Raw genomic sequence first — 115,343 nt, forward strand, 5'->3', positions numbered from 1 at the left:
ATGCCGACACCGCCCGTCGGATCGCCGCCCACGCACCGAGTTTCACCCGGATGCTGACCGATCCGGAGACCGGCGTCATCCTCTCCGTCGGTCGCAGCCGGTACGCGGTGCCGGCAGACCTGCGCCGCTGGTTGCGGGTGCGCGACGAGACCTGCCGCGGGCCGGGCTGCAACCAGTCGGCCGCGAGCTGCGACATCGACCACGGCATCGAATGGCACGAGCAGGGCCGCACCCGCCACGACAACCTTGCGCATCTCTGCACACGGATGCACAAACTGAAAACCGAGACCAACTGGACCCTGAACCACCGGCCCGGCGGCGTCATCGACTGGACCTCGCCGACCAAGCACACCTACACGACCGAACCGGCCCGCCTGATCCAGGTCACGCCGCCACCGTTCTGACCGAATAGGTCGCCCGGGCCCACGCCCCACCGGGACACGCCCGAGTTTTCTCGGTTTGTCGACTCCCTGCACCCTGGGATAGAGTTACTCCCGGCCCGATCTTCGGAAAAGGCCATTGGGGTATGGTGTAATTGGCAACACGGCTGATTCTGGTTCAGTTGTTCTTGGTTCGAGTCCAGGTACCCCAGCAATAACCCCTGAGCTTCTTCGGAAGCCGGGGGTTCTTTTGTTTCTACGCGCACGGGTTCGCTCCGCATTCGCTCGTATTCGCGGGGATCGGAGGACGTGGGCCACGCGGGAGTCGACCGGCTGTCTCGACTGTGAAGACACCAACCCTGTCGGATCCCGCACTCAACCCGATCGTCCCGGGCATGAGCGCGTCGAAGGTCAGGTACGACACTCACGCCAACACCCCTAGCTTCCTCGGAAGCCAGGGGTGCTCGCGTTGCAAGCCCACGATACCCGCACAACCTTCGGTTTTCGAGGCAAACTTCCCGATGGGCGACGAATTCCGGTGAATAGTTGAGGCTTGCCAACGGAATTCGCATTTTTATCTCGGGTCGCACGTGCTAACGTCCATCTGTCGTAATCCCTCGAACGACACTTGGAGATGCAATGACGCATGAAAACCTCGAGACCGAGACCTCGCACCTGCGAGCGGTCGAATACGAACAGCAACAGCTGCAGGCCGATGGGGTGAGCCCGGCTGGATCGATTGTGATGGCCGTCGCCGGCAGTGCGCCCGCCTACTCGATCGCCGCCACCACCGCGACCCTGGTGGGCGTCGCGGGTCTCGGCGCCCCGGGTGCCCTGCTCTGGTGCGGGTTGCCGATGCTCGGTATCGCGTGGGCATTCCTGTACCTCGGCCGCGTTGACGTCCACGCGGGCGCCTCCTACTCGTGGGTGGCCCGCGGCCTGCACCCGATCCTCGGATTCCTTTCGGGTTGGGCGCTCGTGGTCTCGGCAACGATCTTCATGGTCGCCGGCGCTCTTCCTGCCGGGGCCATGACCGTGTCGCTCTTTGCGCCCGAGCAGGCGAACAATGTGCCGCTCATCACCGGCGTCGGCGCGCTCTGGTTCCTCGTCATGGCCGCCTGCGTGATTTTCGGCGTGACTGTCACAGCACGCGCGCAGTGGATTATGTCGATCGCCGAGGTCGGCATCCTTGTCGTCTTCGCCGCCATCGCAATTTTCCGCGCTTCGACGAGCGCCCATGCCGGCCCGAACTTCTCGTGGGATTGGCTCGGCTTCTCGCACCTCTCGGGAGCCGGCGTCTTCGTCGCAGCCGCCCTGATCGCCGCCTTCTACTACTGGGGGTGGGATGTCGCCGCCAACCTGAACGAAGAGACCAAGGATGGCCACAAGTCGGCCGGCTCGGCGGGGATCATCGGTGTTGTAATCGTCTTCCTCCTCTTCGAAATCTTCACGATCGCGACTCTTGTGATGCTCCCGACCAAGACCATTGAAGACAACAGTGCCAATATTCTCTCGGTGCTCGGCGACGTCGTCTGGCCGGGCATCGGCGGCAAGCTGCTGATCATCGCAGTCGCCCTGTCGACCATCGCCACCCTCGAGACCACGCTGATCCAGGTCACTCGTACCCTGTTCGCGATGGGCCGCGACCGCACCATCCCGTTCGCCTTCGGCAAGATCAACCGTCGCTGGAAGACGCCGGTCTTCGCGACCGTCGTCATCATCGGCATTTCACTCGTGCTGTTCATCGGCTCGAATTTTCTCGGTAGCATCGGTGAAATCCTGTCGAATGCGATCCTCTCGATCGGGCTCCAGATTGCCTTCTACTACGCGTTGGCCGGCCTCGCGGTGGTCGTTGGATTCCGAAAGGTGATTTTCAAATCGGTGAAGAACTTCGTCTTCGTCGGGCTGTGGCCGTTGATCGGCGCAGGCTTCATGATCTTCATCTTCTTCAGCTCCATCCCGAATAACTCCCAGATCGTCAACATCCTGGGGATCGGCCTGATTGCGCTCGGCATCGTGCCGATGGTTGTCTACTACCCCAAGGCGCGCGCGTACTACACGCGTCGCCCACTCGAGGTTCCCGAGGATTTCGAGGCGTAGTCCTCAGCTCGTGACCCTCGGCAGCGACGCTGCCGAGGGTCACGTTTCTCCTCGACATCAAGCCCGTCCTGCATGTCCGGTCGGCCGGCGCGCGAGGCGCCGACCGACCTTGACGCTAGTTGAGCGTGAGGGAGTCGATGTTGAATCCTCCGTTCACGACATAGACGTACAGCGAGTGGTAGCCCGCCGGAATCGTCACCGAAGTTGTGGCGGTCCCGAAGGTCTGCCAGCCGCCCGAGCTCGGAATCGATGTCGTCGCCCCGATCGTGTTTCCGATCGAATCGAGATCGTAACGGATCTGACCCGTGGTGAATGTCGTCGCTGCCTTCAAGGAAGCGTTGTACGTCTTCGCGGTGGGGTTGTACACGACGTACTTGAGCCATTCCCCGTTCTCAGTGTTGCCCACATCGAAGTTCCCCGTCGACGAGATTTCGAGATCCGTGTCACCCCCGCGGAGGTAACCGCGTTGCGGAGCCGTGAACGAGTTGCCGACGGTTGCGTCGTGGCTCCCGAATCCTTCTCCACCACCGGCGAACCATTCGGCTTCAATCGCCGTGGACCCGCTGGCGTTCAGCTGAAAGATCTTCGAGAACTCGATGTCGTGCAGGTTGAAGCCGCCGGTTCCGACCTTCAACGTGAAGGTGTGCTGCCCGAGAGGAATCACGACGCTATCGATGTTCACCGATTGCCATGTCTGGTATCCGCCCGTATTCGGTACAGATTGGGTCGCGATCCACGGCCGTCCATCCATGTCGATGCTGAAGGTTCCACCAGCCACGGTGTTCGCCACCTTCACATGGATGTCGTAGGTGCCGCTCACTGTGGCTGTGCTCGTGTAGTTGAGCCAGTCGCCATTGGCGAGCCAACCAACGTTGTCGCCGCAGTATGTATCACCGGTGCATGTCTGCAAGTGAGTGGCATCTGAGCGGTAAGCAGCGTCGGTTCCTCCGGTTGTGGAGAAGTGGTAGCCCACGCCCTCGCCGCCGGTGTTGTAGTCCTGGGCGAACACGAAACCGGGTAGTGAGCCGGTTCCTGTGCTGAACCCCGTCGGCACGCCTGCGGATACCGTCGACGTGTACTGGGCGCCTGTTGACGGGATGGGAGTGACCGAGATGGCATCAACCTTCGCGTTATCGACCGTGGAGGCAAGACCGAGGGTGAGTGTCCCGTCGGTCACGTTCACATCGAAACTGCGGTCCAGCGCTTTGTACCGGGCGCCGGACTCCGCGTAGATATCCAGATTCGAGATCCGCGTTGAACCTTCCGCCGATACGTTGAAAACGCGCTGGCCCGCTGCCGTGAAGTAGTTCTCCGACAGCTTGAGCCCCACCCGGTATCGGCCGGCCGGCACGGGGAACGCGTAGCCGAAGCTGGTTCCGTAGCGCTCCGACTGGTACAGGGGATCGTCGGCGCTGTTCGCGATCGCCGGCGTGGTGTTGACCGGAACAGTGCCGCCGGTGAAGTTCGCGTCTGCCGAGTAGTCGTCGCCGTTCACCGCGCCCCAACTTCCGGTGCTGCCTGCGATGACGTGGTAGGTGTTTACTGAACCCGACCAGGTGAAGGTATTGGTCGAATGCGCGGCCACCGAGCGGCTGAACGTGCTGCCGGCCTCGCCGACCTTGATCGTCTTTGCGGTTCCGCTTGTGTTCACCACTTCGAGAACTTCAGAGCCGTCGGGGTTCTTGAACGCGACGGATTTGATGCCGTCGCCGTTGGCTCCGCCAGTCGTTCCAATGCGGTAGGCGCCCGGCCGGACGAACTTCGAGAAATGCTGCAGCTGATAGAACTTCGGCATGTAGCTGACGGTGGCGGATGCGCCACTGGTGTCCACAATGACCAGCGGCTCTTGCGCGTCGCTCAGGTTGGAGAATGGTCCGCCTGTGTGATCGAGGACCATGTTCCAGTAGATGAAAGCGCCCTCGCCGGCGAGCATCTCGTCGACGAGTTCAGAGCCCCAGCGTTCATCGCCCGCGTAGTCTGCGGCGTTCGGAATGCCCAGGTCCGTGTGCTCGGACATCCAGGTGGAATATCCCGGTTTCGCGGCATTGAACAGCCCCAGGTTCGCGGTGTCGCAGTAGGCCTGACCGAAGTCGCATTCGTAAGGGTGGAAATTGATGCCGGCCACATACGGCAACGTCGCCGCAACATTCAACATATCCACCGGATAAGTCCACGTGTCACGGTTGTGTTCGTAGCCGCGGATGCGCGCACCGATGCTCTTGCTGTCAAAAGTTGGGCCGAGGTAATTAGCGATGAAATCCGCCATCTGCGCGGCCGTGAACACGGTCGACTCGAACTTTGCCGGGTTGAGGGGCTCGTTCTGGATGCTTACGTCGTTGATGGTGATTCCCTGCGCTGCGTACGCCTGCACGTACTTCGCGAAGTAGTCTGCGTACGCCTGGTAGTAGCGCGGGTCGGTTGACGGCGCGATCAGGCTTCCCCCGCCAATGAGCGAGTTGTTCGTCTTCATCCATCCGGGGGCGGTCCAGGGCGAGGCCATGATGCGGAACGCGCCGTGTGTTTGGGCCGCCTGAATATAGGGAATCAGGGAGGCCTGGTCGTGCGCCACGGAGAAGTTCGCCTGCGGGAAGTCAGTGCCGCTGCTCAGATCGCTGTAGCTGTAGTGGCTGGGTGAGAAGTCGTTGGAGCCCATCGCTGTGCGGGTGAGACTGAAGCCTGCGCCGGTGGTTGGGTTGAACATCTGATCAAGTACTGCGTTACGCTGCGCGGCGGTGACATTGCTCCGATTGAGCACTTCCCATCCTGATTCGTTGAACGCTCCGCCGAAGCCATCGATCGCCTGATACTGCTGGGTGGGGTCAACGAGGATGTCGGGCGCGCTGCTGTCGGCGGCGAAAGTAAGGTCGGTTTTCGAGGTCAGACGGTCACCCGCCTGCGAGGTTTGCCAGTTGTGAACCGTGGTCGCGGCTTGAGCGGGCTCTGCGACCAGCACGAGACTGCTGGTCACGAGTGCGCCGGCTGCAACCACGCCGGCGCAGCGCGCCAGTTGGGTTGTGAATGATTTCACCAGTAACTCCTTTGTTTGTGGGAATCGAATCGTTGATGTCGGGGACCGAAAGCGTGGGTGGCTTGACGTACTCGATCCGGCACCTTCACGGGATGGCTTAGGCGGGTGTCCCTCCTTGATCCGGGGTTGTGCGGTGGACAGCGGCGGTCGTGCTCGTCAGAACGAACGTGTGGTGGCCGGGAGTGATCGGCAGGAGCACGCGCTCATCGAGAAGCTCGAAGGTGGCTGAGGTGAGGATGTCGGTGAGAGTTCCATCGGCGCGGCCGGGAAGCACGATGGTTGCTTCCTCACTGCAGGTTCCCCAGTGCACGACGTGCACGTACTCCTCCTCGGCACCGTCGCGAACACCGACCAGCGTCTGGGGGAGCGCGGAGCCATCCTGCACAACGACATGGGGTGCGAACGGCACGAGAGACGCGAGCACGTGGGTCGCGGAGGTGGGGTCAAGTTCGATCACCCGTCGCCCCAACGCGCGGATCGAGTCGAGCTTGCCGGGGTCGATCGTGCTGTGCGCAGGGACGATGAGCGGGGCGTCTGGGTCGGCGGAGAGGTCGGTCTCGGTGTCCCACAGGTCGTAGAGCAACCCGAGCGTGGTGAGATGCTGCAGAGTCTGATCCCATTCCTGATATGCCCGGTACGCCTCGTCGTCGAACCACTCGACTCCGGGAATTCTGGAGGTTCCTACGACCGTGTATGCGTCGTATGCGTCGGGTCGATGCCAAGCGACGACGACGACGGCTTTCGCCTCGTTGGTCAGGGCCGCCGCGCCCGCTCCGGCGACGGCGACAATCCGCTCGATCGGTGTGAAGAAATCGGAATGGCTGCTGTCTTGCCTGAGGGGCGAGAACTCCCAGTTCTCACGGTCGGCGAGCATGTAGAAATTGAACCCTTGGAATCCGTAGGCGATGGCCGCGCCCCACCAGATCTCCTGTTCGAGCGGCGTGGGGTCGGGGTAGTCGACGACCTCGCCGGGGGAGCGCCAGATGCCGGCCTGCAGTTCTGGCACCCAGGCGAGCGGTTCACCAGCTGACCGTGCTGTCGCCGCTGACCGGGCGAGCCGGTGGATGTCAGCGGTGTCAAGCGGCGGGATGTAGTAGTGATCCTCCCCGGTCGACGCGTTCGCTGCCGCGCGGATGCTAGCGTGCGACACCGGTACGTCGTGGATCGGATGGGTGACGAGGTTCACGGTGGAGAGGAGGTGCCCCACTCCGCAGCCCGAGTGCATGTGCCCGAGTTCAGCCAGGTAGGCTCCGGTGGCCGCAGTCTTGAACTCGATCCAGTCGTGGAGGTGACGGCGGGAGTCCGACCGGCGCTCTCCGGTCGGCCGCGACGGCGGAACTGCCGTAAGAAAACTCGTGATCTGCTGGTCGTCCCACGCGCGCCGGAGCAAGTCGATGTCGCTCGAGTACTTGTCGGTCAGCCAGCCTCGGAATGCGGCCACTGACGATTCGCTGTAGTCCGCTCCGTAGAGGGAGTCCTGGAAGCAGCTGCTCGGTTCGTTGTCGAGCTGGATGGCCACGATGGGCCCGTGAGGATAGGCGAAGTCTCCGATCGCCTCCCACACCTGCGTGAACCAGCGCCGCACAGCGCGCAGGTATGTGGGGTCGGTGTAACTGGGCACCGGATGCTGGAAAGGCGGGTTGTATCCAATGACAACCTGACCTTCATCGTCGAGTGCGAGGATTAGGTCGTTCTCGAGCAGCCAGTCGGGGTATCCGCCGCCTGGCTCCTCGGCACAGATCCACGGACCTGGCTTGATCTGCACGTACACACCTGCGTCGGAGCAGGCACGGAGGAACCGGCGCACGTCAAGCCGCGGGTCGCTCGTCCCTTCGAAATCGACTTCGCCTTGGCGCGGTTCGTGGCGACGCCAGGACAGGTATGTGCTGACAACGGTGACACCGGCGTCGCGGGCCTCCTCGATCGCTCGCGCCCAGGTGTCGGGTTCCATCCTCCAGAACTGGATTTCTCCCGCAATGAGAGGCAGCGAACGGTCACCCACCTGCAAGAGCCCATTTTTGACGGTGACGTCTTTCATCCCTTCACCCCGCCGCTTGCGTTGCCGGTGACGAGCCATTTCTGGATGAAGCTGAACAGGATGATGCTCGGGATGGCCACCAGGATCGACATCGCCGCGAGCTGATTCCAGGAGACTTCATAGGCGCTGGACAACTGCGATAGCCCGACGGGGAGCGTGCGGGTCTCGTCACTGTTGGTGAAGGTGAGCGCAAACGTGAACTCTTCCCATGCGCCGATGAAAATGAAGATACCGGCCGCCACAACGCCGGGTCGTGCGGCCGGAAGCGCGGCGTACCACATGGCCCCGAACGGTCCACAGCCATCGATGCGCGCGGCTTCGTCGAGCTCTTTCGGGACCTGGTCGAAGGCCGTCTTCATCAGCCAGACGCCGAGAGGCGCCGACGTGCTGACTTGAGCAAGCACGAGAGCCCAAGGCGTATCGATGAGGTTCAGCCCCGACAGGATGTTGAACAGCGGGATAATCACGAGGACTGAAGGGAACATCTGGGTCGCGAGCAGGCCGATCACGATGAGCAGTCGGCCCTTGAACTGGAAACGCGACAACGCGTATCCCGCCATGATTCCGATGAGCAGCCCGATGACGACTGTGCAGATGCTGACGAGTACCGAGTTGCCGAGCCAGGCAAGGAAATTTCCGCGTCCGATGACGTATAGAAAGTTGTCGAATGTCGGGTGAGCCGGGATGAGCGCTGGTGGTGTCTGGTACAGCTCCTGCTTCGTTTTGAAGGCGTCGGAAACGATGCCGAGCATTGGGGCCAGCGCGAAGATACCGAGCGCGATCGCAGCCGCCCAGAGGAGGCTGCGGTGCGGCTTAAACCGTCTACGCGGTCGGCTGGTCGCGACGTGGCGAGCGGGCGAAGGCGCTAATGCGGCTGCCTGCTGTGGCAAGGCAGTGGTCGTCGTTGCGGTCATGAGAGGGCCTCTTTTCCGAAGGCGCGGATGTACAGGGCGGAGCCGATGCCGACGATCGCGAACAAGATCATGGACAGGGCCGAGGCGTACCCGAAGTCGAAACTGCTGAACGCGCTCTTGTAGACGAAGGTTGTGAGGATGTCGGTGGCCCCGGCCGGTCCGCCGCCGGTCATCACGTAGATGAGGCTGAAGTTATTGAATGTCCAGATCAAGGCCATCAGCGTGCTGGTGAGCAGCATCGGTTTGAGAAGCGGAAGGGTGATACTGCGGAACGAGCGTGCCCAGGTGGCGCCGTCGACGCCCGCTGCTTCGTAGAGTTCGATCGGGATGGAGGCCATGCCTGAGATGAGCAGCACCATGATGAACGGGAAACCACGCCACACGTTAGCGAGGATCACGGCTGCAAGGGCGGTGTTTGGGTCCGCCAACCAGGCATGCTTGAGGTCCGAAAGTCCGACGACGGACAGAACCTGATTGATCGTCCCGTAGTCAGGTTGGTACAGCAATTTCCAAGCCAGTGCGCCAACGACGACGGGAGTCGCCCACGGGAGTACGAAGACCGCCCGTAGAATGCGGGCGCCTGCAAGCTGCTGGAGCAGCAATGCGCCAGCCATCGCGACGACGAGTTGGAAGAAAACCGAACCGATGGTCCACGTCAGGGTATTGCCGAACACCGACCAGACAGCGCCATCGCCGGCTGCTTCGATGTAGTTCTGAAGGCCGACAAATTCCCACCCTTCGTGCTTGACCGGGTTGATGTCGAAGAAGCTCTGAACGGCGACCGACAGGATCGGGTAGACCACGAAGCCGCCGACGGCGACCAGGGCCGGTGCGAGAAACAGGTAAGGCGTGGCAGCGGTGCGCCACGTGCGGCCCCGCGGGCCGGATCCATTGATCCGGCCCGCGAGAGTTGTTGTTGCTTGGGTCACTGAAGCGCCTTGTTCGAGCTGGCGACAGCCTCGTCGAGAGCCTCCTGAGCCGACTTGGTGCCCGACAGTGCTGCCTGGACGGCGGTGCCGAGGGCAGTGTCGATGTCGCCGGCCTGGGGGACAGTCGGTCGCGAACGGGCCTGCTTCAAAACGTCGGCGAAGGCGCTCACGTACGGGTCATCCTTGAACACCGCGTCCTCATAGAGGCTGGTCTTCACTGGGATGTACCCGAGGGAGCTAGCCCACTCTTTCTGAACCGAGTCCTGCATCAACCAGGCGACGAAGGTTTTGGCCTCGTCGGCGTGCTTGGTGTTCTTCAGCACGAGCAAGTCAAGTCCGCCGAGCACAGTAGCCGCTGTCTTGTCTTCGGGAAGCGGTGCGACGGCCCACTTGCCGTCGATTCCGGCGGCCTTCATGGACGGGATCATCCACGGGCCGGACGTCATCATCGCCAGGCTTCCGGAGACGAATGGCCCTTTGAGGTCGTCCTCGGTCGCGGTCGCCATTCCTGCAGGCATCGCGGATGCCTGCAGGTCAACCCACAGTTGCAAGGCCCGTACCGCGTCCGGCGAGTTGAAGACGGCCTTGGTCTGGTCCTCGTTCAAAACGTCGGCGCCGGCCTGCCAGAGCCACGGGTAGAACTCAAAGCCGCCCCAGCCGCCAAACAGGCCGACGCCATGCGCGTCGCCTGAGGTGAGTTTTTGAGCGTCAGCCTTGAACTCGTCCCACGTGGCGGGCGGGTTCTCGATGCCCGCGGCCTGGAACAAGTCGGTGCGGTAGTAGAGCGCCAGCGCCGACAGGTCTACGGGCACTCCGTAGAGTTCGCCGTCCTTGGTCACGGACTCAAGGCTCGCTGGGAAGTAGTCGTCTTTCGAACCGGCAGCATCGCCGAGCGGAAGGGCCCAACCCGAGGCGATGAATTGCGACGCCCGCGGTGGCTCGACCCGCGCAATGTCTGGGCCCTTACCCGCTGTGATCTGGGTCGTCAGCTTGTCGTAGTAGCTCTTGTCGTTGTCGCGGATGAGCTTGACCGTGATGTTTGGGTTCGCCTTTTCGAAGTCCTTCAACTGGGCGGCGAATTGTGTCGACTCCGCGTCGCTGAACTGTTCCTGGAAGGTGATCGTCACCTTTTCATCAGCGCCGGAGTTGCCAGCTACTGACGACGAGCAGCCCGCGAAAGCGGCGAGCAACAATGGCGCGGCCGCAATGGCGACTAGCCGTTTGGTTTTTCCTGACATGAGTAATGCCTCCTTGCATTGGTGGGGTGAGGGGGTATTTGGGTCTTGTGCGTTCACGCGAATGTGAATCGCTGGTCTTTCAGCGCGGCGGCGATGGTCTGCCGAAGGTCACGGCTGGATCTCCCCGCGTGGAAGACGTAGGCGCCGTCGGGAATCTCCCAACGATGGCGATCGACGTTCCAGATCTCGAAGGCGCGGCGGTCGACATCGACATCGACGACAGCGCTCGAACCGGCGCCGACATCGGCGATAGTGAATCCGGCCAGCCAGCGGAGCGGTCGATCTGTGCTGGATCCGGGTGCTTCTAGGTACACCTGGACGATTTCGCGCGCATCTCGGGTGCTGGTGTTGGTGACAGTAACCCGCACCTGGACACCCTCAGGCGATCCGGACACGTGCAGGTCGTCGTATCGCCAGGTGCCATAGCCGAGGCCGAAGCCGAATTCACGGGCGGGTTTTCTGCCGAGCTTGTCCCATCCGCGATATCCGACGTGGATGCCTTCCGAGTATTCGATGACGCCGTCACGGGGCCGCCCGTCGGGCACGGGGACGTCGCTCTCATCTGCAGGCAGGGTCCACGGGAGACGGCCGCTCGGTTCGGTTACTCCAAGCAGAGCGTCCGCGAGGCCGTTTCCGGCCTCCTGGCCGGGTAGCCACCACCAGAGGACAGCTGCGACCCGGTCGAGCCAGGGCAGAATGACGGGCGCTCCGGCGTTGACGATGACGACGGTGTTCGGGTTGGCAGCGACGACGCGGTCGACGAGTTCGTTCTGGCGTGCGGGGAGCGCAAGCGTCGAGCGATCCCATCCCTCAGACTCGGTTTCTTCGTTGGTCCCGACGATGACGATCGCGAGATCAGCTTGTCGGGCCGCAGCGACGGCCTCGTCGATTTCGGTGTCGATGTCCGAGGCAACGTCGTCGTGACGAAGCACGAATCGTACAAACCGTCCGTATGCTCCCGCGTCGACGACCTGCTGGGTCGACTCGATGAGCACCTGCCGAGGTGCGTCCCCCACGTCGACGCGCACGACGGGACCGTCGGGATTGTTGGCCGACGAGTCGAGGATGATGTCGTGGTCCGCGACGGTGGGGGACTCCGACACCGTCTCGCCGTTGAATCGCACGCTGTGGGCGCCGGCGACGCCGACGTCAATATTGTGGGGTCCGGTGGTGCGAAGCGTCACGAGCGCTTCGATGTGTGCGCTGGTCGCGCTCTCTGGTGCGCCGCGGTTCCAACCCTCGTCGGCTGGCACAACGATCGGTGCGCCGACGGGCGTGCCGGCCTCGTCGAGGAAGGTGAGGGAGTAGCCCGCGCGTCCGTCTGGGGTCGTCACCAGGTCGGGGTCGATCGCTCGCGCGTGCCGTCTTCCTGCACCGCCGCGGTGGATTGTGATTGAGGCGTTCGGCAGAGCGGAACGCAGGGCGGCTTCGGGCGTCGACGCGTATGGCGGGGTGACGAATGCACTGCCTCCTCCCTGTACGAACGGTTCGATCGCGTTGGGGCCGATGAGAGCAATGGTCTCCGTTGAGGATGGTGAAAGTGGAAGCGTCCCATTGTTGCGCAGTACGACAGTGGAGCGGGCGATGGTTTCGCGCAAGAGATGTCGTGTCGCCGCATCGGTCGGCAGGTTTTCATCGACAGCGGCGGCAGCGGGCAGGGTGGCGCCAACCCGCCGGCCCAGCCGCACCACACGTTCGACTTTGTCGTCGATCACGCTCTCGTCAATGAGCCCCTCAGCGACCGCGGCTTCAAGCGCCTGCCCCCATGGCCCATCGGGGCCAGGCATGACGAGGTCGAGCCCACCGATGGCAGAAGCGACGGTGCTGTTCGTCGCGAGCCAGTCGCTGACAACAACACCATCGAACCCCCATTCACCTTTGAGGAGGTCATTGATGAGGCTGCCGTGCTCTGTAGCTGGCGCAATCTGGATCCCGTCGTCAACCTGGTTGTACGCGGACATGACCGACCACACGTGGCCGACGCGCACCGCGCGTTCAAAGGGGGCGAGGTACACCTCGCGCAATGCCTGCTCAGGGATCCGGGCGATGTATGTGGTGCGGTCGGTCTCGGACTCGTTGCCGAGGAAGTGTTTTGCGCACATCGCGACGCCGAAGGACTGCGTGGCGGCAATCAGCCGTGTGGCGATGACGCCGGTAAGGAAGGGATCCTCGGAGTACGCCTCGAAGTGACGCCCGCCGACGGGAGTTCGTTGAAGGTTGAGGACGGGAGCGAGAACGACGTCCACGCCTTTACGTTTCGCCTCCTGCGCTGTGAGCTCGCCGAGCCGCGCGACCAGCTCGACATCCCAGGTGGCAGCGACTGCCGACGGGCTGGGCATCTGGGCTGATGGACGTTCGTCCTCATCGACGCCGCGCACCCCGATCGGCCCATCGGAAAGCACGAGGGATCGTAGGTTCGCCTCTGGAAACGGATGAAGCGTCCATGAGGTGGCCCCGGTAAGCAGCCTGATGCGCTCGTGCAATGGGCTGTCGGCTCGGGGCTGGTATGTCTCGTCTGCAAGGGTTGTCGTGCTGTTCATTGGATCTCCATGCGGTCACCCGGTTGTTCCGCGGTCGGCGGTGACCGGTAGGGTCACATTAGCAATACTTACTGACTGCTCCGCAAGTAATATTTGTCTCGTTTGAATAACGCTTGCTGACTGGCCATAAAGTAAGATGCTTCCTGTACATATATCCGGAGGTGGGACGCATGGTCACGAAGAACGCTCGAAGCGCCGAGACGGTGCCCGTTGGGGCGCGAGTGGCGAAGCCACGCCCGGAGACCGCCGAGAAGCGGCAACGCATTCTCGATGCCGCGATGGACATTTTCGGCGCCAAGGGCTTCAACAACGGCTCATTGCAGGAGATCGGCGAGCAGGCGGGCATGAGCCATGCCGGCGTCGTGCATCATTTCGGTTCGAAGGACCAGTTGCTCATCGCGATGCTGGAATACCGAGACGCCTCAGATGTTGCGGAGCTCGAAGGCAAGCACATTCCTACTGGAAAGGCGCTGTTCGACCACCTCGTGCGCACAACCGAGATGAACGTGCGACGGCCTGGTGTCGTACAGGCGTACACGGTGCTGTCCGCGGACTCGGTGACGGAAGGCCACCCGGCCCAGGACTACTTCCGTGCGCGCTATGTCGGACTTCGCGACATGCTGGTCGAGGCCCTCCATGACGTTGCGCCTTCAGGCACGGGGGAGCGGCGGTTGCAGCACGCGGCTTCCGCGATCATTGCCGGGATGGACGGCCTCCAAGTGCAATGGCTGCTCGACCCGACCGCCGTAGACATGCCCGAAGCCGTGCGCCTGCTGATCGACGCGATCATCGCTCAGCTGAGCGAAACGCGAAGCGTGCGACCCTAGCTCGCCGCAGCCCGCTCGCATCAGTTGTTCTTGGTTCGAGTCCAGATACCCCAGTCTTAACGCCTGAGTCTCCACGCAAGCCAGGGGTTCTTTGAAAATGTGCCGGTGAAGTCGCACTTTGTCACCACGCGGATGCCATGATCGGGTTACAGACCCGTCATCGTGACGAAGAGGAGAGACGACATGGCAAACCTGACGAAGCACGAGAAGCACGCACAGGCTGCAATTGCCCAGGCCCGCACGGCAATCGACGCCGCCGTCAAGGCGGCGAAGAAGGCGGACAAGGTCACCCGCAAGGAAGCCGCCGCTCTTGAGCGTTCGCTGCAGAAGGGCCTGGAGAAATCTCGTACTGTGCTTAAGCCGGGCGAGAGCGGGAAAACCGTCAAGGAAAGCAAGCCGTCGAAGGTGGCCAAGCCGGCGAAGGTGGCCAAGTCGTCGAAGGTTGCCAAGCCGGCGAAGGTGGCCAAGCCGGCGAAGGTGGCCAAGTCGTCAAAGGTGGCAGCCAAGCCATCGAAGAAAGACAAGCCCACGACGCCGGCGAAGAATGACAGGGCCGCGAACAGAACCACCCGGTCCGTGACTGCCAGCGGCGCGGTCAGCTCCGCTGCATCGCCCACAGCCGCGGCACCCGCAGCGGCCGACTCCCCGTCGCCGGTGAGCGCGCCCTCCACGCCGGTGAGCGCGCCCTCCACGCCGGTGAGCGCGCCCTCCACGCCGGTGGTACCCGAACCGACATTGGCGCAGCTGCGCGACCAGGCGAAGGCGGCCGGCCTGTCTGGCTTCTCGAGGCTGAACAAGGCAGACCTGAGCGCTTTCCTCGCCAAGCACTAGGCCTCATCCCTTCTATTCACCCGCCCGTTACCCGGCCGGGCTATCGTGGCGGATTCGTCCGGCGAGCTATCGCCCGGAAGCGGGCCCAGAGACAGGAAGCAATGTGACGCATGTGGATACGCGGCAACTCGTGTTGCTGCGCGGCGATCAGGCTGCGCCGCCGCGTACCTTGCTCGACATCCTGCGTGACACGACCGCGCGATATCCGGAAGCCTCTGCCATCGAGGACGCAAACGGCTCTCTCAGCTACCGCGAACTCATGGCGCGGGTCATGCAGGTCGCGGCTCGTCTCCTCGCCGAAGGCGTGCGCCGAGGTGACCGGGTGGGTATTCGAATGCCGTCAGGCTCGTCCGAGCTGTACATCGCCATCCTTGCGGTTCTCGCTGCCGGGGCAGCCTACGTGCCCGTCGACGCAGACGACCCTCAGGAACGGGCCGACCTGGTCTTCGGAGACGCAGGCGTCAGCGGTGTGATCACTACGGGCGGCACCTTCGTTTCAGTGAGAAGTGGCGAAGAACGAGGCGCGAACGACCCACTCTTCGACTCGCAGCCGCCGCATGCGAGCATCCGTAGTCATCCAATTGTCGACCCGCCCCGGCCGGAGGACGACGCCTGGATCATCTTCACGTCCGGGTCAACGGGGCGCCCCAAGGGCGTCGCCGTCAGCCACCGATCCGCGGCGGCGTTCGTCGATGCTGAGAGCCGGCTGTTCCTCCGCGACGAACCACTCGGTCCGGGCGACCGACTGATGGCCGGTCTGTCGGTCGCATTCGATGCCTCGTGTGAAGAGATGTGGCTGGCGTGGGGGAGCGGCGCCTGTCTCGTGCCTGCCCCGCGCGCCTTGGTGCGCACGGGAATGGACCTCGGGCCTTGGCTCACAGCCCGAGGCATCACCGTCGTCTCGACGGTCCCGACGTTGGCGGCGCTGTGGCCGCAGGAGTCCCTCGAGAACGTGCGCCTGCTGATCTTCGGCGGAGAAGCCTGCCCGCCCGAACTCGCCGAGCGGCTCGCCGTGGACGGACGTGAGGTGTGGAACACCTACGGTCCGACCGAAGCAACGGTCGTTGCCTGCGCTGCTCTGCTCGATGGACGCGCGCCGATTCGAATCGGACTGCCTCTCGACGGCTGGGATCTCGCCGTCGTCGGCCCTGACGGGGAGCAGGTGGCGGAAGGCATGGTGGGGGAACTCATCATCGGCGGGGTCGGGTTGGGGCGATACCTCGACCCAGTGAAGGACGCGGAGAAGTACGCCCCGCACCCGGAACTGGGCTGGACCAGGGCCTACCGGAGCGGCGACCTCGTTCGCAACGAATCCGAGGGCCTCGTCTTTCAGGGGCGCGTCGACGACCAGGTGAAAGTCGGCGGACGGCGGATCGAACTCGGCGAGATCGAGTCGGCCCTCCAGCTGCTCGACGGCGTGGCAGCTGCGGCTGTCGCTGTGCGCGACACGCAGGCCGGGAATCAAGTTCTTGTCGGCTACGTCGCGATGGCGGACGGTGCCGTTCTGCACCGTGGACTGGCTTTGGCCCGACTCCGCGAGGAGCTTCCCGCTGCCCTCATTCCTTTGCTGGCCGAGGTCGACCAATTGCCGACTCGCACGTCAGGCAAGGTCGACAAGAGCGCGCTACCCTGGCCGCTGCCCGGTGTCGACGCCGACGGCGAGAAGTCGGAACTCACCCTGATGCAGGCCCGGCTTTCTGCGCAGTGGGAGACTGTCCTCGGCGTCCCGGTGACTGACGTCAACGCGAATTTTTTCGACCTCGGCGGCGGTTCCCTCGCCGCGGCCCAGCTGGTGAGCAGCATCCGACAGTACGATCCCGGATTCACCGTCGCCGACATCTACTCGCACCCGCGGCTCGGAGCTATGGCCGATGAACTCGACGCGCGTCTCCCGGAGATTCCGGTCGCGCCTCGGGAGTACCACCGGGTGACGCCGACGCCTCGGCGCATGCAGGTTCTGCAGACGGTTCTGTCGATCCCACTTCAGATGCTCGCCGGGGTGCGCTGGCTGCTCTACGTCTTGGTCGTGGGAACCGTCTTGCACGGGGTGGGCGGATTCGAGGTGCTACCGACGGCGCCGTTGTGGGGACTGATTCCTGCGCTCCTCGTCTGTGCCACGCCGTTCGGGCGCATGGCCATCTCCGTCGTGGCTGCACGGATGCTGCTGGCCGGGCTGCGCCCCGGCGACTATCCACGCGGGGGCGGGGTGCACCTTCGCCTGTGGCTGGCGGAACAGGTCGCCGAACAGATCGGGGCGGTGAATCTGTCCGGTGCGCCGTGGATCAGCTACTACGCCAAGGCGCTCGGCGCCACGATCGGACCGGACGTCGACCTACACACGCTCCCGCCGGTCACAGGCATGCTTCGGATCGGAGCGGGCGCGGCAATCGAACCGGAAGTGGATCTCGCCGGATACTGGATCGACGGCGACGCCGTGCGGATCGGCGAGATCAGGATCGGAGCGAACAGCACAGTCGGAGCACGCAGCACCCTGCTTCCCGGCACCAAGATCGGTCGCGGTGCGGAGATCGCGCCCGGCTCCGCTGTCTTCGGCCGCGTGCCGTCCGCACAATTGTGGGCGGGATCGCCGGCGCAGCGCATCGGCAAGGCCCGGGCATGGTGGCCGGGGGAGCGCCCGCCTCGCAAGACCCGATGGGTCGCGGGCTTCGGCCTCTCAGCGGTCGCCATCGCAGCAATTCCCGTGCTGTCATTTCTGGCGGGGTTCGTGCTCATCGCTGTAGCGATCCGCGATTCGGCGTCGCTGGCCGAGGCTGCAGTCCGCGCCTTCGGGATGCTCGTGCCGGCCACGCTGCTGTCCGGCGTCGTCATGGCCGGGCTCGTCGTCATTCTCGTGCGGCTCCTCGGACTCGCCGTGCGCGAGGGCACCTACCCGGTGCGCAGCCGCACGGGATGGCAGGTCTGGACGATCGAACGTCTGCTTGACCTGAGCCGGACACTGCTGTTCCCGATCTACTCCAGTCTGTTCACACCGGTCTGGTTGCGGATGCTCGGAGCGAAAGTCGGCCGCGATGTCGAAGCATCCACAGTGCTCCTTGTCCCGTCGATGACGACGGTGCGCGACGGCACCTTCCTCGCCGACGACACGATGATCGCGCCGTACGAGCTTGGCGGCGGATGGTTGCGGATCGCCGCGATCGACATCGGCGAACGCGCCTTCATCGGAAACTCCGGCATCGTTCCTGCAGGCCACAAAGTGCCGAGGGACGGCCTCATCGCGGTGCTCTCGTCGGCGCCGCCGAAATCCAAGCCTGGTTCGTCATGGCTGGGATCGCCGGCGGTGCGACTGCGTCGAACGGTGGCGGTATCAGACGACAGTCTCACGTTCCACCCGCCTGCCCGACTACGTGTTGCACGCAGCCTCTGGGAGCTCACCCGGATCATCCCGGTGCTCGTCACGGCCGGGATCGGCCTGGGCGTGCTCGTCGGAATCGCGGCACTGATCGACCTGGCCGGCATCTGGCCGACTGTGTTGCTGGGCGGTTTCGTCATGCTCGTGGCGGGCGCCGCCGCCGCGGCAACCACAACGATTGCGAAGTGGGCACTGGTGGGTCGCATGAAAGCCGTGGAGTATCCGCTCTGGTCTTCATTCGTGTGGCGCACTGAGGTCGCCGACGTGTTCGTCGAAATGGTCGCGGCGCCGTGGTTTGCGAACGCGACCGCGGGCACGCCCGCCCTGGTCTGGTGGCTGAGGAGCATGGGAACGAGGATCGGGCGGGGCGTCTGGTGCGAAACCTACTGGTTGCCCGAACCAGATCTCGCGACATTGCACGACGGCGCCACGGTGAATCGGGGCTGTGTTGTGCAGACTCACCTTTTTCATGATCGAATCATGAGCATGGACACCGTCACCCTCGATGAGGGCGCCACTCTCGGCCCGCACAGCGTCATCCTTCCCGCCGCGCGCATCGGGGCGCATGCCACGATCGGCCCGGCATCCCTTGTCATGCGCGGAGAAGTCGTTCCGCAGGGGAGCCGCTGGAGCGGAAATCCGATCGGCCCGTGGCGGGATGTGACCACGCGCGACTACCACGCCGCGGCCATCCTATGACGGCGGTCGGCATCGGTGCGAGCACGGCGCATGACCCCTATGTTCCGGCCAGCGGCAACCGCGGCTACCAGGTAGACCACTACGGGCTCGATCTGCAGTACAAAACGGCGACGAACCGGCTGGAGGCCGTGGCGACGATCAGTGCCGTCAGCAATCAAGAGCTGAGCCGGTTCACCCTGGACCTGAGCCGGCTGCAGGTATCCCGGGTGTCGGTCGACGGCCAACGGGCGGTTCGGGCTCAGTCCAATGGCAAACTGACCGTCGTGCCGCTGCTGCCCATCCCCGCCGGTACGGCTTTCATGGTTGTCGTCGAGTATTCCGGCTCACCGGCGCCGCGGCGAAGCAAATGGGGGCTCGTCGGCTGGGAGGAACTCACCGACGGTGTGATCGTCGCCTCCCAACCCACCGGGTCGCCGAGCTGGTTCCCCTGCAACGATCACCCGGCCGACAGGGCGCGATACAGCATCCGGGTAACCACCGAGCAGGCATACACCGTGATCTGCAACGGCGTGCTCACCGCCCACACCGTGGCATCGGGTCGGGGCACCTGGCTGTACGAACAGGTCGAACCAACGTCGACGTACTTGGCGACCGTGCAGATCGGCCGCTACACGGTCGAAGAGGTTCAACTCGGCGCCGTGCCGGCTCGCCTCGCCTACCCGAAACAGCTGCAGGCCCGTGTGCGCACCGACTTCGCCCTTCTGCCCGCGATGATGGGCTATTTCGAGAGCGTATTCGGGGCGTATCCCTTTGGCACCTACACCGCCGTCGTCACCTCCGACGATCTCGAAATCCCGCTCGAAGCGCAGTCGATGGCGATCTTCGGCGCTAACCACGTCGACGGTTTCGGTGGCGAGGAGCGGCTCATCGCGCACGAGCTCGCCCACCAATGGTTCGGCAACAGCGTGGGCCTCGCTGGTTGGCAGCACATCTGGCTCAATGAGGGTTTCGCGTGCTACGCCGAGTGGCTTTGGTCTGAGCACGCCGGCAAAGAAACTGCGGAGGTGCTTGCCCGGGGATTCCACGCACAACTCATGACCGGGCCGCAGAACATCCTGCTCGGTGATCCCGGACCGGTCAACATGTTCGACGACCGCATCTACAAACGAGGCGCGCTCACTCTCCATGCTCTGCGTACCATGCTCGGCGAGCAACCGTTCTTCACGATGCTGCGCGAGTGGGCGACGAAGAACGGTTCCGCAACCCCGGTCAATTCGGATGACTTCCGTGCGCATGCGGGCCGGTACAGCGATCGACCGCTTGACGGGTTGTTCGACGCCTGGCTGTTGAGCCAGGCGCTGCCCCCACTGCCGGAGCGTATGCCGGGCCAAAGGCCGAGCTGAGAACGAATCGTGGATCGAAGTCTGGTTCGGCGAAACGATACAGCGTGCCTTCCAGCTCAGCTCCGTGTGTGGTCACCCGTACCTGCCGGGGGTCGACCCGCAGGCCGCGGCCATCCGCTTTCAGCACAGCCTCGATGCGGGTCCAGTGGCGAAGCGGATGCTCGGTGTCACCGGCAACCTGACGGATCCCCTGGAGTTGACCGGCGCTGACTGCGCAGGGCTCGACGTCGATGCCGATCGGTCTGCTCAGGCTTGTCGCCACGAGCACCATTCCGGCGCACGCGGAGACGCTGAGCGACAGCGCACGTGCTTCGTCGCTCGGCCCGGTCGTGACGGGTCGCCCGTGAGGGCCGCCGCAGTCGGTGCAGCGTGCGTCGATCGTGACCTCGGCGGGACCACACCCGATCTGCTCGGCGACCAGTTCGCGCAGGAGGAGACGGCCCCAGAGCAAGCGCTCCCTGGCCGATGCCGAGAGCGTGGTTGCAAATCGCGACCGCTCGTCGGCCGAGAGAAGCCCGATCGCTCGCGTCTCATCACCGACCAGGGCAGCGGGCTCAGCCCAGCGCATCCAGCTGTCGGTGCTGAGTTGAAGGGTGCCCACCCACCCATTCTCGCGCCATCGCACGGAACCCGCGGCTCGGTGGCGCAATGTGCGCGAAGCGACCATGATGGGCCGTGACGCGGTTTGCATTGGAGGCTACGGATGATGATCGTCTCTGAGTCGGCGTGGGGGCTTCGGGCAGCCGCTGTGGTGGGGATCGCCTTCGCGGTGGTCGGGCTCGCTGGTTGCACAGGTGAAGTCAGCAGCGTTGATCGCGCCCAGGCGCAGGTCTCCCTCAAGGAGAAGGCGGTGAATGACGCCGAGGCGGAGTTCGCAGCTGCGTCGGAGACGTTTTGTGAGGCGAGCAAAACCTACGTAGTCACCCTCGATCGGTATGGCGACGTGCTGAACGACACCGCGCCCACCGTCGGCGATGTCAGGGAGGCAGGCACCGACCTCGCCAAGCCCCGCGATAGTGCCCTCGATGGTGCCGAACAAGCTGTCGAAGCCCACCAGGATCTCGTCCTTGCGGAACAGGAGTTGACTGAGGCTCGCGCGGCACTGGAACAGGCCACGGCGGGCCCGTCGGGCTCGCCGAGTGACGCCGGTGCGGGCACGACACAACCGACAACGAGCCCACTTCCGCCCAGCGCGACCGTCGACCGGGTCAAACAGGCTGAGTCCGAGTTCGCTACTGCCCAAGGCTCGATCACCGACCAGACAGCGTTGGCGGACGCGTCCGAGCAGTTTAACGCCGCGGCCGTCGCCCTGGAGTTGGCCTGGTTGCGTCTCATTGTCGATGCCGGATGCGTCACCGATCAGCAGGCGCTGGAGGCCGAGGCAGCCGCGAGTACATATACGGCAGCGCTGCAACAGGATCTTGCCGACACCGGGTATTACGACGGTGAGGTCGACGGCGTATATGGGCCGGCGACGGTCGCATCGGTCGAAGCGCTGCAGGAGGCGAACGGGCTACCGGTGACGGGGACGGTCGACAAGGCGACCGCCGACGCTCTGCATGTCGAACTCCTCGCGCTCGGCGGGGCGGCCGCTCAAGAATCTCTGGTATCGACAGCCGCCGTCCAACAGTCTCTGAAGCTCGTCGGCTTCTGGCCCGGAGCGGTGGACGGCATCTGGACACCCGAGCTGACTGAGGCAGTCAAGGCGTTCCAGGCAGAGTTGGGTGTCGAACCGACCGGAGCTGTGGATGCGGCCACGATCAGCGCGTTTCAGAAGGCGATCGAGGAGCTCAACCAGCCGGAATCGCCCGCAAGCCCAGTGCCCGAGAGCCCAGTGCCCGAGAGCCCAGCGCCGACTCCGTCGAGCTCCGAGGAGCCCTAGGTCGGTGCGTACCAGGCTTGAGAATCATGAGCTACGGCTCTCCGTATTCGATGTCCGGATAGTGCGGAAGTTCAAGTCGCCCGCGAGTTGACAGGAGTTTCGATGTCCAGAGTGCACATACTTGCGACGGGCGGAACGATAGCGGGCACGGCTCCGTCCCCTGTCGATCCGGGATACCGCTCGGGCGGACTGGGCGTCAGCGCGTTGATCGATGGCGTGCACGGCCTCCGGAGTGTGGCCACGCTGACGGGCGAACAGTTTTCCCAAGTGGGCAGTCAGGACATGAATGACAGCCTGTGGCTCAAGCTCGCCGCGAGAGTAAACGCGCTGTTCTCCGCGAATGAGGCCGACGGTATTGTCATCACCCATGGCACGGATACCGCCGAGGAGACGGCGTTCTTTCTCCATCTGGTCGTGAAGTCGGAGCGCCCGGTTGTGCTCACCGGGTCGATGCGTCCTGCCACTTCGTTGAGCCCGGACGGTCCGCTCAATTTGTTCAACGCGGTGAGCGTGGCGGCGGATCCACAAGCTCGGCGGCGCGGCGCCATCGTCGCCATCAATGACGATCTCCATAGCGCGCGGGACGTCACGAAGTCGAGCACCACCGACGTGCAGACGTTCGTCTCTCCTGGCCCGGGATTGCTGGGGACCGCAAGCTATGGTCGCATTCGCTATTTCCGTTACCCCATGCATCCACATACCGCCGACTCTGAGTTCTCCGTGGAAGGCGAAGTCGCCCTGCCTCGCGTGGATATTTTGCACGCTCACGCGAACATGCCGGCGGATCTGGTGCGTGCCAGCGCTTCTCTCGGTGCCCAGGGAATCGTCATCGCGGGGGTGGGGAACGGAAACGTCCCCACGGATGTGGCGCAGACCCTGGCCGACGYTGCCAGCAGTGGCGTGATCGTTGTTCGAAGTTCGCGCGTCAGCAGCGGCGATGTCGGGCGCAACATCGAGCTGGACGATGACGTGTTGGGGTTGGTGGCGTCGGACCAGCTCAATCCACAGAAGAGCCGAGTGCTCCTCCAGCTTTGTCTGGCGCGTGGCTTACAGCGCGGTCATATTCAAGACGCGTTCTACCGTTACTAGGCAGGAATCCGAGGGGCAGAGAGGGCTGATCACATCGGCTCCCGGAAGACCGGAGTCGGTGACGATCGAGAGCAAAACGGCAGATCCGGACAGGCCGGACTTCGCTCTGCACAGCACGGTGGTTCGCCGTGAGCCGCCGGGGGACCTTCGTCCTGACGCAAATCATCAGATCGGGATGATGCTGGGGTTATTCGGCATCATGCCGGCAACGACAGAGGACATCGGAATCATGGATATCGAACAGGTTCAGTTGGAGCCGCGGATGATCGCGGGCGTGTGCGAGACGGTTCCGATGGACCGGCTCACTGAGTTCTTCGGACGCGCATTCGGTACGACGGCGACCGAACTCGCCCGGCAAGGGGTATTTCCGACCGGCCCCCCGGTCGCCCATTATTACGGCGCTCCCACCGCCACTGTGAAAGTCACCGCAGGATTCCCTGTCGGGGGACCGGTGACCGCCGGCGGTGGAATGGTGACGGAGACTCTCCCCGGAGGGCCGGCCATTCAAACAATTCACGTCGGCTCCTATGAAGGCCTTGCGGCAACATACTCGGCGCTCATCGACTGGTTCGCCGAGCGAGGTCTGACGGCCGGATCCGAGATGTGGGAGGAATACCTCGTCGGCCCCGACGGCGAAACCGACACGTCACAGTGGAAGACCCGTGTTGTCTATCCGCTATAGCTGCCGTTGACTCGCTGCGACTCCCATCCGGGCTCCTCCCGGCTCGGTCTACTGCCATCTCCACATCTCCGCCTCAACCCTCGCCCGTCGTGATCTCAATCTTCGTCGGGGTGGATCCGTCTCCGGACGAGGGATTGGTCGATTCAGTATCGGTCAGCTTCTGGCAGCCGCAGGAAAGTTCTCCCGGTGAGATCAGTCGGTTCGAGTCGCACGTATCGGTACTTGAGCGTTGGCAGCCAGGAGACGAGCGGCGTTCGATCGGCTTCGTCGATCTCGGACTGCAGCTCAAGTTGACGGCAGCGACCATGAACCACGACGCTCCAGGCGCTGTCTCGCGTATGCGAGTCGACTTCGAATGCGACCGTATCGTGCACCGTGAGCGCAAGCAGGGTGGTGCCGGGCGCCGTGCGAATGAGAATCGACGAACCATCGGCGTAGTAGTTCACGGGGAAGATATCGAGCTTCCCATCGACAGAGGTGGCGAGACGGCCGACATCCTCCCGGCTGAGGTAGATCCAGCACTCCTCCTTCTCCAGGTCGCGCACGACTTCCTCTGCCGACACCACACACTCCTTCCACAGTGGATGCCCGTCAGCACCGCGGTGAAAGGCTCGTGACGAGCGTTGTCTTCAAGGGTGCGCGCTCGCGGATCACAATTCCAGGGCCGAAAGGCCTGAGTGGAAGCTACCCGTCACCTTCTCCTTGAGCGACACACACTTATCGTGCTCATCGCCCTGTTTGCGTTTTGGCAGGAGTATCGTGCCGACCGGTCGGCTGAGCGACTTCGGGATCTGCTGCCCACCGAGACGCGGGTTCGTCGCGACGGCTCACAGCAGACGGTTGACGCCAGCCAACTCGTGCGCGACGACGTCGTGTTGCTTCGCGCCGGCGACCGAATCGCCGCCGATCTGACCCTCACCGAGGCGCATGCCGTGACCTTAGATGAATCGATGGTCACGGGCGAGAGCGAGGCGGTGCACCACGACGCCGGTCAGAACCTCCGTGCGGGCACGTTCGTTGTACAGGGTGAAGCGCCGACCGCCTACCTCAGGCGCGGCCGCTGAAGGTGATCGTGTACAGCGAAGTCCGGTGCACTCAACAGCTCAAGCGAGACAAAGTCATGATCTCCGACCACGTAGGCGTCATGGCCGGGCGGAATTGAGAAGGAGTCGCCGGCGGTGATGACGGCGCGAGCACCCGCATCCGTTTGCACCTCAAGGGTGCCGGAGATGCAATAGCCGACATGGTTGTTCTGGCAGGAATCGGTGTCGACGATGGGCTTGATGCAGTCTGACCAGCGCCAACCTGGTTCGAAGGTGAAGCGCCCCACCGAGTATTCACCCAGGTGGTTCACCTCGATCCTGGTTCGCTCCGCGGTGCGGTGCTCGTCGGGGGCGTCGTGAGACTTGACCTCGAGTTGCGTCACGATGACTTCGGTCATGACATCTCCTTGAATTGAGTTCTGATTGACGTCTGATTGCGATCTCAGTGAGCCGGGCCACGTCGGCACAGGGGCAAAGCATGTGGCTGCGAGTTCATGCTATTCCGGACCGCGCGGGTGTCAACGGKACCGCATCTGGTCGTAGCAGGGACTTTTGGCCCTGAAATCGGCTGCTCAGGTGAGGGAGCATCGAGTCATGAGTCCATCCACAATTTTCCATTCCTACGACGACCGCGCGATTCAGCACGCGGTCGAATCCGAACTCTCCTGGGCGCCGGATGTCGCCTCTGAACACATCGGGGTCGCCGTGGAGGACGGCGCGGTGACGCTCTCCGGCGTCGTGCGGAGCCTGGGCGAACGAGGTGCAGCAGTGCGTGCCGCCCAACGTGTGCGCGGGGTGACAGTGGTCACGGGTGACCTCACAGTTCGTGACAACCAAACGTCCGACAACGATCTGTCTACGGCCGTGAACACCACACTCACCTGGCTGGATGGAGTGCCAGAGGGCGCGATCAAGGCAGAGATCCATGACGGCAAGGTGGTCCTGACGGGTACCGTCGACTGGCACTATCTCCGGCTCGAAGCAAAGAAGGCGATTGAACGTTTGTCCGGCGTACGCGCGGTCGAGAGCAGAATTGAACTGACCCGCAAGCCACGCTCAGACGATGTGGTCGAAGAGCTGACCAACGCCTTCGTGCGCAACGCCATCCTCGATGCTGAACGCATCCATGTCGCCGTTGACGGAACGGAACTGACGCTGACCGGGAACGTGCGCTCCTGGGCGGAGAAGAGGCAAGCGGTTCACACCGCATGGGCTTCGCCTCATGTCAGCGCGGTGCACGACGAGCTTCAGATCATCCCCACCTGACGTCCGCGGCAGGTTCAATCAGTCATTCGTGAAAGGCCGGCAATGGCAGCCGAAATGAGGGCGTGGGCGGTCGGCGAGAACGCCGGAACACTGGAGCAGGTCACCCGACAACGCCCGATTCCGCTCGATGACGAGGTGCTCATCGCCGTCGAGGTGTGCGGTATTTGTCGCACCGACCTGCACGTGATTGACCATGACCTCCCAGTGCATCTGCCGGGGGTGATCCCCGGACACGAGGTCATCGGTCGGGTCATCGATCGGGGACCCCTCGTGACGGAGTTGCAGGAGGGAGACCTCGTCGGAATCGCCTGGCTGCGCCGAACCTGCGGCGTGTGCGAGTGGTGCAGGGCGGGAGCGGAGAATCTGTGTCCACGGTCGCAGTACACGGGGTGGGATGCCGACGGCGGTTTTGCGGAGTTCGCGACAGTTCCAGAAGGGTACGCCTATCGCCTTCTCGATGACGTTGACGTGGTGCACACGGCCCCGCTGCTCTGCGCCGGCATTATCGGCTTCCGCGCTTTGATGCGTGCCAATCTGCCACCTGGTGGAACACTCGGCATCTACGGCTTCGGTTCCAGCGGCCACGTGACGGCACAGCTCGCCATGGCAGCGGGTGCACGGGTGTTCGCGCTTACTCGTGGAGCGCTGAACCGGCAACTCGCTACCGATCTGGGCCTCGATTTCGTCGGTGCTGAAGCGGATGAGCCACCAACGCCCTTGGATTCGGCAATCGTTTTCGCGCCGGCCGGTTCCCTCGTTCCGGTCGCTCTTGCGGCGACGAAAGCAGGCGGTACTGTCGCGCTCGCAGGTATCCACATGTCGGAGGTTCCGGCGCTGGACTACGGGTCGACGCTCTTCCACGAGCGCGATCTGCGCACAGTGACCTCAAACACCCGCAGCGATGGCATCCGTTTTCTGCAGCTGGCGCAGAATCTGGAGTTGCGCCCAACCGTCACGGTCACGGCATTCGAAGATGTGGGCGAAACGGTGGCGGCATTTCGTGACGGCCGGGTGTCCGGGTCGATCGTCGTGACTATTTCGCCGAGAACCTGAGCGAATTGAGACACGCGGCTACACTGCGAAAGAGGTGCTTCCATCCTTTGAGAGCACGATCGGACCGGCTGTGGCTGAAGATGACGCGATCACGTTTCCCGATGCGCCGCGGGGTGAGCTTGACCGCGCGCTGCAAGACCTGGTCGCCAGAGCAAATGACGTGTTGAAGACGCAGGGTCGGCTGCGAGCACTCCTCAAGGCAAACCAAGCAGTCTTTTCACACCTCGATTTGCCGACTGTACTGCGCACGATTGTCGAGGCGGCGCTGGAGCTCGTTGACGCGCAGTATGGGGCACTCGGGGTCGTCGCCCCCACCGGGGGGCTGGAACAATTCATCCACGTCGGAATGAACCCTCTGGAGGTCGAGGCGATCGGTCATCTGCCCGAGGGACATGGCCTCCTCGGCGCGCTGATCGACGACCCGCATTCGATTCGACTCCTCCGAATTGGTGAGGATCCTCGCTCGGTTGGTTTTCCGGAGGGTCACCCGCCGATGGAATCTTTTCTGGGTGTTCCGATTCGAGTGCGCGACACGATCTATGGAAATCTGTACCTGACAAACCATCGCGATGGCCGATTCAGCCACGAAGATGAGGAGCTTCTTACTGCGCTTGCGGCGACGGCAGGATTCGCCATCGACAATGCGCGATTGTTCGCAGTGACCGAGGCGCGACAGGCCTGGAGTGCTGCTTCGGCCGCTGTCACACGGGCTCTGCTTTCTGGCGAGCCACGCGATGCGCTGCGTGAACTGATTGTGCACGTGGAACGACAATCAGATTCTCATTTGGTGTGTGTCTTGGGCTGTGAGACTCCATCTGATTCAGCGAATGTCATTGTCGCTCGGGGGCTCCATGCGGCAGATCTTGAGGGAACGGTTCAGTCGCTGAATGGTCAGCTGATCAACGCATCGAGCGCCAGTGCGCGGGCAAGCATCACCGAGAGCCTCGGCGGGGATGTCTTCAGCGCGAGTGGCTGGATGCCAGGCCCCGCGCTCATCGTGCCATTGCGCACCGACGACGAGTCGACGATCTTGCTGGTGGCTGTCCGGGAGCACGGATCACCCTCCTACACCCGTTTCGATCTGGAGGGCGTTTCTGCGCTTGCCGACCAGGCTGCAGTCGCGATGAAGCTTGCGACGGCTAGGGCTGATCGCCAGCGCATGCTCCTGCTCGAAGACCGCGCCCGGATCTCGCGCAATCTGCATGATCATGTGATTCAGCAGCTCTTCGCAGCCGGCCTTGATCTTCAAAGCATTGAATCGACGGTCGAAGAGGAGGATACCGTCCGGCGCATCGAGGCGACGGTCACGATGCTCGATAACGCAATCGCTCAAATTAGAACAATTGTTTTCGCGCTTTCTCACCGTCCAGGTTCCGACGAAACCGTTCGTCGTCGGCTCATTGAGCTCACTGATCAGCTGAGTAATGTCCTGGGGCGACCGGTGGGTCTTTCTTTCTCCGGACCGCTAGACCTCGTCGTCGGTCCCGAGCTGTCAGACGATGTCGTCGCCTTCGTACGTGAGAGCCTCACCAATGTTGTGCGCCACGCCCATGCCAAATCGGCATCCATCGTGGTGTCCGTCTCTCTCGACACCCTCACCGTCGTCGTCGAGGACGACGGAATCGGAATCGGCGATGCGACGCGTCGAAGTGGACTCCAGAACGGTGCCATGCGGGCAGAACAATATGGCGGCGGGTTGGAAATCACGTCGGGAGAGACAGGAACGCGACTCACCTGGTCTATCCCGCTGAGACATGAGGGGTAGCCGGTGCCTGTGACGGTGATTCGAGTGTTTCTCGTCGATGACCATGAGGTGGTTCGCCGCGGTGTAGCCGCACTTCTCGACGCCGAGTCCGATATCGAGGTCGTGGGCGAAGCATCCACAGCGCGTGAGGCGCGGGCGAGGATCGCGGCAACGGCACCCGACGTTGCCGTTCTCGACGTCCGGCTCCCCGATGGAAGCGGCATCGACGTTTGTCGGTCGATCCGGCAGGCTCAGCCCCAGGTCAGATGCCTGATTTTCACGGCATATGACGATGACGAGGCGCTCCGGGCTTCCGTCATCGCCGGCGCTTCCGGATACGTCACCAAAGACATCCGTGCGGGAACACTGATTGGTGCTGTCCGTGCCGCTGCTGCAGGACGGCAATTGATCGATCCACGGGTCGTCGGGCGGGTCATTTCACAATTGAAGGGTTCCCGGCAGGATCCCGCCTTCGAATTGCTCGGTCTCCGCGAGCATCAGATCCTGGCGCTGATTGCCGACGGGCTCACCAACCGTCAAATTGCGAAGCGGCTGGGCCTGGCCGAAAAGACAGTGAAGAACTATGTGAGTTCGTTGCTGTCGAAGCTTGGGCTGGAGCACCGCACGCAAGCCGCCATCCTGCACCTCAAGAACGTGCAACATCTGGACCCGCCTGCACGCGGCGCTGCCCAGTGATGGTCGGGCTGAGCGGTCGGCCGGGAGACAAACAATGAGCTTCTCGGTGCTGGCGTTGGTCGTGCTCGTGGGTCTGCTCGGGCCGCTGGTGGCGGCACGGGGTTCGTGGCGCATTCCCGCTGTCATCGGTGAACTCGTCGGTGGGATGCTGATCGGCACCACAGGGCTGCAACTGGTCAACCCTTCCGCTGGCGGATTTCAATTGTTGGCAACAATTGGGTTCGGTCTGACAATGGTCGTCGTGGGATCTCAGATTCCGGTGCGAGACCCCGCCGTGTGGGCCACTTTCGGGCGCGGGGCGGCGGGAGCTGCATTGGTCGGAGTCGTCGCCGCAGCACTTGGAGTCGCCATCGCTGTGGGGTTTGGCACGGACCATGCGGCACTGTACGCGGTGTTGCTCGCCTCCTCGTCGGCTGCCCTGGTGCTCCCGATGCTGCAGTCGGTCGGGCTGCGGGGAACGCCGGTGGCTCAGTTGGTAGCGCAAATTGCGATCGCCGATGTGTTCTGCATTGTCGCCCTTCCCCTGGTCATTGAACCGGACCGAGCGCTAGAAGCGGCATTGGTCACACTTGCTATTGGCGCTACAGCGGTCTTACTGTCGGCCATCCTGCTCAGACTCGACCGAACTGACTTGCGCCGCCGGCTGCACCTTTTCTCCGAACGCCGGCGGTTCGCGATTGAATTGCGGTTCAGCCTTCTCGTGTTGTTCGCGTTCGCCGCAATCGCCCAACTCGCGGATGTCTCGATCATGGTCGCGGGGTTCGCGCTCGGGCTGGTCCTGGCTGCGGTGGGGGAGCCCCACCGTCTGGCCCGACAGCTCTTCGGGATGACTGAAGGGTTTTTCGGTCCGCTCTTCTTCGTGTGGCTGGGAGCATCGCTGGATCTCCGGACAGTCATCACCTATCCGGCGATGATTGTCTTGGGTATCAGTCTGGGACTGGGCGCGGTGTCGGCCCACCTCGTCGCACGCGCTGTTCGGCTTCCTCTTCTCCATACAGTGGCTTCGGCCGGTCAGCTGGGGGTGCCAGTGGCTGCGGTCACCCTGGGCCTTCAAACCGGAATGCTCGCGCCGGGAGAAGATGCCGCAATCCTCCTCGGTGCAGTGATCACTGTGGTGATCTCGGCAATAGCGACCGGTTTCGCTGCCCGTAGCGCTGCACTTCGGGCTCTCTAGTCGTCAACCGCTCCGTACCGTGGTGAAGCTATGACCGCACGACAAGAGTRGGCGCGGGAATGTCCCGGAGCACTGCATGGCTGGTCGATCCGAGTGCGAATCGGCCGATTCCGCGCAATCCGTGGTTCCCGATAACCAACTCAGTCGCGTTCTTCGCGGCGTCGATCAGGGCTCCGGCCGGCAAGCGTCTGACGAGGGAGGCATGAACGGTGAGCGGGGAACCTTGTCCGAGATGGACGATGGCATCATTGAGAATTCCCTGATGCAAATCTTCAAGAGTGCTGTTCTCGACGAGTCCCAACTCAGGCACGATAACGTCTTGCCAATCAGGCGGCTCCGTCCAGGCATGAACGAGTCGAAGTTCTTCGTTGAAAAACACGGCCTCATCGCGCGCGATATCGACGACTGCTTGTGACTCTGCTGAGGGGTCCACCCCGACGACGATGCCGGACCGAGTCTCGGCGAGAGCATCTTCCGGGATGACCGCAAGAACTCCCCGAGTATGTGCGCCGGCGATTCGTGTTCCGACTGACCAGCCGAATGCCGTACTACGAGCCCGACGCGGGGTAGCCCCGACGACGAGAAGTGTGCCGGGGACCGAGAGAAGAACGAGTTCGTCGATGAGGGATCCACGGAGCACTTCGGTTTCAATCGGAGTGCCCGGATGAGAGGTCCTGGCCTGTTCACCGACCTCCATGACCCGGACGCGTTCATTCGATGTCGGTGAGTTTGCACTCAAGTAATCGCTGCCGGTCTCTCGCCCCGTCACTACGTTCACGATGAGAACCGGCAGTGTCCCAGCTCGCCTGAGCGCCCATTCGAGCGCAGTCTGTGCGGAAGCTGACCCGTCCCATGCGACGACGATCTGATTGAACATGTCGTGTGCCTTTCAACGTCTCACTTGGATTGGCGTGTCGAGCGGCCGCCCGGAACCACGAGCACCGGACAATGCGCGTGTTCGGCACATTGCGCGCTCACCGAACCGAGCAGCAGCCCGGCGAAACCGCCGAACCCTCGGCTCCCGACAACAATGAGATCGGCCGATGAACTCTCGGCGATCAGGATGTCTGCCGGAGATCCCTCGCGGATCGTGGCGGTGAACCAGCTTGGCCAGGTCGACCCGAAAACGGTATCGCCAACGGTCGCCACGATTCGTTGTGCATCCTCATCGGGATGCCACGCAACGGGAAGAGGGGAGTAGGCGACAGGAAAGCTCCAGACGCAGATCGCCTCAACGGCCGACCCGAACTTTCGCGCAAGGCCGGTGGCGTGGCGGAGGGCCTTGACCGATCCTTCGGATCCATCCACTCCGACAATGATTCGTGAGTAGTCGTTGGGCAGATCGACGGAGTTCTGAATCTCGTTCATGGCGTCGGCCAGTGGTCGACAGTTCGAAGCAGTTTCACCGTTTTATCCTCACTTCGCGAGCCATCTATTCGCGGTATTCCGAGCCTACGATTCGTGGATGTTCCCTCCAGAGTCAAAAGTCCCGCCGAGGCATTTCCTCTGGAGCGATCTCCACGCCCGTGAGAGTGGGGATGAGGGGTTGCAGCGGCAATTCCTTTGGGCTTTGGAGATCGGCGAATGTGACGGTCAGAATCATCGGCACGGCGTACGATCAGTGTTCCTACCTTGGGACGGAGGCTTCACCTGTTGCCTGACGCGCAGATTCAAGGTTCGATCGCTGCCGCGGCGCGGCAACCCGTAGAGCAGGTCGTGCACCAACTGGAATCGGGGGAGGGTGGCCTCAGCCAAGCGGTCGCCGCGGAACGGCTTTCCACGTTCGGCCCGAACGCAGTTCGCACGCACAAGGCCAAGGCATTGTCGGTATTGGGCCGTCAACTCAAGAGTCCCATTCTGATCCTTTTGATCATCACCGCCGGGTTATCGCTGTTTCTGGGGGACGTGGCGAACTCGATCGTGATCGGCGTGATCCTCATCGCCAGCATCGGGCTTGGGTTCGTCAACGAGTTCCGAGCAGAACGCGCGGCGGAAGCCCTGCACTCGCGCGTGACACACCGGGTGGTGGTGGTCCGGGATGCCGTCCCGGTCGAGATCAACATCGTTGAACTTGTGCCGGGCGATGTAGTGCGCGTAAGTCTGGGCGCCATCGTTCCCGCAGACATCCGCCTGGTGCACAGCGACGACCTGCAGTGTGACGAGAGCATCCTGACTGGCGAAGCGCTGCCGGTGAGCAAGAGTCCTGAGCCCGTTGCCGAGGATTCGTCGCTGGGCGACTTGACCTCCTGTCTCCTGATGGGCACTGTCGTGCAATCCGGTTCGGGCACCGGTGTTGTGGTTGCCACCGCCGGGTTCGCCGAATTCGGTCGGATTGCATTGGGACTCGGCGAACGCCAACCGGAGACCGAATTCCAACTCGGGCTGAAGAAATTCTCGGTGCTCCTTCTCCAGGTGGCGATCGCTTTGACCTCCCTGATTTTCATCGCCAATCTGTTGCTTCACCGGCCGCTGATCGAATCGCTGCTGTTCTCCCTTGCAATCGCAGTCGGGATCACACCGCAGCTGCTTCCAGCCATCGTCAGCACGAGTCTCGCAACCGGTGCCCGCCAGTTGGCGCGCCACAAGGTGCTCGTGAAGCGATTGGTCTGCATCGAAGACCTGGGTGACATGGATGTGCTTGTCACCGACAAGACCGGCACCCTCACTGAGGGGCGCATCAGCTATACATCTGCTGAACCGATCAGCCCCGACCTGACCGGTGACGACCTTGCTCGTCTGGGACTGTTGGCCACGGAGATCGACTTCTCCCAGGGCGTCGTGTCGACGGTCGGCTCGAATCTGCTAGACGCCGCGCTGTGGGACTCGCCGGCGGGCGCTGCTTTCGTCGCCTCCGACTTCGAACGACTCGATCTGATCCCCTTCGATCACCAACGCCGCATGACCAGTGCCCTGGTGCGCGAGAAAGGGGGAGCAGCCCGCCTGATCACCAAAGGCTCACCCGAGGACGTCCTGAGGCGGTGCGTCGGCACGCCGCCCGAGGCGCAATCACTGCTCGACGCACAGTTCGATGCCGGTTCTCGCGTCATCGCCGTCGCGACGAGGGTGGCATCCGATCTCTCGGCCATCACACCCGCCGACGAACGAGACTTGGTTCTGGCCGGTTTTCTGATCTTTCTCGACCGGCCGAAGGCAGATGCGCGGACCTCGCTCGAGCGACTGTCTTCACTCGGCATCACGGTGAAGGTCGCCACCGGCGACAACGCTCGCGTGGCCGAAAAAGTGTGTGTCGACCTCGGACTGGTTTCGGGAGGCACGCTGACGGGCACCGAGATCGACGCATTGTCAGATGTCGAACTCGGCATCGCCGCGCGCAACGCGAGCATTTTCGCCCGGGTCACACCCGAGCAGAAGGCGCGGCTCATTAGGCTCTTGCGTCAAAACGGCGGGGCCGTCGGCTTTCTCGGAGACGGCGTCAACGATGCCCTGGCGCTGCACTCTGCCGATATCGGAATCTCGGTCGACAGCGCCACCGATATCGCGAAGGATGCAGCGGATGTCGTACTCCTCGACAAAGATCTCGGAGTTCTCGCCGATGGAGTGATGGAGGGGCGCCGCATCTTCGCGAACACCATTAAGTACGTGCTGATGGGAACCTCGAGCAACTTCGGCAACATGTTCAGCGCGGCGGTGGCATCGGTCTTCTTGAGCTTCTTGCCCATGCTGCCCGGACAGATTCTCTTGAACAATCTGCTCTACGACGCCGGACAACTGGCGATTCCCGGCGACCGGGTCGACCCCGAGCAGCTCCGTGCGCCCTCGCATTGGGATATCGGGTTCATTCGGCGTTTCATGCTTCTGTTCGGACCGATCAGTTCCATCTTCGATTTTGCGACCTTCGGTTTGATGATCTTCGTCTTCGACGCCGTCCCCGGAGAGTTTCGGGCCGGCTGGTTCATCGAGTCGATCGCGACGCAGAGCCTCATCATTTTCGCGATCAGAACCCGGCGCGTGCCGTTCTTTCGCAGTCGCCCGTCCACCGGCCTGATCGCGGCGTCGCTCGGCGTTGTGGCAATCGGGGTCTATCTTCCGCTCTCACCGCTGGCCGGGGTGCTGGGTTTCGACCCCCTTCCCGCGCCCTTCTTCCTGGCCGTGCTGGGGATGATCGTCATCTACCTGGTCGTCGTTGAGTTTGCGAAGCAGTGGTTCTTTGCCCAGGCCGCCCAGCAGCCGGCAGCGCTGCCGCGGCCACGCAGTCACGTTCATCATGTCAGCCGGCGCGCGGCGCGATTTAGCGCAGCGCAGGCCGTCCGTTCCGCCGGGCAGGGCAGTAAGAGCGACGGTGTGGGCCGCGGAATACGAACCGGTTCAATCCGGAGGCCCCATCAGTGACGAAGCAATCCGTTGCCCCCACGCCTGAGCCCGGGCTCGCTCGCCTTCTTCGAGCGGCCCATCTTTGGTAACGAGAAAACTCTCGCTGGGAACGACCTCGGTGTAGCCGTGCTTACTGAGCGCCTTGTGGATGGCGTTCGACGCCGCGCCGCTGAGGATGCGAGGGAAATCCGCGCGGGTATCGAACGCTGCACCACGCGCGCCAGTCGATTCCGCTAACGACTCCAGCCACTCGCGCACGCCGATGCCCGGCGCCTCCGGCTCCAGAGTGAGGGTGCGATCGGAATCATCTGCCCATGTCACTGCTTCGGCCCGTGATTCTGGGCGGCTCATGCCGTGAATGTGGGTGGGGCCGCCAACGATCAGAACGTCGGCGCCTGCGGCGATGCTTTCGCCCGCTTGGTTGACGTTGATCACTGTGACGGTGGTACCGGATGCAGCAGAGCGCAGCCCGTCGGCCAGCGCCTGGGCTACTTCGCGGGTCGCACCGAACATCGACTCATAGACAATGACGGCTTTCATAATGCTGTCCTCTCTGTCCTGCGCTCATCTGTACTGCCCTCGGGAGCGGTGTCGCGAGTCGGAGCTGCCACGTGCACTCCATTCACGGGTTGGTCTCCAGCCTCCGCTCTGAGGATTGCGCGCGACAGGGCCAGAAGTCCCCCCACAGGAGCCAGGCGACAGCGGCACCGATCTCCGATGGGCGTACGAGGGTGCCCCGGGCACACCGGTGCGCTGCTCCCGCGGTACCTTCGTTCACTACGGCCGGCGGCGGCGGCGTGCAGTCAGTGCGAGGTAAGCGCCGAGGGTGCTGACTGCGCCGAGTCCCGCGCTCATCAGCGGGCCGCCCCAGGCGCGCCACCGTGAATCGGATCTGGTGGTGAGTTGACCGATTCCTCCGATGAGCGCGGAGACAATAGTCGCGGCGACCAATCTGTTCCCAATTCTTTCAAGCCGACCCACCAGGGGATCAAGCTCCGCGGCGTCGATATGGATCTCGATGCCGTTCGGTCCGATCGAGTCGACCAAGGTTCGAAGTTTCTCGGGTAGGTCCAGCCCGATCGCGGCAAACTGACGGCCGACCCGGGCAGCTCTGGCCGCAATCGCCCGCGCTGAGAATTGCTCGGAAGCAAAACGTGTTGCATAGGGCCGGATCGCTACCCCGAGGTTGAATGTGGGGTCCAGTCGCGCCCCCATTCCTTCGACCATAGACAGCATCCGCACGAGCATGACAAGCTGCGGGTCGAGCTGGAGTCTGTGACGGCGCAGAACGGCCAGCAGCTCGACGATCAGAGGACCGATTTCCAGATCTCCCAACTCTTTTCCCTGGTACAGGGTCATGAAATGGGCGACGTCTTTCCGCAGCCGAGGGCGGTCGATTCGCGTGCCCGTCGATGTGAGCGGGATGAGGGCGAACGCAATCTGTTCGGGATCGTCCTGCGACAGAGCTGCTAACAGGGCGACGAGGTGATCACGCAGCTCATTTCCGATTTCGCCAACCATGCCGAAATCGATCAGGCCGATCCGTCCATCGGCTTCGATGAACAGATTCCCTGGGTGAGGGTCTGCATGGAAGAAGCCGTCAACGAAGACCATTTGGGCGATGGCATCCACCGCCCGCGTGATGACCTGCGATCGAGAGATCCCTGCGCCATCGATCGCAGGGAGGTCGTCGACCTTGACCCCAGTGATCCGCTGCAAAGTAAGCACCCTCGACGTGGTGGTACTCCAGAAGACCCGGGGAATATGGATCTCGCTGCCGCGGAAGTTCTCGGCGAAACGTTCGGCGTTCCTCGCTTCCTTCAGATAATCGAGTTCGGCACGGATAGACGCGGCAAACTGGTCCACAAGACCGATGAGGTCATAGTCGGCGGCGTATTCCCATCGAGCTGTTGCCTGGGATGCGAGGTTCTGGAGAATCTCCAAGTCCTCGTGAATCTGCCCCAGCGCACCAGGACGACGCACTTTCACCACAACCCTGGTTCCGTCGTTCAAAACCGCAGCATGTGCCTGGCCGATCGAGGCGCTGGCCAGGGGTTTCTCATCGAATTCAGCGAACAACTCTCCGGCGGAGGCCCCGAGCTCCGCTCTAATCACCTGAAGCACGACCGCGCTGGGCACCGGTGGGGCACCATCCTGCAGCTTGGAGAGCTCGACGACATACTCAGGCGGGAGCAGGTCGGACCGGGTCGACAACAGCTGTCCCAGCTTGATGAACGTCGGACCGAGTTCCTCCAGCGCTGCGCGCACGTGCTCGGGATGCGCCACGTGGGTGGCGGCGTGGCCGGGAGCTGCGTCCACCGCAGCAATCCACCTCTCAAGCCCCAGCCCGCCGATGAGAAAACTCAGCCCATGCTTTGCGAGGATCCGAGCGACCTGACGATACCGGTCCATGTGGTTGAACGATGCCACGGACGTCCCCTCTCGTTGGACGGTTCGCTTCTGGCCACAGCCTATTCGGCTTGGAGGCGACCGTCACCAAAGCTCCTGAGCAGCTATCACGGGCGTGCTGGACAGATCGTCGCGTCGCGATGAACGGCGGCGCTGGGGAATCAAACGTTCTCGCGCCCGTGGTCTCGCCGCTGTCCGGGGTGCCAGGGGGAGACAAGTGCCGGCGCGATGCCCAGTAGCGCCAGCACGAGGATCAGCTCCAGCGCGCCGAGGCCGAAGTAGAGACTCTGCAGCCACGAGTACGTCTCGATGATCGCCATTTCGACGAAAATCCAGATCAGCATCCCGAGCCCGGCGACGGCACCCCACAGCATCGCCGAACGGCGACGCGTCGACAGTGCGATCGCGGCTGTCAATTGTGTTCCACCGACGATGATTCCCAAAATGAGACCGGGCACGATGAAAGAGGTGAGCGGCGTCTTCGCCAGAAACTCCAGAGGGACGCCGATACTCTCGGCGTTGAAGGCCAACACCGCACCGGCGAACGATGAGACCGCGCCGAAGAGCAACAACCCGAAGAGGACGCCGGACATGAGCCGAGTGGAGACGGAGGCAGCCATGGTCGCGGTCCTTCCTGTAAAGACGCAGTTTCGAATGGATGATTGCACTCTCCCGCACCAAATCGGGCCTGCGTAGAGTCGAAGGACCCAAGCGTTCTGACGCAATCGCCAGTATCGACGATGAAAGCGACCCGCGAGCGCAGTGGGCGGCCAGCAGCCGGCACTTCCCTCGATCGTCCAGGCTCCTAGACTGGCTGCCGTGGCCCAGCATCCGAAAGCGACGGCACGCTACGAGGCCGTGATCTTCGACATGGACGGCGTCGTCACCGACACTGCCGTCGTGCACGCCGGCGCGTGGAAGCGTCTGTTTGACGAGGTGCTGCCCCTGCTGGCGCCGGACGCCGCACCCTTCGATGAGGTCGCGGACTACCGACGCAGTGTCGACGGCCGCCCGCGCGAAGACGGTGTGCGCTCGTTCCTTGCGTCGCGCGGTGTGATGCTGCCGGACGGGACGGGGCGCCGCGCTCGGGGTACTGCCAAAACCCCGACCGTGCAGTCCCTGGCCGCCCGCAAACAGTACTTCTTCGACCGGGAACTCCGTGAAAACGGAGTGAGCGCCTACCCCGACGCCGTGACGCTGCTGCATCGTCTGCGGGCGCAGGGCATCCCGACGGCCGTTGTCACGTCGAGCCGCAACTGCCGGCAGGTGCTGCAGGCAGCCGGAGTGGGGGATCTCTTCGACGTTATCGTCGATGGCACCGATGCCGAGCGGATGCACCTCCCGGGCAAGCCCGACCCGGCCACTTTCCTTGAGGCGGCGCGCCAGTTACACGTGACCGCGGCGAAGGCGATCGTGCTGGAAGATGCGGAGGCCGGTGTCGCTGCCGCATCGAACGGAGCCTTCGGGTGGGTCGTCGGGGTCAGTCGGCACGGAGCAGACGAATTGCTTCGCGCAGCGGGCGCCCACCTGATCGTGACGGACCTGAGCGACCTCGATACCCGCCTCGCAGCCACCCACCCCGGCTGGGCAGGCGGCGAATCCGAGAGCGACCCGTGGCGATTGCGCTATGTCGGGTTCGATCCGGCGACGGAGCCACAGCGCGAGGCCCTCTGTACGTTGGGCAATGGCTATTGGGCGACACGTGGCGCTGCCCCCGAGGTCGCTGCCACGTTCCCGCACTACCCCGGCACCTATCTCGCCGGCGTCTACAACCGGCTCCGTACTCACGTCGATGACCACAGCACCGAAGACGAAAGCCTGGTGAACGCGCCCAACTGGCTGCCCCTCACGTTCCGCACTGGCGGCATTCACACTGGCGAAGAGCGTCGTGACGACAAACACGGCGACGACGAGCTCTGGTTTGATCTCGACGGGGCAGAGCTCCTCGACTATGAGCAGACTCTCGACCTCGGTCGTGCCGTGCTCACCCGCGCCTTCCGTACTCGGGACGCTGCGGGGCGCATCACGCGCATCACTCAGCAGCGTTTCGTCTCGCAACACGACGACCACGTGGCCGGCCTCACGGTCACGTTTGAGGCAGAGAACTGGTCCGGTCCGCTCACCCTGCGCTCAGCGCTGGACGGCCGGGTCGCCAACCGCAACGTGCCCGAGTACCGTCTACTGGCTGACAAGCACCTGGTGCCACGAGCTAGTGCCGAGGTAGATGCCGACACCGTGCTGCTCGAAATGGAAACCTCCCAGTCCGGCATCCACATTGTGATGGCCGCCCGTACACGGGTGCTCGTCGATGGAGCTGTGCGGCAGCCGCCCCGCACCCTGCGGACAGACGCCGAAGGCTGGATTGCCCACGAAATCTCCCTGGAGCTCGTGGAGGGACATCCGCTGACCGTCCAGAAGACCGTCGTCGTCTGCACCTCACGCGACCGGGCCATCTCGTCGCCCACCCTGGCCGTCACGAAACGGATGCGACTGCTGCCGGATCATGAGGCACTCCTGTCCGCGCACGAGGCAGCGTGGCGGGTGCTGTGGAATGAATTCACGGTGCTGCTGGAGACAGATTCCCAGCAGCCCGATGACCGCCAGCAGCTGGCGTTGAACATCAACACTTTCCACGTGTTGCAGAGCGTCGCCGGGGTCACAGCCGACCTCGACGCGGGACTGCCGGCGCGCGGACTGCACGGCGAGGGCTACCGTGGTCACGTCTTCTGGGACGAGCTGTTCGTCTACCCGACGTTGTCGATGCATCGACCGGAGATCAGCCGGGCACTGCTTGGCTACCGCTACCGCCGGCTCGGTGAGGCGCGAGCCGCCGCGCGCGTGGCAGGCCATCAGGGGGCAATGTTTCCCTGGCAGAGCGGAATCGACGGGCGCGAAGAGACGCCCACGGAATTGTTCAACCTGCGCAACGACGCCTGGATGCCCGACAACTCGCACCTGCAACGGCATGTGGGCCTCGCCATCGCGTACAGCGCGTGGAAATTCTACGAGTCGACCGGCGAGATCAGTTACTTGGTTGAGCAGGGCGCGGAACTGATCATCGAGATCGCCCGTTTTTTTGCCAGCGTGGCCACGCACGACGAGGCGGCCGACCGGTACGACATCGCAGGCGTGATGGGTCCCGATGAATTCCATGACGGGTATCCGGGCGTCCCGGGGACAGGGCTTCGCAACAATGCCTACACGAACGTGATGGCCGCCTGGGTGATGCAGCGGGCGGCGGATGTCGTTGAGCTGCTCAAGCCCCGGTATGCGGACCAGGTGTGGAACCGGGTCAAACTGCATCCCGGCGAGTCGGACGGATGGCGACGTATCGGTCGCCGGTTGCGCATTCCATTCCACGCAGACGGCGTGATCAGCCAGTTCGAGGGCTATGAGCAGCTGAAAGAGTTCGACTGGGCCGGTTACCGCGCCCGTTACGGCGCGATCGGCCGGCTCGACCTCATCCTGGCCGCAGAGGGCGACAGCACCAACAACTACAAGGTGTGCAAACAAGCGGACGTCCTGATGCTGCTCTATCTGTTCAGCGCCGACGAACTGCGCCAGGTGCTGCAGGGGCTGGGTTATGACTTTGCGCCGGAGGCCATCCCGCGCACCGTGGAGTATTACCGCGACCGCTCCAGCCACGGATCAACACTCAGCAACGTGGTGCATTCGTGGGTTGAAGCGCGCGGCAACCGGGCGAGGTCGTGGGACTTCCTTGTTCAAGCGCTGGAGAGCGACCTCGCCGATATTCAGGGCGGCACCACCCACACCGGCGTGCACTTGGGCGCGATGGCCGGATCGATCGACATGGTTACGCGCTGCTATACCGGCCTGGAGTTGCAGGGCGGCGTGCTGTCGCTGAACCCCGTGCTACCCCCGGAGATCGAACAGATCGACTTCACGCTCTACTTTCAGCAACAGCTGATCCGGGTGACCGTGGACTCGGTCATGTTGCGCTTGTTCGTCTACCAGGGCGGGTCAGCGTCTATCGCGGCGATGGTGGGCGGAATGGCGGTCCAGTTGCGTCCCGGTGAAACGCGCGAGTTTGCATTCGGCGACTCCTAGTACGAACTGGACAACGGACTTCAAACGGGTATCTGCAGATCCGCCGGACTTTCGATCAGAATGGAGGCGTGCAGCAGGACATCGCCCGAGTGACGACGACCGACGGCACCGACGTCGCGTATGCCTCGATCGGCGTTGGCCGGCCGGTCGTGTACGTCGCGGGCTGGCTCAGTCATCTGCAGCTGAGCTGGGATCTGCCCGAAGAGCGGGGGTTCTACGAGAGCCTGGCGCAGGGCTGCCGGCTCGTGCGCTACGACCGCGCCGGATGTGGGTTGTCGGCACCATTGACCCGGCCGCCGTCGATGGAATACGAGCTCGATCAGCTTGCCGCGGTCGTGGCGACGCTCGGCTCAGAGCCCTTCGATCTGGTCGGCACGTCGATGGGTGCGCTGGTCGCAGTGGCGTGGGCAGCGGAGCATCCGGACACCGTGCGTCGGCTGGTGCTTTACGGCGGCTGGGTGTCCGGCGCAGACATTTCCCCGCCCAGCGCGCGGGAACACGTCCTCGGACTGATTGAGTCGCATTGGGGGCTCGGCTCCGACGTGCTCACCGACATCTTCGCGCCCGACGCGGATGCCACGTCGCGGAAGGAATTCGGTCGCTACCAACGGGCCTGCTCGACCGCCGCCACGGCGCGGGCACTACTGGCGCTGAGCTATGAGCTCGACATCAGAGACCTTCTCCCTCAGGTGCACACCCCGACCTTGGTGGTGCACCGGGACCACGACCGAGCCGCTCCCCTCGAGCAGGCCACAGCGCTCGCGGACGGTATCGCCGGTGCGCAGCTCGTGGTGCTGCCCGGCCGCTCCCATCTGCCTTACGCGGGCGACGCGCACGTGCTCGTGGCGACGGTCCGACGGTTCCTCGGCCTGCGCGCGGCGCGGCGCGGCGCCCGAATGCTGACGGCCCGCCAAGGCGAGGTTGCGGCGTTAGTAAGTGAGGGATGCACGAACCGTGAGATTGCCGCGCGGCTGGGCATCGACGAACGGTCCGCTGAAGGTCATGTCGAGCGGATCCGTCTGCGCCTGGGCTTTCGGTCGCGGGCCCAGATTGCTGCGTGGTATGCCGCCGAGCGGGATCGGCCAGGAGCGGCGAACTGAGGTAGTTCTACGCCTGACCGCGCGGCTGGCGTCGTGCACGCTGGTGACATGAACAAAATCTTCACCAGTACCACCTCCTCTGCGACCGGGTTCGAGCTGCACGCCGGCCGCGGCCGGTCCAGCGCCGCCTTCTTCCGGGTGATGGAGCAACACCTATGGACCCATACATGGAGTGGCAAAGCACCCGCCTTCGCCATCACGATTCCCCAGAGCTACCGCCGCACACCGCTACACGAAAGGATTTCACAATGTCCACCCCATCGATCTGGAACGGCCAGGTGCCGCTGAGCGTTCTCAAGAGCATGAGCAGAGGCAGCCTCATCGAGACGCTCGGAATTGAGGTCACCGAGATCATGCCCGATTCTCTGCATGGCCGGATGCCCGTCGATGCACGCACGACGCAGCCCGCCGGTGTGCTCCACGGCGGTGCGTCAGTCGCATTCGCGGAGACGCTCACGTCGACGGCAGGTTTTCTCTCCATCGATCGAGACCGTTTCCATGTAGTCGGAATGGAGATCAACGCCAACCACCTCCGTCCGGTGGCGGAAGGATGGGTGACGGGAGTCGCTCGTCCGATCCATCGCGGCGAACGAGTCCACGTCTGGGAGGTGCGGATCTCCGATGGTCAGGAGCGACTTGTTTCCATCTCGCGGTGCACGCTCGCGGTGATTGAGAAACCGAGCGCATACACGACACCCGAGTCGCGGTCGCGAACCCTTCACGGCTCAGCGTGAGGTCGCGCCCGATCATCCCTCGCCGGGGCTACCTGTCCTGACGCGGCGTACCCTCCAGGCGAGGGTGCGCGTCCGGCAGATACGGTCTTCTTGTCCCTATTGCAACCGCGAATGCGGTGCTACCGTGCGTCCTATGACGCAGTTCAGAGTCAGTGAAGCCGCTCGGTTGCTCGGAGTCAGCGACGACACCGTTCGTCGTTGGGTGACCGCTGGCACGCTCGAGTCGGTCAGAGACGGGGCCGGCCGCCAGGTCATCGCCGGCGCAGAGCTGGCGGCCCGTGCGCGGGCCATCGCCGTGCTGCCCGAGGACCCGGGCGGCACGGAGAGCAGTGCTCGCAACCGTTTCGTCGGGCTGGTGACTGAGATCGTCCTCGACACCGTCATGGCACAGGTCGAACTTCAATGCGGGCCCCACCGGATCGTCTCCTTGATGTCCAGCGAAGCGGTGCGGGACCTCGGGCTGGAAGTCGGTTCACTGGCCGTCGCTGTCGTGAAGGCCACGATGGTCATCGTCGAGGTACCGCGGGAGCAGCAGTGATCCGCGGCCTGAAATCTCGGAGCCTGAAACAGCGAAGCCTCGTCGGACTCGCCGCGATCTCGGTACTCGTTCTGATCAGCGGCTGCAGCACCACAGCGGCGGATTCCGGGGCTGCAGCGCCGTCGATGCCAGCCGCCGAAGCGCTCAGCGGGGACCTGGTGATATTCGCCGCCGCCTCACTCACCGCCTCCTTCAACGAACTCGCTGCGGAATTCGCCGGCGAGAACCCAGCCGTGACCATCACGCCGATCGTCTATGACGGTTCGTCCACCTTGGCCACGCAGCTGAAAGAGGGCGCGAGCGCCGACGTCTTCGCTTCCGCCGACGAGCAGACGATGGCGGATGTCGCCGCGGCCGGCTTGATCACGGGCGCGTCATCAAGCTTCGCCACGAACACCTTGCAAATTGCGGTGCAACCGGGCAACCCACGGGGTATCACCGGCCTCGCCGACCTGGCACGTCCAGGTCTCCTTGTTGTGCTCTGTGCGCCGGAGGTGCCCTGTGGTGCGGCATCGCAGAAGCTTCTCGGTCTTGAGGGCGTCGCCGTGACGCCGGTGAGTGAGGAGCAAAACGTGAAAGCCGTACTGACCAATGTCAGTACCGGAGAAGCCGATGCTGGGCTTGTTTACACCACCGATGTCAAGGCAGCGGGCGGTTCAGTGGACGGCGTCGTGATCGACGGCGCCGACCGCGCGATCAACAGCTACGCAATCGGGGTGCCGTCGAGCGCAGAGAATCCGGCCGTGGCAGAGGCCTTCGTCAGCTGGGTGTTATCAGCGCCAGCGCAGGCGATCCTGGCGCGCTTCGGCTTCGGGCCCCCGTGACCCGCACCGAGCCCGGCGCTGTGACCAGCGCTGTGCCCCCCACGCCGGGGCCCCGCGTTCAGCGGTCCCGAACACAGCGGCCCCGCTCACAGCGGCCCCGCTCACAGAGGTCACGCACGCCGAGCGGGAGGATCCCGCGGTCGTTGAGCGTCATCGCGATGCTCGGCCTGGTTCTGCTCATCCTCCCGATCATTGGGCTGTTCAGTCGAGTCGACTGGGCAGGGTTTCCGGCCGCCGTCACCTCACCTGATGCCCTCGAGGCCCTCGGGTTGTCCCTGCGCACGGCAACTGCTGCAACAGTGGTGTGCCTGGTTCTGGGGATTCCGCTTGCGTTGCTCATTGCACGCAGCGGGTCCCTGCTCGCCGGGGTGCTCCGGGCTCTGACGACCCTCCCGCTCGTCCTGCCGCCACTGGTCGGCGGTATTGCCCTGCTCTATCTCCTGGGGCGCAACGGCCTGATCGGGAGCTCCCTGGCCCTCGGGCTGGGCATCCGCATTCCCTTTACCACGAGTGCGGTCGTGATCGCACAGTCATTCGTCGCGCTGCCGTTTCTCGTGATCACCCTGGAAGCGACGCTGCGCGCAATCGGAACCCGATTTGAAACCGTGGGTGCGACGCTCGGCGCTTCCCGGTGGATGGTGTTCTGGCGGATTACGCTTCCGTTGGCGATGCCGGGGCTCGTCGCCGGAACCGTGCTGTGCTTCGCCAGAGCGTTGGGCGAGTTCGGCGCGACGGCATTGTTCGCGGGCAACGCGGCCGGGGTCACGCGCACCATGCCGCTGGCGATTTACACAGCGTTCAACGGCGCCGGCGTCACACAGGATTCGGCCATCGCTCTGTCGGTTCTCCTCGTGGCCGTCGCCATCGTCATCCTGTTCTTCATGCGCAGTTGGCGAACGGATGCGCCCCGGTGAGCGTCGTGCTCGAGGCGCAGCTCCTCGTGCGGCGCGGTGATTTCATCCTCGACGCGGCAATTCACGTCGAGTCAGGGGAAGTCCTTGCGTTCCTTGGACCGAACGGGTCGGGAAAAACGACATTGCTCGCCGCACTTGCCGGGCTGATTCTTCCGGACGCCGGCACTGTGACGGTCTCGGGGCGTCTCCTGACCCGGGTCAGCGAAGGGACCCGGCCGGTGTCGGTCGTTCCTGAACGCCGAGCAGTCGGGCTGCTCGGCCAGGAGGCGCTCCTCTTCCCACACTTGGATGCGCGAGACAACGTCGCATTCGGTCAGCGGGCGCACGGCCAAACTCGCTCCATAGCCCGGCAGGATGCAATGGACTGGCTGGCTGCGGTGGGATTGGAGGGACTGGAGGAGAAGAAGCCGACCGAACTCTCCGGCGGGCAGCAGCAACGGGTCGCGCTCGCGCGTGCTTTGGCTGCGCGTCCCGACCTGCTGCTTCTGGACGAACCGATGGCCGCCCTCGATGTGCAGACGGCGGCCCGGATGCGTCAGCTGCTGAGCGAGCGGCTGGCCGACCGCACGATCGCGACTCTGCTGGTCACCCACGATGTGCTCGACGCGATCGTGTTGGCCGACCGCATTGCCATCCTCCACGACGGAAAGATCATCGACGCCGGGCCGACGGCACGGGTGCTGGGCGAGCCGCGCAACCAGTTCACGGCGGCGTTGGCTGGGATCAACTTATTGAACGGCGTCGCAGAGCCTCCCGGAGTTCGGCTGCCGGACGGCCGCTGCTTCATCGGATGTGCTGACGCAGGTGTGTTGCCTGCCGCCGGTGCGGACGTCGCGCTCGTTTTCCGCCCGGCCGCGGTCAGTGCGTCGCTCACCGAGCCGCATCCGTTCGAGTCAACCGGTCAGCACACCAACTGCTGGGAGGCGACCGTCCTCTCGCTGGAGTCCGGTATCGGGGGAGTCCGGGTCCGGATGGTTGAAGACCCACACCTCGTCGTGGAGTTGGCACCAGCCAGAGTCGCCGAACTCGGTCTGCGCGCGGGGGTGCACGTCTGGCTGTCCGTCGCGGCCGACGATGTCGTGCTTTTCTCCCGCTGAGGTGGTCGACGAATTCAAAGCTCGCATTTTCGGGCAGGGGGTTTAGGGTGAGGCCATGACGGACACCCGAGTGCGTGTATCGACACCGTTCTTCTTCCGCGACGTGTCGGATATCCCGGTTGCGAGAGACCAGCCGACCGGCACGGTCGTTGATGCCCGGAACCGTCCGCTCCGGGACCTCCGCATCTCTGTCACCGATCGCTGCAACTTTCGTTGCGTCTATTGCATGCCGAAAGAGATCTTCGGTCGGGATTTTGCTTTTCTGGAGCGGGACGAACTCCTGTCATTCGAGGAGATCACCCGGCTCGCCCGAATCGCCGTTGCACACGGGGTTCAGAAGATCCGTCTCACCGGCGGCGAGCCCCTCTTGCGCAAGGGAATCGAGGAGCTGATCGGTATGCTCGCCGCGGTGAAGACGCCGGATGGAGGTGCGCTCGACATCGCATTGACGACCAACGGCGCGGCCCTCGCCGTCAAGGCACAGGCGTTGAAGGACGCGGGCCTGACACGGATCACCGTTTCGCTGGACTCGCTCGACGATGCGACCTTTCGAATGATGAACGACGTGAATTTTCCCATCTCCCGCGTTCTCCGCGGCATCGAGGCCGCGCACGAGGTCGGCCTCGGACCGATCAAGATCAACATGGTGGTCAAGCGCGGCCTGAACGATCAGGACGTGGTGGCGATGGCGCGCCATTTCAAAGGCTCACCGTACATTCTGCGCTTCATCGAATTCATGGATGTGGGCAGTAGCAACGGGTGGAAGATGGCTGAGGTGGTTCCCTCGAGCGAAGTGGTCAGCCGTATCGCCGCCGAGTTTCCGCTCGAAGAGGTCGCCCCGAACTATGGCGGGGAGACATCGGCGAGATGGCGCTATCGCGACGGGTCTGGGGAGATCGGTGTGATTTCAAGTGTCACGGCGTCGTTCTGTGGGTCCTGCACGCGGGCGCGCGTCTCGGCCGAGGGGAAGCTGTTTACCTGCCTGTTTGCGACGGACGGCCATGATCTCCGTGCATTGATGCGTGCGGGCTGTTCGGACGAACAGCTGTCGGCCGTCCTGGCGCAGATCTGGCGGGACCGGTCCGATCGCTACTCCGACTTGCGGAGCGCGACCACGCGCCACACCGAAGCGAAGGGGCGGAAGAAGATTGAGATGTCCTACATCGGCGGGTGAACGAGCATGATCGTGCAGATCAGATATTTCGCGGCTGCTGCCGATGCTGCGGGCTGTGAGGAGGAAGGGCTCGTCGTTGCGGATGAGTCCACGCTGGGCGCACTGATGACGCTCCTGGGCGAGCGTTACGGCCCGGAAATGCAGAAGGTCGTGACGTCCGGATCATTCCTGATCGACCGGGTGGTTCGCCGGGATCCTGACTTTCCACTGTCGGCCCGGATTGACGTGCTGCCGCCGTTCGCCGGAGGGTAACGAGCTCAGTCGTGCGAGTTCAGCCGTGTCGGCTCAGTACCGGGTCATCGAGGGGTCGATCGTCGCCGCGAAAGCATCGATGCCGCCTTCCAGCTCCTGCACGTTCTGCACCCCATGGGCGCGCAAGACAGAGGATGCGCGTGTGGCCCTGCTGCCGTGATGGCAGTAAACGACGACCGGGATATCCATGCGAATACGTGCGAGTGATGCCTCGATCGTGGCGAGGGGGATGAGCTCGGAACCGGCGATGCTGACGATCTCGGACTCGAACTGTTCACGAACGTCGACGAGTTGCAGGGGCTCAGAACCGGCCATCCGCAGCGACAGCTCGAGCGGAGTGATCGAATGAGTTGTCGCCCGCCCGTCGGTTGCGAGCCCGTCATCCGTCTGAACGATGTGGCAGAAGAGGTCGTAATTGATCAATTCGGTGATCGGCTCGGCGTCCGGGGTCGAGCTGTAGCACAGCTCCCGGTAGCGACCGGTGAGTGCGTCGTAGGTGGTGATCCTGCCGAGCAACGGTTCACCGAGTCCGGTGAGCAGTTTGATCGTCTCGGTCGCCATGATCGAGCCGATCGCGGCACAGACGCTCGGCAGCACCCCGCCGTCTGAGCAGGACAGAACATCGCCGGCATCGGGCGGCGTGGGAAACAGGTCGCGGTAGTTGGGTCCAAAGCCGGCGAACGCAACGCCGGCTTGGCCGCTGTACCGCAATATCGCGCCCCAGACCAATGGCTTCTGGGCGATCGCCGCAGCGTCGTTGGTGAGATAGCGTGTGGCGAAATTGTCGCTGCCGTCCATGATCAGGTCATAGCCGGAGATGATCTCCAGCGCGTTGCCGGCCTCCAGGCGCATCCGATGCCGGTTCACCGTCACGGCCGGGTCGATCGCCGAAATGGCGTCGGCGATCGAGTCGACTTTGCTGCGGCCGATGTCCGTGACCCCGTGCACGACCTGGCGGTGCAAATTGGAGAGCTCGACGACATCCGAGTCGATGACACCGATCGTGCCGACCCCGGCGGAGGCGAGGTAGGGGATGCTCGCGCTTCCGAGGCCGCCGGCGCCGACGACGAGTACCCGGGCGTGTGCAAGCCGACGTTGTGCGATTTCTCCGAATCCAGGCAGAAGCAGCTGGCGGCTGAATCGCGCCAGGCGGTCCGCGGCCAACGGTGGGCCGGGTTCCACGACGGCGGGCGGTCGCATCATTGGTGCCACCGCCGCAGCTGTGCCTTCCCGTGAACGCAGGGTTCTTGAATCCACAGAGACCTCCAGAGAGTCGCCAATGTCGCCATCCTAAGCTCATCGCCTGTATCAGGCAGGTCCGTGAGTCGGAGAGGGGGCGACCCGCTTGCTGTGACCTATTCTGCGGAGGCGTCGAGTCCGACCCACTCCGGAGCGCCGGCGGGGAAGCGCTGGCGTTTCCAGATCGGAACGGACTGCTTGATCAGCTCGACGAGCTCGGCGCAGGCGGCGAAGGCCTCGGCCCGGTGCGGTGCGGCGACCGCGGCGACCAGCGCGATGTCACCGATCAGGAGGGAACCGGTGCGGTGGATGGCGGCGACGCGCAGACCGGTCTGGCCGGCAATGCGCTCGCAGCATTCGCGGAGCACGCGTTCGGCTTCGGGATGCGATTGGTAGTCGAGCGCGGTGACCTCGCGCTCCTGGTCGTGGTTGCGCACAATCCCTTGGAACGAAACGACGGCACCGTTTTCGGGTGAGAGCACGAAGTCATCAACCACGGCCGGATCAATGGGCGTGGCTGAGATCGCCGCGAAGACCTCAATCATGTGCAGACTCCTCGTGCGCTGGCTCCACGTGGCGTGCCGATCCGGACACCTGGTCGACCAGATGGTCGAGCACCGGATCGAGCACCTCAAGACCGTCGCGCACCCCGCCGGGCGAACCGGGCAGATTGATCACGACCGTGCGCCCGGCCGTACCGGCCAGCCCGCGGCTGAGCGCCGCCATCGGCGTGGCCTCGGATCCCCGACGCCGCAGCGCCTCTGCGAGGCCCGGCAGCTCGCGGTCGAGCAGGTCCGCGGTCGCCTCTGGCGTCGCATCCGTGGGGGAGACACCCGTGCCCCCGGTCGTGATGATCACGGCCGGCTGGGCGTCCACCGCTTCGGCGAGGGCGCCGGCCATGCCGGCATCCGACACCATTGAGACGGCCGCGGTTTCGTATCCGTGCCGGCGCAGCCAGCTGGCGATGACCGGCCCGGTCGTGTCTTCGCGCTCGCCGGCTGCGCCACGGGTCGAAGCGACGATGACGCGCGCGGTGCGCCCAGCGGCGCCACGGGTGCGGGCCGAGACCGGAGCATCGGAAGCAGCGTGCCCGGTACTGCGCTGCCACAGACTGCGCTGCCAGTTTCCGCGCTTGCCGCCGCTCTTCTGCTCCAGGCGCACCTCGGTGAGCATCGCGGCCGGGTCGACCGCCTTGACCATGTCGTGCAGGGTGAGCCCGGCAACGGTCACCGCGGTCAGCGCCTCCATCTCGACACCGGTCTGTCCGCGCGTCCGCGCCACCGCCTCGATCTCGATCGAGTCCTCGCCGAGTTCGAAGTCGACCGTCACCGAGGACAGCGCCACCTGGTGGCACAACGGGATGAGCTCTGAGGTTTTCTTGGCGCCCGAAATACCGGCGACGCGTGCGGTGGCAAGCACGTCGGCCTTGGGCAGGCCCTCGGCGCGCACCAGCGCGAGCACCTCGGCAGTCGTCACGAACCGGGCCCTGGCCACCGCCATCCGGGCCGTCTCGGCTTTCTGGCCCACATCGATCATGCGCGCCCGCCCGTCGCCGTCCAGATGAGTCAAGTCGGTCATAGTGCCCACACTCCTACATCCTGCCCCGCGGCAAGGTCGGTGATCCCCCGGGGGATGTCCAGGAGTACGTCCGCACGGGCCATCGCGGCCACGAGGTGTGAGCCAGCCCCGGCCACGATCTCGACCGTGCCGTCGTCGAGCATGCGCCCGCGCAGGAACTGCCGTTTTCCGACGACGGATGCCACCGGCCCCGCGAGCCGCCGGGTTGTCGGCGGCAGGGCGGTCAGGCCGGCCGCCCGGCGGAGGATCGGCCGGAGGAACACGACGAACGAGACCTGGGTGCTCACCGGGTTTCCCGGAAAGCAGACGACCGGCACCCCGTCGACGACCGCGGTCGCCTGGGGTCCGCCCGGCTGCATGTCGACGTGGCCGACGACCGCACCGAGCGGTTCGAGCGCCTCGCGCACAACCTCGTATGCGCCCTGGGAGACGCCGCCCGACGTGACAACGAGGTCCGCCGCCCGGGTCGCGCGCGTGAGAATGCTCAGGAATTCGCCGGTGTCGTCACTGCTCGACTCCGCGAGCACCAGCTCGGCTCCGGCCTCCGTGACGGCGGCGGACAGTGCGACGAGGTTGGCGTCGAAAATCTGGCCCGATGCCAGGGCGGCACCGGCCGGAGCGAGTTCGGCTCCGGTCGTGATGACGGCGACCAGCACCCGTCGAAGCACCAGGACTGAATTCTGCCCGCCCGCCGCGAGCGCGGCCAGATGCCGGGGTGCCAGACGCAGCCCGCCCGGCAAGAGCAACTCACCGCGGCGCAAGTCGCTGCCACGTTCCCGCACGAAGTCTCCGGCGCCACGCGGAGTCGTGATGGTGACGGATGCGCCGACGAGCGTTGAGCCTCGGTCGGTCGAGCCCGGGTCGGCGAAGCCTGGATCAGCACTGGGTCGGGTGTCTTCGACCGGAACCACGCAATCGGCGCCGTCTGGCACGATCGCGCCGGTCATGATCCGGGTCACGGTGCCGGGCTCCAGCGCCGGCGGCTGCACATGGCCGGCCGGAATGTCTCCGGTGACCGTCAGGGTCACCGGCGCGCCGATCAGATCGGCTGCCCGGGCGGCGAAACCGTCCATCTGCGAGTTTCGGAACAGGGGCAGGTCGACAGCTGCCAACACGTCGATCGCCGTAATCCGGCCGAGCGCGTCGGAGAGCGGCACGGTCTCAGTGCCAGTTCCGGTACCGGCGAGACCAAGCGGCCCCGTCAGCAACCGTTCGATCGCGCGGGCATGCTCATCGACACTTGTCATTGTCACCTGCTCGGTCGGCGTAAGCGGATCATCCTGTCAGAGTAGACCAACGCCGAATCAGACGGCCATCGCGGCCATGGCCGTGATCATGCAACTGGAGCACGCAAGCTGGAACGCTCCGTCCGGCGAGTGACGCCGTATCTCCGGCACACTCAGCACGGCAGTGCAGAACGCCCACGCCACGAGGACCAGCCAGATCATCGCCCCTCCGGCCAGGGCCAGGTGGGATCCGCCAGAGTGAACCCCTCCGAGCTGTGCCACCGAAGTGAGCTGCGCCGAAGTGAGCTGCGCGGAAGTGAGCTGAACTGAGGTGAGCTGCGCCGCCGCACTGTGCACCGGCATGAGCAGTACCGCCGCTGCCATGAAGGCGATATCGATGACGGTCGCGGCCACGGTCGTCCTCTGAGCGTGCCCCAGTGGCCGTCGGCGTCTAATTCGCACCGCGGCAACGCCGGCCACAACCAGAAGCAGAACGGCAATCGTCAGCGAAGCCGCGGCGAAGGGGGAGAAGCCGGGCATGAGCAGCGCGCCGAGCATGATCGCACCCGTCCCGACCATGCCGGTCGTACCGACCGTCCCGATCGTGCCCAGCCCAGCGGAGACGCGCAGGGGGGAACTCCGATGTCGTCCGACGGCCGCCGTCATGCCCCCGACGACGAGCGTCACCGCAATAATCGTCGGGAGTGCGCTGTCCGCTGCCATTCGCGACATCCTTCGCTCAGAGGCATGTTGACATCCCGGATGCCTCGAGGCAAGCTGTGCCATAATTGAGAGAACCTCAGTTCATGGCGGTGCTCACCGAGGAGCCGCCGAGGAGGTCACTGTGCAAATTCCGGCTCCATTCGATTACGCCAGAGCGACTACGGTCGCTGATGCTCTCGCTCTCCTCGAACGTCATGGCCCTGAGTCGCGGGTCATTGCCGGCGGGCACAGCCTGCTGCCGATGATGAAGCTCAGACTGGCCAGACCAGAGTGGCTGATCGACATCAACGACCTGTTCGAACTCGATTTCATTCTGCGCGACGGCAATCAGTTGCGCGTGGGCGCGATGACCCGCCACGCGACGCTCCTCGAGTCCGCGGAGATTGCCGGGCTCTTCCCGATCTTCGCCGATGCTGAGCGCGTGATCGCGGACCCCGTGGTACGCAACCGCGGAACGATCGGTGGGTCGCTCTGCCAGGGGGACCCGGCGGAGGACCTCTCAACCGTCTGTGACGTCCTGCGCGGGGAGGCCGTGATCCAAGGGCCCGGCGGCGAACGGATCCTTGCGATGAGCGAGTTCCACAAGGGACCCTATGAAACCGCGGTGGGGCAGAACGAATTGCTGTGTGAAATCCGCTTCCCGATCCGTCCGCGGTCCGGAAGCGCCTACGAGAAGGTCGAGCGCCGTGTCGGCGACTGGGCGATTGTGGCGGCCGGAGCGGCGGTCTCACTCGCGGAGGACGGCACTATTGACGACGTCGCCATCGGCCTCACCGCGGTCGGAGTCGAGGGAACCATTGCCCCGGCCGAAACCGTACTGCGAGGCGAAAAGCCCCGTGAAGAACTATTCGTCGAAGCCGGCCGCCTCGCTGCCCTCGCCAGTAATCCGGTCGCCGACCAGCGCGGGCCGATCGAGTACAAGCGTCACTTGTCTGACGAACTGACCCGCCGGGTGCTGCGCCGCGCGTGCGAGCGCGCGGCCTGATTCCCGTCTCCGACGTCCCCGTCACCGATAACCCAGGAAGGCTAAGCCGATGCAGATCAGCATGACCGTGAACGGCTCCGACGTCACGAGCGAGATCGAGCCTCGCGTGTTGCTCGTTCATTACATTCGCGACGTACTCGGGATGACCGGCACACATTGGGGATGTGACACCACCAACTGTGGAACCTGTGTTGTGCTGATGGACGGTCAACCCGTGAAGTCGTGCACCGTGCTTGCGGCCATGGCCGACGGGCATGCGATCACCACCGTCGAGGGACTGGCAATCGGAGGCACCCTCGATCCTGTGCAGCAGGGGTTCATGGAGGAACACGGCCTGCAATGCGGGTTCTGCACGCCAGGCATGATGCTGACGTCCCGTGCCCTGCTCGACGCCAACCCGCATCCGACCGACGCCGAGATCCGTGAGGCCATTTCCGGTCAGATGTGTCGGTGCACCGGTTACGCCACCATCGTTCGCTCCGTGCAGTGGGCGGCCGAACATCCCCAGAGAATTCCCGAAACGGATGAGACGGCCGAGACGGTGGAGATGGCCGTGACAGACGAAATGGTCGAGATACACGAACGCATCGCGGACGCTACCGGAGAAGAAGTAGGCGCATGACTATTGCAAGGGAGCACCCGGCCAACCCGGCGGCCGGTGATGCAGATCGCCCGATCGGGTATGGCCGCATCCAGCGTAAGGAAGACCCACGGTTCGTCCGGGGCAAGGGTCACTATGTCGATGACATCGTGCTTCCCGGCATGCTGCACGGCGTCATCCTGCGTTCGCCCGTCGCGCACGCCCGTCTGGTCTCGATCGACACGAGCCGGGCGCTGGCCCACCCGGGCGTGAAGGCTGTCATCACCGGCCAAGATCTGCTCGGCCTGAACCTCGCCTGGGCGCCCACGCTGTCCGCCGATGTGCAAGCCGTGCTCGTCACTGACAAGGTGCGGTTCCAGGGGCAGGAGGTCGCCTTCGTCATCGCCGAGGACCGCTATGCCGCCCGGGACGCTGTCGAGCTCATCGATGTCGAATACGACGTGTTGCAGCCGATGACGGATGCCCGGCGAGCGTTGGACCCCGACGCGCCCGTCATCCGCGACGAAATCGAGGGCAGAACCGACAACAAGATCTTCGAGTGGGAAGCGGGAGACGCGGCCGCGACCGACGCGGTCTTCGCCTCGGCGGAAGTCATCGTGTCCCAGGAGCTCGTCTACCCGCGCGTGCACCCGGCGCCCATGGAAACCTGCGGCGCCGTCGCGGACTTCGAACCGATCGACGGCACGTTGACCCTGTACGAGACGTCGCAGGCCCCGCACGCCCACCGCACGTTGTTCGCGATTGTCGCCGGTATCCCCGAGCACAAGATCCGCATCGTTTCACCGGATATCGGGGGCGGCTTCGGCAACAAGGTGGGCATCTATCCGGGGTACGTTCTCGCCGTCGTCGGCTCGATCGTCACGGGCAAACCGGTGAAGTGGGTCGAAGACCGGTCAGAGAACCTGATGTCCACGTCGTTCGCCCGCGATTACATCATGCAGGGCGAGATCGCGGCCACGAAAGAGGGAAAGATCCTCGCGGTGAGAACGAATGTGCTCGCCGACCACGGCGCTTTCAACGCCACGGCCCAGCCCTCGAAGTATCCGGCCGGCTTCTTCCACATCTTCACCGGCAGCTACGACCTGCAAGCGGCACACTGCACGGTGACGGGCGTGTACACGAACAAGGCGCCGGGCGGTGTCGCTTACGCCTGCTCGTTCCGGGTCACGGAAGCCGTGTACCTCGTCGAACGGCTGGTCGACATGCTCGCCCACAAGCTTGAGATGGACCCCGCGGAGCTGCGACTGAAGAACTTCATCAAGCCGGAACAGTTCCCGTACCCGAACAAGACCGGGTGGGAGTACGACTCCGGCAACTATGAGCGGGCGATGCGCCTGTCGATGGAGATCGCCGGGTACGACGAACTCCGGCGGGAGCAGAAGGAGAAGCGCGAGCGCGGTGAACTGATGGGCATCGGCATCTCGTTCTTCACCGAAACCGTCGGAGCCGGCCCGCGCAAACATATGGATATTGTCGGCCTCGGTATGGCGGACGGCGCCGAACTCCGCATCCATCCCACCGGCAAGGCCGTTGTGCGCATCTCCGTTCAGTCCCAGGGGCAGGGGCATGAGACGACATTCGCCCAGATCGTTGCCGAGGAGATCGGCATCCCGCCAGAGGACATCGACGTCGTGCACGGTGACACCGACCAGACGCCGTTCGGGCTGGGCACCTACGGGAGCCGGTCGACCCCCGTCAGCGGTGGCGCCGTCGCCCTCGTCGCCCGCAAAGTGCGGGAGAAGGCGAAGTTCATCGCCGCGGCCATGCTCGAGACACGCCCGGAAGACCTGGAATGGGAGAAGGGCCGCTGGTTCGTCAAGGGGGACCCAAGCGTCGGAAAGACCATCGCTGAGATCGCGATGGGAGCACACGGAACGGTGACGCTGCCCGAAGGCATCGACGGAAATCTGGACGCTGAGGTGACCTACGACCCGCCGAATCTGACCTTCCCGTTCGGGGCCTACATTTGCGTCGTCGACGTCGACCCGGGGACCGGCCACGTGAAAGTGCGGCGATTCATCGCGGTCGACGACTGCGGAACCCGGATCAACCCGATGATCATCGAAGGCCAGGTGCACGGCGGCCTGACCGACGGCGTGGGCATGGCGTTGATGCAGATCATCGAGTTCGACGAAGCGGGCAACAATCTCGGCGGCTCGTTCATGGACTACCTCATCCCCACCGCGACGGAGGTGCCGAACTGGGAAACCGGCTTCACCGTGACCCCCTCACCGCACCACCCGATCGGAGCCAAGGGCATCGGCGAGTCGGCCACGGTCGGCTCACCTCCGGCAATAGTCAATGCAATAGTCGATGCCCTGTCGCCCCTCGGCGTCACGCACATCGACATGCCCTGCACACCGGCACGAGTGTGGGAGGCCATGCAGGGCCGAGCACGGCCGCCGGTCTGACATGGCAGTTCTGACAGGGCTGTGTGGGGTGGGACGATGACGGGAGTAGCGGCAACGAGAGAAACTCTCACCGAGAGGGCACAGGAACTCGCCGCACGTCGCGAGCCTTTTGTGCGCGCCACCGTGGTTCGCGCGCAGCATCCGACGAGCGCGCAGGCCGGCGATACCGCCCTGGTGAATGCGAACGGGGACATCGACGGGTTCGTCGGCGGCAATTGCGTCGAAGCCTCGGTGCGTGTGTACGCGCTGCAGGCCCTCTCCACTGCGGAGCCGCTCCTGCTCCGCATTGTGCCTGGGGAACCGTCCCACCGTGAGGAAGAGGGTGCCGTGGAAGTCTCGAACCCCTGCCTCAGCGGAGGCGCGATCGAGATATTCCTGGAACCCCGGCTACCGGCGCCCCGGGTGCTCGTTGCGGGGGAGACCCCCATCGCGCAGGCCCTGGCGACATTGGGGTTGGGCCTGGGGCTCGACATCGAACTCACCACGGGCACTGCCGCAGCGCCTCAGGCCGACGACGCCGCCTTCATCGTCGCTTCGCACGGCAAGGACGAGGAGCCGGCATTGGTGGCGGCGCTCGCCGCGGGGGTTCCCTACGTCGCGCTCGTAGCAAGCGAGGTCAGAGGGGCCGCCGTGCTGGCCTCCCTCGACGTCGACGAGGAGCAGCGCGCACGCGTGTTCAGCCCGGCCGGGCTGGAGTTGGGCGCCCGTACGCCGGGCGAGATCGCACTGTCGATCCTGGCCCAGCTGGTCTCCGAGCGGGCCAGGAACCGACCGGCGAAGCCCGCACCGACGGTTCCCACCGCGATCGACCCGGTCTGCGGGATGACCGTCGCGGCCGTGGAGTCGACGATCCACATCGAACGGGACGGCGTCACGACGTATTTCTGTTCAGAAGGATGCCGCACAAGCTTCCTCGCCCATCCGGAGCAGTATGCCGTCGCGTCCTGAACTGAGGGTCGCCGGTCTCGTCCTGGCCGCCGGGGCGTCCCGCCGATTCGGCAGCCCGAAGCAACTTCTTCCCTATGGCGACGGGGTTCTCCTCGACGCCGCGCTGGAGACCGCCAGGAACAGCGGTTTCGACCAAATTGTCCTCGCGCTCGGCGGGGCTGCCGCCGAGGTGCGGCAGACGGTCGACACCCACGACGTCGATGTGGTCGAGAATCTCGACTACGACACCGGATGCTCGTCATCGATCGCAACGGCCATCCCGGCCCTGCATCCGCAGACCGATGTCCTCGTGCTCCTGCTCGGCGACCAACCCGGGGTGCGCCCGGAAAGCGTGCGCCACCTGCTCGACGGGCGCGGGGAGTCGAGCATCGCGGTGTGCCGCTACGAGAATGGTGTCGGGCATCCGTTTGCGTTCGCTCGCTCCGAACTTCCGACGTTGGCCGCGCTGCACGGCGACAAGGCCGTGTGGAAACTTCTCGAGCAGCGAGCGGCCGAGGTCACCGAAGTGCCCATTGACGGGGCGGTCCCGCTGGACGTCAACACCCAGGAGGATTACGAGCAGGTTCTCGCACTGCGGGCCGGAGCAGAGCGGAGCACCCGATGAGCGGCCCGGCGCGCGTGGGCGCGGAAGACGACGTGCGTCGACTCATCCCCGACGTCGCCACCCTCCAGGAGGCGCTGGCTGCAGGCGACTACCTGGCCGACGTCGGGCTGGCAACGGCGTTGTTCCTGGCTGTGCGCCTGCCGCAGCCGATCCTGCTTGAGGGCGAACCCGGGGTCGGCAAGACCGAGGCGGCGAAGGCACTGGCCCGGGTACTCGACACGCCACTGTTCCGGCTGCAGTGCTACGAGGGAATCGACGCCGGGGAGGCGCTCTACGAATGGAACTACCCCCGCCAGATGCTGGGGATCCGGCTGGCCGAGGTGCGGGACATTCAACTAGAGGAAACCGAACTGTTCGGGCCGGAGTATCTGCTGCGCCGGCCGCTGCTTCAGGCGATCGAGCATCACGGTCCGCGCCCGGCCGTTTTACTGCTGGACGAGATCGATCGGGCCGACGCCGAATTCGAGGCCTTCACATTCGAGCTGTTGGCCGAGGCGGCCGTGACGATTCCCGAGCTGGGGACTGTTCGGGCGGCGCATCCGCCGATTATGATCCTCACCAGCAATCGCACCCGGGATCTGCATGACGCGCTGACCCGTCGTTGCCTGTACCACTGGATCGATTACCCCGGGCCCGCACGGATCGCCGAGATCGTGCGGAGGCGGGTGCCGAGCAGCGCCGAGTCCATCGCACTCGAGGCCGCGTCGGCCATCACGAAGCTGCGCTCCCTGGACCTGGTCAAACCTCCAGGGATCGCCGAGGCCATCGACTGGGTGTCGGCGCTCACGGTACTCGGCGTCGACCGCCTTGACGCGCAGACCGTCGACCAGACCTGGGGGACCGTTGTGAAGAACCGCGATGACCTCGAACTGGCCGTGGCGCGCGGGGCCGACTGGCTCGTGGGGGCTGGCCGTGGGTGAGACTGCTGCCAGGGGTGAGATAGCCACGGGCCAGACGGCACGAGGTATGCGCTCCGATTCGCGACCGGGCGTGGAGGTGGCCGCGCTCGCCGCAGGGTTCGCGACGGCGTTGCGCCGGGTGGGTTTGTCGTCGTCTCCTGACCGTGCGGCGCGGCTGGCCGAGGCGCTCCGGCTCGTTCCGCCCGAGTCCCGTGAGCCGCTGTACTGGGCGTGCAGGGTGGTGTTCGTTACTACCAGGGAGCAGTTGCCGCTTTTCGATGCGGTCTTCTCCGCCGTGTTCGACGGCTTGCTCGACCCCGCAGAGCACCGAGGCGACCAGAACGCACCGCCGGCGATCGGGTCGGAACCAATCACGTCCGCACCGATCAATCCGGAGCTGCGGACCCGCCCGGCGGCGCCAGACAACCGCCCCTTCGGCGAGGCGGAGGACGAAGTGAAATCGCGCCCTCCCGCCCCGATGCCCGGCAGGGAGGAATCGGGGGACCGTCCTGCACCCGTGCGGGAGACGATCCTGATGTTGGCCTCGACCGACGAGCAGATGCACGACATGTCGTTCGCTAAACTCGGACCGGACGAGATCGCCCAGATGAGGTCCCTCGTGCGGCAGATCGTGTTGTCGACACCGGAACGTCGCACCCGTCGTACCCGTCGGTCGCCGAACAACCGGGACCGGTTAGACATCCGCCGCACTGTTCGTGCGGCGCAGAGCACCGGCGGCGACGCCACGCGGCTGGTCTATGTGCGTCGACGCCCACGCCCGAGACGGCTGGTGTTGCTGTGTGATGTGTCTGGGTCGATGGAGCCCTTCACCCGGGTGTTCCTTTCCTTCCTGCAAGGGGCGGTGAGCGGGGCGCAAGCGGAGGCGTTCGTGTTTTCCACCCGGCTCACCAGGCTCACCCGTCAGTTGGCGGTCCGCGACCCGGACCAGGCGCTCGCGCAAGCCGCAGCGAGCGCCTCCGACTGGGCGGGCGGAACCCGCCTCGCGGAGAGTATCCGTCGTTTCGTGGACGATTTCGGGCGCCGTGGCCTCGCCAGAGGCGCCGTTGTGGTGGTGTTCTCCGATGGCTGGGCGCAGGACGATCCGGCGTTCGTGGATGCCCAGATGGCACGCCTGAGGCGGTTGGCCTACCGAATCATCTGGGTCAATCCGCGCAAGGTGGCCCGCGGCTATCAGCCGCTGGTCGGCGGAATGGCTGCGGCGTTGCCCTACTGCGACGCCTTCGTCAGCGGCCACAGTTACGCGGCCCTGGCCGAAGTGGCGGCGGCGATTCGCGCCGATCGCACCAGTGCACAGTTCAACCAGAGGCGTCTCAATCAGAGGCCGCGATGATGCTCAACCAGAGGACTACATAATGCAACTCGAAAGCACGTTCTCCGTCGTCGCGCCGATCGACGAGGTATGGGAAACCCTGATGGACTTCGAGCGGGTCGCCGGCTGCGTACCGGGCGCGCAGGTACTCAACAAGCTGTCTGAGGACGCCTACCAGGTCGGTCTGAAAGTGAAGCTGGGACCGGTGAGCATGCAATACCGAGGGCAGCTGACCGTCGTTGGCCGCGACGCTACGGCACACCGGGCGGCGTTCGAGGGGAAGGCGCAGGAGATCCGCGGGCAGGGAACGGCGCAGGGAACGGCGACCCTCGTGCTGGTCGAGTCGGCCGGCACGACGACCGGCACCGTCAGTGCTGACGTGGACCTCTCCGGCAAGGTCGCGGCCATGGGGAAGAGCATCATCGGCGGCGTCACCGACCAGATGATGGCCCTCTTCGCCGAGAACCTGCAGAAGATGGTGGGGGAGGCGCGGGAGGAGACCGCCGGGGAACCGCGCGAGGGCATTCGCGAAGACGCATCCGGGGAGCGGCCGACGGAACCGGGGGAGCCGAGCGTGGAGCCGGCGGGGTCACCCCAGGTGCGGCCAGCGTCGTCGCGGCCGTCGCAGTCTCCTTCTCCGAGCACCGGGACGCCGAACACCGGCCCGAGTCTGAACGCGGTCGCGCTAGTCACGGGGATGATGATGGACCGGCTCACGCCCACCAAACTGCTGTACCTCGTCGCCTCGGTCGCATACGTCGCCTACCGTCTCGGTCGACGTTCGGTGAGCCGCACGCCTTCGAACCGCGTAGTTGCGAGCCGCACGCCTTCGTGCCGCACGGTCTCGAGATAAGGCACTGGAGGTCAGATCGACATGCGTGACGTGCTGGGAGCGCTGACGCGAAGCTGGCAGAAGGGCGACACTGCTGGGCTGGCCACTGTCGTGCGCACCTTCGAATCGGCGCCGCGGTCCGCTGGCGCGTCAATGCTGGTGACCGCCGACGGGAGCGTCGTCGGTTCGGTGTCCGGCGGATGTGTCGAGGGGGCGGTCTACGACCTCGCCACCGAGGTGATCGCTTCTGGGGCGCCGGTGCTCGTGCGGTACGGAATCAGCGACGACGACGCGTTCTCGGTCGGGCTGACCTGCGGCGGCATCCTGGACGTTTTTGTCGAACCGGTCTCTCCTCGCACCTTCGGAGAGCTGGACGCGGTGCGGCAGGACATCGAAGACTCCCGACCGGTTGCGGTCGCGACGGTGATTGAGCATCCGGATGCCGGCTGGCTCGGCCGCCACCTCGTCGTGAGGCCGCACGGATTCGAAGGTGATCTGGGGTCCGAGCAGTCCAATCGCGCCATCAGCGATGACGCCCAGGGGTTGCTCGCGGCCGGCCGCAACACGACCCTGACCTACGGGCCAGACGGTGAGCGGCAGGGCGAGGGAATGCGGGTCTTCTTCTCCAGCTTCGCGCCCCGGCCGCGAATGCTCGTCTTCGGCGCCATCGACTTCGCCGCCGCGCTGACCAGATTGGCGAAATTCCTCGGATATCGGGTCACCGTCTGTGACGCTCGGGAGGTGTTTGCGACGACGGCGCGGTTTCCAGACGCCGACGAGGTGATCGTCTCGTGGCCGCACAACTATCTCACCGAACAGTTCGCCGCTGGACTGCTCGATGCACGCACGGTGATCTGCGTACTCACCCACGACCCGAAATTCGATGTGCCGCTGCTCGAGGTGGCACTGCGCGGTCCGCAGATCGCTTACATCGGCGCGATGGGCTCCCGTCGCACGCACGATGACCGACTGAGGCGACTGCGTGAGGCCGGGGTCAGCGACGCTGAACTCTCACAGCTGCACAGCCCGATCGGCTTGGACCTCGGGTCGAGAACTCCGGAAGAGACGGCGGTTTCGATTGCGGCGGAGATCCTGGCGCTGCAGTGGGGTGGCAGTCGGGAACCGCTCAGACAGCTCGCCGACCGGATCCATCACGATGAGCAGCACGAGCCGTACACCGCTGGGTAGCGACTGCGAGTACTTCGCTGCAGCACCTACTTCACTTGCTGCGCCTATTTGACGGCGATGAGCTCGATCATCCGGATGTCCGGATCTTTCGCGAGGAGATTCGGTCCCTGCTCGCCCAGTGCGGCGGGAATCGCGCCATTTAGGTGAGCCTGACGGCCCTCCTCCGTCTCGAATGTGTCAAAGATGCCGAAGGTCTTTTCATCGACCCGGAAGGCGTACCAGGTTTTTGTGTCCGGCTCGTTGAGCACAATGTCTCGGCCGCTGTTGAGGAAACTCCACACTTCCTGCTCTTTTCCGGGCTTGGCTTCTACCAGTGCCAGTAGCCCAAATTTGAGTGCCATCGCAGTCTCCTCGTCATCGTCGGAATCGGCCTTGCGGTCGTGTCCTGAGTCTAAGAAGATGCTCGGGCCCGAACAAGGGGACCGGCTGTTCGGGACGACGGGACCGGTCCGGACTTCTCGGTGACAGCCGCGTGGCGCCGCGGCCGCGCCGCATTCGGACGGATGTGTGGCAAACGCCCTACGCGCTACCCGGCGTCCGCTGCGTCAGCGCGATGGCCGCGGGGAATCGGCCGACCACCGGCCTGAAGGCCGGTTTCGACAGGGCTGCAGCCTCCTTCCCCTCGATCAGACGAGGTGCGATCGCCTCATAGTCGCGGCCTTTCCACGTGATGGTCGCGCCGCCGGCCGCCAGTACGTTTCTCGCCCAGTTGGTCTGTGCGCCCCACGGCAGGCCGATGAGGAAGTCTGTGGACGACACCGTCGGCACGAGCGCGATCGGAGTCGCGTACAGGGTTCCGCTTCGTCGCCCGCGGTGATGCACGATCGCCCACAGGGGCACCCACCGTCGCCCGGCGAGCGCCCGCGCAAACGGTTCGCTCGCCCGTACGGCCCACCGGGGCGGCCCCTCCGCACGGCTCGATTCGCCCATGGTTCAATCATCCGCTCTTTCCGTTGAATTGGAGCGGCGGCGAGGCGTGCTCGTGTGCATGACCCGGGGAACATCGGAGGTGTTCTTCGCATGTTACCCCCCAAAAGGTTGACGTGTGTCGAGAAGTCCCACTAGCCTCGGCACGATAGATCGGATGTTTCCGCCGATTCACAGTTTTCGGCACACGATGAACAAAGGAGTTCCAGTGTCAGTTCAGGTCACCCTCAAGATCGGCGCGGCCCCCGGGCCGCGCCATCGACTTCGGGCCATCGCCGCTGCGGGTATCGCTGCCGTCGCCCTGTCCACGCTCACCGCCCTCCCCGTGTACGCCGCCGAGGCCGTCACCGTCTTCGTTGCCACGAACGGGAGCGATGACAATGCCGGCACTTCCGCGGAAACACCCGTCAAGACTGTGGCGAAGGCACAGGAGCTCGTCCGCAACGCCCTCCCCGATGGAGCCCCCGTTACCGTGCAGCTCGCTGAAGGCGACTACTACCTCGACTCCACCCTCGCGCTGACCAACGCCGACTCGGGCACCGATGCCGCGCCGGTCCGCTGGGTCGGCGCGGGCGAGGGCGCCACGATCAACGGCGGCCGCGAACTCACCGGCGCCTGGACGCCCACCGAGGCGGATCCGAGCGTCATGGTGACCGATGTCCCCGCCGGCATCGACTTCGATGAGCTCTTCGTCGACGACTCCCGCCAGGTCATGGCGCGCTACCCGAACTGGGACGACAGCGCATCCCGTCTCGAGGGCACGACATCGATGGCGACGTTGAACTCCCGTTCGGCCAACTGGTCGAAGCCGTCGACCGGCTACGTCCGCGCCATGCACTGCCACGACTGGGGCAGCGTTTCGTTCACGATCGCCGGGCGGAGCGACAACGCCCTCCAGTTGACGTTCGTCGGCGACAACAACCGCCCGCAGGACTGCAATGCCGCCCTGCCGATGAACGCAAACGCGGTCATGGTCGAGAACATCCGGGAGGAACTCGACGCCACGAACGAATGGTTCCTCGATCGCGACGCGAACAAGCTCTACCTCAAGACTGCTCCAGGTGTGGACCTCTCCACCGCTACCGTCGAGGTCGGCGAACTCGACCAGCTCGTCACTCTGACCGGCGCCTCCTCCGCAGACCCGATCCACGACATCGCCTTCGAGAACCTCAGCTTCAAGCGCACCCACCGCACGCTCTTCAACAGCCCCTTCGTCAACCTGTCGCGGGGCGACTGGTCCGTCGTTGCCAAGGGCGCGGCCTCTGTCAAGAACAGCCGGAACGTCACGTTCACGTCGTCATCGTTCACGGACCTCGGCGGCAACGGCATCTTCCTTGAGGGATACAACAGCGGCACCGAGATCACCGCGAGCCGGTTCGAGAACAACGGCGCCACCGACATCCAGGTCGTCGGGTCACCGAACGCCGTCCGCAACTACGCCGACAACTACTTCACCACCCCACGGATCAGCGATCTCGGCAGCGGACCGAAAACCGAAGACTACCCGCGCGATGTCCTCATTGAGGGCAACGTCATGAGGAACAACGGGCGCTACGAGAAGCAGACCTCGTCTGTGAACATCGCCATGGCGCTCGACATCACCGTTCGCGGAAACTCGCTCTCGGACAGCCCGCGCGCATGCCTCAATTTCTCCGACAACACGTGGGGAGGGCACCTTATTCAGGACAACGACATTTTCGACTGCGTACGGGAGACGGGTGACAACGGTTCGATCAACTCGTGGGGCCGCAGTCGATTCTGGAAGACGGGCGCTGCGAACGACGCTTTCGCGAGTCTCGCCGACGGAGTCACGTTCATGGGGAACACCGGAGGGCCGCTGACGGCCGAACAGGCCAGAGCCATGATGAAGCTCGACGTCGTCAAGCCGATCACGATCGACCACAACCGGTTCTGGCACGGCGGCGACTGGGCGATCGACCTCGACGACGGCTCATCCAATTTCGTGATGACGAACAACGTGCTTCTCAAAGGCGGCGTCAAACTCCGCGACGGCTTCGATCGAACTCTGCGCAACAACCTCATCCTCGATGGGGCGACGTTCGAGCAAGTGAGCTACATGCCCGGTGGTGACGTCATCGAGCAGAACATCACTCTCGGCCGGCTTCCCTACGACAACGTGCTCAACGACACCGCCCGCGCGCAGTACGCGATCGGCAAGAACCTCTTCTGGAATGCCGGAGCCGCGATCGACGTGAAGCCGAGAGGCGGTACCACCGAGAAGCTGTCTGCCGACGGCGCGACGATCAACACGGCGTCAAGCTGGTACACGGCAGGGATGGACCGGGACTCGAAGGTCGGCGACCCGGCATTCTCCGCTGCCGACCCGACCGGGGACTACGACTTCACCGTCGCCGGCACGTCACCGGCATTGGTGCTCGGCTACCAGAACATCCCGATGACGGGCTTCGGCGCCGCCGACGGCACACTCCCGCCGAAGGCAGTGCTCCCGACCGGCACGACCGGCCCCGACCCGATCGAACTTGCCCACCGCAAGTATGTCGAGAAGCTCTGGGGTGGCAATATCGCCAATATCACCACCACGGCGGAGCAGTCGTCGTATGCGATCAGCGACTTCAAGGGCGTCAAGTTCGTCTGGGTCCCGGACGGCAGCCTCGCTGCGACGGCAGGTCTACGCACCGACGACCTCATCCGCACGGTCAACGGCACCGAGGTCACTGATCAGCGCAATTCGTTCTGGCAGGCCTACAACGCTCTGCCGGCTGGTTCGTCGATCACCCTCGGCGTACGCCGGGCCTCGACGAACGTGACGGTGGAGCTCACGAAGCCGACAGACGCCGAGACCCTCAACAACACCTCCGGCGTCATCTACCGGACCGCCGAAGCCCCCACTCAGGAGTCGTGGATCTGGCGCGACGCATCGCGGGGCGGGGCGGGCGCCTGGCTGGACGACATCGACGCGACGCAGAATCTCGGCGACTCGTGGGAGCTGACGTTCAACGGGACCGGAATCGACCTCATCTCTCAGATCAACAGCGACCTCGGCGACGTCGACATCACGCTCGACGGCGCGCTCTACACGACGCAGTCCTTCTACAGCGGCACACGGACGCACCAGCAGACGGTGCTCTCGATCAGCGGCCTGGCTCCAGGCGTTCACACGATCACCGGCACGATGAAATCGGGCAGCTACATGATCGTCGATGCATTCACCATCCACCCGGCGGGCGAGGACGCCGAGGCGCCGACGATCACGCTCACGGCATCGCCGGCCAAGCCGGCGACCGGCTGGTTCACGGGCGACGTTATTGTCACCGCGGAAGCGACCGACGCCCTCGATGATGCGCCGTCAATCGAGATCTCGACTGGCTCGGGATGGAAACCGTACGCCGTGCCGCTCGCTATCACCACCGACGGCACGACGATCGTGAAGGCACGAGCCACCGACGCCTCGGGCAATGTCTCCGAGGAAGCCACGGTCACGGTCAAGCGCGACACGACCGCTCCGCTCACCTCGGCGAAGGTCGATACCAAGAAGCGGATCGTCACACTGATGGCGACGGACGCGACGTCGGGTGTCGCCGTCATCGAATACCGGATCGGAACCGGGAAGTTCCAGCCGTATACCGGGCCGATTCAGGTCGGTAAGGGCGCGACGACGATCGAGTACCGCGCCGTCGACGTCGCCGGTCGCACCGAGTCGCTACGGACGCTCGAACTCGCTCGGAAGGCCGGACCGAAGTAGGGCGCGGCGAAGGATCCAGCAACGACCGAGTTCCAGTCACGTAAGTCACGCGGGTGGGCGCATCAGCGCCCGCCCGCGTCTTTCGTTCCCCTGACCCGCTGCCCCGCCGTGCCTGGCCCAGGCGTTTCGATCAGCCCGCGGAAAAATGGGCGACGTAACGGCGTTGCCACAGTGTCTCGACTGCGCGGGAGTTGTAGTGTTCGCGAACGAACTTCACTGCCTTGTCAGCGGGCACACCGTCGAGCACGGCAATACACGCCAGTGCGGTGCCGGTGCGCCCCTGACCGCCATCACAGGCGATCTCGACGCGCTCCGTCTCCGATCGGAGCCACGCTTCACGCAGTGCATCGTTTGCATCGTTGCGATCCCTCGGCAGCCCAAAGTCGGGCCATCGCACCCATCGTGTTTCCCATTCGAAGGCTGCTGGAATCTGTGCCAGAAGATAGATCGCGAAATCGGGGATCGCACCACCGGGTATCGGCTGACTGAGCCCACGTCCGCGCAGAAGTCGACCCGACGGCAAACGCATGACACCGAATCCGTCAGCATTCCAACTATTGAGCACGCTCCCAAGATACCTGCCGGCCGAAGACAAGACCGTCCTGATTCCATGGCCGGGCGCCGGCTGTTGCAGCGGCCGACGTCGCCACCCACGTGCCAGAGCGCGGCTGACATCGCGCGGGAGACGGCCAAGACCGGCAGTTCCTGACGTGGGACACTGGGGGAGAGTCCCTGCATTCCCATCGGATGACGCGATCCGCGTGCCAGCCGATCGGTCTGAGTTGGTGCCCTGGGAGGTTGTGATGCCCGTCCTACCCCGGCGATTGCTGCGTGCACGGCGCCGACTGCGTGCCGACCTTGCGCAGCTGTTCTGCGCACTGATCGGACTGGCTCTGGGTGTCGCACTGCCCCGTGTATCCGTCGGGCCAACCGTGCAGGGCGACCGACTCTCTGAGCTTCTGTTCACACTCGGCATCGGGGTGATCGGTGTGGTCAGCATCGTCTTCTCACTGCTCTTCGGGGTGGTGCAATGGTCCGCCAGCACCTTCTCGCCACGCTTGAACCTCTTTCGCGGCGACCCGCTCGTGTGGCGCACCTTTGCCCTGGCCGTCGGTGTCTTCACCTTCGCCGTGACCGCCGGCGTGGTCAGCCTCAACTCGACCGACGTGACCGTGCTCGTGCCGGCCACAGCGATTCTCGCCGCGCTTGTCACGTTTGGGCTGATTCGGGCACTGCAGATTCGTGCATTTCTGTCGCTCCAGCTGGCCTCTGTTCTCGACGCCGTGACCTCGCGCGGCCGCGCCGTGATCGCCGCTGTTTACCCGTTGCGCTCGGAGCCACCAGACGCGACAGACGAGCCTTCTGCGGAGCTACCCGAACTGCGGCGCACCGTGACCTGGGCCGGTGCGCCCGGTGTTGTTCAGCAGCTGGAACTCCGATGGCTGATCGAGGCGGCCACGCGAGCAGACGCATTGGTGGTGTTCCGTGTCGGCGTGGGAGACACCGTGCACGATGAGTCGCCGCTTGCCGACATCCACGGAGGTGAGCTGAGCGATCAGGTCGTACGCGCGGCAGTGGTGCGCGGCGCCGAGCGCTCGTTCGGCCAGGACCCGATGCTGGCTTTCCGGTTGCTTTCAGATATCGCGCTCCGAGCGCTGTCCCCGTCGGTCAACGACCCGGCGACCGCAGTGGATTCCATCGACGCGAGCGAGGGGCTGCTGCGGGCGGTGGCGATGAGGGAGCTGGCAGTGGCGGATGTGACGGATGCCGCTGGTGATACACGGGTCCGGCTGGTGCTTCCCGCGTGGGAGGACTACCTGCGCGTCGCCATCGAGGATCTGATGCAGTTCGCGACACCGTTCATCATGGTGCTCGAACGACTCCGGCGGCTACTGGTCAATCTGCTCGAAATCTGGCCTGCCTCCCACGCGCCGTTGCTCCAGCTCCAGAGCCGGGTGAACGCCGCCCTTCTCGCAGCGCAGCCGACGACGCCACGGGAATGAACCCATCCGTGCAAATTTCGATCCTTCCCCACCATGATTCGATGCGCGTGAGGAGCCAACGCAGTTCCTTGGGCGGTCCCGGGGGAGGCCTGCTATAGTCCCTCGCATGGCCACATCAGAGGGTGGAATAACGCAGCCGGGACTCAGTGTCGGACCGACTAGCGAGTTCAGTTTGTTCTTCCGCGTCAAGCCGGGCGAGGGGCCGCCATTGCGCGCCGCGCTCGTCGATCTGCAGGACACGCCGGGTTACCGGCCCGGTGACTACGGGATGGCGGTTCAGACAATTCACGAGGCGCGGTTCGTCATGTTCGACGACGACACGCGGCTCGCATTCGTGACCAGCTTCGATGGCCCGTGGGACGCCTACATGGAGGACTTCTTCACCTCTGGTCCAACCTTGGCACTGTTCGACGTCATCTTCCGCCATGTCGAAGGATACGACGGGCTGCCCGACCTGGCCGCCCTGCGAGCCTTTATCCTCGACGCCGAGCAATCGGCAGCCGCATACGCCCGGAACTACGGCGGGACGGTGAGAGAGATCCGGAAGGCTCAGCGTGTGAACAACGCCTTCCAACAGGTGCTCGACCACCCTCAGGCCGCAGAGATCCTCCAGCATCCAGCGCTGAAGCCACTGTTGGATGAGGCCGGCGACTAAACGCAACAGAGACGGGCACTGTCATGTCGGACCACATTTCCGGGCCACGCGCCCTCGCCAACCCGATCGCGGACATCACGGACGTGTACGCATTCCCCAGCCCCGAGCGGCCGGGCTGGCTCGTGCTTGTCCTGAACACCTTGCCGATGGCCAAGCCCTCCGATTTGTTCTCCGAGGGTCTGCTGTACCGCTTCCGGCTTCGACCACTCCACCAGCCGAGCCCGAACGACGCCGGGTGGGGGTTCGTTCCCGGGGATGAGGAGATCGTCGTGGAGTGCGTGTTCGACGCTCCGGATGACGCCCCGGGCAACGCCGAGGAGCAGCCGAGCCGTCAGCAGCAGGGCACCTGCAGTGGTCCGTCGGGATCAATCTCCTTCAGCGTCAACGATCCGGACGGAGGCGCTGGGAACGGCATGAGGGTCTTCGCCGGCACGCGCTGGGACCCGTTCATCATGGATGCCCGCGCCGCCCTGGCGACGATCGCGACCCGGAAGCTCGCTTTCACCGATCCCGGCTCGATCTTCCTCGACGGCAAGAACGTGCTCAGCATCGTCGTCGAGATCGACACCAGCCTCTTGCCCGGCGGGGATCTCGTGGGCGTCGTTGCTGAAACCCTCACCAGGGGAACATTCAACGTCAGGATCGAACGAGTGGGTCGCCCCGAGGTGAAGAACATGATGCTCGCCCCGAAAGATTTCGATCCCGTGAACCGGGATCTCGAGATCCGCGACCTGTACAACATGGATAACGCGTTCCACCTCGGAGACTCCTACCTGGGCGCCTACCGAGCGCGACTCGACGCCAACCTCGCCTTTTGGGATGCCCTGGACGGGAAGATGGACTGGCCCATCGACACGAACGGGCACCACCCGCTCACGGACCTGGTGCTCGCTGACTATCTGATTGTCGACGTCACGAAGCCCTATCTTGAGCACGGCTCATTCCTCGAGATCGAGCTCGCCGCACGGCGCGGCGAAGCTCACCAGACGTGCGGGGGACGCACGTTGAACGACGACGTGATGGACACGATCTTCACCCAGCTCGTCAATGCGGGTCAGGGCCCGACGATCCGAGATGGCGTCGACTCCGCCACCCAGCAAGCCAGTGGCAACTTCCCGTACCTGGCGACGCCGAACCCGAACCCGCCCGAACCCCCTGAGCACCACTGAGAACGAAAGGCGCATGATCGATGGCGGCCACGACAGGCGTACCCCTGGAACTCGACGACATCCAGGCCGGCGCGTTGTACGAACGCCCCTCCCCATACGTTGGAACCTACCTCCTGCTTCGCATCGCGGACCGCGCTGACGGCCGTGAGCTCGTCCGCAGACTTCACCGAATCGTCAACCCCGCCGGAGCCGCCGACACCCCGGACAACACCTCGCTCACCGTCGCCTTCACGTACCCCGGGTTGAAGGCCCTCGGTGTGCCGCAAGCGTCACTGGATAGCTTCGCGCCGGAGTTCCGTCAAGGCATGGCAGCCCGCGCAGAAATTTTGGGGGATGTCGGTGAGAGCGCCCCTGACCACTGGGAGAAACCTCTCGGCACCGACGATGTGCATGTCGCGATCGCTGTCCTCTCCTCCGACGAGGAACAGCTTCACGCAGCCGTCGAGAAGGCACGCAATGCCTTGACCGAGCTTCCCGGCGTCGAGCTGATCTGGCGTCAGGACTGCTACCAGCTCGCCACCGGCCGCACCTCCTTCGGCTTCAAGGACGGGATCAGTCAACCTGCCGTCGAGGGGAGCGGCCGACGCCCCAGCAATCCCCATGAGCGACCACTCAAAGCCGGCGAGATCGTCTTGGGTTATCCCGATGAGACGGGCGAACTGCCGCCGATGCCCACCCCGGAGGTGCTGGGCCGCAACGGCACCTACGTCGTGTTCCGAAAGCTGCACACGAAGGTGGCGGCCTACCGGGCCTATCTTCGCACCAGGGCAGCGAGCCGTGAGGAGGAAAACCTCCTCGGCGCGAAAATGGTCGGGCGCTGGCAGAGCGGTGCGCCGCTCGCAGTCACTCCCGAGCGAGACGACCCCGAACTCGGGAGCGACCCACTGCGCAACAACGACTTCCTCTTCGCCGATGACCCGCGCGGCTTCAAGTGCCCGGTGGGGGCACACGCCCGCAGGGCAAACCCACGCGACGCATTCGACCACGACGGCAGCGTGGATGTCCGGCTCCACCGGATGATCCGACGCGGCACGAGCTACGGACCGATGCTCCCCGACGGAGTGCTCGAGGACGACGGGATCGACCGCGGGATCGTCTTCGTCTTCGCCGGCGCCCACATCAAACGTCAGTTCGAGTTCGTGAAGACTCAGTGGCTGAACGATGGCATCTTCATCGGCGCTCCACTTGAGTCCGACCCCCTGGTCGGACCTCACGACGAGTCGAGCGGTTTCACCATCCCACAACGACCGATCCGGCGCAGGTTGCAGAACCTCCCACCCTTCGTGGTCACCCGCGGAGGCGAGTACTGCTTCGCCCCCAGCCTGCGGGCGCTGCGCTGGCTCGCCGAACTCGACACCTGACGAGTCCACACCCGAGAGGAGCATGATGAGCTCATCAAGCACAGACCGTTGGGCAGCACTCGATTTCGGCCCACCGGCGCCCGACGTCGAGGAGACCGAGGCGCCCGTGCTGCTGGAATACCTCTCCAACGGTCGAGTTGCCCTGATCACCCTCAACCGGCCCCGTGCCGACAACGCGATCACCACAGAGATGGGCGCCCTGCTGACCGACGTCGTCGAGGAGATCGCCGTTCGCACCGCGGTACGGGTCGTCATCCTGACCGGAGCCGGCGACCGCGCCTTCTCGGTCGGCAGTGACTTGCGGCAGCGCAAATCCATGACCAAGGAGGACTGGCTGCGTCAACGCCAAGCTTTCGACCGCACCCTCTACACGGTCCGCCAGCTCCGCAAGCMGATCTTCGCCGCCGTCAACGGAATCGCCTACGGGGGAGGGTGCGAGCTCGCCCAGAGCACGGACTTCATCATCGCCTCGGCCAACGCGACCTTTGGCCAGCCCGAAGCCATGCTCGGCCTGGCAGCCGGCGGAGGATCACCGGCCTTGCTGCCCCGTCTCCTGCCCCGCGGTAAGGCACTGCAGATGCTGATGACCGGCGATCCAATCACTGCCCAGGAGGCATACCGACTCGGCATGGTCAACGAACTCCACGATCCCGCCCAGTTGATGTCCGCAGCCCGGCAGATCGCCGACAAGATCGCTAGCAACTCGCCAACCGCCGTCCAGGCGGTGAAGCGCGCGGTTCACCTGGGCGAGGGTGAGCCGATCGAGCAGGCGATCGCAATCATGATGGACGCACACTGGCGCTCCGCTGTCCATCCCGACCGCGTCGAAGGAATCGGCGCCTTCAACGACGGCCGCGAACCGACCTTCAGCGACACCGATTTTTGAGAGAGCCACTTCGTGTTTGACCTGCCCCAAGGAGGCTGCCATGACCGCCGCTCATGATCTCGATGCCGCACGCGCTGCATTGGTGATGATCAACCCCGCACCCTACAACGCCGAGGCGCCGCCGGCGGCACTCGACGGTGAGATCACCCCCACTGAGCTCCACTACGTGCGAAGCAACTTTGCGGTGCCCGCTCACGACGGCACCTTGGAGATCGGTGGCGCGGTAGCGAATCCAACCATCCTGACGCTCGACGACCTGCGCGCGATGCCGGCACACGAGCACACGGTCACCCTTGAATGTGCAGGAAATGGCCGCCTGGCCATGAGGCCCTTGCCGACCGGTGAACCCTGGGGTGACTTTGCCGTCTCCACGGCACGCTGGACTGGCGCGCTTCTCCACGAGGTGTTGGCGAAGGTCGAGCCAGCGGCGCAGGGGGTAGAAGTCCGCGCCCAGGGTGCCGACCACGGTCCCTACCACCTGCAGGCGATCCTCCCCGATACTGACCAGGACGACCTCACCTTCATCCGGTCCCTGCCACTCGCACACGCCACAGACCCTGCGTCAGGAATCCTCATCGCTTATGAGATGAATGGGGAGCCTCTGGGTCCCGACCACGGCGCACCATTCCGGTTGATCGTGCCCCACTGGTACGCCGTGGCGTCGGTGAAGTGGCTGAAGCGAATCGACGTGCTCACCGAGCCCTATGCCGGCGAGTTCCAGACTGGCCACTACATGTACGAGTGGCCAGACCGACCTCCTGAATCGGTGACCCTGATGCGGCCACGAGCCCGGATCACCGATCCAGCGCCAGGCTCCACCATCGGCCTGGGGGCATACACGGTCCGGGGAAAGGCCTGGTCGGGCAACGGCCCCATCACGCGCGTCGAGGTCAGTCTCACCGGAGAAGGTGACTGGTACCCAGCACAGCTGGAACCAGCCGGGAATGGATTCCACTGGCAGGACTGGACCTTCACCTGGGACACCAACAACGTTGGAAGACACACTCTGAGAGTCAGAGCGACCGACGCCGCCGGGAACGTGCAACCCGACCTTCCGCCGTGGAACCGGCTGGGCTACGGAAACAACGCCATCGAAGTCATCTACGTCGATCGCCGATGACCACACCAGCCTCCCCGCCGTTGCTCTTCGATGCAGACCGGCCTACCGTGTAGTACCAGATCCAATCAGCAATCAATCCGTGACCCGCACACGAGGTGACTGATGACTATCAGTGTTCTGCACGGCAACGAAGCCGAAAAGTGCAGCCTTGAACCCGCCCGAGACGGTCAACGATGAGTGTGGAAAGCGACGCCCCCTCCACCGCGGCCCCCATGCGGCCTGCGGCCAGCACACCGTCGCGGGGAATGCGACCGGATGGCACAACCAAGCGGCGACACATCGTCGAATGGCTCACGACAACCGATCACAAGAAGATCGGTTACTTGTACCTGATCACGTCCTTCATCTATTTCAGTCTCGGCGGCGTGCTCGCGCTCATCATGCGCGCGCAACTCTTCGCTCCCGGTCTGTCCGTGCTGCAGACCAAAGAGCAGTACAACCAGATGTTCACGATGCACGGCACGATCATGCTGCTGATGTTCGCGACCCCTCTCTTCGCGGGTTTCGCCAACGTGCTCATGCCGTTGCAGATCGGCGCACCCGACGTTGTGTTCCCTCGTCTGAACGCGTTGGCCTACTGGCTCTATAACTTCGGGAGCCTCATCGCCGTCGCCGGATTCCTCACCCCGCAAGGCGCTGCGTCATTCGGATGGACGGGGTACGCCCCTCTGTCCAGCACGACATTCTCGCCTGGCGTCGGCAGCAATCTCTGGGCAATCGGCCTTGCCCTGAGCGGGTTCAGTACCATTCTCGGTTCGGTGAACTTCATCACCACGATCATCACGATGCGAGCCCCCGGGATGACCATGTTCCGCCTGCCGATCTTCACCTGGAACATCCTGATCACCTCGATCATGGTGATCATCGCCTTTCCCGTGCTGGCGGCGGCGCTCCTCGCCCTCGCCGCCGACCGCGTCTTCAACGCCCATATCTACGACCCGGCGAATGGTGGCGCCCTGCTCTGGCAACACCTCTTCTGGTTCTTCGGGCATCCGGAGGTGTACATCATCGCGTTGCCATTCTTCGGCATCATTTCCGAAGTCTTACCGGTGTTCAGCCGCAAGCCGATCTTCGGGTACAAGACCCTCGTCTACGCCACGATCGCCATCGCCTCGCTGTCCATCACTGTCTGGGCACACCACATGTTCGTCACCGGTTCGGTGCTGCTCCCGTTCTTTTCCGTGATGACGATGCTCATCGCCGTTCCGACCGGCGTGAAGATCTTCAACTGGATCGGAACCATGTGGCGTGGGTCCGTCACCTTCGAAACCCCGATGCTCTGGGCGATCGGCTTCTTGGTCACGTTTACCTTCGGTGGTCTGACCGGTGTCATCCTCGCGTCGCCGCCGCTCGACTTCCACGTGTCAGACACCTACTTCGTTGTCGCCCACTTCCACTATGTGGTGTTCGGTACCGTCGTCTTCGCGATGTTCAGCGGCTTCTACTTCTGGTGGCCGAAATGGACCGGCCGGATGCTCAATGAGCGTCTGGGCAAGTGGCACTTCTGGTTGCTGTTCATCGGCTTCCACACCACCTTCCTGATTCAACACTGGCTCGGAGTTGTCGGGATGCCGCGACGGTACGCGACCTATACGGCCGACGACGGTTTTACCTGGATGAACGAGCTATCGACGGTCGGGTCGGCGATCCTTGCCGTGTCGATGATCCCGTTTCTACTGAACGTGTACATCACCGCCCGGAAGGCTCCCCGCGTCCTCGTCAATGATCCGTGGGGACACGGCCGGTCGCTGGAGTGGGCCACCTCGTGCCCTCCGCCGCGTCACAACTTCACGTCGGTTCCGCAGATCCGCAGCGAGGCTCCCGCGTTCGACCTGAATCATCCCGAGACAGTCGCGCGTTCACGCAGCCAACAGGCGCCTCCAGTCGCCTGACTGGCCTTCAACGTGAGGGAACCGTCCAGATGAACTGGAACCGTCTCGGCCGAGCGAGCCCTCGTCGGGCTCAGCCGGCTATGGGGTTGGCGGGTTCACCGCAAGGATGAATTCAACAGGGTGAGTGCCGTTGTTGATGTACCGATGGGGTTGACGGGAGTCGACGGTAATGGCGTCCCCGGCTGCGAGGACATGGGCGCCGTCCCCGACGACAACGGTCAATGTGCCCTGCAACACATAGGCACATTCAAGCGCTTCATGTGACCATGGCTCGTCGCTGGACGTCTCACCGGGACCGAGCAACCCCTTGAGGAATTCCAGCTGTCCATTGCCGGGCGCCAGTCGCTCGTACTGGATATGCCCTTTGGGAGAGCTGATCCTTGAGCGCTCTCCCTCGTGGCTGACATGAACCACGGGAAAGGATTCCTCTTCGAAGAGAGTCGAAATCGACTGCCCGAAAACACCGGCAAGCAAACGAAGGGACCTCAGGCTTGGCTCGGTCACCCCACGCTCGATCTGGCTCAACATCGTTGGCGACAGCCCGGTTTCCCCCGAAAGACTCCGCAGGCTCATGCCTCGAGCCGACCGCAATGCCTTCAATCTCGCTCCAACCATGATGCCAACTTACACTCTCACTGCACGCTCCTGTAGAGGTTGAGCGTACAGGCCCGCTCCGCACCGATCATTCTGAACCAAAAGAATGTTGGCAAACGTCTAAGGCGGCCCGGAATCTAGATGTATTGCACCTCTTTCACGATGACTTCACAGGACCGCGACCCGTCAATCTTGTGCAGTGCTATTGCATGTTTTGGGTGGAGTGTAGATACTGAGTGCACAGTCGAGGGGTTCGACCGACGTCGGCCAAAGCGGACCCGGGAACGGGCCGCCGTCGGCCATATCCGCGGGATGTGGCCGACTGCTCTGCAACGCCGAAAACAATTGTCAAACGCTTTTCGATACAACAGTTCAGGAGCTCAAATGCAGTCTTTCGATGTGGTCGTTATCGGCGCTGGTATCCAAGGTCTGGTTGCTGCGGCCGTTCTCGCCGATGCAGGTCGCAAGGTGCTCGTGCTGGAGCAGTCCGACGAGGTAGGGGGCTGCGTAAAGAGCGGTGAGGTGACGCTTCCGGGGTATGTTCACGACTTGTATGCGATGAGCATGAACCTCTTCGTGGGCTCCCCGTTCTACGCCAAGTATGGAACGGAACTTCGCGGGTTGGGACTCGACTTCGTCACCGCAGCGCATCCGTATGCCTCGGCCTTCCCCGATGGGACCAGCCTGCGGGTCAGTACTGATGAGAGCGAAACGACGAAGATGTGGGAGGACCACTCTGCCGAGGATGCCAAGGGGTGGGAGACGCTGGGCAGGCTCTACGACGACTTCACCCGGGTGTACTTCCCGCTGTATGTGAGCCCGCTGCCTTCACAGTCGCTGTTCACGGCACTTCGCGCGGCATGGGGCATTCGAAAAACCACCCCGCTTGCCGAACTAGCGCCCTTGATGCTGTCCTCGACGAGAGGTTTTGGCGACAAGTACTTCTCCACCCCGGAGGCCAAGTCGCTCGCTGCGGCATGGGGAATGCACCTAGATTTCGGACCAGACATCGGATCGGGGGCGCTCTTCCCGCTTTTGGAACTCTATGGAAACATGCGCGGCGGAATGAGCGTCGTGAAGGGAGGCGCCGCGAAACTGCCGGCGGCAATCGCCAGTCTCGTCCGGGCTCGCGGAGGAATCATCCGCACCGGAGCCGACGTGACGCAGGTTCTCACGGACATCAACGGTGTAACCGGGGTCCGGCTGTCCTCCGGAGAAGAGATTGCCGTCGCCCACGGAGTCATTGCCACGACGCCGGTGCCCCTCGTGGTGAACCGTCTCCTCAGTGAGCAACGAGTGCCCGCGTCGATGACCGCGGCCGCCGACAACTATAGGTTCGGCCCTGGAACGTTCATGATGCACTTGGCATTGGACGGACCCATCCCCTGGACGGATCCGCGCCTTGAGCACGTCGCGTACGTGCATCTTGGTCCTTACGTTGACGACATGGCCCGAACCTACCAGCAGGCGGTGGCCGGGACGCTGCCAGATGAGCCATTGCTCGTCATCGGACAGGCAAGTGCCGTTGATCCGAGTCGCGTCGAAAAGCCTGGCCACCACACCGCGTGGGTTGAGGTTCGAATGGTCCCCGCCGACATCCGGTCTGACGCAGCCGGATCACTGGCTGGAAGGACATGGGAGGAAGCCCGCACCGAGTTTTCTGAACGAATCATCGACAAACTTGCCCGCTACGCGCCCGACATCAGGGAACGCATCCTGCACTCGGTGTCGTTGACTCCAGAAGATCTCGAGAAAGCGAATCCCAACCTGGTCGGAGGGGACTCCGTGAGTGGAAGCCACCACCAGAACCAGTTGTTCGGCATGCGGCCGTCCCTGGGCCTCGCTCGCTACTCCACTCCCGTCGAAGGCCTCTACATTTCGGGGGCGGCAACGTGGCCTGGTGGAGGTGTCAACACGATTTCTGGCCAGCTCGCCGCCGAACGGTTGCTCGGCGACACCCCTCAAGGCGGGCGACGATTCGCGGCTCGAGCGCTGCGTTCAATTGCGAAATCCGCGCGCCGAGCTCGAATGAAGAGAAGCGTGCCTGTCCCCGTGAACTCGTCGCGGTCCATTGGCGGCGACGCCCGGTAGTGCCGACCGCCTTGTGGTCGATCTCCAGGAACCAGATCACGTCTTCCCGTTTGCCCTCTTTGACCACATCTACAGAAAGAGAACACTATGTCAGCACGCGTATTGATCAGCCCACCGGAGATCCATCCTGCCCCCGGGTTCAACCACATAGCCATAGCCGACGTGGGCCGCGTCGCGTACATTGCCGGCCAGGTCGCACTCGCTCCCGACTTCAGCATCATTGGGCCTGGGGATCTCGCTGAACAGACACGTGCTGCCATGCGCAACGTGGAGCTTGCATTGAATGCAATCGGCGCAACGTGGCAGGACGTCGTCCGGCGAACCATCTACACGCTGACGCCCACCGAATACGCGACAATCACCAGTGCCATCGAAGAAATCCAGGGCTCTCAGGTGCACCCAGCGCAAACCATTGTCGGAGTGACGGGGCTGGCAATTGAGGGCCTACTCATTGAGATAGAGGTGACGGTGGCACTCAACAGCCATTCCTAATCGCGCCGTCCTCGGACTCCTTACGTCTGCGCAGCGAAGCACGATCGCGCGCGGGTCCTCAGGGTGGTGCCGCGCGAAGTCCCGCGGCGCCATCCGAGCACCCCAGACCTTCGCAGAAGCCTGGCCGATCGCCAGCTTGTCAGTCGTGCGCCCACACCTGGTCGATCGGGATGTCCCGCTGCAGGATGTTCGATGCCGCCCGGTGGCCGGAGTACAACGCTGCCGGAACCGTCGCCGGGTCGTCCGTCCAGGTCGCCTCCCCGGCGAGGTGGAGCACTCCACCGACTGGGGTTGCAAGGTCGTCGTGGTCGGCCGTCGTCGATCCGACCGTCATGAACGCGTACGAACCGCGAGCGAACGGATCGTCCTGCCACGCGGTCCTGTGCACAGCAGTTGGGCGCTCGACGCGATCGTCGTAGAGCCGCCGCAGCTGCGCAAGGATCGACTCGACGACCCGCTCGTCATCCCAGTTGCGCGTGTCTTGCGCCGCCGGTCCCGCGGCGAAGGTCAGCAGCGTGGGCGTTCCGTGCAGAGGCGTGAGGTCGTACCAGGAATGCCACCAGCGGCTTTCGGGGCCCTGCTGCCGGATCGCGTAGACGTCGTCGTCCCAGAACGTGGACGGGAACCGCAGAAAGACTTTCTCGAAAGCGTTCATCTCAAGCCGGCCCAGGGCGCCCATCAGGGGTTCGGGAAGTGGGGGTTCAATAACGAAGTCATCTGACTGAAGCACCCCGATCGGCACCGTCACCACGACGCTGCCAGCCGTCAGCGTGCCACGGTCCGTTGTCACGGCCACACCTTCGGCTGACCATTGCACATGGGAGACGACGTGCTCGAGGCGCACGTCGAGCCCTGCCGCGAGGCGTGCGGGAAGGCGGTCGTATCCATCGGGAAACACCACCTCGTCGCCGTCGACAGAGTCGTCATCGAGACCGTGCGCGGCGAGATCCTCGATCCACGCACCGTACTGCTCCTCCGTGCGGTGTTCCAGGAATTCGCGAACTCGCGCAACGCGGTCGGGGCCCCAGCTCTGGGCGGCGAGGGCCGTCTCTGTCACGTCGCGATACGAGGCATCCGTATCCGAGGCCGCGATAGCTTTCGAAAGCGTGGCATCGACCGCCCGGATGTCGTCTGCGAATTGCTGTGCGGCAGCATCCGTGAGGCGCTTCCCATCAGGACCGTAGTAAGCGATCGGCCGACTGTCCGGCTGGTACCCGCCGACAGAAAACTCCACGGTCCTCATCCCGAACGCCTCCGCTGACTGACTGACTGGGTCGTCGGTGACTCCGTGGATCCAGGATGCGCCGAGGTCGGTGATGAGGCCGTCGCTGCGATCCGTCCAGACCCGCCCGCCCACGCGGTCGCGAGCCTCGAGCACGACGACGTGACGGCCGGCCTTCGCCAGCAGCCGGGCGGCGGTGAGTCCGGCCACCCCTGCGCCGACCACGATTGTCTCGAAATGATCCATCCCGTACCGCTCCCTCAAGCGTCCACCCGACACGTGCGTTCCGACACTATCGGGAGTGCCGCTCCGGGGCGAAACCGCCGTTGGCGTCAGTGCAAGCCGTTCTCGGTCGCCGAAGCAGCCTTCGCGATGTCGCGTCCCCACTGCTCGGCACGGTCGAGCTCTCCGTCGATGAGCGGTCCCTCGTATCCATGCACGTGAAATGACTTCTGCTTGACCACAATGTCGAAGCCGAGTTCCTTGAGTTCCCGCTTAGCGGCCTTGGCTGCAGATCCGGGTAACCGAGGCGCGTTCACCCGGGTGTCAAAGGTGGTTGCCGCAACCGCACGACCGGGTGGGGTGAGGGCAACAAGCCATTCCCGAATACCGCGTTCCGGGGCTTGAGGGGCACCCCGCTCGGTGACGGCACCCTCGCGCGTGGAGGCACGCGTCATTGAGAAGCCATGGGTAGGCCCACCGACGACGACCAGGTCATAGGTGTTCACCACGTTCGGCGCCGTCTCAGAATCCATGACGTCGACGTTGAACGTACCGCGCAATCCGGTGGCGATGGCGCGGGCAACCTGCTCGGTGTTGCCCCAGATCGTTTCGTAAACCACGAGTGCCTGCATGACGCCCCAATCGTTGGATGTGACGTCAGACTAGGTCGAGGCATCCCCGCAAGGAACCCCCCCCAGCGAACCTGTCGTGTGCCTTCAACGTCTCACTCGGGTCGGCGTGTGGCAATGCACTGAGAATCAGGCGTTGGCGGGACGTGAGGTCTAGAACCGTTCGGGTTCGGGCCCCAGCGTGAAACGACGACCTGAGAACTCACGGGGGGTGATCTCGACGTAGATGTACTTGAGCGTGGGAATGAGCGGATGCAGGGGTAGTTCCTCAGCCGCATCGATCTCAGCGCGTTTTTCAAGAATTCGCGCGGTGCCCTTAAGAACGACGCTCCACGCTTGCTCGCGTCCGACTCCGTCGGTTTCGAAAGCAACGTGGTCGTTGACCGTGAGTTCCAGCAATTTCGAACCCTCCGCGGTGCGGAAGAAGAGCCGTCCGTCTGCGGCCACGAAGTTCACCGGAAAAATGTCGGGTTCGTTGCCGACACTCATGGCCAGGCGACCCAGGCTTGCAGAGAGGAGAAGCTCCCAGCAGGCGTCGTCGTCGAGATACTCGATCGGTTTTACATCGTCGATGTCCATGTCTTCATCGTCCCACTTCGTCCGTTAGAACACGATCCCCGAGTTTCATCGGCGCCGGTAATAATCGCGCCATACCAAGCGATGGAGGGGTATCCACTTCGGCAACGATCTCAAGCCAGGGATGAACGGCACCAGCATGAGAGCGACCGAGAGCACGAGCATGATCACAACCACCAACAGGTCGGCGTTGGGCGCAGACGAGAATGGTTCGATCTGATACCAGAACGAGAACAGCCACAGCCAGGATTGGCCGGGATAGCTTCCCGTCTCGTTCATCACTCCCCACTGCTCGCCGCTGAGATGTTGGGCTTCAGCCAAACCAGGGAAGTAGGCCCCATCACCCAGGAAGAGAATTCCTCGGGTGTAGTCCATATTGTAAAACTGGCCAGGCGCCTGGATCACATTGTCGAGTGCGCCGTTGCCGGCCATCAACAGTAAGTCGTGAGTGAGCGTTGGCACCGGACCATACTTCCCGCTCTGAACACGCGAGGGGTCGTTGCCGGGCGCGGCGGTCAGGGCCGCCGTGTATGCCGCGGTCCACGTCGTGCGCTGCGCATCCGTGGCAGCAGTCCAGACCTGAATGGCGGCAGGCGGCGAAGGTAAGGTGCTCAACGGCTCGATGACGAAGTCGTTTGCTGTGTCGATGGGAATGCGCACCCCGGACATGCCCTGCAGATCAATCGGCCCGAGGGTTTGTGTGGCGTCCGGTGTTGAGTTGTACGGGGGCCCGTACATCGCCGTTTCACTCGTGCCACCGAGCTCCGCGGTGGCTGTGGCGATGAAGTCAGCGGGGGCGGAGTTCGCCCACTCGCGGAATGTCACGGGTGAATCGTCAGGGGACCCCAAAAAGGCGGACAGTCCGAGTGTGAGCACCCCGACAACAATGAGCCCGATGAGGAGTTCTTTGAAGAGGTCATATCGGCGCACCGATCCCTGCCACGGCCTGCTGGCGAGGTCATTGCGTTTGCGTCCCGACATCGTGGGGGGAGTCGTAGTCATGGGCGGCCACCATCCGTTTCGGAGGGAGCAGGATCGGAGAGAGCAGGATCGGGAGGCTGGAGCTGGCTGTCGGTTTCCGCCGCATCAAGGGGCGGTACCACCCCGTGCATGCGCACGAGGACGACATGCAGCGCAACGATTGCGGCCACAGCGAGCGGCAGCAAGGTGATGTGCCACATGAAGATCTGTCCCAAGTTCGCGACGTTGAACCATGCACCGATCCCCGTGGCGTTGAGCGCATCCTTCGCCTCGAAGGCAATCCACTGACCATCAAAGTTTGTCTGCAGAAGGTAGCCGGTGAAGGCGGCGACGATTGAGACCAGAAAGGACAGCACCCCCGTGATCCAGGTCAGGGTGCGTCCTCCTCGCCAGGCGGCCATCCAGAACTTGCCCCAGAGGTGAACCACCATGAAGAGGAAGAACAGCTCAACGCTCCAGAGATGGGCGCTGTTGACGAAATGGCCGAGACCCGAAAGGTGGTACCACTGCGGTCCGTTCAGGCTCAGTACAAGGCCGGAGACGATGATGACGACGAGTGCGGCGATGGTTGCCATGCCAAAGACATAGATCCACGAAGCGACGTAACTCGGCTGATCGTCGGGCAAGAGCTTGTCGGGTGGAAGCCGGCGGAGAAGCCACCGACGGATGGTTCCCGTCCAGGTGCTCGCGTCGTCGTCGTCCTCTGGACTGTCCGGTGACGGGCTTCCGCGAGTGCTCATTTGCGTCGCCGTCCATTTGGAAACGGCAGCAGTAGGGCGAGAACGAACAACACGATCATGACGGTGATGACGATGAGATTGCCGATCTGAATGGCAAATGGCCCCCAGGTGAGCAAGAGCCCGGGGCCCTCGGTCGTCTGCAAAAGCTCCAGTGTATTCAGCATGCGTGCCTCCGAGGCTTCCTGTTTCTCCCACACCTGCGGGGTCTAGGAGCGACATCGTTCGGGGCACAACATACGCCTCAATCGCCGACGACGTGCGCCGTCGGCACCGCCCAGTGCGAACCCGGCGGGGCGAGCCAGTCATTCCAGCTGACGCCGAACGTCGGTGAGGTGCCGAACCAACAGCTAGGCGTCGGGTGGGGTCCAGACCCAGTCTCGAATTGCAGGCAGATCTTCAAGATGCTCCCGGATGTAGTCGTGGTGCAGAGCGAGCATCCGTTCACAATGCTCGACGAGAACTGCAGCGCCGTCGAACTGACCTGACACGCGGTGGAGTGCCTCCAGAGCTAGGTGGTATCTGCTCATCCGGTTGACCACCACCATGTCGAACGGCGTTGTCGTCGTGCCCTGTTCGTTGTATCCGCGCACGTGAAAGCGCTCGGGGCCCGGCCTGCCGTGGAGCAGCTGGTGGAAGGCCCGCGCGTATCCGTGCCAGGCGACAACGACATCGCGGTCGGCGGTGAAGAGCCGCCGGAAGGCTTCGTCGGCGAGTCCGTGCGGATGCACGTCGCGTGGGGGGAGCACGAGCAAGTCCATGACGTTGACCACCCGCACTGTCAGGTCGGGCACGTAGCGTTGGAGCAGCCAGGCAGCGGCCAACGTCTCTTCTGTCGGTACATCTCCGGCGCACGCCAGCACGATATCGGGCTCAGTCGGATGGTGCTCGGCCGTCTCGTTTTCGCCGGCCTCGCTTGCTGCTTCGTTGCCGGCCCACTCCCAGATCGACGCTCCCGCCGCAGCATGCGCCCGCGCCGCCTCGATCGACAAATATTGAGGATGCGACTGCTTGTCGACGACGAGCAGGTTCACGTAGTTGCGACTTTCGAGCACATGCGCGGCCGCCGCCAGCAAAGTGTTCGCGTCCGGCGGCAGGTAGACCCGCACGACCGACCCTGACAACGAGAGAGCGGTATCGATCAGGCCCGGACCTTGGTGACTGAAGCCGTTGTGATCGTTGCGCCAACAGGTCGATGTGAGCAGGATGTTGAGGCTCGGAACCGGCCTCCGCCAGGGGAGTTCCTGGGCATGTTGCAACCATTTCGCATGCTGCACGGTCATGGAGGCGCTGACCATCGCGAATGCCTCGTAGGTGGCGAAGAGACCGTGCCGCCCGGTCAGCAGGTAGCCTTCCAGCCAGCCCTGGCAGAGATGCTCCGAGAGCACCTCCATCACCCGCCCCTCCGGTGAGATCTTCTCGCCGCCATCCTCAGCTGACTCCATCAGCGCGCGGTCGGTGACCTCGAATACGGCGCCCAGGCGGTTGCTATTGGTTTCGTCGGGGCAGAAGAGTCTGAATCGCGGATCGGTTGCCGTCTCGGAGTAGATGTCGCGCAGAAGCTCGCCGAGGGGGCGCGTGCTTTCATGCTTGGTGGAACCGGGGGTGCCGACTGTGACGGCATAGTCGTCGATCGGCGGCAGCACGAGATCGGCCACGTCGGGGCCACCGTTTGCGAAGGGGCTCGCGCCCATCCGCAGCACGCCGCGGGGTGCGAGTGCTTCGAGTTCGGGGACGAGGCGACCTGAGCTGTCGAACAAGGACTCCGGCTCATACGAGCGCAGCCATGCCTCCAGTTGTGCCAGGTGTTCAGGATTCTCTCTCACCCCGGAGAGGGGAACCTGATGCGAGCGAAATGTGCCCTCCACCTGCACGCCGTCCACTTTCGACGGGCCCGTCCACCCTTTCGGCGTGCGCAGGATGATCGCCGGCCACCGCTCAGGACCGGATGCGCCGTGCTCACGCGCCTGCGCCTGAATCCCGCGGATCTCCGTGTAGGCCCGCTCGAGAGCCACGGCGAACTCGGCATGCACGACCAGCGGATCGTCGCCGGCCACGATGAACGGATTCCATCCGTGGGCGGCCAGCAGCGCGGCGACGTCGGAATCCGATTGACGGCCGAGCACGGTCGGTCCCGAGATCTTGTGCCCGTTGAGATGAAGAATGGGAAGCACCGCGCCGTCATGCGCGGGGTTGAGAAAAGCGGGAGCCTTCCACGACGCGGCGAGCGGCCCGGTTTCGGCCTCACCATCGCCGACCACACAAGCGACAATCAGATCGGGGTTGTCCAGTGCCGCGCCCGTCGCATGCGCCAACGAATAGCCCAACTCGCCGCCCTCGTGGATCGAACCGGGAGTTTGCGGTCCGACATGACTCGGGATGCCGCCAGGGGTCGAGAACTGGCGGATCAGACGGCGCAGTCCTGCTGCATCCTTGCTGACCTCCGGATAGATCTCGGAGTACGTTCCCTCGAGGTAGACGTTCGCGACGATCGCCGGCCCACCGTGTCCGGGCCCCGCGACGTAGAGCACCTGCGCACCGGTGCGTTGGATCAGGCGGTTGAGGTGCACGTAGATCAGCGACAGCCCGGGACTCGTGCCCCAATGGCCGAGCAGGCGCGGCTTGATCTGCTCCGCCGTGAGAGGTTCGCGCAGCAGCGCGTTCTCCTGGAGATAGATCTGCGCCACCGTGAGGTAGTTTGCCGCGTTCCAGTACTGATTGATCAGTTGCAACTCGTCAGGGGACATCCGAGTGATCGAACCGTTCATGCGGGCCTTCATCCTGCAGAACTCACTCTGCGTCATCGGTTCCGGTAGTGGTCGCGCTCGGTTGCACAGCGACGTCGTCCGCCCACAATCTACGCCTCAAGACACGGTACTGCGTGCTTGCCCTGCGAGACGCCGACGACTCGATAGGATCGAGGCCAGCGCTGGGGAGTTTGGGGGGCGACTCTCGAGCGACCCGGTGTGGCTGGCATCCGGCGGAGTCGGGTGCAGCTCATTCAGAGGGATCTTCAGGGGGGAAGGGCGCATCGGTTGACCGATCGACTGACACCGCCGCAGGGCGTCCCGTTCGTGCTGTTCCGACCTCGGCGCAAGCTGTGGCGACATGCCTCGCTCGCCTGCATGATGTTCACCGTTCCCGTCTTCTTATCGCTTTACGTGATCGTCATTCCTACGGGGCGCTGGCTTCCTTTTGTTATCGCTCACGTCGTGCTTCTCCTGCTGTTCACCATTGCGGCATATCGGTTGTGGGGCGCGGGAGTCACGCTCGCCTCTGACGGAATCAGGGAGCGCGAGTATTTCAGCCGGATGGTGTTCACACCGGTTGAGGCAGTCATATCCGTCGTCGTGATGAGCGTGCGCAACTCCTACAGTGACGAAAGCGTGGAGCACGTCTTCTTTCTCGATGCCGGCGGGCGTACCCTTCTCCGGTTCCGGAGCCAGATGTGGGATCGGGCTGATTTGACCGACATGATCAACTTCTACGCTGTGCCGATCCACCGAAACGAGACACCACTGTCGTGGTCGCAATTGAGGCGATCGCACGGCCGCAATCTCGATGTCTGGGAACGCCATCCGATCGTGACCAGCAGTGCGGTGGCGTTGCTCCTTCTCATCGTCCTGGTTCCGCTCGTGATCGGAACCCTGGCAGTAATTCAGTGATCGGGATCGGCACAGCGCGCACCGAAGTGTCGAGCGTCTTGGCAACTCCTTCACGACGTTCAGAGACGAGCCTGCGCTTCGACCGGTTCCGGTGCACCGACTGGTTCCAGCGGAATTGTCGGGACAGCGACACTCGTCAGGTGAGCGTCAGCGCGCACAACGGGCATCCAGCGCAAGTGCAAGTTGCTCGGCTCCGCGAGATCTTGCTTGAGCAGTGAGAGTCGAGGCCGCACGGCGTCGGTTCGGGCAGTTGGAGGTTTGCGCGATCCCGCCGCGAACTGCTTGATCCAGGTGGCGCCCGGGCCACGATACCCCTGGTCTGCCGCAGCATGGAGGGTCCAGTTGGCGTCCCAGAGGTGAGTGCGGCCGAGAGCCACGAGATCGGCGCGACCGGCCAGGAGGATCGAGTTGACGTCGTCGTAGGACGAGATGGCGCCGACAGCGATCACGGTAACTCCACTCTTGTTCGCGACTCGGTTGCGCAGGCGATCAGCGAAGGGCGTCTGGTAGCTGCGGCCGAATGCCGGTTTCTCCTCCTGTGCGATCTGCCCCGACGACACATCGATTCCGTCTGCGCCATGCGCAATGAATGCCGCCGCAATTTCAACCGCATCGTCGTCGGTGTTGCCGCCGGCAATCCAGTCGTGGGCCGAAATTCGAACGAGCATCGGCTTGTCAGCCGGCCAGGCGGCGCGCACTGCATCGAACACTTCCAGCGGGTACCGCAGTCGGTTTTCCAAGGAACCGCCATACTCATCGTCGCGCTGGTTCGAAATCGGGGAGAGGAACGACGACAACAGATAGCCGTGGGCGGCATGCAACTCGACGAGGTCGAAACCTGCCGCGTCGGCACGCAGCGCGGCCGCAACGTGCTCGGCGCGAATCTGGTCCATTTCGGCCCTCGTGATGGCACGGGGAAGATGGGATGCCTCTCCGTAGGCGATCGCGGAAGGCCCGACGGTTTCCCATCCGCCCTCGTCCAGCGGATCATCGAGGCCCTCCCACATGAGTTTGGTGGCGCCCTTGCGTCCGGAATGTCCGAGTTGCACACCGATCTTCGACGACGTGGTGCCGTGTACGAAGTCGGTGATGCGTCGCCAGCCCGTCGTGTGGGCGTCATCGTAGAGTCCTGTGCACCCCGGCGTGATGCGCCCGTTCGCCGAAACGCACACCATTTCGGTCATGACGAGGCCGGCGCCACCCGCCGCTTTGCTGCCGAGGTGCATCAGGTGAAAGTCCCCGGGCTGGCCGTCGACTGCGGAGTACATGTCCATGGGGGAGACGACGATACGGTTCGGGAGCTCGAGCTGCCCGATCCGGTGCGGCTGGAACATCGCGGGCGCCTTCAGCTGACTGCCCGACCGCTCGGCGAAGTCCGTGGACACCAGCTCGGCGAACTCGGGATCGCGCAAGGCCAGATTCTCGAGGGTGATTCGGCGGCTGCGCGTGAGTAGATTGAAACTGAACTCGAGGGCGTCCTGATCGGCATACTGGCCGATGTTCTCGAACCACTCCAAGGATGCCTGTGCAGCGCGCTGGGTCGACGCGACCACGGGTCGCCGTTCGGCCTCATAGGCCGCGAGCGCTTCGTCGACGCTGGAATGCTCGTGCAGGCAGGCGGCAAGTGCGAGCGAATCTTCCATGGCCAGCTTGGTGCCGGAGCCGATCGAGAAATGCGCAGTGTGCGCAGCGTCACCGAGCAGCGCCAGATTACGATGGCGCCAGTTCTCATTGCGCACCGTCGTGAAGTTGATCCACTTCGAGTTATTCGCGAAGATCTCGTGCCCATCCAGCTCCTCGGCAAAGATCTCGGAAATGGCTGCGATTGACTCTTCATCGCTGACACCGGGCGGAAGCACGAGTGCTTCGTTCGCATCAAGTCCGGCCGAGCGCCAGACATCCTCGTGCATCTCGACGATGAAGGTGCTGCCGGTGTCTGAATAGGGGTAGCCGTGAATCTGCATCACCCCGTGCGGGGTCTTCTTGATCACGAAGGTGAAGGCCTCGAACACTCGATCGGTGCCGAGCCACATGAACTTCGACCGGCGCATGTCAAGTGAGGGACGAAAGCTTTCGGCATACCGAGCGCGGGTAGCCGAGTTGATCCCGTCGGAAGCAAGCACGAGGTCGTAGTCGCGCATGAGCTCTTCGGTGTCGGGAGCCAGGGTCTTGTAGAGCACGGTCACGCCCAAGTCGGCGCAGCGCTCTTGCAGGAGCTGGAGGAGCTCCTTGCGGCTCATCGCCGCGAAACCCTGCCCGCCGATGGTGTGTTTCTGGCCGTCGAAATCGATGTCGATATCGGTCCAGCGGGCGAATCGTTCACTCATCTGCTGCGCGATCACGGGGTCGGCATTGCCGATACCTCCCAGGGTCTCGTCGCTGAAGACGACACCGAAGCCGAATGTGTCGTCGGCAGCATTGCGCTCCCACACCGTCACATCGTGGCCCGCATCGAGCTGTTTCATCAGGGCTGCGAAGTAGAGCCCGCCGGGTCCTCCGCCGATAATCGCGATTCTCACGTGAGTAGTCCTTCGTGCTCGTTTGTCGTTGAGTGGATGGCCAGGAGCTCAGCAGCGGCTTCCGCCGCGGCGCGCTCGCGCAACCGAAAATGTTGAAGCTTGCCGCTCGGATTGCGGGGGAGCGAATCGACGAAATCCACACGCCGGGGGCATTTGTAGATGGCCAGATTCTCTTTGACGAGTGCCTTGATCGACTCCGCCAATGCGTCGTCGGTGGTGACACCGTCTTTCGCTACGACATACGCCGCAATGATGATGCCCTTCTCAGCGTCGGGACGTCCGATCACCGCGCACTCCAAGACATCCGGATGCTGGTCGATGACTGCCTCCACTTCGGGAGCGCCGACGTTGTATCCGGCGGCGACGATCATGCTGTCCGAGCGAGCCTGAAAAGTGAAATAGCCGTCGTCATCGCGTTGGTAGGTGTCACCGGTGACATTCCACCCGTTGACCACATAGTTGGACTGGCGATCGTCGTCGAGGTACCGGCATCCGGTCGGGCCAATAATTGCGAGGCGACCAGGCTGATTCGCCGGCAGTTCCGTGCCGTCGTCTCCGAGAATGGTCGCCCGGTATCCGGGCACAGCGCGTCCGGTTGCACCGGGGCGAATCTCGCCGTTGGCGGCAGAGATGAACACGTGCAACATTTCGGTGGCACCGATTCCATCGACGAGGCGGAGACCGGTGGATTGCTCGACCGCTTCGAATGTCTCGCGCGGCAGATGCTCGCCGGCCGACACCGCGACACGCAGTCCGCGCAAGTGCTCCGCTTTGTCGGCCTTCAGAATGGCGCGATAGGCGGTGGGTGCGGTGTACAGCACGGTCACGCCGTGCGTCGAAACGAACTCGGCGAGCTCCACGGGTGTGGCGCGTTCCGTCAACAAAGTGGATGCACCGTAGCGCAGCGGAAACACCACTAACCCACCGAGACCGAAGGTGAAAGCGAGCGGCGGGCTGCCCGCACACACATCGTCAGCAGCGATCTCAAGAATGTGTCGGGCGAACGTGTCAGCGTTCGCCAGGATGTCGCGGTGAAAATGCATGGTGACCTTGGGCACGCCCGTTGTTCCTGATGTGGGACCGAGGAGCGCAACATCGTCGGCGGCCGTTTTCACGGCCTCGAACAACCCGTTTTTCGCCTCGCATGCCGCGATGAGCTGGTCGCGCTCACCCCCGACAATCACGATGTCAGCGTCAGTGATGGCGGCTTGTTCGAGGTCGTCGAGAAAACGATGGTCGGTGAGGATGACGGTGGGTGCTGTTTTGCCGACAATCGCCCGGATCTCGTCTTTGCGCCAGGCCGTCATCGTGGTGACCACCACGGCACCCGCCTTCAGGACTCCGAGCCAACTTGCGACTGCCCACGGTGAGTTCGGAAATCGCAGCATCACCCGATTTCCGGGAATAACAGCGAAGTCTTCCGTCAGAACCTGCGCGACTTGGTTGGAGCGACGCTGCAGATCTCCGTATGTCCAGGTCTCACCGGCCGGAGTCGACAACGCGATGCGATCGGAGCCGAATCGAGCGACACCAGCGTCGATCAATTCTTCCGCGGCGTTCAGCCGATCCTTGTACTGCAGCTCGGGAAGGGTGAATTCGAAGGTAGGCCACGTGTCACGGGGTGGAAGGCGGTCGCGGGTGAAGCTGTCGACGTGAGCGGAGGGCGAGAGGCCCAGGGGAGCGGCGTTTTCGATGTTCATCAGTGTTTCCCCTCTGTCTGTCGGATCATGCCTTCTTGGGCAACGGTGGCAACCAGGTGTCCGGCGCGGTCGAAGAACCGGCCGATACCGAGGCCTCGACCGTTCTGAAGCGAGCCGAGTTCCTGTACATAGAGCAACCACTCGTCGGCACGCGCCTCGCGGTGAAACCACATGGAGTGATCGAGGCTGGCGGTGACGAGGCCCGGCTCTGCCCAACCGATTCCCTGCACGCGCAACATCGGTTCGAGGATGGTGTAGTCGCAGACGTAGGCGATGGCCGCGCGATGAAGCGCCGGGTCGTCGTCCAGACGGTCGAATGCCTTCACCCAGACGGCTTGGTGCGGAGTGTGCTCGCCGTCGACCGTGAGGTAGACCGGCCCATCCACGTGCCGGTGGTCGAAGCTTCGCCCGGTGGACCAGTAGTCAGCAGCTGCGCTCTCGACCCCGACCAGGTGTTCTGCGGAACTGGGAAGGTCGTCAGGCGCAGTAACCGACGGCATCGTCGGCTGATACTCGCCACTCGTCTCCTGGACGTGAAATGACGCGATGCAGAGATACACGCCCTTTCCGTTCTGCATTCCACGCACATGCCGGGTGGAGTATCCGCGGCCATCTCTGACCACTTCGACTTCATACCGAACTTCAGCATCGATGTCGACCGGGCGCAGGAAATAGCTGTGCATTGAGTGCACTGAACGATCATCGCTGACCGTTGCCATGGCGGCCGAGGCTGCCTGCGCGACCATGTCCCCGCCGTACGCCTTGGGCCACGGCACATACTGGCTCGTCGCGATGAACGCTCGGTCGTACAGCTCGGCGGGCACTTCACGCAGCGTCACCGCGGCGAGGAATGTGCCGGAGGTYGCCGTCATGCGCGGCGGAAGCCCACGAGAACGGAGTCGTCGACCTCGTCGAGATTGACCACAATGTTGTCCGGGGTGCGTGTCGTGAGCCACACCAGCTCCTCCGTGACAGACATGTTGCACTCCACGTGCGGCATGAATGGTGGAACGAAAACCCAGTCACCCGCTTTCATGTCGAGATATTCGGAGTAATTGTCGCCGAAGTAGATGCGTGCGATTCCGCGCAGCACGTAGCCGCCGGTCTCGGCTTCACCGTGATGGTGCGGCAGGGAGCGGTACCCTGGCTCGTTTGACACTTGCCCGAACCAGATTTTGGTTGCCTCGGTGTGCTGCGGGCCGACCCCGGAAACGCGTACGCATCCGCCGGATGACATCGTGTGTGTGTCTTCCTCGCCGCTGCGGGTAACCTGCGGCACGCGGTCCCAACGCAGTGTTTCGTCGGGGGTCGTCAGTAGTTCCTCGGTGCTCATTTCTGTGTTCCCTTCTCAAAGGTGGGTGATGGTGACATCGACGCGGGGTCGAAACGAATGGTGTTGCGGAGCGAGCMGATGCCCTCGATTGAGGTCGTGACGACATCACCGTCGCTGAGGAAAAGTTGAGGGTTCATGCCGAGGCCGACTCCGCCCGGGGTTCCGCTCAGGATCACGTCCCCGGGGGACAGCGCGGTGAACTGGGAAACATAGGAGAGCAGCCGTGCGGCATCGAAGACGAGTTCGCGGGTGTTGCCGCTCTGCATGAGTCGCTCGTTCACGTGGCAGCTCACATCAAGTCCCTGAATCGGGTCAAGGGAATCGGCGGTCACGATCACGGGGCCGAGGGGAGTCGTGCCGTCGAACGCCTTGCCCTGAAACCACTGCAGAGTGCGGCTCTGCCAGTCGCGCATCGAAATGTCGTTGGCGACCGTGTAGCCGAGGATGCCGCTGTACGCTTCGTCGATGTCGGCGCGATGCAGGCGCCGGCCGACGACGACGGCAAGCTCGGCCTCCCAGTCCACGCGAGTGCTGGAATGTACGGTGATGGTGGATTCTGGCCCCGTCAACGTGTCTGCGAACTTGGCGAAGAGCGTGGGGTACTCGGGAACGTCTCGCCCGGTCTCGACAATGTGATCGCGATAGTTGAGGCCGCAGCAAATGATTTTTGACGGCCGAGGCAACGGGTTCAGAAAGGTCAGGTCGGCTTCGTCATACCGCTCGTGCGCCCCTGCGGAGGCGAGACGGCGAGCCACCCATTCCTGCCAGCCTTCAGCGGAGACGAGAGCGGAAACATCCGTTTCATCGAGCAGAACCCACTGGCCATCTCCGCGTACGGCGGCATGGCTGAGTTGGGTCGACTGCATTCCCACGGGTGGGGAAATGGTGGCCAGGAGCATCGTTGCAACCTCATTCTGAATATGTCGCATATTTTGCGACCGTCAGGTAGTGTCAATATAACACGCTCCCACCCACCTTGAGAAGAAGCGAATTCACATGGCACACGAGATCATCAACCCGACAACCCTGTCCAAGCCGCGTGGGTTCGCCCACGGCGTTCTCGCCGACAATGTCGTCTACCTGGGCGGCCAGACCGCCATGGACAAAGACGGCGCCATTGTTGACGGTGGAATCATTGAGCAGTTTGTCTGTGCTTTTGGAAATGTGCTCGCGACGCTTGCCGCAGCGGGCGGGCGGCCGGACAACCTGGTCACTGTCACGATCTACCTCACCGACGTCGACGACTACCAGGCGAACGGCCGGGAAATTGGCCGACTCTGGCGCGAGATGGCCGGCACCGAGTATCCCGCGATGGCCGGAATCGGCGTTACACGTCTCTGGCAGCCAGAGGCCTTGATCGAGATTCAGGGAATCGCTGTACTCGACGCACCCCGCTAGGGCCTGTTCCCGCTCGGCCTACTTCGCAGGAATCGCGTGAAGGATTCCGTCGGCATGGTGCCGGGCCGCCGCGCCGAGACGCGTGTGGAGTCGAAGGAACAGCGCCTCTGCTGTCAGCCCACTCCAGTCTTCCGGGAGATACTCCGCCGGGAGCCCGGGGTCCAGGTAGGGCAACCGGCGCCACGCCGTCACCAACTCGATGTAGTCGACGAACGCGGAACACTCCGCATCAGCGTCCGGGGTCAAATCCGTCATCGCTGCCTGCTCATCGTGAGCGGGCCAGCGCTCGCTCATCTCGGCAAATCGCAGCAGGAAGTCACGATAGAGAGCGTCGAGCTCCGTGAGATTCCACCACCGGGCGACAGTTGATCGATTGTGCTCAGATGTGAGATGTGTGGCGCGAAACAGCTCGACGTAGTCAATCAATTCGGCCCGGGCAAGAGTGCGAGAGAGTTCCTCGGCGATCGTGTCCGGCGCGATCCACAAGCCAGGGGACACCTGACCGCAGCCCAGCCGGGTGAGAATGCTTCGGATGCGATGGCGCAAGTGGCGTTCACTCTCCGGCACCGAGAACGACGCGAGAATCCATGGGTCTCCGGCCTGGGCCCTCTTCGGTGCGAAGATGCGCTCGTCGCCGGCACGAAAGACTTCGTCGAGCCGCGGTGAGAGCCGGTAGGCGGCCGACTGCCCCTTCTTGACACTGTCCAGCACGCCCCGGCGCTTGAGACGGGACACCGACGACCGCACGCCAGCCGCTTCGACGCCCAACTCGGAAAGCAGGCGAATGAGTTCAGAGACAGCGAGGGCACCGTCGTCATTTCGGGCGTAGAGCCCGAAGATAGTGATGATCAGGTGCTGAATACGGTGAGCGTTGGTCGCTTCCTTGACCATCGTCATGAGATCAGCTTAGCCGTCGGCTACCGGCTCGAGTCGAAGGCGCGGGCCGGAACGCGAAAGAAAGTCGGCACGAGATGATTCGTGCCGACCTTCTCGCGCAGATCAGCGACTTGACGGGGAAAGACCGCGTGCCGAAGAGCGGTACCTGATCGGCAGGTCTCGGCAGGTTCAGAACCGAGGGTCGCTAGCCGTCGTCGCGGGCACGATGGCGCCGTCACTCGCTCGCCACATCGTCCGGTGATCCCACGCTATTCCTTGAACGCGTCCTTGACCTTTTCGCCGGCTTGCTTGAGGTCGGCTTCGACCTGATCGGCCTTGCCCTCGGCTTCGAGATCTTCGTTTTTCGTGACCTTGCCGGCAGTCTCTTTCACCTTGCCGGTCGCATCCTGGGCTGCGTTCTTGATTTTGTCTGAGCCACTCATGATCGTCTCCCTCTCGAATGTGTGTCGCTTATATTGGTCGCGTATTCGACCTCTGAAGAACATAGATCTAGGCATTGATCTTCGACAAGTGATTGACAATCCGTTCGAATGGTCAGTACGCAGAACTAAAGCCCGTCGCCCGGGCGCGCCTCGTCCGCACTCCCACTCGGGCGGTCGTCGTCGGCACGCGGGTCGATTTCGTCGGCACGCCGAGCCTGCTCTGACGAATCGTCGCGAAGCTTGTTCGCATCCGACTCATAGAGCGCAGACTCCCGGCGAAGCCGCTCCGCGTCAATTTCGGCCTGCGCTGCGTCGGCCTGCGCGCGCGCCGCCTGTGCTTCGTTCTCGCGTGCGTCCAACTCGACTTGCGCCGCATTCTCACGCAAGTCCGCGGCCTTTTGTCGATCAGCAGCACGCTGTTGCTCCATCCGTTCCCTGCTACGTCTGTTTGCCAAGTAGAGGATCAGTCCCACAATGACGAGTAGAACGATGACCCCGACAATGATCCACACCAGTGCAGTTGTATCCATCGGACTTCCACCTCTTTTCTCTTCTTTGACCCGATCCAAAGCACACGATTCGTCGCGTCTGGGCCTGAATGTACTCTCGGCCTCGGCATTGAGGCAGTGCTCGAAACGGATGCGAACACGGGCGAAGCGTCGTTTCCCATTCAGTGGCAGGAATGCCAGGTCAGTGATTGGATGGGAGCCTGGCACTGCTCCTCTCAACAGCAATGCGAACTCGTCGTATGAATGAAGGAAGGTACTCGACATGAATCTCTTGCTCATTATCATCGTCGTCGTCGCCGTTGTGCTTCTCATCACCGGCGGCTTCGTGCAGTCCCTGCAGTTTCTACTCTGGGTGGGAATCGTTCTGGCCGTCATCGCCGTGATTCTCTTCATTTTCCGGGCCATAACGGGCAGAAAAGACGTCTGAGGCGGAACATGGGGCCCGGGGTGACACGACTCCGGCGCAGTAATACTTCGGTTCACGCCTTTGCTCGAGTACGGTCTGGCCGGGGATTCAGCTATAGAGATCCGACCGGGGCGACCGTGCGCGACCGGTCTCTCCGGGCGCGATTTGATGGGCTGGCGATTCCACCCGCATGGACCGCAGTATGGATAGCGCCTCATGCGAATGGACATATTCAGGCGACGGGAATCGACGCCGCAGGACGACGGCAGTACCTGTACCACCCCGGCTGGCGTGAACACAAAGATCGGATCAAGTTCGAGCGGGCACTTGATCTCGCCGCAGTGCTTCCGAGAGTTCGAGGTCACATAACGCGCACGTTGCGAGCGGGCGGCACCACCCGGGAACGCGCGCTGGCCGCCGCATTCAGAATGTTGGATGTCGGATCCTTGCGTATCGGCAACGAACAATACGCTCTGGCATACGGAAGTCGCGGAATCTCCACTTTGTTGTGTGCACACGCGTCGACGCACGCGAACGTCGTCTCCCTGTCGTTTCCCGGCAAGAGCGGGCAGCCGTGGCAGAGCGAGATTGACGACGCCGACCTCGCCGCGTTCGTGCGAGCTCGGAAACGCCGGGGTCCCGCGGCCCCGCTCCTGGCCTGGAAGAACGATTCAGGATGGCATGGGCTGTCGGCCGCAGAAATCAACGAATACGTTCGTGCGGTAGCCGGCGGCGATTTCACTTCGAAAGACTTCCGGACGCTCCACGGCACGACCGCAGCCGCCATCAGTTTGGCAAAGCATGGTCCGGAACACACCCGGCGCGCACGAGCGACCGCTCTGGCCGAGGCGATGCGTGAGGCGGCATTCGTTCTGGGAAACACGCCAGCAATCGCCCGCACGAGTTATGTCGATCCGCGCGTCATTGACCATTTCAATTCGGGAACGACGCTCAATCTCACTCGTGGCAGTTCGTCCGAATCACAGCTACGAGTGCTCCTCAGTTCAGGTGAGGGATAGTTGGGTCAGGAACGCGCGAGCGTTTTCTGGACCCGTTTCTTCCCGGCCGAGTCGTCGGCACATCGGTCCGTTAGTGGTCGTGGCCCGTGCCCGGTGGGAGGCTCGCCCGCTCGCCCGGCTTGACCACGACGAATTGGCCCATCATCCCCTGATCCTCATGCCAGAGCAGATGGCAGTGGTACATATAGGGCACGGTCGGATCGCTGTAGTCCTCGAAACGCATGATGATGCGGTACTCACTCCCCGGCCGCAGGTAGATCGTGTCCTTCCAGCCGGCGAGTTCCGGGCCGGGCGACGTGCCATCGATCGTGAGCACCTCGAACTGCACATCGTGAACGTGAAATGAGTGCGGCATGTCCATGTCATTGCGCACGGTCCAGATCTCCGTCGAGTTCAGCTCAACGACCTCGTCGATACGGTCCATTTGCATGCTCGTGCCATTGATCTGAAAGCCATCAAGACTGAACGTGCGCTCGACCGTTGCACGTGCCGGGTCGAGCCGCTCCATCGGCACCAGTGCAGGGGGAATGGTTCCGATGCTGGCGAGAGTGGAGTTCGCCCGGAGCTCCAGCACATCGAAGCTGTCGGCTCCGGCGTTCATTCCTGACACCGCCGCGTCGATCCCGAGGTCGGGCGGCAATGATTGCAATGTCACCGTCTCACCCGGGGTCATCGAGACAAGAATCTCAGCGCGCTCTCCGGGTGACAACTGGATGCTCGGGGTAGCGTAAGGCGATTCAAGCAGCCCGCCGTCGGTACCGATCAGTGCAAAGTCGCGTCCATCGACAAACGCGAAATCGTAGATGCGAGCCGGCGACGCATTGAGCAGGCGCAAGCGCACGACATCCGTGGTCACGTCAAGATAGGGTCCAACGGTGCCGTTCACGAGCAACTGGTTGCCGATGGGGCCGACGAAGCCGCGCGTCGACGTGACGAACTCGCCAGCTGCGTCAAAACGCACGTCCTGCACGATCACGGGGATGTCGTCGACACCATAGGTTCGCGGGAGCGGCAGAGCGGCCTCGGCATCGTCGTGCAGGATGAACATGCCCGCCAGGCCCATCGAGACATGCTTCTCGGTCTCGCCGTGCGGATGCGGGTGATACCAGAGCGTCGCCGCCGGTTGGTCGATGGTCCACTGCGGCGACCATCTCGCACCGGGCTGCACCATCTGGTGGGGGCCGCCGTCCATGGCCGCCGGCAGATGCATGCCGTGCCAGTGCACGGTCGTCGGCTCGGAGAGGTCGTTGCGCACATTCACCACGACCTCCTCGCCACGTTGGGCGACGAGCGTGGGGCCGAGGTATGCCCCGTTGAAGCCCCACGTCGTGGTGTTTTTGCCGTCGACGAACTGGCTGGTTCCTGCCGTCGCGTCAAGCTCGAAGACTCGTCTGCCCTGCGAGTCAAGGGTGGACTCAGCACGGGGAGGGATGATGAGCGGCCTCTCGAAGTCGACGGAGCCGATCGTGGAGATTGTTCCGCCGCCGGAGAACCGGCTGCAGGCACTCAGGCCGACGGTCACCGCGAGGGCAGCTGCCGCGAGTGCAGCAACAACGACGAGGGTGGCGCGCGGGCGGCGCAGTCGGATTGCAGGCATGCCACCAGTCTTTCGGCTGGGCCGGGGCCCAGCCATCCACCTGACCCACACCTGCGCGGTGGGGATAACCCCCGCTGACACTGGAGCAGCGGAAGTCATCGGGACTCAGCTCGTGGGATCGTGTCGCGCAGTGGTGAGACGAGATCATCGCCGGACTAGCCGCCGCCTCGCCGGGTAGGAAAGTGCTGGGAGCCGCCCGTGTGAGTGCGAACAGGCCCAGATCAGCGCAGGGCAGTTGGTAAACTGCCCACAGACTTCCGCGTAATCACGCGGGTTTTTCGCATGTAGGCGCCGTGTGGCGCCGATCCTACGGGCCACTCTCGAATTTCGGCGCTGCTCGTGGCCAGCCCACCAACCGCAAGGGAAACTACCTTCTCCATGTTTACGAGCATTCCGGGACTCGAATTCCTCGACGCCGACTGGCTGATCCGCTGGTTCGGTCCGTTCATTCTTCTGGGCGTGGCCAGCGTCGTCTTCATTGAGACCGGCTTCATCGTCCTCTCGTTTCTGCCGGGCGACTCCCTACTCTTCACCGTGGGGCTGCTCACAGCGACCGGCGTCGTCGATTTCCCGATCTGGGTGACCGCCGCAGTGATTTTCGTCGCGGCATTCGCCGGCGACCAACTGGCGTACTACATCGGACGCAAGGCGGGGCCCGCGGTATTCAAGCGCGAGCGGAGCCGTTTCTTCAACCCGGAGAACGTCGAACGAACCAATGCGTTTTTCGAAAAGCACGGTGGAAAGGCCATCGTTATGGCCCGATTCCTCCCCGTCTTCCGCGCCTTCGTCCCCGTCGCGGCGGGTGTTGGCCGGATGAGCTACCGAACTTTCGTGAGCTTCAACCTCATCGGCGCGTTCCTCTGGGGCGTCGGACTGACCTTGATCGGATTCTTCCTCGGACAGATCGAGTTCGTCGCTCAGTATGCCGAATACTTCATCATCGGAATTGTTCTCGTTTCCGGAATTCCGATCCTGATGGAACTCGCCAAGGCCGGACGAGCGACTCTGTCGCGTCGCCGGGAGCGCTCGTCGGCCGAGGAAACCGCTGTCGTCTCGGACTCGGATCTCGTCGTCTGAGGGCGACCGCGGTCGATTGCTCTACCTCTTTGCGTCGAGTACCTCTGTCGGCGTGCCGTCGGCATCGGCGGTTGACGCCTCGGTCGGCGGAGACGCTTCCSATGGTTGAGACGTTTCCGCTGGCTGAGGCGCTCCGGGCGGAGGAGAAGCCAGATCCGAGTCGGACGGCTCAGGGCCTGAATCCGACTCCGGTGCCGGCGGCCGCTGGAGGAGCTCAACGAGCGCGAGCACGATCAGCGCGATGACGAGCGTCCAGAGAATCAATGAGATCGATATCGGTCGCACGAACACGATGACGGCGGCCGCGATGACCGCGATCGCGGCATGGATCAGCACGCGCTGGGCGTAGAGCGCCTCACCGAAACGCCCGGTCGTCAAACCGCGTCGTGCCGCCGCATTGCGTAGTGACGCCGTTCCCGCCGAGACGAAGCCCCTCAATTTGCGTGGTGTGTCGAACGGGCCGGCCAGCCAGCCGACGATGGCGACGACAAGTGCGAGTGTCAGCACGGCGACGGCGGTGTCCTGCATCGCCCCGATGACCGTGGCGTAGAGAATGCCGGCTACGTCGCTGGGCAACAGCGACGGGCTGACCGAGGTGATGAACACACCCTGTCCGATGGCAAAGGCCGCTACGGCGAGCCCCGAGGTGATCGCCAATGCAACCGCGGCCCAGATCAAGGCGCGGCTCTTGCGGCGTGCGACCAACACGCCCGCGGCGAGCAACCCGAGGGCGACCCAGGAGAGCCACGCACCGGCGGCGACGGCCAAGGAGTAACCGAGCTGCACCGTCGGGATGGAATCCGACTGAGCAACGGTAATGGTGCGGTTGATCGTCGGAATTTGTTCGGCAATGGTAATGCCCTGCTCGACGAGGGCCGACTTCACGGCTTCGATGATGGGGGCGAGTTGCACGCCGATAGATCCATCAGAGCCGATGGCCACTGCCGCCTGGGGGTTTCCCTGCATTGTCGCAACGAACTGTTTGTGGGTGATGCGCAGCGCTTGCTCCCACACAGTGGCGAACGTCTCTGAACTGACGAACTTTGCCACCCGGTTTTGAATCAGCGACTGCAGCCCCGCCGCTGCAGGACCTTTCAGAGCGTCGAGCGCCTTCGTCGCTGCCGGCCCCGTCCCGAGCGATGTGATCCCGTCGATCACATCTGAGGTGATCGCCGGAATGTCGACACGATCGTTGATGATCGTGACGACTTCGTCGGTGACGTAGGCCTGAACTGCCGCCTCTTCGGCAAGAGGGGCGTAGGTGGCGACAAACCTCTCGGTGTCGGTCAGCGTAACCTGAGCCCAGGTCGCGACGATTGCCACAGGAGCCAGGATCGCTCCGAGCACGATGAGCACTGTCGCCAGCACGGTCCAGCCCCAGGGCCGTTTGTGCGGTGCGCGCGCCGAGGTCGACGCTCCCGATTCGGCGAGCAAAGCGGTGCGCACGCGAAGGTCGCGGTTCTCGGCTTCAAGTTCGCTGAGGCGACGCAGAAGCTCGTCTTGGTCTGACTCTGGCATGTCGTCCCCGATCGTCTGGCTGTGGATCATTATTGACCGATATCGGCAATCATGCCGAGGCCACCTGCGCCTTTACTCGCCGTCTGGCTCGGGATCGCCTGGGGGCGACGCCCCGTGGGCGCCCCGTTTGGCTTGTCGTTCCTGTTTCTTCGCGGCATCGTCTGACTTCATGATCGTGCGCGTTTCGGCGGTCGCGCCGATGGCCGGGCTGATCCACTGGGCGCTGGGGTTCGCATCGATCAGCACCATCCGGCCCATCAGCGTGAGGGGGATTGCGAGGATGGCGCCGATCGGTCCGATGATCACGGCCCAGAACAAGACCGAGAAGAAGGTCAGCGTCTGGCTGAGTGCAACGGCATTCCCGACTACGCGCGGCTGGATGATTGATTGAACGACTGCATTGATGATGCCGTAGACGACGATGACCGCGACGACTGTCGGCCATCCGCCCACCAAAAAGCCGAAAATGATTGGCGGAATGAGGGCGAAGAAATAGCCGACGTTGGGTATGAAGCTGCAGAGAAAGGCAAGCAGGCCCCAGAGAAGCGCGGCGGGTACACCCATGATCACGAGCGCGATGGTGTTGAGCGCGCCCTGCACGGCGCCGAGAACGGTCGTCACGACCATGTAGCGACGTACATTCGTCGCGTAGCCGGTGAGTGCATTGACCAGGTCAGGTCGGCTGGGGCGGAGCTGCCGCAGAATCGTCGGTACATACACGGCGTCAGCACTCATCAGAATGAGCATCGTCAAGATGATGACCAGGGCCCCGGTGATGCTGAAAACGCTGCCCAGAAGGCCGCTGAAGAAGTTCACGATGGAGCTCGGATCGAAACTCGATTCCACCGTCTCAACTTGCTTCTGACTGATCCCGATACTTTGAAGCCAAGCACCGATGCTCTTGCCGATCTCGGCGAATTGGTCCGAGTATTGGGGGAGCATGTCAACGAACTGCGCGAAAGCGATGATGAGCGTGTAAGCAAACCCGGCGAGGAGCAGGAAGACCACGAGGATGACTGAACCCGTGGCCAGCCCATGCGGTACGCCGCGCTTTTCGAGACCGGTCCGCACCGGATGGGCACAGATGCTCAGAATCAGCGTCAACAACACCGGTGCGAGGATGCCCTTGATACCGCCGATGCCGATCGCCGTCACGGTCGCAGCCGCGAGGCCGATGAGAAGGATCGTCCCACGCGGGAAGCCAGCTGACGGCGCCCGTACTGGCCCCTCTGGCACGCTGACGGCAACGTCGGTGCTGTCGGAACTTCGCTTACGTCTCATTGCCTGCGCCGTTCTCTGCGAAGGTGAACATCCGGTTTTCCGGAAGTCGCAGCACCAGTATTACCGAGCCCGGGAAATTCCGTTGGATTTTCTCTCATCCAGAGCGGGTGGCCTTCGCCGGTGTCGAATGCCAACGACACGGTTTCCCCAACGAACTCGTTGTGCCTGTTCCTCCGGGCGGCGATCTGTCAGAATCGCGTCATGTGAGTAGATTCAGCTCACTGGCGACACCACACATGACGAAGAGAGGCCGGCCGATGTTGCAGGCTGTGGGTCACATTCTTCCCATTGCGGTAGCCGTCGCGCTCAGCTCAGTGCCGATCACCGTGATCATCCTGATCCTGCTCTCTCCGAATCGCAATCGATCGGCCATTCCCTTTCTGATCGGATGGTTGATTGGATTGGCGGGCGTTGCGACAGCCTTTGTCGTGTTCGCCAACCTGATTCCGAAAAGCATCGTGCGAAAAGCAGACCTCGGTATCGCAATTGTTTTGATGGTCGTCGGGATTGCCCTCATCGTTTTTTCAATCGTCTCGTGGAGAAAGGCCCTGGGCCGGCCTCCCACCGACTCGCTGCCACGGTGGCTGCGCGCGGTGAGTTCAATCGGCCCGTTCTCGGCGTTCGGGCTCGCGATCGGCCTCAACCTGCGCCCGAAAGCATTGCTCCTCAGCGCCGCAGTCGGGGTCTCGATCACCGCCGACAATCTGAACGTCGCCTCCGGGTCAATCGTCATCCTCATCTACACCCTCGTCGCCTCTGTGACGGTCTCGATCCCCGTGATTCTCACCCTCGCCTCGCCGACACGGATGGAACCCCGCTTGATTCAGATCCGCAGCTGGTTGGAGCGAAACAATCGCACGGTATCGATCGTGATCATGCTGGTGATCGGTGTTGTCATCTTCAGCAACGGGTTGACCCGGCTCTAAGCAACGGGGGAGCGAGCCGAATCGCCATCTGGCTCAGGACGCTTCGAATGAGCGACGGTGATGAGTGTGTCGAGCACCGTGCGCACCGATGCGCGCAGCAACGTCTCCGGTCGGCTGAGTACGTCGATCTGACGCCCGATTCGAAGCGAGCTGAAGGGGAGAAGTACGTAGCCTGCATCGGGACCCGGCATCAATGTGTAGCGCGGCATCAGCGCAAGGCCGCCTCCGGATGCGACAACGCGACCGGCCACAAAGAACTCGTTGATTCGATGCCCAATGGAGAGCGGGCACCCGGCCGCCATCGCAACGACATCGAGCGCGCCCGCGACGGGAAAGCCACGATGCGGGCTGATCCACTTCTCGCCTGCTACATCGGCGACGCTGAGGGAGGTGCGCGTCGCGAGTGGATGTCCGCGCGGAACTGCGACATCGAACGGCTCGTAGAGCAGTGGTGTCACGGCGAGGTGGTCGGGCCAACGCTGCTCATGGTCGATGCGGTGAGCGATGACAAGGTCGTAGTCGGCAACGAGCGCCGAGAAATCAGACAGGGGAAGGTCTTCGTCGCTCACGCTGACCGGGGGAGAGTTGTGGGCGGCGAGAGCCTCGATCAGGGCGCCGAACCACGCGAAGCCCGCGCTGTGGAATGCCGCGACCGAGACCGGGGTGACGGGGTCCTCGCGAAAAGCGTGAACCGCACGCTCGGCATCGGCCATCGCGATGGAAACGCCCACCGCTGCCCGGGCCAGGGCCTCTCCGGCTGGGGTGAGCACGAGTGTCCTGCCACGTTTCTCCGTCAACCTGACCGCGACATCCCGCTGCAAAGCGCTCAGATGTTGGGAGACCGCGCTGGGCGTCACCAACAGCGCACGCGCAACGGCGGTGACGCTGCCGCGTTCGCCGAGTTCCCGCAGAATCATCAACTGATGCAGATCCATAAGGGAATGCTAAACGTAGGGTTCAGTAAGGAGTAGTTTTTCTTCACTAAAATGACTGTCACGATGGAGCGTGTGAACGTCATCTCCCGCATCTCCGCTCGTCGCATCGACCTCGTGCTCATCCTCGTCGCGGTGGTGTGGGGCGGAAGTTACCTGGCCGCCAAGGAGCTCACCGAGCAGGCGAGTGTGATGGTGGTGCTCGGCCTCCGATTCGCTGTGGCCTTCGTCGCCCTGCTGGCCGTGTGGCTCGTCATGCGCGGAGCACTGCCGACTCGTCGCGAATGGGCGGTCGGCGGGATTCTCGGGCTGACCCAAGCGTCGATCCTGCTGCTGGAAACGGCCGGGGTGTCGGTGACATCGGCGACGAACGCCGGACTCATCATCAGTTTGACCATCATCTTCACGCCGATTCTGGAATCGGTGGTGGCGCGCAATTGGCTGCCGCGTCCCTTCTTCATCGCCGCAGTGATCGCCGTGGTCGGCGTTGCACTGCTGGTCTCTGGGAATGGGTTTCAGACCCCCAACATCGGTGATCTGCTCGTGCTGGCCGCGGCGGGCGTGCGGGCCTTCCACGTGACAATGCTCGGTCGACTCACTCGCTCCCATTCGTTCAGCGTGATCACGATCACGCTGGTGCAGATGCTGGTCGGCACGACGATCTTCGTCGCTCTGGATGTGCCGGGATTCGTCCGAGCGGCGATCGACTTCGGTGTCGCTGAATGGCTTGGCGTGCTCTACCTCGGGCTCGCCTGCAGTGTCTTCGCGTTTCTCGCTCAGTTGTGGGCAGTGCAACGCACCTCAGCAGCGCGCGCCAGCCTGCTGATGGGGACCGAACCGATTTGGGCGGTGCTCGTCGGGGTGAGTCTCGGTGCCGAGACCCTCGGGCTCATCGGCCTTGTCGGTGCTGCCCTGATCATCGGCGGCACGTTCTGGGGGCAGCGGATCGAATCAGGACACCGCGCAGCCGCGGAAACTCCGATGGTCGAGCTTGTCGAGCGATGTACTGAGCCTGTCGAAATGACCCGGTGACCTGGTCTCTGGAGCTGGTCGTGTGATTTCGACAGGCTCAATCACCGCTAGAGGTCGAGCGAGTCATTCGGCTCGAGAGCAAAGAACTCGCCGCCACCCTGCTCGGTTGCGGCTTGAATCCGCGCATTCGAAAGGCTCTTGCCGGCCCGGGAGAGCACCATCTCATGGGTGGGAAAGCTGCGCCGCGGTTTCACCGCGAGTACGTAGTCGATGACCTCGCTGATCTTCAACCAGGGTGCGCCGGCCGGAACCGCGAGCGTGCCGACCGCGACGCCCTCCGGAATCGTGAATGAGTCTCCGGCGTAGTAGAGCTCATCGTTGACCAGCACACCGACGTTGTCGACCACCGGGATCGAGGAATGGATGACGGCGTGCTTGCCGCCAAAGAATCGCAGTGTGAACGGTCCGACTTCAACGGTGTCACCGGCCGCGACCACCGTCACCGGGTGGTCGGTGCTTGCCGCCGCGACGCCGGCCGGACCGTAGATCGTGGCGTCGGGACTCAACTCGAGAATGCGCTCGATCTGCTCCGGCGTCCAATGGTCCGCGTGCTCGTGGGTGATGACGATCCCCACTGCATGTGCGGTGTCGGTCAACGGTGTGGTGAACGACCCGGGATCGACGTACAGCTTCTGACCGGAGAGTTCGAGGATCAACGCGGCATGTTCAAGCTTGGTGAGATGCATGGGTCGAGCCAACACCCCCCGCCGCTTCTTTGCAACAATCGGGGGCGCCGACACGTCATCCGGGGGCGTCATGGGTGACCGCGTGGCACATCGGTGGTCCGCGCAGCCGCCATAATCTCCTCTATGCCTGTGCTCGCCCTCCGTATCGCCGTGGCGATTAATCCGCAAGCCTCATTCGGTCATCGCCGTGATGTCGGACCCCGTGTCGTCGATGAACTTCGCGCCATCGGTCACGAGGTGTTCGCCCTTGAAGAGGCGAACATCGAGTTGTTACGCCTCCGTGTCGAAGAGCGCGTCGCAGCCGGCATCGACGTGCTCGTCGTCGTCGGGGGAGACGGGATGGTGAGTCTCGGCACGAACATTGCGGCAGGCACGCCGCTGCCCTTGGCGATTGTGGCGTGCGGCACCGGCAACGATCTGGCTCGAGGGCTGGGGATTCCGACGCAGGATGTCGAGGAATCGATCATTCACCTTCTCGAGGGGCTGGAACGAGAGCCCCGCGTCATCGACGCCGCCCGAATTCGGCATGGCGAACTGACCACCTGGTTCGCCGGAGCGCTCTCCGCGGGCTTCGATGCCATCGTCAACGAACGTGCAAACCAAATGACACGCCCGAGGGGGAAGAGCCGCTACACATTCGCAATTCTTCGTGAGCTGCTCACTTTTCGTCCGATTTCATACCGGCTGACCGTTGACGGTGTTGCCAGCGAGCGACGCGCGATGTTGATTTCCGTTGCGAACAATGTGTCGATCGGAGGGGGCATGAAAATCGCTCCCGACGCGCAAATCGACGATGGATTGCTTGATCTGTTCATCGTAAAACCCCTGTCCCGCGTGGCGTTTCTTCGCGTCTTCCCGAAAGTATTCTCCGGAACGCATACGCAGCATCCGAAGGTTGAATTGACGCGGTGCCGGAGCGTGCGGATCGACGCGGACGGGGTCGTCGCCTATGCCGACGGGGAACGCGTCGGGGCCCTCCCCGTGCAGGTCGACATTGTGCCGGGAGCCCTCCGCGTGTACGTCTGAATCGCTCAATTTGATCCTGCTGCGGAACCTATGACATACTCAATGAGTTGCAAAACGGCCCCATCGTTTAGCGGCCTAGGACATCGCCCTCTCACGGCGGTAACGCGGGTTCGAATCCCGCTGGGGTCACCAATACAGAACCCCCGAAACCTTGATTCTTCAAGGATTCGGGGGTTCTTTTTTGTTCTGCGGCTTGTCGGCCGGTCCCACGAGGGGGATCCTGGAATCACCCTTGGTCCGGCGATCCGGTAGAGTTTTCTCTTGCGAAGGGGAGTATCCCTCTGAGCCTGATCCAGGCTCTACGCCGCGATCGTCAATACGGGCTGCACCGCTGTAGCTCCGGACGCGGTGGCACCGTTTTTCGGTGCGGGAGAGACTTTCGGGATTTGTGCTGCCCGCACCCCGACCGCTGAAAGGCCCCCCGTGGAACTTGCTCTCCCGATCTGGTTTGAAATCGGATCCCTTGTCGTTCTGACCTTGATCTTGGTCGCCGATCTCTTGATCGTGTACAAACGACCGCACGTCCCCTCGATGAAGGAGGCGAGCCTCTGGGTCGCCTTCTACGTGGGCCTCGCTCTTGTCTTCGCTCTGCTGATGCTGATCTTCGCCGGCGGCGAATTCGCGGGTCAGTTCCTCGCCGGTTGGATCACTGAGTACAGCCTCTCGATTGACAACCTCTTCGTGTTCGTCATCATCATGGCGAGGTTCTCTGTTCCCCGGAAATACCAGCAGGAAGTGCTGATGGTGGGCATCATCATCGCGCTCGTGCTGCGCGGTATTTTCATCCTGCTCGGCGCGCAGCTGATTGAGAACTTCAGCTGGATCTTCTACATCTTCGGCGCCTTCCTGCTCTACACCGCTGTGCACCAGGCGCTGTCGAAGGAAGAAGACGTCGAGGAGGCCGAGAACGGCGTCATCCGCTACCTGCGCCGCCACATCAACATCTCCCCGTCGTTCGACGGCGCAAAGGTTCGCACTCTCGTCGACGGCAAGAAGATCTTCACGCCGATGATCATCGTGTTCATCGCGATCGGTACAACCGACCTCATCTTCGCCCTGGACTCCATTCCGGCGATCTTCGGTATCACGACCAGCCCATTCATTGTGTTCACGGCCAACGTGTTCGCCCTGATGGGACTGCGCCAGCTCTACTTCCTGCTCGGCGGTCTGCTCGACCGTCTGGAGTACCTCAAGTACGGCATTGCGTTCATTCTGTTCTTCATCGGAGTCAAGCTCGTCTTCCACGCCATGCACACCAATGAGCTGCCGTTCATCAACGGTGGACAGGGAATCGAGTGGGCGCCGGAGATCGACACCTGGACGTCGCTGGCGGTGATCCTTGTATCGATGGCGGTGGCCACGATCGCGAGCCTCATCAAGGCGAGCCGGGACGCCCGCCGTCGCGGACACACACTGGCCGAGGAAATTCGCCCGGTCGACGGAGAGTAACCGCTCCTTGCTACGGTTGACATCCGGTGGCCGTGACAACTGACGTTGCCTGGCTGCCGGATGTCGCACTTAATGTGAGTGAAGGCGACTGATGTGCCGAAAGAATTGAACGGAGCGCCGGTGAGCGAACACGGAGAATCAGATCTGGTTCTGGCCACGGAACACACTCATCTCCGTTTCAGCGCACACAGCCACGTTGGCCTGGTGCGGAGCGCAAACGAGGACAGTTTTCTCGCCGGATCACCCCTCTACCTTGTCGCTGACGGGATGGGCGGCCATGCCAGAGGCGAAGTGGCGAGCCAAACCGTCGTGCGCGTCTTCGATGAGCACATCGAACGAGACCTGCCGTCAACACCCGAACGCATCCTCGATGCCATCCATTCGTCAAACGATGCCGTTCACGACCTCAGCGCGGCCGACGATGTCGGCGCGGCCGTCGCCGGAACCACGCTGGCCGGAGTGGCACTCGTCGACGCCGGCGAGGGGACCGGCTTGTGTTGGATGGCCTTCAATATCGGTGACTCCCGCATCTACACCTGGGACGGCGCCCTTCTGTCTCAACTCAGCGTCGACCATTCGGCGGCCCAGGCAATGATCGACGCCGGGCTCCTGCGCCCAGAAGACGCTGAGACGTGGCCGGAACGCAACGTGATCACCCGTGCGATCGGGCTGTCGGACCATGCCGATGCGGATGTCTGGCTTCTTCCGATCGACGGGCGTCAGACGTTTCTGATCTGCTCAGACGGCCTGAGCAACGAGTTGTCTCTCGGCGAAATGATCCGCATTCTCGCTGAGTTCGACGCTCGGGGCGCGGCGGGAACAGGCGAGGCAGAGCTCACTCGCGCCGAGGCTCTGGTGAACGCGGCGCTGGCCCATCAGGGGCGTGACAACGTGACGGTGATCGTCGTGGAGTCACTCTCACGCCCGGTCGAGGTGTTAGCCTAAATCCATGCTGTCCGGTCGACTTCTTCTTCTGTGCCGCGACGAGTCCTCGTTCTAAGGCCTCCCTCGTCGCGGAGTCTGTCGTTGGCTGACCACCACCTTCTTGAGGAAGAACAACAACAATGAATGACGCATCAACGTTGAGCGAGCACCCCCGTACTCTGGCCGAAAAGGTCTGGGACAAGCACCTGGTCGCCAAGGGTGAAGACGGTACGCCCGACCTCATCTATATCGACCTGCACCTCGTGCACGAAGTCACCAGCCCGCAGGCATTCGACGGCCTGCGCCTGGCCGGTCGCCCTCTGCGCCGCCCCGACCTGACGATCGCGACGGAAGACCACAACACGCCCACGCTGGCGATCGATCGGCCGATCGCCGATCTCACCAGCCGTACCCAGATCGAAACCCTGCGCCGCAACTGCGAGGAGTTCGGCGTTCGACTGCACTCTCTCGGCGACATCGAACAGGGCATTGTGCACGTCGTCGGCCCGCAGCTCGGCCTGACCCAGCCGGGAATCACCGTGGTCTGCGGCGACTCGCACACGTCGACGCACGGCGCATTCGGAGCGATGGCCTTCGGCATCGGAACCAGCGAGGTCGAGCACGTCATGGCGACCCAGACGCTGCCCCTCAAGGCTTTCAAGACGATGGCCATCACCGTGGACGGCACTCTCCGCCCCGGCGTCACGGCCAAGGACATCATCCTCGCTGTGATCGCGAAGATCGGCACCGGCGGCGGTCAGGGCTACGTGCTCGAATACCGTGGCAGCGCCATCCGTTCGCTCTCGATGGAGGGCCGGATGACGATCTGCAACATGTCGATCGAAGCCGGCGCCCGCGCCGGAATGGTCGCGCCGGATCAGATCACCTACGACTACCTCGAAGGCCGCCCGCACGCGCCGGTCGGGCAGGACTGGGACGACGCCGTCGCCTACTGGAACACGCTGGCCACCGATGACGGCGCCACCTTCGACGCCGAGGTCATCCTCGACGCCGACACGCTCGAACCCTTCGTCACCTGGGGCACCAACCCCGGCCAGGGCGTTTCGCTCTCCGAACCCGTGCCGAACCCGGCCGACATCAGCGACGCCAACGAGCGTTCGGCCGCCGAACGGGCCCTCGAATACATGGACCTCGTCGCCGGAACCCCGATGAAGGACATCCGTGTCGACACGGTCTTCCTCGGCTCCTGCACGAACAGCCGGGTCGAAGACCTGCGCGCCGCCGCCGAGATCATCAAGGGCAAAAAGATGGCCGACGGCATCCGGATGCTCGTCGTCCCCGGTTCTGCCCGCGTGCGCCTCGAAGCCGAGGCGGAAGGCCTCGACAAGATCTTCACCGACTTCGGCGCCGAGTGGCGTTTTGCCGGCTGCTCGATGTGCCTCGGCATGAACCCGGACCAGCTGGCCCCGGGGGAGCGCTGCGCCTCGACAAGCAACCGCAACTTTGAAGGCCGACAGGGCAAGGGGGGGCGCACCCACCTTGTGTCTCCGCTCGTCGCCGCCGCCACCGCCATCCGTGGCACCCTGTCAAGCCCGTGGGATCTCGATCCGACGGCGAAGAACGACCTGACCCTGGACGGAGCGAAATAATCATGGAAAAGTTCACAACCGTCACCGGCGTCGGCGTGCCCCTGCGCCGCTCTAACGTTGACACCGACCAGATCATCCCCGCCGTCTACCTCAAGCGCGTCACCAAGACGGGTTTCGAAGACGCACTCTTCGCGGGCTGGCGCGCCGACCCAGAATTCGTGCTCAACCAGCCCGCGTACCGGGGAGCCCGCGTTCTCGTGGCCGGAGCTGATTTCGGCACCGGTTCCTCTCGCGAACACGCCGTCTGGGCCCTGCGTGACTACGGGTTCGACGTGGTGCTGAGCCCCCGCTTCGGCGACATCTTCCGCGGCAACTCCGGCAAGCAGGGTCTTGTTGCCGGTCAGATCACCGAAGAAGACGCTGAGCTTCTGTGGAGCGCCATTGAGGCGAGCCCGGGAATTGAAGTGACCGTGAATCTGTTGGACAAAACAGCTCGTATCGGCGACCTCACAGTCTCGTTCGAGATCGACGAATACACTAGATGGCGGCTGCTCGAAGGTCTCGACGACATCGGCCTAACCCTGCGCGATGAGGCGCGGATTTCTGAATTCGAATCCCAGCGGGAGTCATGGCGACCCCGCACTCTCCCTGCAAGGTAGGTAATTTGTGAGCACACTCGGTGAAGACGCGCAGAACCATGGCGCAGCCGTCGGCCTCCTCGGTGATCGGATCACCATCCGCGGCGGAAGGCCTCTGGTTGGACGTATCGAGCTGAAGGGTGCGAAGAACCTGGTGACCAAGGCAATGGTCGCCGCGCTCCTCGGTGAAACGCCGAGCGTGCTGAAAGATGTTCCGAACATCAGCGACGTGCGCATTGTGCGTGGCTTGCTGGAGGTTCACGGCGTCCTCGTCACCGACGGCGACGAGCCCGGCGAACTGATCCTCGACCCGGTCAACGTTGAAAGCGCGCACTACGCCGACATCGACGCCCACGCCGGTTCCTCGCGCATCCCGATCCTGTTCTGCGGACCGTTGCTGCACCGCCTCGGTGAGGCTTTCATCCCCGACCTGGGCGGCTGCCGCATCGGCGACCGACCGATCGACTACCACCTGGACGTGCTGCGCAAGTTCGGTGCCGTCGTCGAGAAGCAGGCCAACGGCATCCGGATGTCTGCACCCAACGGCCTCAAGGGCACCAAGGTCGACCTGCCCTACCCGAGCGTTGGCGCGACGGAGCAGGTTCTGCTCACCGCCGTGCGTGCCGAGGGGATCACAGAGCTCAAGGGCGCGGCGATTGAGCCGGAGATCATGGATCTCATCAACATCTTGCAGAAGATGGGCGCGATCATCACCGTCGACACCGACCGCGTGATCCGCATTGAGGGTGTCGAGCGGCTGGAGGGCTACCAGCACCGCGCGCTCTTCGACCGCAACGAGGCTGCCAGCTGGGCTGCCGCAGCCCTGGCCACCGACGGCGACATTTTCGTCGGCGGGGCACGCCAGGCCGAGATGATCACCTTCTTGAACGTCTTCCGCAAGGTGGGTGGCGCGTTCGACATCCACGACGACGGCATCCGTTTCTACCACCCGGGTGGAGACCTGAAGCCTGTCATCATCGAAACGGATGTGCACCCCGGGTTCATGACCGACTGGCAGCAGCCGCTCGTGATCGCCTTGACCAAGGCGCACGGCGTGTCGATCGTTCACGAGACCGTCTATGAGCAGCGCTTCGGCTTCGTCGACGCCCTGATCGAGATGGGGGCGACCATTCAGATTCACAAGGAATGCCTCGGTGGACACCCGTGCCGCTTCGGCCAGCGTAACTTCAACCACTCGGCCGTCATCACCGGGCCGACGAAGCTGCACGGCGCCGACATCGAGGTTCCCGACCTGCGTGGTGGCTTCAGTCACCTCATCGCCGCGTTGTCGGCCGAAGGCACGTCCACGGTCAGCAACGTCGGAATCATCGCTCGTGGCTACGAAAACTTCATCACCAAGCTGGAGCTGTTGGGGGCTGACTTCGATCTCGAAGGATAATAGGGCTGTGCCATCGAAACCCACCCCTGAGTCCTCCGCGTCGTCGCCTGCGTCACGCGCGCGCTCGGAGAAGAGCCGTCCGTCGATCTTCTGGCTTTTGGCCGCGATCGCTCTGCCGTTCATGAATCTCGTCGCCAAGTACGAGATTCAGGACAGGGAGAAGTTTCCGCGCACCACGGCATTCGTGTTCGCACCCAACCACTACAGCGAGATCGATCCCGTTGTGATGGGCGTGGTGGCCTGGAAGCTCGGGCGCCTGCCCCGGTTCATGGCGAAGGGCTCCCTCTTCAAGATTCCGGTCATCGGATATCTGCTTCGGAAGTCGGGGCAGATCCCCGTGCAGCGTGGCGGTTCCGTGCGTGGCAGCGAGCCCGTGAAGGCTGCTGAGCGACTCGTTGAGAACGGCCAGATGGTTGTCGTCTACCCGGAAGGCTCGCTGACTCGCGATCCTGATCTGTGGCCGATGCGTGGCAAGACCGGCGCCGTACGCATCGCGCTCGAGCACAACATCCCGATCATTCCGGCAGCGCACTGGGGAACTCAGGCGTTGATGCCGCGTTACTCGAAGAAGATCAGTGTGTTTCCGCGCAAGACGATCACGGTGAAGATCGGCGACCCGGTCGACCTGTCCCGTTTTCAGGGGCTCCCGCTGAACGCAACAACGCTGAATGAAGCGACAGCCGTGGTGATGGATGCCATCACCGTGCTGCTCGAAGATTTGCGCGGGGAGAAAGCCCCTGCAGTGCGGTGGAACCCTGCCGAACACGACCAGAAAGAGACCGGCCGTTTTGAAGCCTAAGGTTCAGCCTGCCCCCCGCGTTGCTGTGCTCGGAGCCGGGAGTTGGGGAACGACGTTCGCCAAAATCCTGGCCGACGGTGGCGCCGACGTCATGCTCTGGGCGCGCCGCCCTGAGCTCGCCAAGGAAATCGCCGAGGGGCGCCGCAACAGCGACTACCTGCCGGGCATCAACTTGCCGGTCGGGTTGCGCGCCACGTCACGACTCGATCTGGCCCTCGCCGGTGCCCAGCAGGTGTTCGTCTCGGTTCCCAGCCAGTCGCTGCGCGAGAACCTGATCGCCGCCGAGCCGTATCTCGAGCCCAACGCGATCATCGTCTCCCTGATGAAGGGCGTCGAGCGCTCGACCGGCCTCCGCATGAGCGAGGTCATCGAGCAAGTGCTGCCGATTGATCCGTCGCGTATCGCCGCGATCTCCGGGCCGAACCTGGCGCTTGAAATTGCCAAGGAGCAGCCGACGGCCGCCGTTGTCTCGTCAAGCAGCCTGGAGA

Annotated in this window: 100 protein-coding genes, 2 tRNA genes and 2 pseudogenes (1 of these 104 running past the window's edge); 62 read left to right on the top strand and 42 right to left on the bottom strand. The window is 63.7% G+C overall.

What is annotated here, in order from left to right; genetic code table 11:
* The 3 genes and pseudogenes from AB4Y63_RS06915 to AB4Y63_RS06925 form a co-directional block, all read left to right on the top strand.
* A pseudogene (locus AB4Y63_RS06915) lies at nt 1–404 on the top strand (HNH endonuclease signature motif containing protein); the annotation flags it as partial.
* A gap of 116 nt (nt 405–520) precedes the next feature.
* A tRNA-Gln gene (locus tag AB4Y63_RS06920) sits at nt 521–592 on the top strand.
* Nucleotides 593–1,019: 427 nt separating this feature from the next.
* Nucleotides 1,020–2,480, top strand: coding sequence for an APC family permease (locus tag AB4Y63_RS06925; RefSeq protein WP_441790317.1), 1,461 nt, complete (start codon nt 1,020–1,022; stop codon nt 2,478–2,480).
* Between the two features lie 115 nt (nt 2,481–2,595).
* On the opposite strand, the gene AB4Y63_RS06930 is transcribed toward AB4Y63_RS06925, so the two are convergent.
* The 6 genes from AB4Y63_RS06930 to AB4Y63_RS06955 all read right to left on the bottom strand — a co-directional run bounded on the left by AB4Y63_RS06930 (nt 2,596) and on the right by AB4Y63_RS06955 (nt 13,167).
* Nucleotides 2,596–5,508 carry a carbohydrate-binding protein gene (locus AB4Y63_RS06930; RefSeq protein ID WP_441790318.1) on the bottom strand — a complete coding sequence of 971 codons (2,913 nt, stop codon included), beginning with the start codon at nt 5,506–5,508 and terminating at the stop codon, nt 2,596–2,598.
* Between the two features lie 97 nt (nt 5,509–5,605).
* Nucleotides 5,606–7,546 (bottom strand): beta-galactosidase, encoded by a 1,941-nt coding sequence (locus tag AB4Y63_RS06935; protein ID WP_441790319.1) that lies wholly within the window; start codon nt 7,544–7,546, stop codon nt 5,606–5,608.
* A complete protein-coding gene (locus tag AB4Y63_RS06940; protein ID WP_441790320.1) occupies nt 7,543–8,460 on the bottom strand; it encodes a carbohydrate ABC transporter permease in 918 nt (305 codons plus the stop codon). The genes AB4Y63_RS06935 and AB4Y63_RS06940 overlap by 4 nt, the downstream gene beginning before the upstream one ends.
* Entirely contained in the window at nt 8,457–9,389 is a 933-nt protein-coding gene (locus tag AB4Y63_RS06945; protein ID WP_441790321.1) for a carbohydrate ABC transporter permease, read from the bottom strand. Before AB4Y63_RS06945 ends, AB4Y63_RS06940 begins: the two co-directional genes overlap by 4 nt.
* Nucleotides 9,386–10,627 carry an ABC transporter substrate-binding protein gene (locus tag AB4Y63_RS06950; protein WP_441790322.1) on the bottom strand — a complete coding sequence of 414 codons (1,242 nt, stop codon included), beginning with the start codon at nt 10,625–10,627 and terminating at the stop codon, nt 9,386–9,388. Before AB4Y63_RS06950 ends, AB4Y63_RS06945 begins: the two co-directional genes overlap by 4 nt.
* A 53-nt stretch (nt 10,628–10,680) precedes the next feature.
* A complete protein-coding gene (locus AB4Y63_RS06955; RefSeq protein WP_441790323.1) occupies nt 10,681–13,167 on the bottom strand; it encodes a beta-glucosidase in 2,487 nt (828 codons plus the stop codon).
* A gap of 170 nt (nt 13,168–13,337) precedes the next feature.
* On the opposite strand from AB4Y63_RS06955, the gene AB4Y63_RS06960 reads away from it, so the two are divergent.
* The 7 genes from AB4Y63_RS06960 to AB4Y63_RS06990 all read left to right on the top strand — a co-directional run bounded on the left by AB4Y63_RS06960 (nt 13,338) and on the right by AB4Y63_RS06990 (nt 23,890).
* Nucleotides 13,338–13,994 (top strand): TetR/AcrR family transcriptional regulator, encoded by a 657-nt coding sequence (locus tag AB4Y63_RS06960; RefSeq protein ID WP_441790324.1) that lies wholly within the window; start codon nt 13,338–13,340, stop codon nt 13,992–13,994.
* Nucleotides 13,995–14,177: 183 nt separating this feature from the next.
* A complete protein-coding gene (locus tag AB4Y63_RS06965; protein WP_441790325.1) occupies nt 14,178–14,825 on the top strand; it encodes a hypothetical protein in 648 nt (215 codons plus the stop codon).
* 103 nt (nt 14,826–14,928) lie between these two features.
* Nucleotides 14,929–18,894, top strand: a complete 3,966-nt coding sequence (locus AB4Y63_RS06970) for a Pls/PosA family non-ribosomal peptide synthetase (protein WP_441790326.1) — start codon at nt 14,929–14,931, stop codon at nt 18,892–18,894.
* Entirely contained in the window at nt 18,891–20,237 is a 1,347-nt protein-coding gene (locus AB4Y63_RS06975) for a M1 family metallopeptidase (protein ID WP_441790327.1), read from the top strand. Before AB4Y63_RS06970 ends, AB4Y63_RS06975 begins: the two co-directional genes overlap by 4 nt.
* 703 nt (nt 20,238–20,940) lie before the next feature.
* The gene (locus AB4Y63_RS06980) at nt 20,941–22,119 is read left to right on the top strand and encodes a peptidoglycan-binding domain-containing protein (protein WP_441790328.1); all 1,179 of its coding nucleotides are present in this window, start codon (nt 20,941–20,943) and stop codon (nt 22,117–22,119) included.
* A gap of 87 nt (nt 22,120–22,206) precedes the next feature.
* Entirely contained in the window at nt 22,207–23,208 is a 1,002-nt protein-coding gene (locus AB4Y63_RS06985; RefSeq protein WP_441790329.1) for a type II asparaginase, read from the top strand.
* Between the two features lie 199 nt (nt 23,209–23,407).
* Nucleotides 23,408–23,890, top strand: a complete 483-nt coding sequence (locus AB4Y63_RS06990) for a GyrI-like domain-containing protein (protein WP_441790330.1) — start codon at nt 23,408–23,410, stop codon at nt 23,888–23,890.
* A 143-nt stretch (nt 23,891–24,033) separates the two neighbouring features.
* On the opposite strand, the gene AB4Y63_RS06995 is transcribed toward AB4Y63_RS06990, so the two are convergent.
* Nucleotides 24,034–24,453 (bottom strand): pyridoxamine 5'-phosphate oxidase family protein, encoded by a 420-nt coding sequence (locus AB4Y63_RS06995; RefSeq protein ID WP_441790331.1) that lies wholly within the window; start codon nt 24,451–24,453, stop codon nt 24,034–24,036.
* 159 nt (nt 24,454–24,612) lie between these two features.
* Here AB4Y63_RS06995 and AB4Y63_RS07000 point away from each other — a divergent pair, with 159 nt between their 5' ends.
* On the top strand, nt 24,613–24,954 hold the full coding sequence (locus tag AB4Y63_RS07000) for a P-type ATPase (protein ID WP_441790332.1): 342 nt from the start codon (nt 24,613–24,615) through the stop codon (nt 24,952–24,954).
* Here AB4Y63_RS07000 and AB4Y63_RS07005 read toward each other — a convergent pair.
* Nucleotides 24,933–25,331: a cupin domain-containing protein gene (locus tag AB4Y63_RS07005; protein WP_441790333.1), complete on the bottom strand. Its 399-nt coding sequence runs from the start codon at nt 25,329–25,331 to the stop codon at nt 24,933–24,935. The two genes, AB4Y63_RS07000 and AB4Y63_RS07005, sit on opposite strands and share 22 nt — an antisense overlap.
* Nucleotides 25,332–25,527: 196 nt before the next feature.
* Between AB4Y63_RS07005 and AB4Y63_RS07010 the strand changes: the two genes are divergently transcribed.
* The 6 genes and pseudogenes from AB4Y63_RS07010 (at nt 25,528) to AB4Y63_RS07035 (ending at nt 30,866) form a co-directional block, all read left to right on the top strand.
* Nucleotides 25,528–26,199: a BON domain-containing protein gene (locus AB4Y63_RS07010; protein WP_441790334.1), complete on the top strand. Its 672-nt coding sequence runs from the start codon at nt 25,528–25,530 to the stop codon at nt 26,197–26,199.
* Nucleotides 26,200–26,241: 42 nt separating this feature from the next.
* Nucleotides 26,242–27,252, top strand: coding sequence for a zinc-binding alcohol dehydrogenase family protein (locus AB4Y63_RS07015; RefSeq protein WP_441790335.1), 1,011 nt, complete (start codon nt 26,242–26,244; stop codon nt 27,250–27,252).
* Between the two features lie 160 nt (nt 27,253–27,412).
* Nucleotides 27,413–27,832 (top strand): annotated as a pseudogene (locus AB4Y63_RS07020) (GAF domain-containing protein); the annotation flags it as partial.
* A gap of 423 nt (nt 27,833–28,255) precedes the next feature.
* A complete protein-coding gene (locus AB4Y63_RS07025; RefSeq protein WP_441790473.1) occupies nt 28,256–29,017 on the top strand; it encodes a sensor histidine kinase in 762 nt (253 codons plus the stop codon).
* Between the two features lie 3 nt (nt 29,018–29,020).
* Nucleotides 29,021–29,692: a response regulator gene (locus AB4Y63_RS07030; protein WP_441790336.1), complete on the top strand. Its 672-nt coding sequence runs from the start codon at nt 29,021–29,023 to the stop codon at nt 29,690–29,692.
* Nucleotides 29,693–29,726: 34 nt separating this feature from the next.
* Nucleotides 29,727–30,866, top strand: coding sequence for a cation:proton antiporter (locus AB4Y63_RS07035; RefSeq protein WP_441790337.1), 1,140 nt, complete (start codon nt 29,727–29,729; stop codon nt 30,864–30,866).
* 28 nt (nt 30,867–30,894) lie between these two features.
* Here the strand turns inward: AB4Y63_RS07035 and AB4Y63_RS07040 are convergent, their stop codons facing one another.
* Both AB4Y63_RS07040 and AB4Y63_RS07045 read right to left on the bottom strand, forming a co-directional pair.
* A complete protein-coding gene (locus AB4Y63_RS07040) occupies nt 30,895–31,743 on the bottom strand; it encodes a universal stress protein (RefSeq protein WP_441790338.1) in 849 nt (282 codons plus the stop codon).
* Between the two features lie 20 nt (nt 31,744–31,763).
* Nucleotides 31,764–32,234 (bottom strand): universal stress protein, encoded by a 471-nt coding sequence (locus AB4Y63_RS07045; protein ID WP_441790339.1) that lies wholly within the window; start codon nt 32,232–32,234, stop codon nt 31,764–31,766.
* Between the two features lie 285 nt (nt 32,235–32,519).
* Between AB4Y63_RS07045 and mgtA the strand changes: the two genes are divergently transcribed.
* Entirely contained in the window at nt 32,520–35,216 is a 2,697-nt protein-coding gene (mgtA, locus tag AB4Y63_RS07050; protein WP_441790340.1) for a magnesium-translocating P-type ATPase, read from the top strand.
* Here mgtA and AB4Y63_RS07055 read toward each other — a convergent pair.
* From AB4Y63_RS07055 to AB4Y63_RS07065, 3 genes are all read right to left on the bottom strand, one after another.
* On the bottom strand, nt 35,193–35,738 hold the full coding sequence (locus tag AB4Y63_RS07055; protein ID WP_441790341.1) for a flavodoxin family protein: 546 nt from the start codon (nt 35,736–35,738) through the stop codon (nt 35,193–35,195). The genes mgtA and AB4Y63_RS07055 overlap by 24 nt on opposite strands.
* A gap of 237 nt (nt 35,739–35,975) precedes the next feature.
* Nucleotides 35,976–37,610: an ABC1 kinase family protein gene (locus AB4Y63_RS07060; RefSeq protein WP_441790474.1), complete on the bottom strand. Its 1,635-nt coding sequence runs from the start codon at nt 37,608–37,610 to the stop codon at nt 35,976–35,978.
* Between the two features lie 158 nt (nt 37,611–37,768).
* Nucleotides 37,769–38,227 carry a hypothetical protein gene (locus tag AB4Y63_RS07065; protein ID WP_441790342.1) on the bottom strand — a complete coding sequence of 153 codons (459 nt, stop codon included), beginning with the start codon at nt 38,225–38,227 and terminating at the stop codon, nt 37,769–37,771.
* 199 nt (nt 38,228–38,426) lie between these two features.
* Between AB4Y63_RS07065 and AB4Y63_RS07070 the strand changes: the two genes are divergently transcribed.
* The 9 genes from AB4Y63_RS07070 to AB4Y63_RS07110 all read left to right on the top strand — a co-directional run bounded on the left by AB4Y63_RS07070 (nt 38,427) and on the right by AB4Y63_RS07110 (nt 48,308).
* Complete coding sequence (locus AB4Y63_RS07070) at nt 38,427–41,675, top strand: beta-phosphoglucomutase family hydrolase (protein ID WP_441790343.1); 3,249 nt, start codon at nt 38,427–38,429, stop codon at nt 41,673–41,675.
* A 68-nt stretch (nt 41,676–41,743) separates the two neighbouring features.
* Complete coding sequence (locus tag AB4Y63_RS07075; protein ID WP_441790344.1) at nt 41,744–42,775, top strand: alpha/beta fold hydrolase; 1,032 nt, start codon at nt 41,744–41,746, stop codon at nt 42,773–42,775.
* A gap of 248 nt (nt 42,776–43,023) precedes the next feature.
* Nucleotides 43,024–43,509, top strand: a complete 486-nt coding sequence (locus AB4Y63_RS07080; RefSeq protein ID WP_441790345.1) for a hotdog fold thioesterase — start codon at nt 43,024–43,026, stop codon at nt 43,507–43,509.
* 133 nt (nt 43,510–43,642) lie between these two features.
* Nucleotides 43,643–44,047: a TOBE domain-containing protein gene (locus AB4Y63_RS07085; protein ID WP_441790346.1), complete on the top strand. Its 405-nt coding sequence runs from the start codon at nt 43,643–43,645 to the stop codon at nt 44,045–44,047.
* The gene (gene modA, locus AB4Y63_RS07090; protein WP_441790347.1) at nt 44,044–44,871 is read left to right on the top strand and encodes a molybdate ABC transporter substrate-binding protein; all 828 of its coding nucleotides are present in this window, start codon (nt 44,044–44,046) and stop codon (nt 44,869–44,871) included. The genes AB4Y63_RS07085 and modA overlap by 4 nt, the downstream gene beginning before the upstream one ends.
* 158 nt (nt 44,872–45,029) lie before the next feature.
* Nucleotides 45,030–45,785 carry an ABC transporter permease gene (locus AB4Y63_RS07095; protein WP_441790475.1) on the top strand — a complete coding sequence of 252 codons (756 nt, stop codon included), beginning with the start codon at nt 45,030–45,032 and terminating at the stop codon, nt 45,783–45,785.
* The gene (locus AB4Y63_RS07100) at nt 45,782–46,882 is read left to right on the top strand and encodes a sulfate/molybdate ABC transporter ATP-binding protein (RefSeq protein ID WP_441790348.1); all 1,101 of its coding nucleotides are present in this window, start codon (nt 45,782–45,784) and stop codon (nt 46,880–46,882) included. The genes AB4Y63_RS07095 and AB4Y63_RS07100 overlap by 4 nt, the downstream gene beginning before the upstream one ends.
* Before the next feature lie 55 nt (nt 46,883–46,937).
* A complete protein-coding gene (gene moaA, locus AB4Y63_RS07105) occupies nt 46,938–48,056 on the top strand; it encodes a GTP 3',8-cyclase MoaA (protein ID WP_441790349.1) in 1,119 nt (372 codons plus the stop codon).
* Nucleotides 48,057–48,062: 6 nt separating this feature from the next.
* A complete protein-coding gene (locus AB4Y63_RS07110) occupies nt 48,063–48,308 on the top strand; it encodes a MoaD/ThiS family protein (RefSeq protein WP_441790350.1) in 246 nt (81 codons plus the stop codon).
* A gap of 33 nt (nt 48,309–48,341) precedes the next feature.
* On the opposite strand, the gene AB4Y63_RS07115 is transcribed toward AB4Y63_RS07110, so the two are convergent.
* The 5 genes from AB4Y63_RS07115 to AB4Y63_RS07135 form a co-directional block, all read right to left on the bottom strand.
* Nucleotides 48,342–49,565: a ThiF family adenylyltransferase gene (locus AB4Y63_RS07115; protein ID WP_441790351.1), complete on the bottom strand. Its 1,224-nt coding sequence runs from the start codon at nt 49,563–49,565 to the stop codon at nt 48,342–48,344.
* Nucleotides 49,566–49,663: 98 nt separating this feature from the next.
* Nucleotides 49,664–50,092, bottom strand: coding sequence for a molybdenum cofactor biosynthesis protein MoaE (locus AB4Y63_RS07120; protein ID WP_441790352.1), 429 nt, complete (start codon nt 50,090–50,092; stop codon nt 49,664–49,666).
* Nucleotides 50,085–51,125 (bottom strand): bifunctional molybdenum cofactor biosynthesis protein MoaC/MoaB, encoded by a 1,041-nt coding sequence (gene moaCB, locus AB4Y63_RS07125; protein WP_441790353.1) that lies wholly within the window; start codon nt 51,123–51,125, stop codon nt 50,085–50,087. Before moaCB ends, AB4Y63_RS07120 begins: the two co-directional genes overlap by 8 nt.
* Nucleotides 51,122–52,372 carry a molybdopterin molybdotransferase MoeA gene (locus tag AB4Y63_RS07130; RefSeq protein WP_441790354.1) on the bottom strand — a complete coding sequence of 417 codons (1,251 nt, stop codon included), beginning with the start codon at nt 52,370–52,372 and terminating at the stop codon, nt 51,122–51,124. Before AB4Y63_RS07130 ends, moaCB begins: the two co-directional genes overlap by 4 nt.
* 57 nt (nt 52,373–52,429) lie before the next feature.
* Nucleotides 52,430–53,074: a hypothetical protein gene (locus tag AB4Y63_RS07135; protein ID WP_441790355.1), complete on the bottom strand. Its 645-nt coding sequence runs from the start codon at nt 53,072–53,074 to the stop codon at nt 52,430–52,432.
* A gap of 121 nt (nt 53,075–53,195) precedes the next feature.
* On the opposite strand from AB4Y63_RS07135, the gene AB4Y63_RS07140 reads away from it, so the two are divergent.
* From AB4Y63_RS07140 to AB4Y63_RS07180, 9 genes are read left to right on the top strand one after another with little or no spacing between them, the layout of a single operon-like run.
* Nucleotides 53,196–54,059 carry an FAD binding domain-containing protein gene (locus AB4Y63_RS07140; protein WP_441790356.1) on the top strand — a complete coding sequence of 288 codons (864 nt, stop codon included), beginning with the start codon at nt 53,196–53,198 and terminating at the stop codon, nt 54,057–54,059.
* Between the two features lie 49 nt (nt 54,060–54,108).
* Nucleotides 54,109–54,681 (top strand): (2Fe-2S)-binding protein, encoded by a 573-nt coding sequence (locus AB4Y63_RS07145; RefSeq protein WP_441790357.1) that lies wholly within the window; start codon nt 54,109–54,111, stop codon nt 54,679–54,681.
* The gene (locus AB4Y63_RS07150) at nt 54,678–57,071 is read left to right on the top strand and encodes an aerobic carbon-monoxide dehydrogenase large subunit (RefSeq protein ID WP_441790358.1); all 2,394 of its coding nucleotides are present in this window, start codon (nt 54,678–54,680) and stop codon (nt 57,069–57,071) included. Before AB4Y63_RS07145 ends, AB4Y63_RS07150 begins: the two co-directional genes overlap by 4 nt.
* A gap of 36 nt (nt 57,072–57,107) precedes the next feature.
* Nucleotides 57,108–58,019: an XdhC family protein gene (locus tag AB4Y63_RS07155; protein WP_441790359.1), complete on the top strand. Its 912-nt coding sequence runs from the start codon at nt 57,108–57,110 to the stop codon at nt 58,017–58,019.
* Nucleotides 58,003–58,623 (top strand): nucleotidyltransferase family protein, encoded by a 621-nt coding sequence (locus AB4Y63_RS07160; RefSeq protein WP_441790360.1) that lies wholly within the window; start codon nt 58,003–58,005, stop codon nt 58,621–58,623. The genes AB4Y63_RS07155 and AB4Y63_RS07160 overlap by 17 nt, the downstream gene beginning before the upstream one ends.
* Nucleotides 58,620–59,543 carry an AAA family ATPase gene (locus AB4Y63_RS07165; protein WP_441790361.1) on the top strand — a complete coding sequence of 308 codons (924 nt, stop codon included), beginning with the start codon at nt 58,620–58,622 and terminating at the stop codon, nt 59,541–59,543. The genes AB4Y63_RS07160 and AB4Y63_RS07165 overlap by 4 nt, the downstream gene beginning before the upstream one ends.
* A gap of 46 nt (nt 59,544–59,589) precedes the next feature.
* A complete protein-coding gene (locus AB4Y63_RS07170) occupies nt 59,590–60,873 on the top strand; it encodes a vWA domain-containing protein (protein WP_441790362.1) in 1,284 nt (427 codons plus the stop codon).
* 22 nt (nt 60,874–60,895) lie between these two features.
* Nucleotides 60,896–61,705: an SRPBCC family protein gene (locus AB4Y63_RS07175; protein WP_441790363.1), complete on the top strand. Its 810-nt coding sequence runs from the start codon at nt 60,896–60,898 to the stop codon at nt 61,703–61,705.
* Between the two features lie 21 nt (nt 61,706–61,726).
* Nucleotides 61,727–62,872 (top strand): XdhC family protein, encoded by a 1,146-nt coding sequence (locus AB4Y63_RS07180; RefSeq protein ID WP_441790364.1) that lies wholly within the window; start codon nt 61,727–61,729, stop codon nt 62,870–62,872.
* Nucleotides 62,873–62,916: 44 nt separating this feature from the next.
* Here the strand turns inward: AB4Y63_RS07180 and AB4Y63_RS07185 are convergent, their stop codons facing one another.
* Entirely contained in the window at nt 62,917–63,213 is a 297-nt protein-coding gene (locus AB4Y63_RS07185; RefSeq protein ID WP_441790365.1) for a putative quinol monooxygenase, read from the bottom strand.
* Between the two features lie 178 nt (nt 63,214–63,391).
* A complete protein-coding gene (locus AB4Y63_RS07190) occupies nt 63,392–63,802 on the bottom strand; it encodes a nitroreductase family deazaflavin-dependent oxidoreductase (RefSeq protein WP_441790366.1) in 411 nt (136 codons plus the stop codon).
* A gap of 205 nt (nt 63,803–64,007) precedes the next feature.
* Here AB4Y63_RS07190 and AB4Y63_RS07195 point away from each other — a divergent pair, with 205 nt between their 5' ends.
* Entirely contained in the window at nt 64,008–67,523 is a 3,516-nt protein-coding gene (locus AB4Y63_RS07195) for an OmpL47-type beta-barrel domain-containing protein (protein WP_441790367.1), read from the top strand.
* A gap of 130 nt (nt 67,524–67,653) precedes the next feature.
* On the opposite strand, the gene AB4Y63_RS07200 is transcribed toward AB4Y63_RS07195, so the two are convergent.
* A complete protein-coding gene (locus tag AB4Y63_RS07200; RefSeq protein WP_441790368.1) occupies nt 67,654–68,052 on the bottom strand; it encodes a protein-tyrosine phosphatase family protein in 399 nt (132 codons plus the stop codon).
* Nucleotides 68,053–68,326: 274 nt separating this feature from the next.
* On the opposite strand from AB4Y63_RS07200, the gene AB4Y63_RS07205 reads away from it, so the two are divergent.
* From AB4Y63_RS07205 to ctaD, 7 genes are all read left to right on the top strand, one after another.
* Nucleotides 68,327–69,526, top strand: coding sequence for a DUF2254 family protein (locus AB4Y63_RS07205; protein WP_441790369.1), 1,200 nt, complete (start codon nt 68,327–68,329; stop codon nt 69,524–69,526).
* A 106-nt stretch (nt 69,527–69,632) separates the two neighbouring features.
* Nucleotides 69,633–70,181 carry a hypothetical protein gene (locus AB4Y63_RS07210; protein WP_441790370.1) on the top strand — a complete coding sequence of 183 codons (549 nt, stop codon included), beginning with the start codon at nt 69,633–69,635 and terminating at the stop codon, nt 70,179–70,181.
* A gap of 23 nt (nt 70,182–70,204) precedes the next feature.
* Complete coding sequence (locus AB4Y63_RS07215) at nt 70,205–71,350, top strand: DUF4331 family protein (RefSeq protein WP_441790371.1); 1,146 nt, start codon at nt 70,205–70,207, stop codon at nt 71,348–71,350.
* A gap of 20 nt (nt 71,351–71,370) precedes the next feature.
* The gene (locus AB4Y63_RS07220) at nt 71,371–72,711 is read left to right on the top strand and encodes a Dyp-type peroxidase (protein WP_441790372.1); all 1,341 of its coding nucleotides are present in this window, start codon (nt 71,371–71,373) and stop codon (nt 72,709–72,711) included.
* Nucleotides 72,712–72,736: 25 nt separating this feature from the next.
* Nucleotides 72,737–73,597, top strand: coding sequence for an enoyl-CoA hydratase/isomerase family protein (locus AB4Y63_RS07225; protein WP_441790373.1), 861 nt, complete (start codon nt 72,737–72,739; stop codon nt 73,595–73,597).
* Nucleotides 73,598–73,637: 40 nt separating this feature from the next.
* Nucleotides 73,638–74,717, top strand: coding sequence for a sulfite oxidase (locus AB4Y63_RS07230; protein WP_441790374.1), 1,080 nt, complete (start codon nt 73,638–73,640; stop codon nt 74,715–74,717).
* Between the two features lie 245 nt (nt 74,718–74,962).
* On the top strand, nt 74,963–76,609 hold the full coding sequence (gene ctaD / locus AB4Y63_RS07235) for an aa3-type cytochrome oxidase subunit I (protein WP_441790476.1): 1,647 nt from the start codon (nt 74,963–74,965) through the stop codon (nt 76,607–76,609).
* A gap of 78 nt (nt 76,610–76,687) precedes the next feature.
* Here ctaD and AB4Y63_RS07240 read toward each other — a convergent pair whose 3' ends face one another.
* Nucleotides 76,688–77,224 carry a helix-turn-helix domain-containing protein gene (locus tag AB4Y63_RS07240; protein ID WP_441790375.1) on the bottom strand — a complete coding sequence of 179 codons (537 nt, stop codon included), beginning with the start codon at nt 77,222–77,224 and terminating at the stop codon, nt 76,688–76,690.
* A 363-nt stretch (nt 77,225–77,587) separates the two neighbouring features.
* On the opposite strand from AB4Y63_RS07240, the gene AB4Y63_RS07245 reads away from it, so the two are divergent.
* The gene (locus tag AB4Y63_RS07245) at nt 77,588–79,294 is read left to right on the top strand and encodes a phytoene desaturase family protein (protein WP_441790376.1); all 1,707 of its coding nucleotides are present in this window, start codon (nt 77,588–77,590) and stop codon (nt 79,292–79,294) included.
* A gap of 87 nt (nt 79,295–79,381) precedes the next feature.
* Complete coding sequence (locus tag AB4Y63_RS07250; RefSeq protein WP_441790377.1) at nt 79,382–79,786, top strand: RidA family protein; 405 nt, start codon at nt 79,382–79,384, stop codon at nt 79,784–79,786.
* Nucleotides 79,787–79,925: 139 nt separating this feature from the next.
* Here the strand turns inward: AB4Y63_RS07250 and AB4Y63_RS07255 are convergent, their stop codons facing one another.
* The 7 genes from AB4Y63_RS07255 to AB4Y63_RS07285 form a co-directional block, all read right to left on the bottom strand.
* Entirely contained in the window at nt 79,926–81,254 is a 1,329-nt protein-coding gene (locus tag AB4Y63_RS07255) for a flavin monoamine oxidase family protein (protein ID WP_441790378.1), read from the bottom strand.
* Between the two features lie 86 nt (nt 81,255–81,340).
* Nucleotides 81,341–81,862 carry a flavodoxin family protein gene (locus AB4Y63_RS07260; RefSeq protein ID WP_441790379.1) on the bottom strand — a complete coding sequence of 174 codons (522 nt, stop codon included), beginning with the start codon at nt 81,860–81,862 and terminating at the stop codon, nt 81,341–81,343.
* Nucleotides 81,863–82,012: 150 nt separating this feature from the next.
* Nucleotides 82,013–82,438, bottom strand: coding sequence for a pyridoxamine 5'-phosphate oxidase family protein (locus AB4Y63_RS07265; protein WP_441790380.1), 426 nt, complete (start codon nt 82,436–82,438; stop codon nt 82,013–82,015).
* Between the two features lie 45 nt (nt 82,439–82,483).
* Nucleotides 82,484–83,437 carry a hypothetical protein gene (locus AB4Y63_RS07270; protein ID WP_441790381.1) on the bottom strand — a complete coding sequence of 318 codons (954 nt, stop codon included), beginning with the start codon at nt 83,435–83,437 and terminating at the stop codon, nt 82,484–82,486.
* The gene (locus AB4Y63_RS07275) at nt 83,434–84,156 is read right to left on the bottom strand and encodes a cytochrome b N-terminal domain-containing protein (protein WP_441790382.1); all 723 of its coding nucleotides are present in this window, start codon (nt 84,154–84,156) and stop codon (nt 83,434–83,436) included. The genes AB4Y63_RS07270 and AB4Y63_RS07275 overlap by 4 nt, the downstream gene beginning before the upstream one ends.
* Nucleotides 84,153–84,320, bottom strand: coding sequence for a hypothetical protein (locus AB4Y63_RS07280; protein ID WP_441790383.1), 168 nt, complete (start codon nt 84,318–84,320; stop codon nt 84,153–84,155). The genes AB4Y63_RS07275 and AB4Y63_RS07280 overlap by 4 nt, the downstream gene beginning before the upstream one ends.
* A 183-nt stretch (nt 84,321–84,503) precedes the next feature.
* Entirely contained in the window at nt 84,504–86,921 is a 2,418-nt protein-coding gene (locus tag AB4Y63_RS07285) for a phosphoketolase family protein (RefSeq protein ID WP_441790384.1), read from the bottom strand.
* Nucleotides 86,922–87,188: 267 nt separating this feature from the next.
* Between AB4Y63_RS07285 and AB4Y63_RS07290 the strand changes: the two genes are divergently transcribed.
* Nucleotides 87,189–87,818 carry a hypothetical protein gene (locus tag AB4Y63_RS07290; protein ID WP_441790385.1) on the top strand — a complete coding sequence of 210 codons (630 nt, stop codon included), beginning with the start codon at nt 87,189–87,191 and terminating at the stop codon, nt 87,816–87,818.
* A 59-nt stretch (nt 87,819–87,877) separates the two neighbouring features.
* Here AB4Y63_RS07290 and AB4Y63_RS07295 read toward each other — a convergent pair whose 3' ends face one another.
* The 5 genes from AB4Y63_RS07295 to AB4Y63_RS07315 are packed head-to-tail and all read right to left on the bottom strand — an operon-like array spanning nt 87,878 to nt 94,269.
* Nucleotides 87,878–90,337, bottom strand: coding sequence for a bifunctional salicylyl-CoA 5-hydroxylase/oxidoreductase (locus tag AB4Y63_RS07295; protein WP_441790386.1), 2,460 nt, complete (start codon nt 90,335–90,337; stop codon nt 87,878–87,880).
* Nucleotides 90,334–92,037 (bottom strand): AMP-binding protein, encoded by a 1,704-nt coding sequence (locus AB4Y63_RS07300; RefSeq protein ID WP_441790387.1) that lies wholly within the window; start codon nt 92,035–92,037, stop codon nt 90,334–90,336. The genes AB4Y63_RS07295 and AB4Y63_RS07300 overlap by 4 nt, the downstream gene beginning before the upstream one ends.
* Nucleotides 92,037–92,909: an acyl-CoA thioesterase gene (locus AB4Y63_RS07305; protein WP_441790388.1), complete on the bottom strand. Its 873-nt coding sequence runs from the start codon at nt 92,907–92,909 to the stop codon at nt 92,037–92,039. Before AB4Y63_RS07305 ends, AB4Y63_RS07300 begins: the two co-directional genes overlap by 1 nt.
* Complete coding sequence (locus AB4Y63_RS07310; RefSeq protein ID WP_441790389.1) at nt 92,906–93,370, bottom strand: cupin domain-containing protein; 465 nt, start codon at nt 93,368–93,370, stop codon at nt 92,906–92,908. Before AB4Y63_RS07310 ends, AB4Y63_RS07305 begins: the two co-directional genes overlap by 4 nt.
* Complete coding sequence (locus tag AB4Y63_RS07315) at nt 93,367–94,269, bottom strand: fumarylacetoacetate hydrolase family protein (protein ID WP_441790390.1); 903 nt, start codon at nt 94,267–94,269, stop codon at nt 93,367–93,369. The genes AB4Y63_RS07310 and AB4Y63_RS07315 overlap by 4 nt, the downstream gene beginning before the upstream one ends.
* 97 nt (nt 94,270–94,366) lie before the next feature.
* Here AB4Y63_RS07315 and AB4Y63_RS07320 point away from each other — a divergent pair, with 97 nt between their 5' ends.
* Nucleotides 94,367–94,768 carry a RidA family protein gene (locus tag AB4Y63_RS07320; RefSeq protein WP_441790391.1) on the top strand — a complete coding sequence of 134 codons (402 nt, stop codon included), beginning with the start codon at nt 94,367–94,369 and terminating at the stop codon, nt 94,766–94,768.
* A gap of 18 nt (nt 94,769–94,786) precedes the next feature.
* On the opposite strand, the gene AB4Y63_RS07325 is transcribed toward AB4Y63_RS07320, so the two are convergent.
* From AB4Y63_RS07325 to AB4Y63_RS07335, 3 genes are all read right to left on the bottom strand, one after another.
* Entirely contained in the window at nt 94,787–95,665 is an 879-nt protein-coding gene (locus AB4Y63_RS07325) for a PaaX family transcriptional regulator (protein WP_441790392.1), read from the bottom strand.
* 248 nt (nt 95,666–95,913) lie between these two features.
* Complete coding sequence (locus tag AB4Y63_RS07330; protein WP_441790393.1) at nt 95,914–96,087, bottom strand: CsbD family protein; 174 nt, start codon at nt 96,085–96,087, stop codon at nt 95,914–95,916.
* 125 nt (nt 96,088–96,212) lie between these two features.
* Complete coding sequence (locus tag AB4Y63_RS07335) at nt 96,213–96,617, bottom strand: hypothetical protein (RefSeq protein ID WP_441790394.1); 405 nt, start codon at nt 96,615–96,617, stop codon at nt 96,213–96,215.
* 241 nt (nt 96,618–96,858) lie between these two features.
* Here AB4Y63_RS07335 and AB4Y63_RS07340 point away from each other — a divergent pair, with 241 nt between their 5' ends.
* Together AB4Y63_RS07340 and AB4Y63_RS07345 are read left to right on the top strand one after the other, a co-directional pair.
* Nucleotides 96,859–97,023 (top strand): hypothetical protein, encoded by a 165-nt coding sequence (locus AB4Y63_RS07340; RefSeq protein ID WP_441790395.1) that lies wholly within the window; start codon nt 96,859–96,861, stop codon nt 97,021–97,023.
* Nucleotides 97,024–97,031: 8 nt separating this feature from the next.
* Entirely contained in the window at nt 97,032–98,021 is a 990-nt protein-coding gene (locus AB4Y63_RS07345; protein WP_441790396.1) for a DNA topoisomerase IB, read from the top strand.
* A 70-nt stretch (nt 98,022–98,091) separates the two neighbouring features.
* On the opposite strand, the gene AB4Y63_RS07350 is transcribed toward AB4Y63_RS07345, so the two are convergent.
* The gene (locus AB4Y63_RS07350; RefSeq protein ID WP_441790397.1) at nt 98,092–99,618 is read right to left on the bottom strand and encodes a multicopper oxidase family protein; all 1,527 of its coding nucleotides are present in this window, start codon (nt 99,616–99,618) and stop codon (nt 98,092–98,094) included.
* Nucleotides 99,619–99,996: 378 nt separating this feature from the next.
* Between AB4Y63_RS07350 and AB4Y63_RS07355 the strand changes: the two genes are divergently transcribed.
* Complete coding sequence (locus AB4Y63_RS07355) at nt 99,997–100,695, top strand: DedA family protein (protein ID WP_441790398.1); 699 nt, start codon at nt 99,997–99,999, stop codon at nt 100,693–100,695.
* 21 nt (nt 100,696–100,716) lie between these two features.
* Here AB4Y63_RS07355 and AB4Y63_RS07360 read toward each other — a convergent pair whose 3' ends face one another.
* Complete coding sequence (locus tag AB4Y63_RS07360; RefSeq protein WP_441790399.1) at nt 100,717–102,213, bottom strand: hypothetical protein; 1,497 nt, start codon at nt 102,211–102,213, stop codon at nt 100,717–100,719.
* A 72-nt stretch (nt 102,214–102,285) separates the two neighbouring features.
* On the bottom strand, nt 102,286–103,494 hold the full coding sequence (locus AB4Y63_RS07365; protein WP_441790400.1) for an AI-2E family transporter: 1,209 nt from the start codon (nt 103,492–103,494) through the stop codon (nt 102,286–102,288).
* A gap of 236 nt (nt 103,495–103,730) precedes the next feature.
* On the opposite strand from AB4Y63_RS07365, the gene AB4Y63_RS07370 reads away from it, so the two are divergent.
* Nucleotides 103,731–104,420 carry a GAP family protein gene (locus AB4Y63_RS07370; RefSeq protein WP_441790401.1) on the top strand — a complete coding sequence of 230 codons (690 nt, stop codon included), beginning with the start codon at nt 103,731–103,733 and terminating at the stop codon, nt 104,418–104,420.
* Here AB4Y63_RS07370 and AB4Y63_RS07375 read toward each other — a convergent pair.
* Nucleotides 104,417–105,355 (bottom strand): LysR family transcriptional regulator, encoded by a 939-nt coding sequence (locus AB4Y63_RS07375; RefSeq protein ID WP_441790402.1) that lies wholly within the window; start codon nt 105,353–105,355, stop codon nt 104,417–104,419. The genes AB4Y63_RS07370 and AB4Y63_RS07375 overlap by 4 nt on opposite strands.
* 63 nt (nt 105,356–105,418) lie before the next feature.
* On the opposite strand from AB4Y63_RS07375, the gene AB4Y63_RS07380 reads away from it, so the two are divergent.
* Nucleotides 105,419–106,384 carry a DMT family transporter gene (locus tag AB4Y63_RS07380; protein ID WP_441790403.1) on the top strand — a complete coding sequence of 322 codons (966 nt, stop codon included), beginning with the start codon at nt 105,419–105,421 and terminating at the stop codon, nt 106,382–106,384.
* 47 nt (nt 106,385–106,431) lie between these two features.
* On the opposite strand, the gene AB4Y63_RS07385 is transcribed toward AB4Y63_RS07380, so the two are convergent.
* On the bottom strand, nt 106,432–107,070 hold the full coding sequence (locus AB4Y63_RS07385; RefSeq protein WP_441790404.1) for an MBL fold metallo-hydrolase: 639 nt from the start codon (nt 107,068–107,070) through the stop codon (nt 106,432–106,434).
* Between the two features lie 123 nt (nt 107,071–107,193).
* Here AB4Y63_RS07385 and AB4Y63_RS07390 point away from each other — a divergent pair, with 123 nt between their 5' ends.
* The 9 genes from AB4Y63_RS07390 to AB4Y63_RS07430 all read left to right on the top strand — a co-directional run.
* On the top strand, nt 107,194–108,096 hold the full coding sequence (locus tag AB4Y63_RS07390; RefSeq protein ID WP_441790405.1) for a diacylglycerol/lipid kinase family protein: 903 nt from the start codon (nt 107,194–107,196) through the stop codon (nt 108,094–108,096).
* 56 nt (nt 108,097–108,152) lie between these two features.
* A tRNA-Glu gene (locus AB4Y63_RS07395) sits at nt 108,153–108,228 on the top strand.
* Nucleotides 108,229–108,519: 291 nt separating this feature from the next.
* Nucleotides 108,520–109,545, top strand: a complete 1,026-nt coding sequence (locus tag AB4Y63_RS07400; protein ID WP_441790406.1) for a TerC family protein — start codon at nt 108,520–108,522, stop codon at nt 109,543–109,545.
* A gap of 120 nt (nt 109,546–109,665) precedes the next feature.
* Nucleotides 109,666–110,490 carry a PP2C family protein-serine/threonine phosphatase gene (locus tag AB4Y63_RS07405; protein WP_441790407.1) on the top strand — a complete coding sequence of 275 codons (825 nt, stop codon included), beginning with the start codon at nt 109,666–109,668 and terminating at the stop codon, nt 110,488–110,490.
* A 119-nt stretch (nt 110,491–110,609) separates the two neighbouring features.
* Nucleotides 110,610–112,079 carry a 3-isopropylmalate dehydratase large subunit gene (leuC, locus tag AB4Y63_RS07410; protein ID WP_441790408.1) on the top strand — a complete coding sequence of 490 codons (1,470 nt, stop codon included), beginning with the start codon at nt 110,610–110,612 and terminating at the stop codon, nt 112,077–112,079.
* Nucleotides 112,080–112,081: 2 nt separating this feature from the next.
* A complete protein-coding gene (gene leuD, locus AB4Y63_RS07415; RefSeq protein ID WP_441790409.1) occupies nt 112,082–112,678 on the top strand; it encodes a 3-isopropylmalate dehydratase small subunit in 597 nt (198 codons plus the stop codon).
* Between the two features lie 7 nt (nt 112,679–112,685).
* The gene (murA, locus tag AB4Y63_RS07420) at nt 112,686–114,056 is read left to right on the top strand and encodes a UDP-N-acetylglucosamine 1-carboxyvinyltransferase (RefSeq protein WP_441790410.1); all 1,371 of its coding nucleotides are present in this window, start codon (nt 112,686–112,688) and stop codon (nt 114,054–114,056) included.
* A gap of 7 nt (nt 114,057–114,063) precedes the next feature.
* Nucleotides 114,064–114,855 (top strand): lysophospholipid acyltransferase family protein, encoded by a 792-nt coding sequence (locus AB4Y63_RS07425; RefSeq protein ID WP_441790411.1) that lies wholly within the window; start codon nt 114,064–114,066, stop codon nt 114,853–114,855.
* Nucleotides 114,856–114,880: 25 nt separating this feature from the next.
* Nucleotides 114,881–115,343: the 5' end (the start) of an NAD(P)H-dependent glycerol-3-phosphate dehydrogenase gene (locus tag AB4Y63_RS07430; protein ID WP_441790477.1), read on the top strand. The gene runs 629 nt beyond the window's last position; the window shows 463 of its 1,092 coding nt (coding positions 1–463); it begins with the start codon at nt 114,881–114,883; its stop codon lies beyond the right edge, outside the window.

Origin of the sequence: Leifsonia sp. YAF41 (genome assembly GCF_052113185.1) — a bacterium.
Classification (GTDB): Bacteria; Actinomycetota; Actinomycetes; order Actinomycetales; family Microbacteriaceae; genus Cryobacterium.

Coding starts and splice junctions, on each gene's coding strand:
- AB4Y63_RS06925 (WP_441790317.1), top strand. CDS start 1,020: ATGACGCATGAAAACCTCGAGACCGAGACCTCGCACCTGCGAGCGGTC.
- AB4Y63_RS06935 (WP_441790319.1), bottom strand. CDS start 7,546: ATGAAAGACGTCACCGTCAAAAATGGGCTCTTGCAGGTGGGTGACCGT.
- AB4Y63_RS06940 (WP_441790320.1), bottom strand. CDS start 8,460: ATGACCGCAACGACGACCACTGCCTTGCCACAGCAGGCAGCCGCATTA.
- AB4Y63_RS06950 (WP_441790322.1), bottom strand. CDS start 10,627: ATGTCAGGAAAAACCAAACGGCTAGTCGCCATTGCGGCCGCGCCATTG.
- AB4Y63_RS06955 (WP_441790323.1), bottom strand. CDS start 13,167: ATGAACAGCACGACAACCCTTGCAGACGAGACATACCAGCCCCGAGCC.
- AB4Y63_RS06960 (WP_441790324.1), top strand. CDS start 13,338: ATGGTCACGAAGAACGCTCGAAGCGCCGAGACGGTGCCCGTTGGGGCG.
- AB4Y63_RS06965 (WP_441790325.1), top strand. CDS start 14,178: ATGGCAAACCTGACGAAGCACGAGAAGCACGCACAGGCTGCAATTGCC.
- AB4Y63_RS06975 (WP_441790327.1), top strand. CDS start 18,891: ATGACGGCGGTCGGCATCGGTGCGAGCACGGCGCATGACCCCTATGTT.
- AB4Y63_RS06980 (WP_441790328.1), top strand. CDS start 20,941: ATGATGATCGTCTCTGAGTCGGCGTGGGGGCTTCGGGCAGCCGCTGTG.
- AB4Y63_RS06990 (WP_441790330.1), top strand. CDS start 23,408: ATGCCGGCAACGACAGAGGACATCGGAATCATGGATATCGAACAGGTT.
- AB4Y63_RS07005 (WP_441790333.1), bottom strand. CDS start 25,331: ATGACCGAAGTCATCGTGACGCAACTCGAGGTCAAGTCTCACGACGCC.
- AB4Y63_RS07010 (WP_441790334.1), top strand. CDS start 25,528: ATGAGTCCATCCACAATTTTCCATTCCTACGACGACCGCGCGATTCAG.
- AB4Y63_RS07015 (WP_441790335.1), top strand. CDS start 26,242: ATGGCAGCCGAAATGAGGGCGTGGGCGGTCGGCGAGAACGCCGGAACA.
- AB4Y63_RS07035 (WP_441790337.1), top strand. CDS start 29,727: ATGAGCTTCTCGGTGCTGGCGTTGGTCGTGCTCGTGGGTCTGCTCGGG.
- AB4Y63_RS07045 (WP_441790339.1), bottom strand. CDS start 32,234: ATGAACGAGATTCAGAACTCCGTCGATCTGCCCAACGACTACTCACGA.
- AB4Y63_RS07055 (WP_441790341.1), bottom strand. CDS start 35,738: ATGAAAGCCGTCATTGTCTATGAGTCGATGTTCGGTGCGACCCGCGAA.
- AB4Y63_RS07060 (WP_441790474.1), bottom strand. CDS start 37,610: ATGGACCGGTATCGTCAGGTCGCTCGGATCCTCGCAAAGCATGGGCTG.
- AB4Y63_RS07065 (WP_441790342.1), bottom strand. CDS start 38,227: ATGGCTGCCTCCGTCTCCACTCGGCTCATGTCCGGCGTCCTCTTCGGG.
- AB4Y63_RS07080 (WP_441790345.1), top strand. CDS start 43,024: ATGTCCACCCCATCGATCTGGAACGGCCAGGTGCCGCTGAGCGTTCTC.
- AB4Y63_RS07085 (WP_441790346.1), top strand. CDS start 43,643: ATGACGCAGTTCAGAGTCAGTGAAGCCGCTCGGTTGCTCGGAGTCAGC.
- AB4Y63_RS07095 (WP_441790475.1), top strand. CDS start 45,030: ATGCTCGGCCTGGTTCTGCTCATCCTCCCGATCATTGGGCTGTTCAGT.
- moaA (WP_441790349.1), top strand. CDS start 46,938: ATGACGGACACCCGAGTGCGTGTATCGACACCGTTCTTCTTCCGCGAC.
- AB4Y63_RS07110 (WP_441790350.1), top strand. CDS start 48,063: ATGATCGTGCAGATCAGATATTTCGCGGCTGCTGCCGATGCTGCGGGC.
- AB4Y63_RS07120 (WP_441790352.1), bottom strand. CDS start 50,092: ATGATTGAGGTCTTCGCGGCGATCTCAGCCACGCCCATTGATCCGGCC.
- moaCB (WP_441790353.1), bottom strand. CDS start 51,125: ATGACCGACTTGACTCATCTGGACGGCGACGGGCGGGCGCGCATGATC.
- AB4Y63_RS07130 (WP_441790354.1), bottom strand. CDS start 52,372: ATGACAAGTGTCGATGAGCATGCCCGCGCGATCGAACGGTTGCTGACG.
- AB4Y63_RS07135 (WP_441790355.1), bottom strand. CDS start 53,074: ATGGCAGCGGACAGCGCACTCCCGACGATTATTGCGGTGACGCTCGTC.
- AB4Y63_RS07145 (WP_441790357.1), top strand. CDS start 54,109: ATGCAGATCAGCATGACCGTGAACGGCTCCGACGTCACGAGCGAGATC.
- AB4Y63_RS07150 (WP_441790358.1), top strand. CDS start 54,678: ATGACTATTGCAAGGGAGCACCCGGCCAACCCGGCGGCCGGTGATGCA.
- AB4Y63_RS07155 (WP_441790359.1), top strand. CDS start 57,108: ATGACGGGAGTAGCGGCAACGAGAGAAACTCTCACCGAGAGGGCACAG.
- AB4Y63_RS07160 (WP_441790360.1), top strand. CDS start 58,003: ATGCCGTCGCGTCCTGAACTGAGGGTCGCCGGTCTCGTCCTGGCCGCC.
- AB4Y63_RS07165 (WP_441790361.1), top strand. CDS start 58,620: ATGAGCGGCCCGGCGCGCGTGGGCGCGGAAGACGACGTGCGTCGACTC.
- AB4Y63_RS07170 (WP_441790362.1), top strand. CDS start 59,590: ATGCGCTCCGATTCGCGACCGGGCGTGGAGGTGGCCGCGCTCGCCGCA.
- AB4Y63_RS07175 (WP_441790363.1), top strand. CDS start 60,896: ATGCAACTCGAAAGCACGTTCTCCGTCGTCGCGCCGATCGACGAGGTA.
- AB4Y63_RS07180 (WP_441790364.1), top strand. CDS start 61,727: ATGCGTGACGTGCTGGGAGCGCTGACGCGAAGCTGGCAGAAGGGCGAC.
- AB4Y63_RS07185 (WP_441790365.1), bottom strand. CDS start 63,213: ATGGCACTCAAATTTGGGCTACTGGCACTGGTAGAAGCCAAGCCCGGA.
- AB4Y63_RS07190 (WP_441790366.1), bottom strand. CDS start 63,802: ATGGGCGAATCGAGCCGTGCGGAGGGGCCGCCCCGGTGGGCCGTACGG.
- AB4Y63_RS07200 (WP_441790368.1), bottom strand. CDS start 68,052: ATGCGTTTGCCGTCGGGTCGACTTCTGCGCGGACGTGGGCTCAGTCAG.
- AB4Y63_RS07205 (WP_441790369.1), top strand. CDS start 68,327: ATGCCCGTCCTACCCCGGCGATTGCTGCGTGCACGGCGCCGACTGCGT.
- AB4Y63_RS07210 (WP_441790370.1), top strand. CDS start 69,633: ATGGCCACATCAGAGGGTGGAATAACGCAGCCGGGACTCAGTGTCGGA.
- AB4Y63_RS07215 (WP_441790371.1), top strand. CDS start 70,205: ATGTCGGACCACATTTCCGGGCCACGCGCCCTCGCCAACCCGATCGCG.
- AB4Y63_RS07220 (WP_441790372.1), top strand. CDS start 71,371: ATGGCGGCCACGACAGGCGTACCCCTGGAACTCGACGACATCCAGGCC.
- AB4Y63_RS07230 (WP_441790374.1), top strand. CDS start 73,638: ATGACCGCCGCTCATGATCTCGATGCCGCACGCGCTGCATTGGTGATG.
- ctaD (WP_441790476.1), top strand. CDS start 74,963: ATGCGACCGGATGGCACAACCAAGCGGCGACACATCGTCGAATGGCTC.
- AB4Y63_RS07240 (WP_441790375.1), bottom strand. CDS start 77,224: ATGGTTGGAGCGAGATTGAAGGCATTGCGGTCGGCTCGAGGCATGAGC.
- AB4Y63_RS07245 (WP_441790376.1), top strand. CDS start 77,588: ATGCAGTCTTTCGATGTGGTCGTTATCGGCGCTGGTATCCAAGGTCTG.
- AB4Y63_RS07250 (WP_441790377.1), top strand. CDS start 79,382: ATGTCAGCACGCGTATTGATCAGCCCACCGGAGATCCATCCTGCCCCC.
- AB4Y63_RS07255 (WP_441790378.1), bottom strand. CDS start 81,254: ATGGATCATTTCGAGACAATCGTGGTCGGCGCAGGGGTGGCCGGACTC.
- AB4Y63_RS07260 (WP_441790379.1), bottom strand. CDS start 81,862: ATGCAGGCACTCGTGGTTTACGAAACGATCTGGGGCAACACCGAGCAG.
- AB4Y63_RS07265 (WP_441790380.1), bottom strand. CDS start 82,438: ATGGACATCGACGATGTAAAACCGATCGAGTATCTCGACGACGACGCC.
- AB4Y63_RS07270 (WP_441790381.1), bottom strand. CDS start 83,437: ATGACTACGACTCCCCCCACGATGTCGGGACGCAAACGCAATGACCTC.
- AB4Y63_RS07275 (WP_441790382.1), bottom strand. CDS start 84,156: ATGAGCACTCGCGGAAGCCCGTCACCGGACAGTCCAGAGGACGACGAC.
- AB4Y63_RS07280 (WP_441790383.1), bottom strand. CDS start 84,320: ATGCTGAATACACTGGAGCTTTTGCAGACGACCGAGGGCCCCGGGCTC.
- AB4Y63_RS07285 (WP_441790384.1), bottom strand. CDS start 86,921: ATGAACGGTTCGATCACTCGGATGTCCCCTGACGAGTTGCAACTGATC.
- AB4Y63_RS07300 (WP_441790387.1), bottom strand. CDS start 92,037: ATGAACATCGAAAACGCCGCTCCCCTGGGCCTCTCGCCCTCCGCTCAC.
- AB4Y63_RS07310 (WP_441790389.1), bottom strand. CDS start 93,370: ATGAGCACCGAGGAACTACTGACGACCCCCGACGAAACACTGCGTTGG.
- AB4Y63_RS07320 (WP_441790391.1), top strand. CDS start 94,367: ATGGCACACGAGATCATCAACCCGACAACCCTGTCCAAGCCGCGTGGG.
- AB4Y63_RS07325 (WP_441790392.1), bottom strand. CDS start 95,665: ATGACGATGGTCAAGGAAGCGACCAACGCTCACCGTATTCAGCACCTG.
- AB4Y63_RS07330 (WP_441790393.1), bottom strand. CDS start 96,087: ATGAGTGGCTCAGACAAAATCAAGAACGCAGCCCAGGATGCGACCGGC.
- AB4Y63_RS07335 (WP_441790394.1), bottom strand. CDS start 96,617: ATGGATACAACTGCACTGGTGTGGATCATTGTCGGGGTCATCGTTCTA.
- AB4Y63_RS07340 (WP_441790395.1), top strand. CDS start 96,859: ATGAATCTCTTGCTCATTATCATCGTCGTCGTCGCCGTTGTGCTTCTC.
- AB4Y63_RS07345 (WP_441790396.1), top strand. CDS start 97,032: ATGGGGCCCGGGGTGACACGACTCCGGCGCAGTAATACTTCGGTTCAC.
- AB4Y63_RS07350 (WP_441790397.1), bottom strand. CDS start 99,618: ATGCCTGCAATCCGACTGCGCCGCCCGCGCGCCACCCTCGTCGTTGTT.
- AB4Y63_RS07355 (WP_441790398.1), top strand. CDS start 99,997: ATGTTTACGAGCATTCCGGGACTCGAATTCCTCGACGCCGACTGGCTG.
- AB4Y63_RS07365 (WP_441790400.1), bottom strand. CDS start 103,494: ATGAGACGTAAGCGAAGTTCCGACAGCACCGACGTTGCCGTCAGCGTG.
- AB4Y63_RS07370 (WP_441790401.1), top strand. CDS start 103,731: ATGACGAAGAGAGGCCGGCCGATGTTGCAGGCTGTGGGTCACATTCTT.
- AB4Y63_RS07375 (WP_441790402.1), bottom strand. CDS start 105,355: ATGGATCTGCATCAGTTGATGATTCTGCGGGAACTCGGCGAACGCGGC.
- AB4Y63_RS07380 (WP_441790403.1), top strand. CDS start 105,419: ATGGAGCGTGTGAACGTCATCTCCCGCATCTCCGCTCGTCGCATCGAC.
- AB4Y63_RS07385 (WP_441790404.1), bottom strand. CDS start 107,070: ATGCATCTCACCAAGCTTGAACATGCCGCGTTGATCCTCGAACTCTCC.
- AB4Y63_RS07390 (WP_441790405.1), top strand. CDS start 107,194: ATGCCTGTGCTCGCCCTCCGTATCGCCGTGGCGATTAATCCGCAAGCC.
- leuC (WP_441790408.1), top strand. CDS start 110,610: ATGAATGACGCATCAACGTTGAGCGAGCACCCCCGTACTCTGGCCGAA.
- leuD (WP_441790409.1), top strand. CDS start 112,082: ATGGAAAAGTTCACAACCGTCACCGGCGTCGGCGTGCCCCTGCGCCGC.